The sequence below is a fragment of the Melioribacteraceae bacterium 4301-Me genome (assembly GCA_041538185.1).
GTDB classification, from domain to species: domain Bacteria; phylum Bacteroidota; class Ignavibacteria; order Ignavibacteriales; family Melioribacteraceae; genus Pyranulibacter; species Pyranulibacter aquaticus.
In genome coordinates this window covers 115,343-230,685 of sequence record JBGORM010000003.1, presented here as the reverse complement: position 1 = coordinate 230,685, position 115,343 = coordinate 115,343, and the positions used below count along the sequence as shown (strand labels likewise).

86 protein-coding genes, 3 tRNA genes and 3 rRNA genes (2 of these 92 running past the window's edge) are annotated in these 115,343 nt (G+C 33.1%); 32 read left to right on the top strand and 60 right to left on the bottom strand.

Going from position 1 to position 115,343, the window contains the following annotated elements:
• The 5 genes from ABRY23_07000 to ABRY23_06980 all read left to right on the top strand — a co-directional run.
• Positions 1-792 carry the 3' end of a heavy metal translocating P-type ATPase gene (locus tag ABRY23_07000; GenBank protein ID MFA3782796.1) on the top strand. Its footprint begins 1,425 nt before the window's first position, so the window shows 792 of its 2,217 coding nt (coding positions 1,426-2,217); the start codon falls outside the window, past its left edge; the stop codon is at positions 790-792.
• A gap of 1,316 nt (positions 793-2,108) precedes the next feature.
• Positions 2,109-4,970: a phospholipase D-like domain-containing protein gene (locus ABRY23_06995; GenBank protein MFA3782795.1), complete on the top strand. Its 2,862-nt coding sequence runs from the start codon at positions 2,109-2,111 to the stop codon at positions 4,968-4,970.
• A gap of 188 nt (positions 4,971-5,158) precedes the next feature.
• A complete protein-coding gene (gene pepF, locus ABRY23_06990) occupies positions 5,159-7,015 on the top strand; it encodes an oligoendopeptidase F (GenBank protein MFA3782794.1) in 1,857 nt (618 codons plus the stop codon).
• A gap of 26 nt (positions 7,016-7,041) precedes the next feature.
• On the top strand, positions 7,042-8,076 hold the full coding sequence (locus ABRY23_06985; GenBank protein ID MFA3782793.1) for a guanosine monophosphate reductase: 1,035 nt from the start codon (positions 7,042-7,044) through the stop codon (positions 8,074-8,076).
• A gap of 8 nt (positions 8,077-8,084) precedes the next feature.
• Positions 8,085-8,615 carry a hypothetical protein gene (locus tag ABRY23_06980; GenBank protein ID MFA3782792.1) on the top strand — a complete coding sequence of 177 codons (531 nt, stop codon included), beginning with the start codon at positions 8,085-8,087 and terminating at the stop codon, positions 8,613-8,615.
• Between the two features lie 164 nt (positions 8,616-8,779).
• Here the strand turns inward: ABRY23_06980 and ABRY23_06975 are convergent, their stop codons facing one another.
• Complete coding sequence (locus tag ABRY23_06975) at positions 8,780-9,811, bottom strand: DUF5689 domain-containing protein (protein ID MFA3782791.1); 1,032 nt, start codon at positions 9,809-9,811, stop codon at positions 8,780-8,782.
• 833 nt (positions 9,812-10,644) lie between these two features.
• Between ABRY23_06975 and pyrR the strand changes: the two genes are divergently transcribed.
• From pyrR to ABRY23_06940, 7 genes are all read left to right on the top strand, one after another.
• The gene (gene pyrR / locus ABRY23_06970; GenBank protein ID MFA3782790.1) at positions 10,645-11,190 is read left to right on the top strand and encodes a bifunctional pyr operon transcriptional regulator/uracil phosphoribosyltransferase PyrR; all 546 of its coding nucleotides are present in this window, start codon (positions 10,645-10,647) and stop codon (positions 11,188-11,190) included.
• A gap of 17 nt (positions 11,191-11,207) precedes the next feature.
• Entirely contained in the window at positions 11,208-12,128 is a 921-nt protein-coding gene (locus tag ABRY23_06965) for an aspartate carbamoyltransferase catalytic subunit (protein MFA3782789.1), read from the top strand.
• An 11-nt stretch (positions 12,129-12,139) separates the two neighbouring features.
• On the top strand, positions 12,140-13,435 hold the full coding sequence (locus ABRY23_06960) for a dihydroorotase (protein ID MFA3782788.1): 1,296 nt from the start codon (positions 12,140-12,142) through the stop codon (positions 13,433-13,435).
• A 180-nt stretch (positions 13,436-13,615) separates the two neighbouring features.
• Positions 13,616-14,443, top strand: a complete 828-nt coding sequence (locus tag ABRY23_06955; protein ID MFA3782787.1) for a hypothetical protein — start codon at positions 13,616-13,618, stop codon at positions 14,441-14,443.
• 225 nt (positions 14,444-14,668) lie between these two features.
• Positions 14,669-15,091: a DUF4783 domain-containing protein gene (locus tag ABRY23_06950; GenBank protein ID MFA3782786.1), complete on the top strand. Its 423-nt coding sequence runs from the start codon at positions 14,669-14,671 to the stop codon at positions 15,089-15,091.
• A gap of 6 nt (positions 15,092-15,097) precedes the next feature.
• Positions 15,098-18,907 (top strand): ATP-binding protein, encoded by a 3,810-nt coding sequence (locus ABRY23_06945; GenBank protein ID MFA3782785.1) that lies wholly within the window; start codon positions 15,098-15,100, stop codon positions 18,905-18,907.
• The gene (locus ABRY23_06940) at positions 18,904-22,461 is read left to right on the top strand and encodes a UvrD-helicase domain-containing protein (GenBank protein MFA3782784.1); all 3,558 of its coding nucleotides are present in this window, start codon (positions 18,904-18,906) and stop codon (positions 22,459-22,461) included. The genes ABRY23_06945 and ABRY23_06940 overlap by 4 nt, the downstream gene beginning before the upstream one ends.
• Before the next feature lie 465 nt (positions 22,462-22,926).
• Here ABRY23_06940 and ABRY23_06935 read toward each other — a convergent pair whose 3' ends face one another.
• Entirely contained in the window at positions 22,927-25,641 is a 2,715-nt protein-coding gene (locus ABRY23_06935) for a TonB-dependent receptor (GenBank protein MFA3782783.1), read from the bottom strand.
• Between the two features lie 603 nt (positions 25,642-26,244).
• On the opposite strand from ABRY23_06935, the gene ABRY23_06930 reads away from it, so the two are divergent.
• Positions 26,245-26,319 (top strand) — tRNA-Pro (locus tag ABRY23_06930).
• Between the two features lie 290 nt (positions 26,320-26,609).
• Positions 26,610-27,107 carry a YajQ family cyclic di-GMP-binding protein gene (locus ABRY23_06925; protein ID MFA3782782.1) on the top strand — a complete coding sequence of 166 codons (498 nt, stop codon included), beginning with the start codon at positions 26,610-26,612 and terminating at the stop codon, positions 27,105-27,107.
• Positions 27,108-28,265: 1,158 nt separating this feature from the next.
• Here ABRY23_06925 and ABRY23_06920 read toward each other — a convergent pair.
• The gene (locus tag ABRY23_06920; protein ID MFA3782781.1) at positions 28,266-31,454 is read right to left on the bottom strand and encodes a carboxypeptidase regulatory-like domain-containing protein; all 3,189 of its coding nucleotides are present in this window, start codon (positions 31,452-31,454) and stop codon (positions 28,266-28,268) included.
• A gap of 695 nt (positions 31,455-32,149) precedes the next feature.
• Between ABRY23_06920 and ABRY23_06915 the strand changes: the two genes are divergently transcribed.
• Positions 32,150-33,355 carry an ectonucleotide pyrophosphatase/phosphodiesterase gene (locus tag ABRY23_06915; GenBank protein MFA3782780.1) on the top strand — a complete coding sequence of 402 codons (1,206 nt, stop codon included), beginning with the start codon at positions 32,150-32,152 and terminating at the stop codon, positions 33,353-33,355.
• A gap of 93 nt (positions 33,356-33,448) precedes the next feature.
• Here the strand turns inward: ABRY23_06915 and ABRY23_06910 are convergent, their stop codons facing one another.
• Positions 33,449-33,976, bottom strand: a complete 528-nt coding sequence (locus tag ABRY23_06910; protein MFA3782779.1) for a TonB-dependent receptor plug domain-containing protein — start codon at positions 33,974-33,976, stop codon at positions 33,449-33,451.
• Positions 33,977-34,290: 314 nt separating this feature from the next.
• Here ABRY23_06910 and ABRY23_06905 point away from each other — a divergent pair, with 314 nt between their 5' ends.
• Positions 34,291-35,562, top strand: coding sequence for a M16 family metallopeptidase (locus ABRY23_06905; GenBank protein ID MFA3782778.1), 1,272 nt, complete (start codon positions 34,291-34,293; stop codon positions 35,560-35,562).
• Position 35,563: 1 nt separating this feature from the next.
• Entirely contained in the window at positions 35,564-36,949 is a 1,386-nt protein-coding gene (locus ABRY23_06900) for a M16 family metallopeptidase (GenBank protein ID MFA3782777.1), read from the top strand.
• A 241-nt stretch (positions 36,950-37,190) separates the two neighbouring features.
• On the opposite strand, the gene ABRY23_06895 is transcribed toward ABRY23_06900, so the two are convergent.
• The 11 genes from ABRY23_06895 to ABRY23_06845 form a co-directional block, all read right to left on the bottom strand.
• Entirely contained in the window at positions 37,191-38,153 is a 963-nt protein-coding gene (locus ABRY23_06895) for a hypothetical protein (GenBank protein ID MFA3782776.1), read from the bottom strand.
• Positions 38,154-38,301: 148 nt separating this feature from the next.
• Positions 38,302-39,084: an enoyl-CoA hydratase-related protein gene (locus ABRY23_06890; protein MFA3782775.1), complete on the bottom strand. Its 783-nt coding sequence runs from the start codon at positions 39,082-39,084 to the stop codon at positions 38,302-38,304.
• Positions 39,085-39,094: 10 nt separating this feature from the next.
• Complete coding sequence (locus tag ABRY23_06885) at positions 39,095-39,682, bottom strand: hypothetical protein (GenBank protein ID MFA3782774.1); 588 nt, start codon at positions 39,680-39,682, stop codon at positions 39,095-39,097.
• Between the two features lie 3 nt (positions 39,683-39,685).
• Positions 39,686-40,150: a DUF2231 domain-containing protein gene (locus ABRY23_06880; protein ID MFA3782773.1), complete on the bottom strand. Its 465-nt coding sequence runs from the start codon at positions 40,148-40,150 to the stop codon at positions 39,686-39,688.
• A 49-nt stretch (positions 40,151-40,199) separates the two neighbouring features.
• Positions 40,200-40,955 carry an SDR family NAD(P)-dependent oxidoreductase gene (locus tag ABRY23_06875; GenBank protein ID MFA3782772.1) on the bottom strand — a complete coding sequence of 252 codons (756 nt, stop codon included), beginning with the start codon at positions 40,953-40,955 and terminating at the stop codon, positions 40,200-40,202.
• Positions 40,956-41,690: a tRNA pseudouridine(38-40) synthase TruA gene (gene truA, locus ABRY23_06870; GenBank protein ID MFA3782771.1), complete on the bottom strand. Its 735-nt coding sequence runs from the start codon at positions 41,688-41,690 to the stop codon at positions 40,956-40,958.
• Positions 41,691-41,769: 79 nt separating this feature from the next.
• Positions 41,770-42,504 (bottom strand): hypothetical protein, encoded by a 735-nt coding sequence (locus ABRY23_06865; protein ID MFA3782770.1) that lies wholly within the window; start codon positions 42,502-42,504, stop codon positions 41,770-41,772.
• Positions 42,505-42,517: 13 nt separating this feature from the next.
• Positions 42,518-43,834 (bottom strand): tRNA (N(6)-L-threonylcarbamoyladenosine(37)-C(2))-methylthiotransferase MtaB, encoded by a 1,317-nt coding sequence (mtaB, locus tag ABRY23_06860; protein ID MFA3782769.1) that lies wholly within the window; start codon positions 43,832-43,834, stop codon positions 42,518-42,520.
• A 158-nt stretch (positions 43,835-43,992) separates the two neighbouring features.
• Positions 43,993-45,879: a 30S ribosomal protein S1 gene (gene rpsA / locus ABRY23_06855; protein ID MFA3782768.1), complete on the bottom strand. Its 1,887-nt coding sequence runs from the start codon at positions 45,877-45,879 to the stop codon at positions 43,993-43,995.
• A 101-nt stretch (positions 45,880-45,980) separates the two neighbouring features.
• The gene (cmk, locus tag ABRY23_06850) at positions 45,981-46,652 is read right to left on the bottom strand and encodes a (d)CMP kinase (protein ID MFA3782767.1); all 672 of its coding nucleotides are present in this window, start codon (positions 46,650-46,652) and stop codon (positions 45,981-45,983) included.
• A 376-nt stretch (positions 46,653-47,028) separates the two neighbouring features.
• Positions 47,029-47,799: an inositol monophosphatase family protein gene (locus ABRY23_06845; protein MFA3782766.1), complete on the bottom strand. Its 771-nt coding sequence runs from the start codon at positions 47,797-47,799 to the stop codon at positions 47,029-47,031.
• 204 nt (positions 47,800-48,003) lie between these two features.
• On the opposite strand from ABRY23_06845, the gene lon reads away from it, so the two are divergent.
• The 3 genes from lon (at position 48,004) to dnaX (ending at position 52,659) form a co-directional block, all read left to right on the top strand.
• Complete coding sequence (gene lon / locus ABRY23_06840; protein ID MFA3782765.1) at positions 48,004-50,421, top strand: endopeptidase La; 2,418 nt, start codon at positions 48,004-48,006, stop codon at positions 50,419-50,421.
• On the top strand, positions 50,421-50,936 hold the full coding sequence (locus tag ABRY23_06835; protein ID MFA3782764.1) for a GAF domain-containing protein: 516 nt from the start codon (positions 50,421-50,423) through the stop codon (positions 50,934-50,936). The genes lon and ABRY23_06835 overlap by 1 nt, the downstream gene beginning before the upstream one ends.
• Before the next feature lie 85 nt (positions 50,937-51,021).
• The gene (gene dnaX, locus ABRY23_06830) at positions 51,022-52,659 is read left to right on the top strand and encodes a DNA polymerase III subunit gamma/tau (GenBank protein MFA3782763.1); all 1,638 of its coding nucleotides are present in this window, start codon (positions 51,022-51,024) and stop codon (positions 52,657-52,659) included.
• Between the two features lie 275 nt (positions 52,660-52,934).
• On the opposite strand, the gene ABRY23_06825 is transcribed toward dnaX, so the two are convergent.
• Entirely contained in the window at positions 52,935-54,071 is a 1,137-nt protein-coding gene (locus tag ABRY23_06825; protein MFA3782762.1) for a tetratricopeptide repeat protein, read from the bottom strand.
• A gap of 498 nt (positions 54,072-54,569) precedes the next feature.
• Between ABRY23_06825 and ABRY23_06820 the strand changes: the two genes are divergently transcribed.
• Positions 54,570-57,074, top strand: coding sequence for a helix-turn-helix domain-containing protein (locus ABRY23_06820; GenBank protein ID MFA3782761.1), 2,505 nt, complete (start codon positions 54,570-54,572; stop codon positions 57,072-57,074).
• Positions 57,075-57,140: 66 nt separating this feature from the next.
• Here the strand turns inward: ABRY23_06820 and ABRY23_06815 are convergent, their stop codons facing one another.
• From ABRY23_06815 to ABRY23_06770, 10 genes are all read right to left on the bottom strand, one after another.
• Entirely contained in the window at positions 57,141-58,724 is a 1,584-nt protein-coding gene (locus tag ABRY23_06815; protein ID MFA3782760.1) for a sodium:solute symporter, read from the bottom strand.
• Between the two features lie 17 nt (positions 58,725-58,741).
• Positions 58,742-60,076 carry an amylo-alpha-1,6-glucosidase gene (locus tag ABRY23_06810; protein ID MFA3782759.1) on the bottom strand — a complete coding sequence of 445 codons (1,335 nt, stop codon included), beginning with the start codon at positions 60,074-60,076 and terminating at the stop codon, positions 58,742-58,744.
• A gap of 76 nt (positions 60,077-60,152) precedes the next feature.
• Entirely contained in the window at positions 60,153-63,161 is a 3,009-nt protein-coding gene (locus ABRY23_06805; protein ID MFA3782758.1) for a TonB-dependent receptor domain-containing protein, read from the bottom strand.
• A 142-nt stretch (positions 63,162-63,303) separates the two neighbouring features.
• The gene (locus ABRY23_06800; protein ID MFA3782757.1) at positions 63,304-64,299 is read right to left on the bottom strand and encodes a FecR family protein; all 996 of its coding nucleotides are present in this window, start codon (positions 64,297-64,299) and stop codon (positions 63,304-63,306) included.
• Positions 64,300-64,394: 95 nt separating this feature from the next.
• Positions 64,395-64,979, bottom strand: coding sequence for an RNA polymerase sigma factor (locus ABRY23_06795; GenBank protein MFA3782756.1), 585 nt, complete (start codon positions 64,977-64,979; stop codon positions 64,395-64,397).
• Between the two features lie 528 nt (positions 64,980-65,507).
• Positions 65,508-65,624 (bottom strand): 5S ribosomal RNA (gene rrf, locus ABRY23_06790).
• 104 nt (positions 65,625-65,728) lie between these two features.
• A 23S ribosomal RNA gene (locus tag ABRY23_06785) occupies positions 65,729-68,752 on the bottom strand.
• A 107-nt stretch (positions 68,753-68,859) separates the two neighbouring features.
• A tRNA-Ala gene (locus tag ABRY23_06780) sits at positions 68,860-68,932 on the bottom strand.
• 50 nt (positions 68,933-68,982) lie between these two features.
• Positions 68,983-69,056, bottom strand: a tRNA-Ile gene (locus tag ABRY23_06775).
• Positions 69,057-69,159: 103 nt separating this feature from the next.
• A 16S ribosomal RNA gene (locus tag ABRY23_06770) occupies positions 69,160-70,704 on the bottom strand.
• Together the 16S, 23S and 5S rRNA genes with 2 tRNA genes alongside form the textbook arrangement of a ribosomal RNA operon.
• A gap of 348 nt (positions 70,705-71,052) precedes the next feature.
• Here ABRY23_06770 and ABRY23_06765 point away from each other — a divergent pair.
• The 4 genes from ABRY23_06765 to dprA all read left to right on the top strand — a co-directional run bounded on the left by ABRY23_06765 (position 71,053) and on the right by dprA (position 73,123).
• Complete coding sequence (locus ABRY23_06765; GenBank protein ID MFA3782755.1) at positions 71,053-71,313, top strand: hypothetical protein; 261 nt, start codon at positions 71,053-71,055, stop codon at positions 71,311-71,313.
• 133 nt (positions 71,314-71,446) lie between these two features.
• Positions 71,447-71,734, top strand: a complete 288-nt coding sequence (locus ABRY23_06760; GenBank protein ID MFA3782754.1) for a hypothetical protein — start codon at positions 71,447-71,449, stop codon at positions 71,732-71,734.
• Positions 71,715-71,993 (top strand): EutN/CcmL family microcompartment protein, encoded by a 279-nt coding sequence (locus ABRY23_06755; protein ID MFA3782753.1) that lies wholly within the window; start codon positions 71,715-71,717, stop codon positions 71,991-71,993. Before ABRY23_06760 ends, ABRY23_06755 begins: the two co-directional genes overlap by 20 nt.
• 17 nt (positions 71,994-72,010) lie before the next feature.
• Entirely contained in the window at positions 72,011-73,123 is a 1,113-nt protein-coding gene (gene dprA, locus ABRY23_06750; GenBank protein MFA3782752.1) for a DNA-processing protein DprA, read from the top strand.
• Here the strand turns inward: dprA and ABRY23_06745 are convergent.
• From ABRY23_06745 to ABRY23_06715, 7 genes are all read right to left on the bottom strand, one after another.
• Positions 73,120-74,415 (bottom strand): replication-associated recombination protein A, encoded by a 1,296-nt coding sequence (locus tag ABRY23_06745; protein ID MFA3782751.1) that lies wholly within the window; start codon positions 74,413-74,415, stop codon positions 73,120-73,122. The two genes, dprA and ABRY23_06745, sit on opposite strands and share 4 nt — an antisense overlap.
• 7 nt (positions 74,416-74,422) lie before the next feature.
• Positions 74,423-74,704, bottom strand: coding sequence for a septum formation initiator family protein (locus tag ABRY23_06740; GenBank protein ID MFA3782750.1), 282 nt, complete (start codon positions 74,702-74,704; stop codon positions 74,423-74,425).
• Between the two features lie 8 nt (positions 74,705-74,712).
• Complete coding sequence (locus ABRY23_06735; GenBank protein ID MFA3782749.1) at positions 74,713-75,720, bottom strand: D-alanine--D-alanine ligase; 1,008 nt, start codon at positions 75,718-75,720, stop codon at positions 74,713-74,715.
• 20 nt (positions 75,721-75,740) lie between these two features.
• Entirely contained in the window at positions 75,741-76,403 is a 663-nt protein-coding gene (locus ABRY23_06730; GenBank protein ID MFA3782748.1) for a class II aldolase/adducin family protein, read from the bottom strand.
• Positions 76,394-77,404: a Gfo/Idh/MocA family protein gene (locus ABRY23_06725; GenBank protein MFA3782747.1), complete on the bottom strand. Its 1,011-nt coding sequence runs from the start codon at positions 77,402-77,404 to the stop codon at positions 76,394-76,396. The genes ABRY23_06730 and ABRY23_06725 overlap by 10 nt, the downstream gene beginning before the upstream one ends.
• A gap of 7 nt (positions 77,405-77,411) precedes the next feature.
• On the bottom strand, positions 77,412-78,365 hold the full coding sequence (locus tag ABRY23_06720) for a methylenetetrahydrofolate reductase (protein ID MFA3782746.1): 954 nt from the start codon (positions 78,363-78,365) through the stop codon (positions 77,412-77,414).
• An 81-nt stretch (positions 78,366-78,446) separates the two neighbouring features.
• Positions 78,447-80,897 (bottom strand): penicillin acylase family protein, encoded by a 2,451-nt coding sequence (locus ABRY23_06715; GenBank protein ID MFA3782745.1) that lies wholly within the window; start codon positions 80,895-80,897, stop codon positions 78,447-78,449.
• A gap of 119 nt (positions 80,898-81,016) precedes the next feature.
• Here ABRY23_06715 and ABRY23_06710 point away from each other — a divergent pair, with 119 nt between their 5' ends.
• The 6 genes from ABRY23_06710 to ABRY23_06685 all read left to right on the top strand — a co-directional run bounded on the left by ABRY23_06710 (position 81,017) and on the right by ABRY23_06685 (position 87,459).
• Positions 81,017-82,249 (top strand): DNA recombination protein RmuC, encoded by a 1,233-nt coding sequence (locus ABRY23_06710; GenBank protein MFA3782744.1) that lies wholly within the window; start codon positions 81,017-81,019, stop codon positions 82,247-82,249.
• 285 nt (positions 82,250-82,534) lie between these two features.
• Positions 82,535-83,224: a hypothetical protein gene (locus tag ABRY23_06705; protein ID MFA3782743.1), complete on the top strand. Its 690-nt coding sequence runs from the start codon at positions 82,535-82,537 to the stop codon at positions 83,222-83,224.
• A gap of 11 nt (positions 83,225-83,235) precedes the next feature.
• Positions 83,236-83,976, top strand: coding sequence for a LiaI-LiaF-like domain-containing protein (locus ABRY23_06700; protein ID MFA3782742.1), 741 nt, complete (start codon positions 83,236-83,238; stop codon positions 83,974-83,976).
• 16 nt (positions 83,977-83,992) lie between these two features.
• On the top strand, positions 83,993-85,042 hold the full coding sequence (locus tag ABRY23_06695) for a sensor histidine kinase (protein MFA3782741.1): 1,050 nt from the start codon (positions 83,993-83,995) through the stop codon (positions 85,040-85,042).
• A 7-nt stretch (positions 85,043-85,049) separates the two neighbouring features.
• The gene (locus ABRY23_06690; GenBank protein ID MFA3782740.1) at positions 85,050-85,799 is read left to right on the top strand and encodes a LytR/AlgR family response regulator transcription factor; all 750 of its coding nucleotides are present in this window, start codon (positions 85,050-85,052) and stop codon (positions 85,797-85,799) included.
• A gap of 58 nt (positions 85,800-85,857) precedes the next feature.
• Positions 85,858-87,459 carry an acetaldehyde dehydrogenase (acetylating) gene (locus tag ABRY23_06685; GenBank protein ID MFA3782739.1) on the top strand — a complete coding sequence of 534 codons (1,602 nt, stop codon included), beginning with the start codon at positions 85,858-85,860 and terminating at the stop codon, positions 87,457-87,459.
• Positions 87,460-87,476: 17 nt separating this feature from the next.
• Here the strand turns inward: ABRY23_06685 and lptB are convergent, their stop codons facing one another.
• The 13 genes from lptB to ribD all read right to left on the bottom strand — a co-directional run bounded on the left by lptB (position 87,477) and on the right by ribD (position 99,464).
• Complete coding sequence (lptB, locus tag ABRY23_06680) at positions 87,477-88,220, bottom strand: LPS export ABC transporter ATP-binding protein (GenBank protein ID MFA3782738.1); 744 nt, start codon at positions 88,218-88,220, stop codon at positions 87,477-87,479.
• Positions 88,213-89,607 carry an OstA-like protein gene (locus ABRY23_06675; protein MFA3782737.1) on the bottom strand — a complete coding sequence of 465 codons (1,395 nt, stop codon included), beginning with the start codon at positions 89,605-89,607 and terminating at the stop codon, positions 88,213-88,215. The genes lptB and ABRY23_06675 overlap by 8 nt, the downstream gene beginning before the upstream one ends.
• On the bottom strand, positions 89,604-90,143 hold the full coding sequence (lptC, locus tag ABRY23_06670) for an LPS export ABC transporter periplasmic protein LptC (GenBank protein MFA3782736.1): 540 nt from the start codon (positions 90,141-90,143) through the stop codon (positions 89,604-89,606). The genes ABRY23_06675 and lptC overlap by 4 nt, the downstream gene beginning before the upstream one ends.
• Positions 90,140-91,132 carry an SIS domain-containing protein gene (locus tag ABRY23_06665; protein MFA3782735.1) on the bottom strand — a complete coding sequence of 331 codons (993 nt, stop codon included), beginning with the start codon at positions 91,130-91,132 and terminating at the stop codon, positions 90,140-90,142. Before ABRY23_06665 ends, lptC begins: the two co-directional genes overlap by 4 nt.
• Before the next feature lie 17 nt (positions 91,133-91,149).
• Positions 91,150-91,839, bottom strand: coding sequence for a hypothetical protein (locus ABRY23_06660; protein MFA3782734.1), 690 nt, complete (start codon positions 91,837-91,839; stop codon positions 91,150-91,152).
• 26 nt (positions 91,840-91,865) lie between these two features.
• Positions 91,866-92,336: an HAD hydrolase family protein gene (locus tag ABRY23_06655; GenBank protein ID MFA3782733.1), complete on the bottom strand. Its 471-nt coding sequence runs from the start codon at positions 92,334-92,336 to the stop codon at positions 91,866-91,868.
• Positions 92,326-93,141 (bottom strand): 3-deoxy-8-phosphooctulonate synthase, encoded by an 816-nt coding sequence (gene kdsA, locus ABRY23_06650; protein MFA3782732.1) that lies wholly within the window; start codon positions 93,139-93,141, stop codon positions 92,326-92,328. Before kdsA ends, ABRY23_06655 begins: the two co-directional genes overlap by 11 nt.
• Before the next feature lies 1 nt (position 93,142).
• The gene (gene ruvB, locus ABRY23_06645) at positions 93,143-94,171 is read right to left on the bottom strand and encodes a Holliday junction branch migration DNA helicase RuvB (protein MFA3782731.1); all 1,029 of its coding nucleotides are present in this window, start codon (positions 94,169-94,171) and stop codon (positions 93,143-93,145) included.
• A gap of 30 nt (positions 94,172-94,201) precedes the next feature.
• Entirely contained in the window at positions 94,202-95,305 is a 1,104-nt protein-coding gene (locus ABRY23_06640; protein MFA3782730.1) for a heparan-alpha-glucosaminide N-acetyltransferase domain-containing protein, read from the bottom strand.
• Positions 95,306-95,688: 383 nt separating this feature from the next.
• Positions 95,689-96,153, bottom strand: coding sequence for a 6,7-dimethyl-8-ribityllumazine synthase (gene ribE, locus ABRY23_06635; protein ID MFA3782729.1), 465 nt, complete (start codon positions 96,151-96,153; stop codon positions 95,689-95,691).
• Between the two features lie 304 nt (positions 96,154-96,457).
• On the bottom strand, positions 96,458-97,678 hold the full coding sequence (locus ABRY23_06630) for a bifunctional 3,4-dihydroxy-2-butanone-4-phosphate synthase/GTP cyclohydrolase II (GenBank protein MFA3782728.1): 1,221 nt from the start codon (positions 97,676-97,678) through the stop codon (positions 96,458-96,460).
• A 28-nt stretch (positions 97,679-97,706) separates the two neighbouring features.
• Complete coding sequence (locus tag ABRY23_06625) at positions 97,707-98,342, bottom strand: riboflavin synthase (GenBank protein ID MFA3782727.1); 636 nt, start codon at positions 98,340-98,342, stop codon at positions 97,707-97,709.
• Between the two features lie 42 nt (positions 98,343-98,384).
• A complete protein-coding gene (gene ribD / locus ABRY23_06620; GenBank protein MFA3782726.1) occupies positions 98,385-99,464 on the bottom strand; it encodes a bifunctional diaminohydroxyphosphoribosylaminopyrimidine deaminase/5-amino-6-(5-phosphoribosylamino)uracil reductase RibD in 1,080 nt (359 codons plus the stop codon).
• A 114-nt stretch (positions 99,465-99,578) separates the two neighbouring features.
• Between ribD and ABRY23_06615 the strand changes: the two genes are divergently transcribed.
• Positions 99,579-100,433, top strand: a complete 855-nt coding sequence (locus ABRY23_06615) for a deoxyribonuclease IV (protein MFA3782725.1) — start codon at positions 99,579-99,581, stop codon at positions 100,431-100,433.
• A gap of 133 nt (positions 100,434-100,566) precedes the next feature.
• Here the strand turns inward: ABRY23_06615 and ABRY23_06610 are convergent, their stop codons facing one another.
• The 14 genes from ABRY23_06610 to rpsB all read right to left on the bottom strand — a co-directional run.
• Positions 100,567-101,442, bottom strand: a complete 876-nt coding sequence (locus tag ABRY23_06610) for an N-acetylmuramoyl-L-alanine amidase-like domain-containing protein (protein MFA3782724.1) — start codon at positions 101,440-101,442, stop codon at positions 100,567-100,569.
• On the bottom strand, positions 101,439-102,887 hold the full coding sequence (gene dnaB, locus ABRY23_06605) for a replicative DNA helicase (protein MFA3782723.1): 1,449 nt from the start codon (positions 102,885-102,887) through the stop codon (positions 101,439-101,441). Before dnaB ends, ABRY23_06610 begins: the two co-directional genes overlap by 4 nt.
• 33 nt (positions 102,888-102,920) lie before the next feature.
• Positions 102,921-103,655: a uracil-DNA glycosylase family protein gene (locus ABRY23_06600; protein ID MFA3782722.1), complete on the bottom strand. Its 735-nt coding sequence runs from the start codon at positions 103,653-103,655 to the stop codon at positions 102,921-102,923.
• A gap of 1 nt (position 103,656) precedes the next feature.
• Entirely contained in the window at positions 103,657-104,901 is a 1,245-nt protein-coding gene (gene coaBC, locus ABRY23_06595; GenBank protein ID MFA3782721.1) for a bifunctional phosphopantothenoylcysteine decarboxylase/phosphopantothenate--cysteine ligase CoaBC, read from the bottom strand.
• 3 nt (positions 104,902-104,904) lie between these two features.
• The gene (gene rpoZ, locus ABRY23_06590; GenBank protein MFA3782720.1) at positions 104,905-105,195 is read right to left on the bottom strand and encodes a DNA-directed RNA polymerase subunit omega; all 291 of its coding nucleotides are present in this window, start codon (positions 105,193-105,195) and stop codon (positions 104,905-104,907) included.
• Positions 105,196-105,204: 9 nt separating this feature from the next.
• Positions 105,205-105,771 (bottom strand): guanylate kinase, encoded by a 567-nt coding sequence (gene gmk, locus ABRY23_06585; protein MFA3782719.1) that lies wholly within the window; start codon positions 105,769-105,771, stop codon positions 105,205-105,207.
• A gap of 3 nt (positions 105,772-105,774) precedes the next feature.
• A complete protein-coding gene (locus ABRY23_06580) occupies positions 105,775-106,650 on the bottom strand; it encodes a YicC/YloC family endoribonuclease (protein ID MFA3782718.1) in 876 nt (291 codons plus the stop codon).
• 88 nt (positions 106,651-106,738) lie between these two features.
• Positions 106,739-108,850, bottom strand: a complete 2,112-nt coding sequence (locus tag ABRY23_06575; GenBank protein ID MFA3782717.1) for an outer membrane protein assembly factor — start codon at positions 108,848-108,850, stop codon at positions 106,739-106,741.
• Between the two features lie 52 nt (positions 108,851-108,902).
• Positions 108,903-109,529 carry a murein L,D-transpeptidase family protein gene (locus ABRY23_06570; GenBank protein ID MFA3782716.1) on the bottom strand — a complete coding sequence of 209 codons (627 nt, stop codon included), beginning with the start codon at positions 109,527-109,529 and terminating at the stop codon, positions 108,903-108,905.
• 273 nt (positions 109,530-109,802) lie between these two features.
• On the bottom strand, positions 109,803-112,055 hold the full coding sequence (pta, locus tag ABRY23_06565) for a phosphate acetyltransferase (protein ID MFA3782715.1): 2,253 nt from the start codon (positions 112,053-112,055) through the stop codon (positions 109,803-109,805).
• Between the two features lie 119 nt (positions 112,056-112,174).
• Positions 112,175-112,729 carry a ribosome recycling factor gene (frr, locus tag ABRY23_06560; protein ID MFA3782714.1) on the bottom strand — a complete coding sequence of 185 codons (555 nt, stop codon included), beginning with the start codon at positions 112,727-112,729 and terminating at the stop codon, positions 112,175-112,177.
• Between the two features lie 17 nt (positions 112,730-112,746).
• Entirely contained in the window at positions 112,747-113,496 is a 750-nt protein-coding gene (gene pyrH / locus ABRY23_06555) for a UMP kinase (protein MFA3782713.1), read from the bottom strand.
• 59 nt (positions 113,497-113,555) lie between these two features.
• Positions 113,556-114,425, bottom strand: coding sequence for a translation elongation factor Ts (tsf, locus tag ABRY23_06550; GenBank protein ID MFA3782712.1), 870 nt, complete (start codon positions 114,423-114,425; stop codon positions 113,556-113,558).
• Positions 114,426-114,470: 45 nt separating this feature from the next.
• A protein-coding gene (rpsB, locus tag ABRY23_06545; GenBank protein MFA3782711.1) for a 30S ribosomal protein S2 crosses the window boundary here: on the bottom strand, positions 114,471-115,343 show its 3' portion. 42 nt of this gene lie beyond the right edge of the window; 873 of the gene's 915 nt are visible here — the last part of the coding sequence; the start codon falls outside the window, past its right edge; the stop codon is at positions 114,471-114,473.

The window sequence follows — 115,343 nt, the reverse complement described above, 5'->3', positions numbered from 1 at the left end:
GCTCAAGCAATTGTAGAGTTCGCAAAATCAAAAAATGTCTCATTAACAGAACCCGAATTCTTTAACAGCCTAACTGGAAGTGGAGTAATAGGTGTGGTTAATGGCAAATCAGTGGTAATTGGCAACAAAAAGATAATGAGTGAATATGCCATCAACATCAAAAATATAGAAGAAAAAACCAATGATTTACTGGTCGAAGGTAAAACAGTCATATTTGCAGCAATTGAAGGGAATATAAAATGTGCCTTTGTTATTGAAGATCCAATAAAAGAAAACAGCATGCAGGCAATTCAGTTATTAAAAGACTTGGGCATAAAAACTGTAATGTTGACTGGAGATAACATTCGAACAGCAGAGGCAATTGCAAAAAAAGTAAACGTTAGCGAATTTATTGCTGAATTACTACCACAACAAAAAGCAGAAAAAGTAAAAGAATACAAAAGGAAAGGCGAAATCGTTGCTATGGTAGGAGATGGAATTAATGATGCATTGGCTTTAGCCGAGGCAGACGTCGGAATAGCAATTGGGAGTGGAACCGATATAGCAATTGAAACCTCACATATCACATTAGTAAAAGACGATTTAATGAGTGTTGTAAAAGCCATTAACTTGTCAAAACAAACAATAAAAACAATTAAACAGAATCTTTTCTGGGCGTTTATTTATAACACTATAGGAATCCCCCTTGCTGCATTCGGTATGCTAAACCCAATGATTGGCGCTTTAGCAATGTCTTTTAGTTCAGTCTCTGTGGTTACCAATTCTCTTAGATTGAAAAACAAAAAAATATAGCTGCATTCGATTTAATACTCTAAAAAATAAATTCATTCTTACACTAACAACAATTAACACAAATTATGCAACGTGCTTACTGCGGGAAGCAGAATATGAAAAAATTAACTGTATTCTTGTGCATAAAAGAAAAGCAAAGACTTACTGCAGCAAAGCATGATTGTTTTCTAATAAGCTAATCCATAAAATGGTAAATTCTCCAAGGTTGAGTTTTTTATGAAGTATGGGTCATGTTACTAAGGTTGGAGTAAAAAGACTAAGTTTTTTTGAAGGAAAATATTTTTTATTACGATGAGCAAAGGAAAAAACATCGCATACCTTAAAAAAAGAAGTATGCTAATAACAGAGGTAACCTTAGTAACAGAGCATAGCCCAGATGTGAATTAACCTTATTAGCTTATAAAAGAGGGGGTTTGGGTAATAAGGTAATCCACAAATGGAATCCACCACTCCAAAATGTGGTGAATACTTATCGTAGGTGGTGAATTCCCAAAGGTTGAGTTTTTATGAGGTACGGGCATGTTACTAAGTTTGGAGTAAAAAGACTAAGTTTTTTTGAAGGAAAATATTTTTTATTACGATGAGCAAAGGAAAAAACATCGCATACCTTAAAAAGAGAAGTATGCTAATAACAGAGGTAACCTTAGTAACAGAGCATAGCCCAGATGAGAATTAACCTTATTAGCTTATAAAAGAGGGGGTTTGGGTAATAAGGTAATCCACAAATGGAATCCACCACTCCAAAATGTGGTGAATACTTATCGTAGGTGGTGAATTCCCAAAGGTTGAGTTTTTATGAGGTACGGGCATGTTACTAAGTTTGGAGTAAAAAGACTAAGTTTTTTTGAAGGAAAATATTTTTTATTACGATGAGCAAAAGAAAGAACATTGCATAACCTTAGTAAAGGGATTGAGTTATTAGCACAACTAACTTAGTAACAAAAGACTACCATGATTAAATTAACCTTATTACATTATGAAATGACAATTAATCTTAGAGATTTTAACAGCAAAGATAATTAAAGTAAAAGGAGCAGGAAAAAAGTAAACAGAATAAAGGTGAAGACATAATTTTCTAATGCATCGGCTGGATTAATAAAAGATATAACATCAACACCATTTTTAAATAATTTGGGTGTGTAAAAAATTTTGGGTCTAACAAATTTTTCTGTCTTTCTTAACTTTTTAATAGTTCTGTTTGCTCTTTTGGACTTTAATATATAACTTTTTCCTAAAATATTAATAAAAGGTTTTCAATTAAAAATTGAGTTATAAGCAATCAAAAGGGTAAAAAATGAATGTAAAAAAGCAGGATTATGAAAATGAAATTCATTAAAAAATTTTTACTTACTTCGGCGATATTTTTATATGCTTCAGTTTGGTGTAACACTTTTGCCAAAGCGTTTGAAAATCTAACAATTTGTAAATCTGAAAAAGAAACGACATCTTACATTGAACTTAACAGAAACAAAACTTATGTACCATTCAGCCGCTATACTAATAACTCAACTTTAATAAAAGAGACAGCTAATTATACAAAAATCATTAACTCTAATGATGAACCAATCAAAGTTTCTGTTTTCCCTGCTATTTTAGAATTCAATATGCCAGCCAAACTAACTTTTATCGTTAAATCAACTGCCGATACAATACGCGCTTTAAAATTAATAAAACCCGAATTGTTCAAATGGAACAGCTCCTTAATTACAACAGAAAACAAATCAGCATTTGTTAGTAGTTATAAAGACACTACTTTCTTTATGAACTTCACATTAACTGCAAATGACAGTATAATAATAAATATTCCAAATGTTACGGCTGTTGATTCTACAGATGAATTCACTGTTCCATTTCTATCAAGCACCGATGGTATAACATTTACACCGGCAAAAATTAATCCTAAAATTTTAGTCTGCGGTTCACCAAAGAAAATTTCCGAAATTAAAATTAAAAATGAAAACGGAGCTCACCTTTACTTGGGCAAATGGGTAGTAACGGAAGGTGTTGTAACTGTTGCAAATGAATTTGGCGGTCCTTCTTATTTGCAAGATGACAATTCCGGGTTAGCTGTATATGATTCTTCAATTACAAATAATGTTAAGAGAGGCGACAAAATAATTGTGGTAGGAAAAGTATCTCCGTTTTATAACCTTTTTGAACTTAATCCAGCAACAATCCTAAAAATTTCTGAAAGAAATATAGTTTACGATACTCTAACTCTTTCAATATCACAAATTAAATCTCAGAGACAAAGCACTATAGAACCTTATGAAGCAAGAATTGTCCGCATCAACGGTATTGAAAAAGTCATGACTACAAACAATACTTCAGCAACGATTTGGAGTGCAGCTGGAAGCGGTACAAATTATAATCTTTTATCAGGCAACGATACAATTGAGGCAAGAATAAATTCTAAAACAAATATAGTTAATCGACATATTCCTTTTGGTAAATTTGATATAATAGGTGTACTCTCACAATTCAAAGATTCTTATCAACTAATACCTCGTTCTTATGAAGACATAATCGAAAGTGAAACTGCTCCAAAAATAATTTCTACAATTCCTTATGAGTCAAACATTACAGCAAGCAGTATAACTTTCTGTTATAAAACTGACATTCCCGGCACCACTATAATTAAATATGGAAAAACTAATAAGTACGAAACTATAATTTCTGATACAAATAAAGTTACACAACATAGTCTAAGCATAAATGGACTTGAACCTTCCACAATTTATCACGTTCAACTTTGCTCTTCAATTAACAGTGATACTACATGTACGCCGGATTATATTACAGAAACCTCATCACTTACATCAAGTGGTACCATCAACGTATATTTCAATTACAATGTTGATAAATCAGTCTCCACAGGTGAGGATGCTCAACAAGTTAATATTGCAGAACAATTTTTAAGAAGAATAAATTCAACTCAACATTCAATTGATATTGCCTTGTACAGTTTAAGCGGAAATGTTGGTTCGTCTATCGTAAATGCTCTTAAAGGAGCAAAAAATAGAGGGGTTAAAATCCGAGTTATTGGGGAATACGATAATAGAAATACATCCTCTTGGAATTCATTAATTAACTCAGGCATTCCAGTTATATTTGATAATTTTGACCAAACAAATAATGGTGCTGGACTTATGCACAATAAATTTGCTGTATTTGACAACAGAGATTCACTCGATACAAATGATTGGGTTTGGACAGGCTCATGGAATGCTACTGATTCCGGCAATAATAATGATGCTCAAAACGTAATTGAAATTCAGGATGAATCGCTTGCAAATGCTTATAGATTAGAATTTGAGGAAATGTGGGGAAGCAGCACAGATATACCTAATTCTGCGAATTCACGCTTTGGAATTAGGAAGACAAATAATACTCCACATGTCTTTAATATTGCCGGTGCACGCATAGAGCTTTACTTCGACCCTTCAGACCACACAACATCCCACATTGCAAATGCAATGAACCTTTCTGCTTCATCTATCAATATTGCTATGCTTACTTTTACAAGAAGCGACTTAGCGCAAATTTTAGTAAACAAAAAAAATGCTGGTAAAAAAGTACATATAGTTCTTGATAATAATACTGACACAGGAAATCAATTCTATTATTTAAAAAATAACGGAGTAGATATTTTATTAAAGGGTAATGCAATTAGTGGCTTTCTCCATCATAAATATGCCATTATCGATGCAGATATTAGTTCGGCAGATCAAATTGTAGTAACAGGCTCTCACAACTGGTCTAATGCTGCAGAAAATTCAAATAATGAAAATACACTAATTATCCACAGCAAAAGAATCGCCAATCTTTACTTTCAAGAATTTAAGGCAAGATACTTAGAAGCAGGTGGTACCGATATTATTACTGACATTAAGAAAAACAACGATGAAATTCCCTCCAATTTTAGTCTTTTACAAAATTATCCTAACCCGTTCAATCCTATTACTATAATTACTTATCAGCTGCCGGTGAGCAGCCATGTTGCATTAAAAATTTACGATTTGCTTGGAAGAGACATAGCCACACTTGTGAACGAAGAAAAAGCCCCAGGAGTTTATAAAGTGAAATTTGACGGAAGTAATTTAGCCAGTGGAATATATTTCTATAGAATTGTAATTGGAAGTTTTACTGACACAAAAAAATTTGTTTTACTGAAATAATAATACCAAATCAAATGCAATAAAGACGATTAATAGATAAATATTTGACTTTTTCGAGGGAAAATTTTGACAACCAAACATAATTTTATAAAAATACTTAATTTTACCCGCAACTTTGAGCACAACTTTATTTTTATCATAAATTTGGCGTAACTATGATATCTAAAAAACTAATGAGGTTAATTCTAATGGGAACAATTACTTTTTTATGGAGCCAGTCTGCCAAAGCTCAAAAGGAAACTTTAGAGCTGCCTACTCGTGATAAAATTGAAGCAAAATACAAGTGGAACCTTGCTGATATCTACGCTGATGATAATCAATGGGAAAAGGATTTTAAATGGCTCGAAAATGCAATTACAGAATACAAAAAATATGAGGGTAAACTTAGCCAGTCTGCAAAAATGCTTAAAGAATGCTTAGAGCTGGATGAAAAAGTAGGCACTAAACTCAGTCAAGCTTATAATTACGCTTCTATGTCTAAAGACCTTGATCTTACTAATGCTACTTATCAAGATATGTATGATAAAATTTCGACATTAGCTTCTAAGCTTTCTGCTGCAAGTGCTTTCATAAAACCCGAGATTTTAAGCATACCCGAAGAAAAATTATGGGAATATGTAAACAATGATTCTTACCTAAAGATATATAAACATTATTTTGAAAATATACTAAGAATGAAACCCCACACACTTAGTAAAAATGAAGAAGAACTGCTTGCTTTAGCCTCCCCGTTAGAAGAAGTGCCTTATAATGCTTTCGGATATTTTTCAAACGCTGACATTCAGTTTCCTATTGTAAAAGACCCAGAAGGAAACGATGTTCAAATATCTCATGGTAGATATTACGCAGCTTTGGAATCTACTAACCGCGATTACAGAGAAAGAGTATACAAAGGTTATTACAAACCATTCATCGAATATAAAAACACACTAAGTGCACTTTTTACAGGCAATATTAAGGGATTAATTTTTAACGCTAAGGCAAGAAAATACAATTCTACAAGAGAAGCTTCTTTAACTCCAAACAACATTCCATTAAGTGTTTATGATAACCTGATAACAACCGTCAACCAGAATTTAGAACCAATGCACAGATGGGCAATACTTAAAAAAAGAGTTCTAAAATTAGATGAGCTTCACCCCTACGATTCTTATGTAACACTTTTCCCTTCCGTTCAAAAAAAATATTCCTTTGATGAAGCAAAGAATATTGTTATTGAAGCATTGAAACCACTTGGCGAAGATTATATCAAAAACTTAAAGACAGCATTCGATAATAGATGGATAGATGTATACGAAACCAAGGGTAAAAGAAGCGGTGCATATTCTTCGGGAACAATTATTGGTGTTCATCCATATGTGCTTTTGAACTGGAACAATACTCTTGATGATGTTTTTACATTAGCTCACGAGATGGGACATAATATGCACTCCTACTACACCGAAAAAAATCAACCATATCCTTATGCTGATTATTCAATCTTTATTGCTGAAGTTGCCTCAACTTTGAACGAAGCTCTTCTTTTAGATTATTTAATTGAACATGCAAAGTCAAAAGAAGAAAAAATGGCTTTAATTGAAAAAAACCTTAACAGTATAACCACTACTTTTTATCGTCAAACTAATTTTGCTGAAATGGAAAAAACAGCTAACGAAATGATGGAAAAAGGTGAATCACTTACACCTGATAAGTTATGTAAGTTAAATGGTGAACTTTATCAAAAGTATTGGGGACTTGCAATGACAGTAGATGAAGAAGAATCTTATTCTTGGGCAAGAATTCCACATTACTACTACAATTTTTATGTATATCAGTACGCTACAAGTTATGCTGCTTCACAAGCTCTAATTGAAAAAATCAAAATTGAGGGAAAACCAGCAATTGAAAAATATTTATCATTTCTTAAAGCTGGAAATTCGAAATACCCAATTGATGTATTGAACGACGCAGGAGTAGATATGCGAACTCCCGAGCCCATTTTAGCAGTTGTTCATAAAATGAATAACTTACTTAACGAACTGGAACAGTTGCTAAACGAAAAGTAAATAATAAAACTTTAGAGAAAAAGAAAATGAAAGTCTACACTAAAGAAGAATTAAATAATTATGAACTCTCTTTAACCTACGATGATATTAGTCTACTTCCTACAGAAGTATCACAAATAAAAAGCAGAACTGATATAACAATTAAATCAGAATTTTTAGGAGTCAAGATTAGCATACCTGTAATTTCCAGTCCAATGGATACAGTAACAGGTATAACTATGGCCTCTGAACTTTCATCTTTAGGTGCAATTGGTATTGTAAACAGGTTTGATTCCTCATTAAAAGAAATCTTTTCAAACCACAAAGTGGTCAATTCTGATAATAACGTAAATGGAATCAAGGCTGTTTCAATTGGTTTAAACTCCGAAGAAGAACTAATAGAAAAATTAGCTGAGAGGAAGTTCATCATTTGTATTGACACTGCTAACGCTAATAACTCATCTGTGCTAAAAAAATGTGAGCAAATAAAGAAAAAATATGATGTAAAAATAATAGTCGGCAATATTGCAAGCGGGTCAACCTTAAAAAGCTTGGTCGATGCTGGTGCAGATGCGGTGAGGGTAGGAATTGGAGGTGGAAGCGTTTGTACAACTTCTGTACAAACGGGCATTGGAATTGGCCAGGTTTCATCTATACTTGATGTTTACTTTACACGCAAAGAACAGAGACTAAAAATTGCTCTAATTGCCGATGGCGGAATAAAAAGTGCAGGTGACGTGGTTAAAGCAATTGCGCTGGGTTCTGACATGGTAATGTTAGGCAGAATGCTTGCTGGGACAAAAGAAACACCCGGCGAAGTAATTAAATATAATGACCAACTTTGGAAAAAATACCGCGGCTCTGCTTCATTTGGTGTTAAAATGAAAAGTGAATTTATAGAAGGCGAGGAAACTATGGTCCCTTATAAAGGTCCTGTTAAAAATGTTATTAACAGTATTTCTGATGGATTAAAAAGCGCAATGAGCTATATGAATTGTTTATCACTTGAAGAGCTGCAAGAAAAAGCAAAGTTTGTTGTTCTAAGCAATAGTTCTTATATAGAAAGATTACCTAAAAAATGACACATGCTATGAAAATATTATCTGTATTTACAAATTCACTAAAATTATTTTTCTTACTGCTTATCTCAATAATTTCTTTTTATAAATCTTCATTTGCACAAGAAAGGAAAAAATTAACCATCGAGGAATATAAAATCATCCACGATTCACTTTTGTCAAAAAAGCAACTTTTAAATGAAATTACTTCTTTAACTAAAACTGAAATTGACAGCCTCACAAATTTTTCTAAATTGCTCGATGCAAAATTAACAAGCTGCGCTTCCGAATTAACTAGTCTAAAAAGAAAACTTTACACTAAAAAATTTGGAAAAGAAATTGCAGAAAGAATTTTAGCAAGCAGAATTTGGAAATCAATGAATGAGGAAATGCTACGAGCTTCATGGGGCGAGCCGGATAAAGTTACACAAAACATTGAAAAGTGGGGAAAATTCAGACAGCTTTATTACGGCGATATTACTTTTTTCTTTAGAGATGATAAGCTTATCAGTTGGGAAGAAAAGGGAAAGAAATCTAAAGTAGAAACTTTTTTGCTGCATTAATCTTTAGTATAAAATTATTATTGATTGCCTCAAAGCATTAATAGAACATCATGCCTTAGAGACTTTGCAGCAGATTAACTAATACATCAAACAATAAATATATTCTTTCCGCTACAAAGTCTTCAAGGCACTGTTAAAAATTTTCTTTTTTGGTAATATCATAATTATTTAACAAGCAACATTTTTTTAGCAAGATTTTTACTCCCTGATGTAAGCCTATAAATATAAATTCCGCTCGGAAGTCCCTCTGCATTAAAAGTTGCCTCATACTTCCCTGCTAATTTATTTTCATTTACCAATGTAGCAATCTCTCTTCCAAGAAGGTCGTACACCTTAAGACTTACAAAACCGCTTACCGGAAGCTGGTAACCAATTTTTGTAGATGGGTTAAATGGATTTGGATAATTTTGATAAAGGTTGTAAGAATTATCAATCTCATGTTTAAAATTAACTGATGTAACTGGTGAAATGCTTGTTGAATCAATGGGGAAAATTTCATAGCCACTATTATAAGGCGCTGAAGCATCATATTGCGAAACAATACCGACAATATTTACTAGTCCTTTTGGTATAGGTTTGTCTATATAATATGGAGTATTCCTAACTATACGAAATTGGACTGTATCAACACCATCAGTAATATGATAACTCCAGCCGCTTTTGCCATTCAAACTGAATGTGGTTGCCGTATCAGTAAATGTTACATTTTTTACCATTACCAACATACTTTCGTACTTTTCAAAACCATCCCAGCCATCACTAAAGTCAGCTAATTTAATTTCTACTGGATTAACTACATGTCCACTAGAAATAATTTGCACAGAACTATTAGGGTTGTACGAAAGTTCCGTTAAACCATTGTATGCCTGAACATGAACATCATAAACAATTACAGAGTCGCCTTTTTTGAGTCCACCATCCCTGGAAAAAAAATTACCATATATTGCAATACCCGTCTCAGAATCTTGAATTGTGCCGGGTCCTGCTGTACCTGTACCTAATTCTGTAATTGAGGTTACAATACCAGTCACATTTATTGAAGGTGCCTGCACCCAAGTAGACATGCCATCAGAATCATTTGTTTTTATAGTTCTCAAAGGCGTAATATCCTGAGAATAAATTTTAGGTATCAGTACTATGAAAAAGATAAATAGGATGGCTCTAATAAATAATTTGTTTGTTATAGAAAATAACATAGTAACCTCCAGATTAATATTAAAATGATTTTCTTAGCCCCCATATTTTTTTATTTAAAATAAAAATTATTTCTATAAGATGGTATTAATTAAATGTTAATTCACTTTTTACTTATTTCAATAATATTTGCAGTACTATGTAATTGTTAAAAGCAAGACAGTCAACCAATGTTTACTTCTCGAAAATCAGTTGAGTGTGTAAAGTTACTTTTTTAGAATTAAACTTCATTGAAAGTATTTACAATGTGCATTAGAAATTTGAACTTGGGAATAAAAATTATTGAATGATGTTAGTCTGAAAACTACACTTGCTATAGCCAATTGAAATTTAGTTTCATATTTATTCATCGGCAAGAAAGTAAACCATCATAATCAATAAAATCAATTAAAGTTGATGTGGCTATAGCTTTGTAGGGAGAGCGCAGAAGTTCGAGCCTCCGTAGCTTCACCACTATTATTAAACTCTTATGACTTGAACTTTTACGTCTACATACTCAAAAGCAAAAAAACAACAAGTTTTACATCGGTCAAACTAAAACTTGCAGCGAAGATTAATCTACCTTAATTCCGGCTATTCCAAATCTACGGGAATAAGTCTATGTGGAAGAATTTGAATTTTATTAATAGGCTGTTTTGTCAATTTTTCTCGATAGGCAAAAATAAAAACTCATTTTATTCTTTCTTATGTGTGAACTTATTTCTATCTTTCGTCCGTAAAATATACCTTTAACTTTATCCAGAGAGATAAGAAGGCAATGAAAAATAAAAGAAATTTTTAAAGACCCCGGTGACTTTTAGTCAACGGGGTATTTTTTTATATATGGAGTCTGTTAATGGAAATAAAAGCTAAAATCATTGATGAAACTGGCCTTCAAAGAACAATAACACGTTTAGCACATGAAATTCTTGAACGTAACAAAGGTTCAAAAAATCTTGTACTAATTGGAATGCGTACAAGAGGCGAATTTATTTGTAATAGAATTTCTGATAAAATAAAAGAAATAGATAATAGCGAGCCACCTAAAGGCATACTTGATGTAACATTATATCGTGATGATTTTAGAACAAGACTAAAGCAACCGGAAGTTTCAGTTACAAGTATTACCTTCGATATTAATGAAAAGGATATAATATTAATTGATGATGTACTTTACACGGGCAGGACAGTCAGAGCTGCGTTAGATGCTTTAATGGATCTTGGAAGACCAAATACAATTCAACTTTGTGTATTAGTTGACAGAGGACATAGAGAATTACCAATAAGAGCAGACTTTGTAGGGAAAAACATCCCTACTTCACTAAATGAAGAAATAAAAGTTAAACTAAAAGAAATAGACGGCGAAGACGCAGTATATCTAGTTAATGCACCAAAACAATAAATTTTTGAGAGAAGAAAATGCCTTTATCAAGTAAACATTTATTAGGATTACATGGGGTTCCTCGTGAGGATATACAATTAATTTTGGACACTGCTACTACTTTTAGAGAGATTCTCGATAGGCCCATAAAGAAAGTGCCTACACTGCAAGGTAAAACAATCGTAAATTTATTTTATGAGAATTCAACTCGAACGCGAATTTCCTTTGAGCTTGCTCAAAAAAGACTTTCAGCTGATACTGTTAATTTTTCAACTTCAGGCAGCAGCACGAAAAAAGGAGAAACATTTAAAGATACTGTTAGAAATATTGAAGCAATGAAAGTAGATATGATAGTCGTTCGTCATCAGTCTGCTGGAGTCCCAAAATTCCTCACTCGCATCACAAATGCTATCATTATAAATGCAGGCGATGGCTTACACGAACATCCAACTCAAGGCCTACTTGATATGTATTCCATTAGAGAAAAGTTTGGGAAATTGGAGGGTTTGAATGTTTGTATTGTAGGAGATATCGCTCATAGCAGAGTTGCACTTTCAAATATATTTGGACTTAAAACTATGGGTGCAAACGTTTCAATCTGCGGTCCCACAACAATGATCCCATTTGGTATAGAATCACTTGGTGTCAAAGTTTATTACAATATTAACGAGGCAATTTCAAACAATGATGTACTAAATGTTCTAAGAATTCAGCTTGAGCGAAATGCAGGAGAGAGGATCCCATCGTTAAGAGAATATCACAAATATTTTGGAATTACTGCAGAACGCTTAGAAAAATTTAACAAAGATATTGTAATTTTACACCCCGGCCCAATTAACAGAGGAGTTGAACTTTCATCCGAAGTAGCTGACGGACCATACCAAATAATCTTAGACCAAGTTACAAACGGCGTAGCTGTAAGAATGGCAGTTTTATACTTACTTGGAACAATGCATTAAAAAGGTGAATTATGAAAATAATACTACAAAATGTTTGTTTACTAAATCCCGAACAAAAATTAAATCAGAAAAATGATTTACTAATAGATAACGGAATAATAAAGAAAATTGGCTCATTGAGCAGTGAAGATAAAAAAGATGCTGATGTTTATGACTTTAGTGGAAAATACTGTGTGCCGGGCTTGTTCGATATGCATGTCCATCTAAGGGAACCCGGCCGAGAAGATGAAGAAACAATTATCACCGGCTCAAATGCTGCAGCTGCGGGTGGATTTACTGAAATCGCATGTATGCCAAACACTGAACCTGCAATTGATTCTGCTGAGGTAGTCAGATTTATCAAAGAACAATCAAAAAATCATTTGGTTGAAGTCTATCCAATAGGAGCAGCTACTCTTGCTCGCAAAGGTGAGGCTCTCTCACCAATGTACGAGCTTTTTGAAGCAGGTGTTGTAGGTTTTTCTGACGATGGAGTTGCTATAAAAACAGCTTCTATTTTAAGACATGCTATGGAATACTCTAAAATGTTTGACCTCCCTATAATAGAACATTGCGAAGATGAATCACTCGCAAACGGCGCTATGAACGAGGGAATTAATTCAACATTACTTGGATTGCCTCCAATTCCTTCTGTAGCTGAAGATTTAATTGTTATGCGAGATATTATTATGGCTGAATTTACAAAAGCTAAAATTCATATCGCACATATAAGTACTAAAAATTCAGTTGAGCTCGTCCGACAGGCAAAGAAAAAAGGAATAAAAATTACAGCCGAAGTTACACCACACCATTTCACATTAACTGATGATTCAATAAAAACTTTTGATACCAACTTTAAAATGAGTCCGCCACTAAGAACCAAAAAAGATATTGAGGCAATTATTGAAGGACTGGCAGATGGCACAATTGATTGTATTGCAAGCGACCACGCTCCCCACTCAATAGAAGAAAAAGAAATGGAATTCATTTTTGCACCTAACGGAATTATCGGCCTTGAAACTCAACTGGGTTTGGCTTTAACAGAACTTGTTCATAAAAAATATCTTACTTTAGAGCAACTTGTAACAAAGCTTTCTATTAATCCACGTAAAATTCTAAACCTGCCTGTGCCCCTAATTTTAGAAGGTGAACCAGCAAATCTCACAATTATTGATCCGGATGTAGTTTGGACAGTAGATGTTCATAAATTTAAATCAAAATCAAAAAATTCACCTTTCGATAAACGATTGTTGACCGGTAAAGCTATAGCAGTTATTAACAAGAATAAAATGTTCTATGAAGATCAGTTTATTGATATTTCATCTTAACAAGATGTATTAAAAATTGAACAAAAAAATTGCGCTTCTTATACAGTTTTATTTGAATCCATTTTTACTCCTTATGTTTATTATTTTTTTTATCTCAGTTTGTTAGAAATATTTGATTAATTCCAAAATCCTTTGGCACTTTGATTGATGCTTCAACTCAGAATCTCAAGTGAGGGGAAAATGAATAATAAAACTTTAGCTCTGTTTACTCTTATATTTTTCACTATAATTTTATCTTCATGCAACAACGTAACTAATTATGACGACATAGCCCCGCTACCCCCAAAAAATATAAAAACAATTACTGGTGATAATAGAGTCGATATCTATTGGGACCCCAGTCCCAGCACTGATGTTGCAGGATACAATGTTTATTACAGCTATAGTTATAATGGGAAATACACCTTAATTGGAAGCACAAAAGAAACTTATTTCATTGACAGCGAAGCAAGAAACGGAAATACTTACTATTATGCTGTGACTGCCTATGATTTTAACGGCAACGAAAGTCAATTAAGCGATGACATCGTTTACGACACTCCCAGACCAGAAGGATTTAATCAAGTTGTCTTTGATTACCTGCAATTCCCTGACCAATCAGCATATAATTTTAGCTCTTTTAGCGTTGTACCTTATAACAGTCAAAACGCTGACTTTTTCTTTGAGAACTACAACGGCACATATTACATAGATGTTTGGAAAGACTCTGATATTCAGGACATGGGTATAACAAAAGATATATATGACGTTGATTATGCGCCTCTTACAGGCTGGGTACCACTTGTTGAAGGTGAAAATATAAAATATGCCGAAGCTAAAATTGGGCATACTTATGTTATATGGACTTGGGACAATCATTATGCTAAAATAAGAGTTAAAGAAATTACATCTCAAAGAATGGTTTTTGATTGGGCATATCAATTAGTTGAAGGAAACCGAGAATTAAAAAGAGCTGACAATCCCACAACAAGAAAAGAAACATACAAAATCGTCATTAGAAAAAGATAATATCAAAAAATAATTTTCAAGGGTTGGAGCAGAAAGTAAGTCAAATACAAAATTTATGAGAAATAGTTGCAATGCAGCTAAATTTCTTTTCTATGTTTATCAACAATTGAAACCTTTTCTCCAATCTCTAAATGACAAACAAATTTTACTTTCGGAGCAGTCATTTTTATTTTTATTTATTATTAATTTACAAGTGCAAAATTATTAAGCGTTATGAATTATAAAATGAGCAATTTTTGGAAAATTTTTTTTCTTGCAACAGTTTGTTTTTCTTCACCAGTTTTATTTGCACAGCGAAATAATATCGCTAACTTAAATGAGCTTTTTACAAAGATTGAAGAAGGTTTTCAAACTGGCAATATCGACAAATTTTCAAATCATTTTAATAATAAAACCTACATAAGTCTATTTAATGGCGTAAACGGTTATTACAGTTCTAATCAATCTTATTATGTATTAAAAGATTTTCTTGCTATAAATCAGCCTATTAATTTCAAATTAGATAATATAGTTACAGACAGTTCGACTCCATTTGCTTCTGGTATTTTTAGATATAAAACTAATGGTATTTCCAATACTTCATTGATATTTATATCCATCAAAAATATTAATAATGAGTGGCGGATAAATCAAATCACAATTAATTAAAATTTGATGCGCAAATTTTTCCCAAAAAATAAAATCTCTTATATCATAGCAATCTTATTTATTTTGATACTATTGTGTGGAGCTATAGCGCCCATTATAACAAATAATATTACTAAAAACTGGAGTGAAAATTTAAGAGAGAAAATTGACGGGCTTGAAACACGTGCAAAAGAAAAACTGAGAGAAAAAGAAAATAACCTTCTTACTGCAAAAAATAATTTGACAGAGAATTTTCACAATTTGTTAACTAACGACACTCTTAATAAAGCTCTGTTGTTCAGTAAACTCTCATCAGATAAGTATAACTCATATTCAATTGAATTATGGGATGATTCATTAAAACTATTGGCATGGAACGAAAACGTGCAAAATGAACCAATCTTAAATCTAAACTACAATCCCAATGAAACATATTTTTACACGACATCACTTATCTCATACCTGGCTGTTTTTGATACAATTCAAACGAACCAAAAAAAATTTTTCCTTGCTATCGCTTTACCTTTAGAAAAACATTATAACTTCAATGGCAACTATTATAAACCATTAAGCATTCAAAATGAGTTGAGTAAAGAGCTTTCTACCCCGTTAAAGATTTTTTTTAGTCCTTTTGTTCAAAGATCAAAAGACGGAAGAGAATACTCTTTTGATTTGTTAAATAATTTCAATAATAAAATTGGATTAATAACAATTGAAAAACCATCAAGAGAGGCCGAATTACAAAATGTAAGTAAACTTATTTCAAATATACAGAAAAGCCTGGCCGTTACTATACTTATTGTTTTACTAATCTTTTTGTATTTAAAGTTAAATAAAAAAAATAGAATTAGTCGAATAGTGGTATTAAGTGTATTTGTCTTAATTACAAGAATATTATTGTTTGTGATGAATGTGCCTTCTGATTTAGTAAAAGGTGATATTACTAACTCGTCATATTTTTCATCTACTTTTGGTGGCGGAATTGTAAAGTCGCCACTCGATTTATTTATTACTCTTTTTCTCCTTTTACTAATTATCTTGGAAATTTATCAATCGACAAATAAGTTAGAGGAAAATAAAAACACATTAAAGAATTCTAAAGTTAAATTTTTTTTGCAGATTATCTTATCATGTATTTTAATCTTATTATCATTAAGGGGGTTAGGTGCATCTGTAAGAAGTATTATATTCGATTCAACATTAAGATATTTCAAAGAATATACTTTATTTCCGGATATTCCAACTGCGTTAATGCTGCTGAACTTACTGATACTTGGCTTTATCATTTTCCTTTTTTCTCTTACACTGCTTTTATTCTCATTTAAAAACTTTTATTTAGATAAAAAACAGCGAAAAGTTTTTATTATTGGTTCATTTATTTTTTTCCAAATAAGTGGGTGGATTTACGATGCATTACAAAGCAATCCTCAAGGAACTTCTTTAATAAGAATAATATTTATCAGTTTGATTTTCTTTTTCTCCTACTTAATCTTAGAAAAAAAAATACAAGCTATTTTTCAATACCTATTGTATTCAATTGGTGCTTCAGTAATTACAATAGCCTTGCTAATCTACTACAACTCAGAATTAGAAAAAGAATCGCTTAAAGTAGTTGCCCAAGATATTACTAGAACTAATGAAAGCTTCTTAGAATTCATGATACAGCAAACGATTTCTTCGGCACCGATGAAATATGACTTAGGAAATAAAATTATTCGGAATTCTAACCTTGCAGCTATTGGTTTTGTAATTTGGACAGAAAGCCTGCTTTATAAGGAAGGTATACCATGCAACATAGATTTTTTTGACTCTACGGGTAATTATATCGACGGCTTTTCGTTAGAGTCTAAACAAGACAGTGAAAAATTTTTAAAAAAAATTTATATGAGTAAACAACCAGCAATCATTAAAGAAAATAACTTATTTAACAGCGACATTCGTTATACGGGTGTTTCCCCTATTTTTTTAAGGGATAATTTGATTGGATACATTTTAATAGAAACGAGTTTTAATTCAGATTTTATTCCTAAGACTGAAATACCAAAATTTCTTGAATTTTCCAGGGAAGGAATAACATCAGCTATTAACTTAAACAAAATGAAAGCTTTTATTTTTCATAACGATACTCTAACTTATTCATTCGGTAATTTAGTCTTGAATAAGCACGAAATAAATTCTATAACTAAAGCACCTTTTAATAACTTTAATGAATCATGGCAAAGCATAATTATTAACGGCGAGAAAAATTTAGTCTACAGTATCAAAGAGAGCAAAAACAATACTCAAAGAATCGTTTCCGTAGCGCTTGAAGAAAGAAATTTTTCTTGGAATTTGTTCGATTTCTTTAAGGTATTCTTCTTTCATATATTGATTATTACTATGATATTAATAACTCTGTCTTTTGTTTATTATAAGGCAGTAGTAAAAGAGCTCTTCAGTTTTCGTACAAGATTAACACTTGCATTGTTGATAATTTCTATTATACCTCTAATTATAATGGCAGTTTACTTCAGAAATATTACCGAAGAAAAAAATTCGGCATTAATAATAAATAAACTTGATGAACGCTCACATTTGGTCGAAAAATATCTCAATAGATATTTGTTAAACACAGATTTAAACGAATACACAATCTTACAAAAAGCCAAAGACGACATTGGCATAAATTACAGCGTTTATAAAAATGGAACACTTGTCTTCAGCACTCAAAAAAACTTTTATGACATTGGTTTATTCAGCAAATATCTGAATCCATCAGCTTATTTTAAGTTGCTGCTGGAAGGTATGAAAGAAAGCTTAACAAAAGCAAAAATAGAAAATTACGACTACAACAAGCTGTACTATAAAGCAAAAATTGCAGGTGAAGATTTTATTTTTGAAATCAATGATTTGTTCAATTCACTGTTGATTCCCCTATCCGATGTAGAAATTAATATTGCACTTTTTGGCAGTTACTCCCTGGTTGTTATAATTATTTTTGTAATTAGTACTATTCTCGCAAATCAAATATCAGCGCCAATTAGAAAATTAACAAAAGCTACTAAATCTGTAGCTTCAGGCGACCTGAGTGTTGAAGTAATCGAAAATAATCGCGGTGAAATTAAAGAACTCATAGATGGTTTCAATCAAATGGTGAAAGGTTTGCGAATTAACCAGATAGAACTTTCAAGGTTGGAACGAGAAAATGCATGGAAAGAAATGGCTAAACAAGTAGCACATGAAATTAAAAATCCCTTAACTCCAATGAAATTATCTGTACAACAATTAATTGCTGCTTATAAGGATAAATCTCCAAAGCTGAATGAGATTTTTGATAAAGTGACATCCATTCTAATAAGCCAAATTGAAACTTTACGCAACATAGCCACTGAATTTTCTAACTTCGCTCGCATGCCAAGTTTAAAATTGGAAAGTGTGGATATAATTGCAGCCGCTAAGGAATCTGTAATACTGTTTTCTGAAGAACCCACAAAAGTAATTTTACAAGCTGAACATGATAGTTTAATTGTAGAGGCTGACTTCGACCAACTTAAACGAACCTTTATTAACTTAATCCGCAATTCTATACAAGCTGATTCCAGTTTAGTAAAACTTCTCATAACAACTACTGCCAACGACTGTGAAATAAGAATTATCGATAACGGTAAAGGAATACCCAAAGAACATGCAGATAAAATTTTTGAAAATAATTTTACTACAAAAGAAAAGGGAATGGGAATAGGATTGACATTAGCTAAAAGGTTTATCGAAGGAATAAATGGTACAATTACATTAGAAAAATCATCGAACGAGGGTACAACTTTTTTAATAAAAATTCCTGTTAAAAAGAATACATGAAACCTGTAATCACTCCATATCAGCAAAAAGCATTAAACTACAAAAAGCATATTTCTTTGACTGCAAATGCAGGCTCAGGAAAAACATTTGTATTATCCCATCGCTTTGTAGAAATTGCTGTAAACGAAAACGTTAATATTGATAATATAGTTGCAATAACTTTTACCGATAAAGCCGCCTCAGAACTTTACAAAAAAATTTCGGAGGAAATTAATAACAGACTAAAAGATGAAACTGATATAAAAATAAAAACTAAACTAATAAATCTCAGACAACAATTAGTATCTGCTAATATATCAACGATTCACTCCTTCTGTATTAATATACTTAAAGAATTTGCACCAGAAGCTGACATCGACGCAAATTTTACACCACTTAACGAAACTGAATCGGATGAAATACTAAACATAATAATAGACAGCGAAATCAATAAAGAACTTTCGGACAATATCAATTCTGAGAACGTTAAATACTTGATTAGAACCCTGGGCTCAAAAGATAGTTTACTTAGACAAATAAAAGAAATGATTAAAAAAAGAAAAAATGTCGAAATAATTGAAAAAAAATTTTTCTCTGTCCCAATAAAACAAACTTCCAATAAATATCGACAGACATTTAATCAATATTTCGAAAAATTATTTGAATATCGTATTAAGGATGTAATTCAATCAATAATAAAAATTAATGAACAAGTGCTTGATAATAACTGCAATAATGAAAAAGCTTTATCGGTGAACGAAGTTATCAAAGAAATAAAAGAAGAAGATAATACACTTACAAAAATTGCCAAGCTAAGACAATTTGAAAAAGTTATACTAACCAAACAGGGGGAAATTCTTAAATCAAATTACCTCCCCACAAAATTAAGAGATTCCTTACATGAAGAAATAAAAACAGTTGAAGAATTTTTTGATGATATACTAAAAATAAATATCTCTGAAAATTCCAATCTAATAGAGTACGAATTAGCGGCGTTTGGCAGTAAGATTCTCATCTTTTACCGTAAAATTCTTGAACTCTATACACTAAAGAAAAAACAAAGAGGTTATCTTGATTTTGAAGATATACTAATTCTAACCAAAAATTTACTTCTCAGAGATGAGGTTAAAACTTATTTATCTAAAAAATACAAATACATTATGGTTGATGAATATCAAGATACTAATGAAATTCAGTATGAAATTTTAATGCCAATATTAGATTACCTTAAAATTAACAACCTCTTTGTAGTTGGGGACGAAAAACAAAGCATTTACATGTTCCGAGATGCTGAACTCGAGGTTTTTTATAAAACTAAAATGGAAATTGAATCTGCTGAATCTCCCGAATCAATTTTAACTTTGCCCCACAGTTTCAGAATGAGCCCTGAAATAGCAGTGTTTGTAAATTTGCTGTTCAAAGAAATATTTAAAAACCCGAATCAACTTTTTAATGAAGTAAAATATGATGAGTTGATATGCGCTAAAAATCAAATTGGTAACGGCGGTGTAGAGTTATTAATTTCTGATGAAGAAAATTCTGATACAGAAAACATTCTTATTGCTAAAAAAATATTACAGCTCGTTAATCAATCACAAAATTATAAATTAAACTTTGGGGACATATCTTTACTCTGCCGTAAAAGAGACCAATTTAATGAACTAGAAAAAGCTCTTATAAAATTTAAAATTCCATACTTGATAATTGGCGGGAAAGGATTTTTTCAGCGGCAATTAGTTTACGATATTTACAACTTTATTTCGTTCCTTTTAGATGAAAATAACGACCCAGCACTAATTGGCATACTGCGTTCACCATTTTATAGTTTACCCGACACAAAAATTTTTCTAATCTCATTAGAAGAGGGGAAAAATTATTACAATAAACTGATTAATTACAGTAAAACGCAGAACGATTTAAAAGATATAATATTGAGCTTGAAAAAATATAAAAAGCTAATAGGAAAAATAAACTTAGCTTCGCTTCTACGTTTAATAGTCAAAGAAACTTCCTATCTAACTGTAATTGCCTCAAAGCATAATGCTAATCAAGAAATTGCTAATTTAGAAAAACTGCTTTCAATTGCACATAATTTTTCTAAGCAAGACTTCAAGTCATTATACGACTTTGCAGATTACTTAAGAAATTCAATTGAAGCTTACGAAGAAGAGGGGCAAGCGCAATTAATCAAAGATGATAACTCTGTAAAGTTAATGACCATTCACCAATCAAAAGGTCTCGAATTTAAGGCAGTGTTTATTTATGGCGCAAATCTGTTAGTCCGTGATTCAAATATTAAAAGTAACGAAATAGTAATTGACAAAAACTTTGGTTTATTAACTAAAGTGCCTTTAGAAAATAATTACTTTTCTAGTTATGAACTTGCGCCGATTGGAGAAATTTATAATCTCATATATGCAAAAAAAAATTTAGCTGAAATGAAAAGATTATTATACGTGGCTGCAACGCGAGCGTCCAACTATCTATTCATATCCGCAACATTAAAAAACGGGAAAGCAAAAAAGAACTCTTTTATTGACATAATTTGTTCAGCGTTAAATATTGATTTTAGCAAAAACAGCTTTACAATAAGCTCTCCATTGAAATTCATGATTCTTAATGAGAACAAATTTATTTCAGAAGAAAAGGAAATTCTCTTTGAGATACCAATTATCAAAGAGATAGAACTATCAGTCAAGCCTGATGAAAAAATTCAATTGCCTTCCATAAAAAATCTATTAATTAATAACATTGTTGACCATCCAAAAGGCGAAATAATTTCAGCGACTAAGATATCAATCTTTTCACAGTGCCCAACAAAGTATTTATTGACTTATGAATTAGGCTATGTGCCAATTCTTAGAAAAATAAAAGAGTACACTGATAACTTCGATTTCAATTACTCGGAGGATGAAGAAACAATAAACTTTGCGGAGCTAAAAGGAAGGGTAATTCACAAACTTTTGGAAAAAGAAATATCTCAAGAAAAAATAGCAGATGAAGCTAAAATTCTTCTCTCAAATGAAAAAGAATTCAGGACCCAGTTGCATTTATTAGAGACTATAACAAAAGAAATTACTAAAGATCTTCAAAAATATTTTAATTCAAGTGCATATAAAACAATGAAAAAATATAATAACTACCAAAATGAATTTGAAATATACGCTCAAGAAAATGGTGATTATCTTTACGGCATTGTTGACAAGCTGGTTATAGAGAACGACCGTTTAATCATAATTGATTATAAAACAGACAAAGTAGATAAAACTACCATCCACGAAAAAGCACAGGCTTATTTTGTACAGTTGACTTTTTATGCTTATGTCTTATCTAAGTATTATTTTAACATAAACAATTTTGAACTACGATTACTTTTCATTCGCGAGCCTGAAACAGAAATCACTAGAAAAATAACACGTGCAGAATTATCAAATTTTGGCTTTGAGTTGAAGTCTATTATTAATAAAATCAAATTGAACCAATTCTCACCCGAAAGAAGCCACTGTCCTAAATGCCACTTTGCATTAAAAGAAAACATCTGTGCAAAAGATTTTTTATCTGATAATACTGTATAATTCTTATATTCATCAAATTCAATTTATGCAACCTGCTGCAGAAAGTGGGCTTGCCTACTTGAGTTTTGCAGAACTCTGAAGTCGTGCTTTTGTCGCGACAAATAAATTTATAGTTGAATAAGAAATTACTGTCACTGCAAACGAAGTAAGTGAAACAATCTCCTACAAGAAAGCAAGATAATGGAATTTTTGCAACAGTTGATAAAAATGAATGTCAATGGTAGGGTTGAGGTCCCCTCAACCAATTATGCCTTGAAGAAAGAAAAATTAAGGATAAGGTAATAAGGTTAATCTTCATTTCTGTTAAGTGATGTTACTAAAGTTATTTAAAAAATAAAATAGGAATCCACCACATCATAATGCGGTGAATTCTCATTAGTCAAACACTGTGTAACAAAGTAATTTTTTCTTACTGGTAAGCAAATCTTTAGCAAATTTCAACTGATAAAAACTAAGTTATCTTTACTAGTAAGAAAAAGTAATCCCAATATTAAACGTCCGCGGCATACCTAAATAAACCTCGGCGTCTGAAGCAGAGTGAGTTTGGTTACCTACAGTATTAAATGAGTTATATTGACTGTTATCAGTTGCGTCTTGTATATAAATCGTATTAAATAAATTAAAGACATGCGCAAAGAAATTTAAATTAACTCCGTAAATATTAATGGGTAACTTATAATAAAAGTGTACATCCCAAATTGAATAAGCAGGTGTTTTCCATACTTGAGCTCTATCGTTCGGGTTTGTTCGTGAAAATGGATCCCAGTCAGCATAATAATTTGCATTATATCTAAAAACAATTCTTGCTTGCATTCCTTTAGTTGGATATACTGAGCCTTGCAGAGCAAGTTGAGTCTGAGGAGCATCGCCAACCATTAAACCATTCACGTAAAAATTATAAATCTCTTCACCGGAACCATTAGCATAGTCTTGATAAACACCACTTGGGTCATTTGTATATTTCCAATAGCCAATTGAAAAAGCACCATCGAGTCTGTATAAGGATGAGGACTGATAAGCAAGTTCAAATTCCAGTCCAGTATGTAATGAATTCATCCCTGTTAAAAATATAGCACCGGAAGAACCATCTTGGTTTTTCACACCAATAGTTTTTGCTTGGTTTTTCCAGGTAGTATAGTAGTAATCAGTTTTTAAGGTCAATTTTTTATTAAAAAATGTTGAGTTAATTCCAGCTTCGAACGAAATGAACTGCTCATTTTTTAGATTTCTTGCTACGCTGTTAGTATTATAATCAATAACATCATTATAAATAGGGACTTTAGATACATATCCCGCGTTAGCAAACACATCATAATCGATACTTAATCTATAGCTAGCACCGCCTTTTAATTGAAAACCAGTTATATTTTTAGCTGTAACAGTAAGTGGTTCACTCGAACCTGGCGACTGTCTAAGAAAGTTATTAGTATATTTATAATTTACAATAGTCCAACCATACATTCCGTACAAAGTAATTAAGTTTTTTGTATACTCTCCTTGTAAATAAACACCCAGCCAATTTATATCATTAGTTTCCCAATAACCTAATTTATCCCCCAGCCGTTTTTGTTTTTGAGCTGCGGTAGTATCGAAAGCGTTTCCAGAATAATTGAAATATTCCCCACCTAACAAATCTCTTACCTCCTCAAAATGATCTATTTGTGCAATGCGCCAGTCGATGCCAAAAGATGCAGTTAATTCATCCGATAATTTATAATAGCCTTTCGACAAAGCACCAACAGTCCATTGATTATTAACAGCATTTACTAAAATTCCCAAAGAACCAAATCTTGATGCTTTATTTTTTGCAATAGTTCCATTCCAATCTACAATGCGAGATGGCACTTTTTGTGTTGAATCAGCTCCAGGCGGATAAATCCATTTCATACTGCCATAAGTTGAGCTGCCGCCACCTTTACCACCCGAGTAATACAGTGTTGAATACAAGCTCAATTTTTTAGATAACTGCGTGTACCAATTCAGGTTTATAAGAGGTTTATTATAATAATTTTCTTTTTCATTAATAAAATTAGGGTCATATCTATCATGAGTAGTACCATTCCAAAATTGTTTCCCTTTATAGGAAGGGTCAACATAGTTCCAATTTTCATTGTAATATCTGCCGGCTGGGGATTGTGGAAATTTTTTTATTGCTCTTATATCAAAACCGGGGATAGATTTAGCATAGTTGCTATCATAAGCGGCTATGTTTTGTCTATAAGAATTTTGTCCATGTCGCTGTGGCGCTCCAATTGCATAAATTTCCAATCGATTTTTATCATTTACATTATAACTTGCGCCAAAATAATATGCCCATGCATCTGTCCATGTTCTATCAATAACTCCATTACCAGTTTTTCTTACAATTGAACCGCTAAAAGCAAACTTGCCATTTATGAGTCCAGAATTAAATGAAGCGGTAGATTTCAAAAAACTTCCTGTACCAAATTCTTGCTTATATTTCACTCCAAACTTTAATTGTGTCGGGTCAGTAATTATATTCATTGTACCGCCAATAGAAGGGACTGCAAGATTTATTGCACTTAAGCCACGTTGAACTTGCACAGATGATGTAGCGTCGCCAATACCATCCCAGTTTGACCAATAAACCCAACCATTATTCATATCGTTTATAGGAACTCCATTTAGCATTACACCAATGTTATTCTGCTTGTAACCGCGAATGTCAATTCTAGAATCACCCGCTCCACCACCTTGCTGTGTCGCATATACGCTTGGTGTAGTATTTAACACTAAAGGTATATCCCTAGACCCTAGCCGCGTTTCCATATCTGCTTTATTTATGTCACTAAACGCTACGGGCGTTTCTCTTTCCCTTGCTCTATTTGAAATAACAGTTACTGACAGAGTAAACTCATGTTCCTTTAAAGCAAAATTCAAGTTTAGATTGTTAGTTAAATCTATCTCCTCATTAACTGTCTCGTATCCAATATAACTGCATACAATTGTGTAATGACCTTTCTCAGCAATTATTTCATAATACCCCCTTTCATCTGACGCTGCACCAATGTTTGTTCCCTTTAAATAAACATTAGCTCCCGGCAACTTATCACCTGATGTCGCACTGGTTACTGTACCGCTGATTTTGTACTGCTGTGCAAACAATGTTGAGCAAAGAAATAAAACGGTTAGCAGAAAAAAATAATAGCCTTTAATCATAATACTTAAACCCTTTTTAGTGAAAAATTTTGTTTATACTTGAAGATTACTGCTGCAAAGCTTTTCGACAAGATTATTACTCAATGAATATTTCTAACTTCGAATACTTTGCAACATATTTTAATATAAGGAGATAATAAAATCAACCAACTAAATATTTTTTTTAGTTACTATATATTCCACTGCTGTCCAAAATAATTTTGAAATCAAATCCCGAACGGATGAATTACCAAATAAATTTAGAAAACTTCAAGATTTTTTGGACTATTCTACTTGTCTTGTAAATCAATCCCTATCTCGTCCCTACGGGACTTTTAACTTCAGTTTGATATTTATTTATTCTATAACTATATAATCCCTAAAGGGATTAGATTGGTTTAAGGATAATCAAAGCTTTATTGTCCCCTCAGGACAAAATATTTATAGGATAAAGAACAAAGAAATAGATTAAGCCCATTTAGGAACGAAATAAAAAATATCCTGGACAGATATGATATATTCACACAACACAACAATTAGAATAAAGCAAAAAAAATTCAAAAGAGCATATAAATAATTTTTTATAAATTCGAATAAAAATTCTATATTTACAAAAGCAACCTTCGGGGTGTAGCGCAGCCCGGTTAGCGCGCTTCGTTCGGGACGAAGAGGTCGAGAGTTCGAATCTCTCCACCCCGACTTTATTAATTTATTATTTATTATTTGCTATTCATTATTCTACTTTTAATGTAAGAAGATACAGTACAATTAAAGTTCGATTTACCTTAGTAAGATAAAAGCAAAAATCTTTTTAACAATAGGTTTAGTTTAAAAACATTTTCCAATAAGTTTTTATACATCAATTAATTTTATAATTGTCTTTAAGATTAATTACTAAAAGATGACTAAAAAAGTCTATAAAGTTTTCGAAAATTTTTGTGACTTTTCTAAATTATCTAGCAACTTACTGCTAATATTGAGGGATTAATATGGCACAAAACCACTCATTCGATATAGTTTCCGAAATCAATTTCCAGGAAGTAGATAATGCTGTAAATCAAGCTGTTAAAGAAATTAGACAGAGGTACGATTTAAAAGATTCTCATACAGAAATTGAATTAAACAAAAAAGAAAAATTCTTAACAATAAACACAAAAGATGAATACACACGTAAACAATCAATTGATATCTTAGAGTCAAAGTTTATTAAGCGAGGAATCCCTTTGAAGGCTTTAAAATTTGAAGAACCACAACCTGCAGCTTCTGGAAGGATTAAACAAAAGGTGGTTCTTCAAAGCGGTATATCAAAAGATAATGCCAAATTAATCATCAAAATGATAAAAGACAGCAAGCTGAAAGTAAACACACAAATTCAAGATGAACAAATACGCGTTACAGCTCCTAAGATTGATAATCTTCAATCTGTAATTAAGCTAATTAAGGATGCAGATTTAGATTTTCCCGTTCAATTTACAAACTACAAATGAAAACATGTACTTAGTTCTTTTTAGTAAAGATCTTGCAGCTTTCATCTGCAGCCCCATGTAATTAAACCAAATTATGAAATGCGAAAATTAACTGCACGCTTGTACAAAAAACAAAAGCTTGTCTGCACATACAGGCTTGCTGCAACATGTTCATATTGTATAATGTTAGTAAGATTAGAAAAAAAGTTTTTTGAAGAAAGAGATTTTATTAGATAAGTAAATTGGTTAAAGGAATTGTTGTATAACCTTAGAATGAAGGTAAGTTATTAACTATAGTTACCTTAGTAAAGGAAATGTCGCCTAAAGTAAGATTAACTTTATTAACTTATACATAGAAAAAAGTTTGCGATAAGGTAATCCACAAATGGAATCCACCACTCTACAATGTGGTGAATACTCATCGTGGGTGGTGAATTTCCAAAGGTTAAGTTGTTGTGAAGTATGGTCATGTTACTAAGGTTGGGGTAAAAAGACTAAGGTTTTTTGAAAGAAAATATTTTTTATTACGATGAGTAAAGGAAAAAACATCGTATACCTTAAAGAGAGAAGTATGCTAATAACAGAGGTAACCTTAGTAGCAGAGCATTTCCCGATTGAGTATTAACCTTATTAGCTTATTTAAGTAGGAGGTTTGGGTAATAAGGTTAAGTTGTTGTGAAGTATGGTCATGTTACTAAGGTTGGGGTAAAAAGACTAAGGTTTTTTGAAGGAAAATATTTTTTATTAAGATGAGTAAAGGAAAAAACATCGTATACCTTAAAGAGAGAAGTATGCTAATAACAGAGGTAACCTTAGTAGCAGAGCATTTCCCGATTGAGTATTAACCTTATTAGCTTATTTAAGTAGGAGGTTTGGGTAATAAGGTTAAGTTGTTGTGAAGTATGGACATGTTACTAAGGCTGGGGTAAAAAGACTAAGGTTTTTTGAAGGAAAATATTTTTTATTAAGATGAGTAAAGGAAAAAACATCGTATACCTTAGTAAGGGATTGAGTTATTGGCACGACTAACCTTAGTAACAAAACATCACCAAGATTAAGTTAACCTTATTAGTTTATTTAAATACATAAGTTTTTTAATATTAACCCAAATTCTCCACCAGCCTGCTAACAAAGTAGCAAATAAAAAAGCCCTTGACAAAATTGCCAAGGGCTTAATAATCAGAAGCTATATCTTAAGCCAATTTGTAATCTCCAGCGCGAAGAAATATCGCTCACACTAAATGGAGTGTTATTTGTAGGCTTGGAGAAACTATAGACAGGAACATTTGGAATGCCGTTGTATGTAACTCTTCCCCTCAATGAAACTATAGTATAAGTACCTAAGCCAGAAGATTTGTTAACTCCCCATTCATTGTTCAATAGATTAAGTACATTAAGTATATCAAGTGAAAGTTGGAATCTTCCTAATCCCCAAAGGTCAGGAATATCTTGAGTTATTCTCATATCAAGATATTGCTGCCACGGGTCATTAGCTGCATTTCTCTGGGCTATTTGTCCTCGATGTTCTCTTAAGTAATCATTGTTACTGATAAAAGAATTCAAGTCATCATACATTTTTTGATTAGGAACAAATTGACCATTACTAATTGACCCCAACAAAATTTCAGAGTTGTTTCTAGGAATATAGAACAAATCGTTCTGGTCGAAACCATCGTTGTTCAAGTCGCCGTATACAATAAAAGAAAATGGCTGTCCAGTTTGTCCATTATAGAACAGAGAAATTGTTGTGGGTGCATTTTCAAAGAATCGATGAGTATAAGCAACCGACGCAAAAACTCTGTTGCGAATTTCCCATTGAGAAGTTGTTAAAGCTGGATTATTTGGATCCATATCAATAGGATTGTATCTCATTTGAGATTGTGCTTGAGAAGAATTCAAGCTGTTTCTATCTTTTGCACGTCCATAAGCATAACCAGCATTAATTGAGATTCCTTCAAGAACATTACGTTGAATCTGGAAAACTAAATTATATTGATAACCGCCTGTAGTATTGTACAGTTCAAGAATATCGTAGAAATTATTATCACCACTGTTTGTGCCACCATAATAATTCCTGCCTTCAAATGCACCATTAAGAGAAGGAACAGTACCAACAACAGGATTTAAGTTAACTTTCCTATAAAGCATCTCATTAATATTTTTTGAATATAAGAACTCAACAGTTCCAATAAACCCAAGTGGAAGTTGATGGTCAATTCCCAAATTGTATCTTAAAAGCTGAGGCAACTTCAAATTAGGGTCTACTAAGTCAATTTCAGACCTAAGTTTTGGTGCACCTGTTCCAGGGTCACCTGCAATGTATTGATTATATGGGTCAGCTCTAAATAACAATTTACCTGAACCTTTATTAACCTCAGCTGTCAAAGTGCCAGTATTACCAAAATTGTTAGACATCCACACATAAGGAATTCTTCCTGTAAATACTCCTACACCACCTCTAATTTGAGTTGTTCTATCGCCGGATATATCGTAGTTAAATCCAAATCTTGGTGACCAAAGGATATTTCCGCTTGGAATTCTGTCTGTCTGATAACCCGGGAAGTATTGTGGAACAAGCGGATTTGGATCCGGCGTATCTGGAAACGTGGGAATATCAACACGCAAACCATAGGTAATTTTTAATTGTGGTGTAACGTTCCATTCATCTTGTGCATAAACACCAAATTGTAATACACTGAACTCAGCAGCAGGAATATCATTTGGGTTTCTTGGGTCGCCTTTTCGTGAGTATACTCTTTGGTAATATGAAGCATTATCGTTAAGAAAATCTTGAATACTATTATAAATGTAGTAACCAAAAGCAGAGCGTGCAAATAAGTTGCTAAACTTAAAGAATTCGTTGTGAGTACCAATTGTAAAAGTATGACTACCTGCGTAAATGCTGAAGTTATCCGTAAATTCAAAAATATCTTGGTCAAGTCTATTTGCAGATGAAAATCTATCTGGGCCTGCGAACATCTGGAAAGTGCCGTTTAATTCATTAATTTGAACTTCAGGTGCAGGGGCAGAAATACCTTTACGTTTATCTCTTATTCTTGTATAGCCAAGAATAAGTTCGTTAGACATATTATTACCGAAAGTACTATTCAACTGCAGAACTGTTGAATTGGTATTATCGCTAATTTTATACGGCTGAGTATCAAATAATAATCTATTTGTTGCCCTGTAGTTATAAAATTTATCTTGAGAGGCATCAACAAAATTATGGCGTAGTGTAAGTTTATGGTTCTGAGATAAGTTGTAATCAAAACGGATAAATAATTTTGTGCTAGGCTGTTCTAATGTTACATCACCATAAGAGCCGGCATTAAATCCCTTAGAAGCCAATGCGGCTTTAAATTGGTCACCCAACGCTTTAATTTCATCAACAGATTTACCGCCATAACCACTAATTAAAGACAAATTTGGGTAAGGCGACGGTGAGCCTGTTATTTCACCATTTACAAAAAAGAATAATTTATCAGAAATAACTGGTCCGCCAAATCTAAAGCCCGTTTGATATTCTTTGAACTCATCTAATTTTTTAGCCTCAACGCCATCAGCTTTCCATTTACCTACCAAATCTTGATTTCTTCCATAGAAATAAACTGAGCCGGAAAATCTGTTGGCTCCGCTTCTTGTAATAGCATTAATGCCGCCGCCAGTAAAACCGCTTTGACGAACATCGTATGGTGCGATTACAACTTGAAATTGATCAATAGCATCAAGACTTATAGGATTAGTCCCTGTTTGTCCACCCGGCGTTCCTGTACTGCCAAGTCCAAACAAATCGTTGTATTGGGTACCATCGATTTGAATATTGTTGTATCTACTAGATCTGCCGGCAGTACCTAACCCTGTTCCATCTACTAATGGAGAAAGCTTAGCAAAACTTTGGAAGCTGCGGCTTACAGTAGGAATTTCCTGAATTTGTTTGTTAGAAACACTAATTGCCGCACCAGTTCTCGCAGCACTTAAAACCGCACTTCTTTCAGCAGTTACAGTAACAACGGAGACTTGAACTGCCTGTTCAGGCAATTTGAAGTCCATTCTCAGGTCCTGAGATAGAGCAAGACTAAAACCTTCTTCCGTTTGTGTTGTGTAACCTACATACGAAACGGTTACTTTGTAAGGGCCGCCAACCCTTAAACCTGTAAGATTGTATCTTCCATCTTCACGGGTAGAGGTACCATATTGTGTGCCTGATGGTTGATGTACTGCAATTATATTAGCACCCGGTAAAGGATTGCCATTTTGGTCTGTAACAATACCATACAAAGATGCTGTAGTCTGGGCAAATGTTAACTGGGTACTAAATAAAATTACAGCTAATAGAAAAAAGATAATTAACTGTCCCTTTTTTGTCATATAATAACTCCTTACTTATGTGATAGAATTATTGATTTAATTTTCTGCTGACGAGTATTCTCGGTTGGATAAAATTTACTTTTCATATAAGTAAATATTCGAGGAAAAATTTTCTTAGTCAATTTGTTTTTCTTATTTAACAATTACTTAACAAAAAGCTATTAATTCCCTAAAAGAGAATTTTTACACTAAAAAATTATAAAAATACTTTTGAGAAGCAAAAGTTTTATTTATTTCATATCTGTCCAATATATTTTTTATTTCGTCCCTAAAGGGACTTAATCTATTTCTTTGTTCTTTATCCTATAAATATTTTGTCCTGAGGGGACAATAAAGCTTTGATTATGCTTAAACCAATCTAATCCCTTTAGGAATTATATAGTTATAGAATAAATAAATATCAGACTGAAGTTAAAAGTCCCGTAGGGACGAGATAGGGATTGATTTACAAGACAAGTAGAATAGTGACCAAAATCATGAAGTTTTCTAAGTTTATTTGGTAATTCATCCCTTCGGAATTTGATTTCAAAATTATTTTGGACAGCACTGATTTATTTCATTACATCTTATTTCCTTTATCACTAGGCACAAAAAAGTATTAGATAGCCACTTCTATTAAGTGAGAACATTTTGAACAGATATAACTTAATTGTAATTTTGAAACTAAAGAATTAATCAAGATTATGGGCTTAATTATGAAAAAAACAGTTTTATTTATTTTATTATTATTTTATTCATTCAACATAACTTTCTCACAGGGGAAACCTTACGTTATTCTCATCTCTTTAGATGGATTCAGATGGGATTACCTCGACAGAAACATTACTCCTAACATAAATAAGATTATTAACAGCGGTGTTAGAGCTATTTCATTAAGGTCTTGTTTTCCAACAAAAACTTTTCCGAATCATCAATCAATCATTACGGGCATGTATATCGACCATCACGGGATTATTGGAAATAATTTTCAAGATCCATACAGCTATAAATTTTACATGATGAGAGACACGGCAAGTTTACGTGACCCAAGTTGGTACTTAGGAGAAGCTTTTTGGCAAACTGCAGAACGACAAGGCATTAAGACCGCAAGTTATTTTTGGCCTGGTTCTGAAATTCATTTAAAATATAGGAGACCCTCTTACTACGAAGAGTATTATCACTTCCGCCCTAATAAAGAAAGAATAAATCAGGTTATTAAATGGTTGCAGCTACCTCAAAAAGATCGCCCACATTTTATTACTCTTTATTTTTCTGTTGTAGACGATTCAAGTCACGTTTACGGACCAAATTCACCTCAAACAAACCTTGCAATTCAAATAGCAGATTCAGCTGTGGGTCTTTTAGAAAAAAAATTAAATGATATTGGAATGCAAGACAGTGTAAATGTAATTATCGTTTCAGATCACGGCATGACTGAAATTTCATCAGAACGAGTTATTGATGTTGGCAAAATATTAAACGGCTACAAATGTCAACTATGGGAAGATGGTCCTATCATGCTTGTTTACCCACAAAATGACAATCTACGTAAAGTTTACGAAGTACTGAAAAAAAACGAAAACCACTACAAAACTTATTATAAATCAGAAATGCCCGAATATTATCATTATTCTGAAAATCCATTTATATCCCCGATAATTTTAATTGCTGATATGGGATGGTCTCTTGTTAGAAAGAGGGAGATTTGGATTATAAAAGATAAAGGTAACCATGGTTATGATAATAACGCACTTGAGATGCAAGGGATTTTTGTGGCTTCAGGACCGGCATTCAAGAAAAATTACAAAACAGGCACTTTATGGAATATTGATATTTATCCGCTGCTTTGTAAAATATTTAACATTGTCCCCCGCTCAAACATTGACGGGAAACTTGAGAGGATTGAGTTTGTGCTGAAATGACAATTCTTTTTGTAAAGTGCAAACTTGTAAGTTATTGCACAAAGCAATCTGTCTAAAATTTCAACCTTCAGCTTGTAGTTAGAAAAATTTGGGTTAATGCTTAGTCCAAATTAGTATTACACCGCCGAGAGTTCCTCTATTATATTCTGCCGGTGCATAAATACCATTATATGCTTCAACTGCAAGTACATCGAGTGGATTAAGCCAACCAATATTATCAATCACGTTTGGCATTAACAAGCCGTCAATATATATTAAAGGAAGATTACCAAAACTAAATGAACTTGTCGAGTAACGTGCTAAAAAAACAGCATTACCTTTTACAATTAAACCCGGAATCGCTCTAAAAATATCGTATATGCTGCTGTAACCCGCAGCTTTTATATCTTCCAGCATTAGATAGCTACCCGTACCTATTTTTTTTCTATCATAGAAATGGACTTTTTCTAAATATTCGTTTTTCTTTTCATCTTTTGTTTCTTCTCCTTCTAAAGTGACAAGGGAACTTTGCTTTATTGGCACCAACACTGATATTTTTCCTGATGCTTTATCGGCAAAATTATATCGAGACAAAATAAGGAGGAGAATAAAAGACAATATACTTGCTCTCTTAAACCTCATTCTCTGTTCCTTGAAACTCTTTAGGAGCATTCTTATATAAACTTAATAATATTTTTGTTAATTATATATGCAATTATAAATTCCCTAACAAAGAATTACTATCAAATACAAAAATGGACTGGTCGACTTCAATAAATTTTTATTTTGTGTTTACGAAATTCTTTCAGCCTTATGCAAGATTTGTTTACAAAAGTCTCATCGAATTATATTTGTACCTTAAAATGTAATTAAACTTAAATGTCATTTTTTCAGAAGCAAATTTTTTCTCTCAAACTTTATTTTTACTTTTGTAAAAAGATATAAGTTATTTAACTATGGCAAATACAAAAAATTTATTTCAACTCGATTACCGCAAATACATGCTTGACAACGGTCTGCAAGTTATTTTATATAAAGATAACAGTCTTCCGATTGTTTCGGTAAATATCTGGTATAATGTAGGTTCAGCAAACGAGAACCCAGGTAAAACGGGCTTCGCACACTTGTTCGAACACATGATGTTTCAAGGTTCACAAAATGTTCCGAAGGAATGGCATTTCCGTTACATTCAGGAAGCCGGCGGCACATTAAACGGCTCAACATCCTTAGATAGAACCAATTATTATGAAACTCTCCCTTCAAATTATCTTGAACTTGCTCTGTGGCTGGAATCAGACAGAATGGGATTTCTTTTGCCAGCATTAACTCAAGAAAAACTCGATAATCAAAAAGATGTTGTAATGAACGAACGAAGACAGCGATATGAAAATCAGCCATATGGATTGGCGTGGGAAAAATTATTTTCTAATTTGTATTCTTCCTCTCATCCCTACCATTGGCCAACTATTGGATGGATGGACGACATTGCTCAATTTAACTTAGAAGATGTAAAAAAATTTTTTAGGACATACTACGCACCAAATAACGCATCTCTTGTTGTTGGAGGAGATATAAATTATGATACTACAATAAGCTTAGTCAAAAAATATTTTGAGGAAATTCCCGCTTCGAACAATATTCCAAAATTAAATTATCAATCCGAAACATTAGAGCAAACAAAAGAAGTAATTCATAAAGATAACATTCAATTACCAAGAATATATTTCGCTTGGCATACAGATAAAATTTTTGGCAATGATGAGGCAGCACTTGATATTTTAGCTGATATTCTGACTGGTTCTAAAAATGGAAGATTGCACAAAAGACTTTTGTTCGAAAGACAAATTAGTCAAGATGTCTTTGCTTTTCAGCATTCTGGAAAACTTGGTGGCTCTTTCATAATTGCTTCAACAGCAAAACCTAATATTTCATTAACTGAAATCAAGGAAGAAATTTTTAACGAGATAAACAGAATAATTCAAGAGGGAATTAACAGTGAAGAATTAGACCGCTCTAAAAACAGTATTAAATCTTCTTATATATACTCATTACAAAATTTAGCTACAATTGCAAATCAACTCAATGCTTATAATTTTTATCTTTCAGAACCAAATTCTTTTTTATACGATATAGAAAGAATAGAAAAAGTAACAGCCAACAATATTATAAATGCAGTCCAAAAATATTTTAAAAAACATTTTGTCGAACTAAAAGTTATCCCTAAATAATATGAATAAATTAGATAGAACAAAACCGCCTGAAATTATAAATGAAATAAAATTTAGCTTACCCGAAATCGAAAATTTTGATTTGTCTAACGGACTTAATGTTTATTTTGTAAAAAAAGAAAAACTCCCTATTACTCAAATCTTAATGTTGACCTCAGCGGGTTCTAAATACGATGACAATAAATTAAATGGCTTATCACATTTAACTGCTGCCTTAATCGATGAAGGAGCCGGCGAGTTTGATGCTTTACAGCTAAATAATGAAATTGAAAAGCTCGGCTCTATTATAAAAATTTCTTCGGATAAAGACTTTATTTACACTTCATTGTTAAGCTTGACTGACAATATCGAAAGAAGCCTTTATTTATTTTCAAAGATTTTAATTGAACCAAAACTTGAACCTGCAGACTTCGAAAGAGAAAAAAAGAAAAAGATAAGCAAAATTATCCAGTTGAAAGATGAACCATCTTACTTGGCAGACACAGTGTTTGAAAAAATATTGTTTAACAATTCATACTACCAGCTCCCCGTTTTAGGTACAGAAACTTCAGCTGCAAATATTAAGCTGGATGATGTACAGCTATTCTATCAAGAATATTTCTCGCCTACAAATTCTACTTTAATAGTTGTCAGCAATCTCAATAGCAATACAATAGTAGATTTGTTAGAAAAATATTTTTCATGCTGGAAAAAAGAAATAAAAAATAACTGTGATCCGCTACAATTGAATACAAAAACAAAGAAAGCTTATTTAGTTCATAAAGATGATTTAGTTCAAAGCGAAATTAGAATTGGCAATTTAATTTATCAAAAAAATAACACTGAATATCTTAGGCAGCAAATATTAAATACAGTTTTAGGTGGGCAATTTTCAAGCAGGCTTAATCTTAATCTACGTGAAAAAAGAGGCTTTACATACGGCGTGAGTTCTGCATTCAATTACATGCAATCCGCTGCAAACTTCGAGGTTTCTACTGCAGTAAAATCTGAAAATACTGCTGAAGCTGTAGCCGAAATTCTAAATGAATTAGAAAAAATAAGAGAAAAAATAACCGAAGAAGAAGTAAACTTTGCTAAGTCTTATCTTATTAAAAGATTTCCCTCTCGCTTCGAAACATACTCTAATATTTCAAGTAATATTTCAGTTATTATTACTCTTAACCTTGATAAAAATTTCTTAAACGATTACCTACATAACATAAAGCAGCTTACGACAAAAGAAATTATAACTTCAGCAAGAGAGACTATTTTTCCTGAAGAATCAATAATTGTAGTCGTTGGGAACAGAAAAGTAGTAAAAGAACAACTGTTAAAAATCTTCAATGAAAATTTACTTGAAATCGAGTATAATGATGTTTTTTTTCATAATTCAGATGAGACTTCCTAAAAACTACTCTTATAGTTTCAGCTTTTTTTATATAAGTAATTTTGAGACCAAATGGTTACTGATTTTTAGAGACTTCTGAAAAATTCAACCCACGAAGTGGTGAATACTCAATGTCATTTCCATGACATTTGTCCTTATGTAAGTGGGAAACGGGAATCCATTGATTTGGGTTAAGATTCCCGTTTTCACGGGAATGACAAACCACTAAGTTGTGTATTCCCATAAAAAAATAACCTATTTATCAGAAGACTTTTTTAATAAAATATGATTTTACCGCAAAAAATTTTGTTCCTTTTTTCTTTTCTAATTCTAACTCATCATTTAACAAATCAAATTCATCTTTGTTTATTAGAATTATTTTGTTTGGGGAGGAATCTTTTGTATTAGCATAAAACTTCATTAAAGAAATCAGTTCTTCTTTCTTGCTGCTTTTGAAAAGAATAAAATCGGTATCTGTATATAGCTTAATTCCCCATGATTTAAAATAATCTCGAATAAAATTATATGTGGCTGAATTATATATTTTACTCTTAGAATCAACTATAAACAATACTGCATCTTTATATGATGTAATTATATTTTGAATTGAACTGCGCAGCAACTCCTTTGAGTAACCTGCTTCAATTTTATACTTTTTATCATCGATTGCATCATTAAGCCAAACAGAATAGTCCTTAAAATAATTTTGTATTGTATCTTTAATTGTATTCGAATAATCGGAGGGAAGCAAACTAAAAGTTAAAGGCAAAGGTGATTTTAGCAATTCTTTGAGCTGCTGAAAATCTAATGAAGAAGCATCTGTTATTATGAAATATATATTATTTCTCTCTCTAACTAAATTTAAATCCGGCTCAAGAATTGCCTTCAGCTTAAGTCTTTCATTAGAGTATATCTTTACAGAGGTTTCCCCAAAATTTTTATTTTCTTGTGAGACTAAGGCAGTTATATCTTTATTTAATTTATTACTTAATTCTTTAATAACAAGTGGTACAGGCAAATCTTTAGGGAGTTTTATATGATATTCATGTTTTGTAGAGTCATCCTCGTCAAATTTCTTTTTTTTTATTGAAATCCACGAAGAATCAATTGCAAACTCGTTCAACACGTTCAAAAAAATTGAGTCGGCTTGTAATGTGGTCAGTTCATTTGTATTAAATGTTTTTTTAGGTTTCTTATAAATATTATCGACAACAATATTAGTCACTAGAAGCAAAGAGGCAATAACTAATAATATTTTGATAAGTTTATTCTTCAGGGCATTACTCCTCTTTATACGAAGTTAAAAGGAACTTTAAATCTAATTATTAGCAGATTAATAATGACTTAGGATATTAATAAAAAATTAAGATTAGCTACTTATTCTTAAAATTTGGTTTTCGCTTTTCAAGAAAAGCTGAGGTTCCTTCCTTAAAATCCTCAGTAGCGCAACATTCAGCAAAAAGGTCAGATTCAAGTTTTAAACCATCATTTAAGTGCAAATAGTTTGTAGCTACAATAGCTTTTAGAGCCGAACGCACAGCAATTTGTCCTTTAGAACATATTTTTTTTGCCAATTCAACAGCATCACCCAACAACTCTTCGTGACGTGAGATGCGGTTTATCAAACCATATTTTAATGCTTCTTCTGCACTAATCATATCACCCGAAAGAATTATTTCTATTGCTCTGCCTGTATTTATTAGCCTTGATAGTCTTTGGGTTCCGCCGTAACCTGGTATAATTCCAAGATTAACTTCAGGCTGGCCAAATTTTGCTCTTTCAGACGCAATTCGAATATGACAAGCAAGAGCGAGTTCACATCCTCCGCCCAAAGCAAAACCATTAACAGCAGCAATTACAGGTTTACCTAAGTTTTCAATTAAATCGAAAACCGATTGCCCTTTTTCCACAAAATCCTTCGCAGTAGTTTCATCAAGTTTATTTAATTCAGAAATATCTGCACCGGCAACAAATGCTTTTTCTCCAGCGCCAGTTATAATAATTACATTTACCGAATTATCATCTTGCAAGGATTCAAACAAATCCCTTAGTTCTTCTAAAGTTTCACCATTAAGTGCATTTAACTTGTCTGGTCTGTTAACAGTTACAATAGCTATAGTATCTTTCTTTTCAACTAGTAAGTTTTTAAAATTCATTTTCCCCTCGCTAAATTGTTACATAAATAGGTATACGAATTTTCAAATCAAAAGAAATAAATTGGTTATTAGGTATAAAATTGTAATAAGTAATTACATCAAGAATAAACATAGAAAAACCTCCGCCGATATGAAAGCCGGTATAACCAACCTCTTCAACAAAATTTTGTTTACCTGTGCCTATTTTAAATTGATGTAATTTTTCGTAAAGTGCCAGCGAGAAACCGAAATCGGCAATTGGCATCAACAAAACACCTTCATTAATAACAGGTGAGAAGTAATATCGGACACCAGGTGAAAAAATTATTGAGTTTGTTGAAAACGAAGAATAATCTGTTACTTTATAAAAATTTTGTTTACCAGGAAAATGATTATAACTAAAGGTAGAATAAAAAAATACCGGTAAAAAATTATTATCTGTGTAAGAGATTGAAACATTAAAGCCAACACCAATATTTTGAGATTCTGAAGCCACCGCAATTGGGAAGCGCGGACCTACACCAATTGACATAAAAAGGCCTTTAGCTTCGCCGAATTTTATTAATTGTGCATTTGCAGTTGTTGTAATCAATACCAAAAAAAGAAACACTTTTCTCATAATTTATATTGTCCCAAATCTACTTGTCCCAGCTCCATAGTAGTAAACTAAATCCCCGCCATAAAGTGCGGTCAAAATAATAAACAAAACTCCCAACAAAGCAAGAAAAACAACTAAGTATTTTGTCCAGCCTAAAAATTTTTTTTTAAGAACTAAATACGTTCTAAATATCATTAAGCTTAGAAAATACCAAAGAGTAAGAGTTGCATAATTATTATGTTTTTGAATTAAAGAACTGATTGTTTTATAAGTACTTGGAAATTTTTCTTTTAACAGTTCTTGTGCTTGATTTCCTGTTAGTACTGCTGCAACAGAAAAGATTACACCAAGTGCTAACAATATATAAGCCGATTTATTCAAAAAATCTTTTTTCAGAAAAGCAGCAAAGGCCTCAAATAAAAAATAAACTACAAATATGGCAATTGGGAAGTGAACAATTCTTGGGTGCAAATACGAAAGAAATTCCATTTTTATATTTTATAAAAAATTTTTTAATAAGTGTAATTAGTTTGAGCAGTTACCCGCAAAGCACACTGCCTCCGTTTACATTTAAAATCTCACCGTTAATATGCCGAGCTAAGTCAGAAGCTAAAAATAAAATTGGACCGGCAATGTCTTCGGCTGTAGCAATTCTACCTACAGGAATACTCTTACGAATCTCTTCTTTAAAACTCTCATCTGCAAAAACTTCGTTATTCATTTCAGTATCTACCCAGCCAGGAGCTACAGAATTAACAGTAATATTGTATGGTGCTAGTTCAACGGCGAGTGACTTTGTAAAAGAAATTATCCCACCTTTTGAAGCAGCGTAATGTGAATGAAAAGCCTCACCTCGCTGCCCTGCGGTAGAGGATACATTAATTATTCTACCGAAATTATTTTTTTTCATAATAGGGACAACAGCTTTGACAAAGAGAAAATTAGAAGTCAAGTTTATTCTTATCAGTTCATCCCAGTGCTTCAAGGTCATTTTTTCTAAAGTTCCATCATTCCAAATACCGGCATTATGAACGAGAATATCAATTTTTCCAAAATCCTTAACTGTTTGCTCAACACAATCATTAATTTCTTGTTCGGATTGCATATCAACTTTATACGCTTTTACTGTGTTATTCTTAGTAAATTTTTTTATCAGCTCGTCAGCTTTATTTTTAGAATGAAGATATGTAAAAGCGACATTAGAGTTAGCTTTAGTAAAAAATTCAACGCAAGCGGCACCTATTCCCCTTGAGCCGCCGGTTATAAGTGTAACTTTATTTGTTAAATCTATCATTTAATACCTCACTTTGTATAAGAATAATCCTTTAGTTGGAACTGCCTCGCCAGCAGTTTCTCTATCTTTTTTATTTAGTATTTCTAATATATAATTTTCATCTCTTTTCTTTTCTATAGTTTTAAGTAAAGTACCAATTATTGTTCTTACCATTCCATGCAGAAATCTATCAGCCTGAATGTAAAAAAGTATAAAGTTCTTTGTTTCTTTCCACCATATATTTTTAACATCACAAACTTTATTTTCCGTCTCAGTATTTTTTCTTGAGAAAGATGTAAAGTCATGTTCACCAATTAATACTTTACTTATCTTATTAAGATATGTTATATTCATTTTAGCGATGTATGGTAATCTGTAAGAATATTTATCATAAAAAGGAGATTTTATTTTACTGATTAAATAAATATATGCTCTGCTTTTTGCATCGAATCTTGCATGAAAATTTTCATTTACTTTTTCAGAAGAAGTAATAGATATGTCGCTAGGCAAAATAGAGTTAAGTGAATATTGAAATTTATATAAATCTAACTCTACATCGACTTTAAAATTTGCCACTTGACCTAAGGCATGAACCCCAGCATCAGTTCTTCCCGCACCAATTAAATTAATTTTTTCTTTAGTGATAATTTCAATTGCTTCCGAAATTTTCTGTTGCACAGAAATAGCATTTTTTTGAATCTGCCAACCCGCATAATTTGTTCCATCGTATTGAATTGTAAGTTTATAGTTAAACAATTTGGAAATAGAAATTTATTATTACGCAAGTTATAAAAGATTCCATCTTTTAGAAAGATGAAACTTTTAGTATGCCAATTCAAAAGTGTTTTGTGAAATTAAAAGTAAAGCTGGAAGGCAAGGTGGGTTTATTATCTATCCCAAAATAAATGTTCCACGAAGCTTCTTTTTGTAAATTGTTATTATACCTCGATACTGCCCGTACGGCATTTATTGCACTAATTAAGCGATTTAAAATTAACGCCCCCGCAGCAAATCTCACGTTATTATAAGCTGTCTCGCTTGAAGACCACATTTCTCTGTATTTTTTTCGTTGTTCATTCGTACCCCAGTTCCAGTAAAACTTATTTACATCATAGACTTTATCAAAATTACGATTAAGTTCTTGCACCTGGTTATAGGTATACACATCCTTATAGATGCCAATAGTAGCAAAGTAATCTGAGTTTTTACCATCTAAGTTCACTGAACCAAAAGATTGCGCAAAGGAGCGGTAGTTATTTTTCTGCCAATCACCATATAAATTAAAGCCCGCAAAAACTCCCCATAAAATACCATCAGCAACTGTAAAGTAAATACCAGATTGATAAGAATCAGCGTATAATTCGCCCATGCCAGGTATAATCATTGAAAACAAAATTGCCAACCCAGCGTTTTTTTTCTGTGTTGTATATTCTTCTTTTAAAAAATTTGATTGTTCTTTTAGAGGTGCATCTTTAATCAATTTGAGAAGCTCATATTTACCAACGTTAGAATAACTTTGGGGAAACATTAGCGAAGAAAAAAACATAACTAATAAAATTAACTTCTTCATGATTAACCTTCATCTAATTTGTTTGTGCTGAATTAACTATTTCTGTTGTACAAATGTTTCCCTTAACCTCCTTAATTCTTACCTTAACAAATTTGTTAATTAAGTTAGCATTAAATTTACTTTGCACTCTAATATAATTTGAAGTAAAGCCTTTAATCAAACCATTATTTTCTTCATGCTCGAAAAGCGCAATAAGTTCTTTGTCAATAGAATTATTGTAAAATTCATTTCTTTTCTTTTCACTCAAAATCCTAAGCATATTATTTCTTTTTTTTCTTTCATTTATGTCAACAACGCCATCTAAGTTAATTGCCTTAGTGTTTGGCCTTTCGGAGTAGGTAAACACATGTAAATATGTGACAGGTAATTCTTTTATGAAATTGTAAGTTTGCAAGAAATCGTCTTCAGTTTCCCCGGGAAATCCTACAATTACATCTACACCTACAGCAAGGTCTTTTATATTTTTAATTACTTTTAAAATTAGTGTTTGATAATCTTCAACAGTATATCTTCGTTGCATTAGACGTAAAATTTTAGGGCTTCCGCTTTGCAATGGTATATGAAAATGCTTACAAATTTTTTCTTCGGACGAAGCCATTTCAATAATTTCGTCCGACAGCAAATTCGGCTCTATTGAACTAATTCTAATTCTAAACTCTCCTTGAATACTAATTAATTCTTTAAGTAAAGAAGCCAAATTTTTTTGAAACGATTTACCGTAATCGCCAACATTAACTCCAGTTAAAATAATTTCCTTAAAACCGGATTCTAAAATTTTTTTGAATTGTAATTTTACCTCATCAGGATTAAGACTTCTACTTTTTCCTCTGGCAAGTGGAATTGTACAAAAAGAACATTTGTAATCGCAGCCATCCTGAATTTTGAAAAATGCTCTTGTTCTGCTATCCTCTTCTACAGTAAATGCGGAATGAAACGAATTTAGCTTTTCAGTTGGAGTAACATACACACAAGATGGTAAGTGTTTATTAAAAGAGTTTAGCTTATCGAAAATTTCAAATTTCTCATTACTTCCCAAGACTGCATCTACACCTTCAATAGAGGCAATTTCTTGTGGTCGAAGCTGAGCGTAGCAACCCGTTACAATTATATATGCATTAGGGTTATTTCTTAAAGCTCGTCTTACTATTTGTCTACAGTCCTTTTCAGCGTTTTCAGTCACTGTACAAGTATTAATCACATAGACCTGAGCAGCATTGTTGTAATCAACTACTTCAAAGCCTTTTTCTAAAAACTGTTTACTAATAGTTGAGGTTTCGGAATAATTAAGCTTACAACCAAGTGTGTAAAATGCTACTTTTTGTTTTTCCATAGCTATGCTATTTATAATGCCAACAAAAATACGTTAAAATAAACGAACTAGCTAAACTTAATAATTAATTAACAAAATGGGCTGAATCTAAATCAATAAAAAAATATTGAATTTAAAAACAGCCCAGTATTTTACAATTAATATTTCAACCCAAACGATTAATCAACCTTTTTGTTTGATTCTTCTTTTGACTCTAAAGAATCAGACCTCTCTTCAATGTTTTGTTTTACTTCGCTTTTGAATTGGTCAGAATTTGATGGTTCAGGTTGTTTGTCCTCGTACAAATTAAAATCCGAAGAATCAAATTTACCCGCATCAGCTTGTTTAATATCGCTGATGGATACCTTTTCAAGTTTATGTTCCTCAATATATTGCAGTATTTCCTCATCAGATTTTTCCTTAAGAACAGCTAAGGCACTCAATACAATCTTTTTGTTTTCTTTATCAAATTCAACAACCTTTAATGGCAATTTAGTACCCATTGGAAAACAATAAGATAAGTTTTTAATCTTAGCAGTAGAAAGTTGCGTAGCAGGGACAAATCCATCAACGCCTAAAGGTAATTCGGCAATTAGACCTTTTTCAATAATTCTAACTACTTTACCTTCAGTTAATACTCCAACGGCATATTCTTTTTCGAAATGGTCCCATGGATTCGGGTTTATCTGTTTATGTCCCAAAGAAATTTTTCTTTGTTCAGTATCAATAGAAAGAACGACGACATCAATTTTCTCGCCTTTTTTAACTACTTCACCGGGGTGCCGAATCTTTTTAGTCCACGAAAGGTCTGAAATATGAATTAACCCATCAATGCCGGGTTCGAGTTCTACAAATACCCCAAAATTTGTAAGATTACGAGCAATTCCTGTATGAGTTGAGCCAACAGGATATTTCTTCAAAATTTCCTGCCAGGGGTCTGGTGTAAGTTGTTTCATTCCAAGTGAAATTTTCTTTTCATCCTTATCCAAGCTAAGAATTACAGCTTCGACTACCTGACCCATAGAAACGAATTGTGACGGATGGCTAATATGCTGGGTCCAACTCATTTCAGAAATATGAATTAAGCCTTCGATTCCCTTTTCAATTTCTATAAATGCACCATAATCAGTTAACGAGACAACACGACCGGAAACCTTATCGCCAACTTTATATTTTTCGTTGATATTCTCCCATGGGTGTGGCAGAAGTTGTTTTAAACTAAGTGATATACGCTTTTTCTCTTTATCAAAATCAGTTACAACCACTCTAATTTTTTCATCTAATTTAACTACTTCGCTTGGGTGATTAATTCTGCCCCAGCTTAAGTCAGTAATATGAACTAAGCCATCAACACCGCCGAGGTCAACAAACACCCCAAAATCGGTAATTGCTTTAACAACTCCTTCAAGAATTTGTCCTTTTTCAAGTTTATCTAAAATTTCTTTTCTTTGATCGGCTATTGTCTCTTCAATTAGAACTTTGTGAGAAACAACAATATTTTCGGTTGGTATATTAACCTTGACTATTTTAAAATCCATTGTTTGTCCAACAAAAGCATCAAAATCCCTTACTGGACGAATATCAATTTGGGAGCCTGGTAAAAAAGCCTCAATTCCCATAAGGTCTACAACCATACCGCCCTTAATTCTTTTAAGAATTTTGCCTTGAATAACTTTATCTTGTTCGTAGGCTTCCATAACCTTCGACCAGATTTTCAAGAAGTCTGCTCTCTTTTTGCTAAGGACAAGATTTCCTTCCTCATCTTCAACACTTTCAATAACTACATCAATATCATCACCAATTTTTATTTCCTCTGTAGCCGAAAATTCTGTTTTTGGTATTGTACCATCAGATTTGAAACCAACATCAATCACTACATTATCTGCATTAATACCAACAATTTTACCTTTAAGGATTTCACCTTCTTTAATATCACGGAAGGATTCGGAATAAAGCTTAGCAAGGGATTTTAATTCCTCTTCAGAGTATTCTTCAGCATTAATATATTTTCCATCGGATAATTGAGCATCGTGGATCTTAAGATTATCTTTTTCGTTATCTGGCATTTAACCTCCAAATATTTTTCTGCTTATACTTTCTGGCCATCACAAAAAGAAAAGCAGTAAAAAATTAGTTTAACATTCGTTATTTACTGATGGCATAAAAATTATTTATCAATTTCTTTAATTTTCTTTAACAATGTTTCAATTTCATCAGCAATCGAAATATTTGTATTATCAAACTCAATTGCATCGTCTGCCTTCTTTAACGGGCTTACATCTCTCTCGCTGTCCAATTTATCTCTTTTTTCCAAATTAGCTTTAACTTCATCAAGACTAATATTAATTCCTTTTTCCAAAAATTCCTTATGACGTCTTCGTGCTCGTTCATCTATTGATGCTGTTAAATAAATTTTCAAATCTGCATCAGGAAAAACAACAGTTGTAGTATCTCTTCCTTCAGCTATTAAATTCCCATCTTCGCCAAGTTTTCTTTGTATTTTTACCAATTCGGCTCTAACCTCTGGAATTTTACTAATATCGCTAACTTTATCATTTATTTCGGCTGATCTTATTTTATCTGTTATTTCTTTATTATTCACGAAAACCCTTGTTATTCCATTTTCAAATTTCAGTTTTAATTTTACATTTCGAGCAAGTTCGATTACAGAATTTCTATCGTTTACGATACCTTTCTGAATAGCCAAGTAAGTTATAGCACGATACATCGCACCAGTATCAACATAAATAAGTCCTAAACGTTCAGCCAAATTTTTGGCAGCAGTACTTTTACCAGAGCCTGCTGGTCCATCGATGGCTATAACTATATTTTTTGACATAGTTTGCAAAAATATATATTCCTTACTCTTTTGGCAAACTTTTATGGTTTAAAATAACTAAATAATAAAAATTCTCACTGCTGTCCAAAATAATTTTGAAATCAAATCCCGAAGGGATGAATTACCAAATAAATTTTGAAAACTTCATGATTTTGGACTATTCTACTTGTCTTGTAAATCAAACCCTATCTCGTCCATACGGGACTTTTAACTTAAGTTTGATATTTATTCTATAACTATGGTTTAAGCATAATCAAAGCTTTATTGCCCCCTCAGAACAAAATATTTTTAGGATAAAGAACAAAGAAATAGATTAAGTCCCTTTAGGGACGAAATAAAAAATATATTGGACAGATATGAAAATTCTTAATTATCTTTATTCGTAAAGTTTTAATATCTGCAGCATTGAATTATGAATGTATCCATTAGATGCCAGCATTTGAGGGGAAAAAACATCCATTGGTTTCCCATTAAAATCAGTAACTAATCCACCTGCTTCTTCTACTATTAGCTTTCCTGCTGCAATATCCCATGGATTAATTTGTACTTCCCAAAACCCATCAAAAATTCCAGATGCAACGTAACACATGTCAAGAGCAGCCGAACCAAGCCTTCTTATAGCACGTGCAGCCTTTAAAAACCCAGCAAATTTTTCAATTGCTTTGTGCGGGTTGTTTTTTATATCGTACGGAAATCCTGTAACAAGTAAACTTTCTTCAAGATTGGAATTGGTGCTAACAGAAATTTTTAGAGCGTTTTTAAACGAACCACCTCCTTTCTCGGATGAGTAAACGATGTCATTCATCACATCGTAAACAACGCCGCAGACAACTTCATTTTTCTTTAGTAAACCAATTGAGACGGAAAAAATTGGTAGTCCATGAGCAAAATTAGTCGTTCCATCTAAAGGATCAATTATCCATGTGTACTCTGAATTCTTTTCGAGATGGCCCGTCTCTTCTGCAATAATTGTATGCGCAGGGAATTCTTTTTCTATAAAGTTTATAATTAACTTTTCTGACTCTTTATCAATTTCTGTAACTAAGTTTGACGAATTGGTTTTAAATTCCACACTTTTGTGTTTGCCAAATCCATCTCTAATAATTTCCCCTGCTTCTTTCGAAATATTTATTATTTTCTCTATCATAAAAATTTTTAAAATTTTATCGGTAAATATATCAAATCCATTTTTTATTAAAGAAAGTTTAAGTACAATATATAATTACTATTCGTTAGACCTTTCAACTATATCAATCAAATCATGTATATCTAAACCTCAATCAAAAATTTTTAACTTTCTTGATAGCCCTTTTATTATTTGGTATTTTTGTAAAAAATAAGAGTGAGATAAATGAACAAGCCATCTACAAAGTTGTTAAATGACGTTGTTACATTAGACGAGATACCTCGTACTTTAGCAGTGCTGCCTTTGAGGGATACAGTTATTTTTCCTTATATGATATTCCCAGTCTTGGTGGGAAGAGAACAATCAATAAGAGCGGCTAATTATGCCCTTGACACATCAAAGTATATCTTTTTAACTGCTCAAAAAAAGTCTAATATTGAAGAACCAACTACTGATGATATTTTTAGAGAAGGAACAATTGCAAAAATTATCCAGATATTAAAATTGCCCAATGGGTTATTAAAAATTTTAGTTGATGGAATTATACAAGGACGAATAATACATTTTACAGACCAAAAATCTTTTTTCGAAGCTGAGGTTGAAGTAATATTTCCTAAAGAAGATGACCAGCGCGAATTGAACGCATTAATTAGACAAATGTCTAACCTCTTCAAAGAATATGTTAAAATCAACAAATCGATTCCACCGGAAGCAATTAATGCTTTTGAAAACATCGAAGAAGCCGATAGAAAATTATTTTACGTTGCTGCTAACATTACTCAAACAATTGAAATTAAGCAGTCTATACTCCAAAAATTCTCATTAAAGGAACAACTTTATGAGGTAATTAAAATTCTTCATTCAGAAATAGATATTTTAAAAGTAGAAAAAGAAATTGAGAGCAAGGTCCAGGAAAACATAGCTAAAACTCAGCGTAAGTTTATTATTCAAGAGCAAATTAGAATTTTACAAGAAGAGTTAGGCGAGGAAGATGAGGTCTCTCCGGAATTTGTAAAGCTCAAAGAAAAAATCCAAAAAGCAAAGATGCCCCCAGAGGTTAACGAAAAAGCTCTTGAAGAACTGAACAAACTAAAAAAAACACCGCCAAGCTCACCTGAAGCTACAGTTATTCGCAATTATTTAGACTGGCTTATTGAAGTGCCTTGGTATCAAAAAACCAAAGACAATTTAGATATTAACAATGTTCGAAAAATTCTGGACGAGGACCATTATGGACTCGAAAAACCAAAAGAACGAATAGTTGAGCATATTGCTGTTCTTAATTTAGTTAAAAATATGCGTGGACAAATTTTATGTTTTGTTGGACCTCCTGGCGTTGGCAAAACCTCATTAGGCAGGTCAATAGCCCGCGCACTTGGAAGAAATTTCGTTAGGATTAGTCTTGGCGGTGTCCGCGATGAAGCTGAAATCCGAGGTCATCGCAGAACCTACATAGGTTCTATGCCTGGAAAAATTATTCAGTCAATGAAACGAGCAAAAACTATTAACCCTGTTATGTTGCTTGATGAAATTGACAAAATGAGTATGGACTTTCGTGGCGACCCTTCCTCTGCTATGCTAGAAGTTTTAGACCCTGAACAAAATCATACTTTCAACGACCACTATCTCGATGTAGACTATGACCTTTCTCAAGTAATGTTTATTACAACTGCAAACGTAAGGTACAATATTCCTCTACCTTTGCAAGATAGGATGGAAATTATTGAACTACCAGGTTACTTAGAGCACGAAAAACTTCAGATTGCCAAAAGGCACATTATTCCCAAACAAATAAAGGCACACGGCCTAGAAAAATTTAATGTTGAATTTACAGATGAATCAATTATAAAAATAATTAATGAATATACACGCGAAGCTGGTGTAAGAAACTTGGAGAGAGAAATTGCTTCTGTCCTAAGAAAAACAGCTCGCGAAATAGTTCTTATGAAATCAAAAAATGGGAAGAAACTTCCACAAAAAAGATACAATATTACTCCCGATAAAATTGAAAAATTCCTAGGTGTGGCTAAATTTAGAACCAAAAAAGCAGAAAAAGAAATGCGCGTGGGCAGTGTTATTGGTTTAGCGTGGACCAACGTTGGCGGCGAGATTCTTCAAGTAGACGCTACCATAATGGAAGGGACTGAAAAGCTAACTTTAACTGGACAAATTGGCGATGTAATGAAAGAATCTGCAATGGCTGCCCTTAGTTATTTAAGGTCAAACGCAAAAGAATTAAAGCTGCCCAACAACTTTACAAAAGGAAAAGAAATTCATATACATTTGCCTGAAGGAGCTATACCAAAGGATGGACCTTCTGCTGGAATTACACTCGCAATGGCTATTTATTCGGCTGTAAGTAACAAACCTGCACGTTCTGATATCGCTATGACTGGAGAAATAACTCTAAGAGGAAAAGTTCTGCCCATTGGCGGTTTAAATGAAAAACTATTAGCAGCAAAAAGAACCGGGATTAAAACCGTACTTATACCTAAAGAAAACGAAAAGGACCTTGCCGAAATAAAAGAAGAAATAAAGCAAGGATTGAAAATTATTCCAATTAGTTTAATTAAAGAGGCAATCCCCCATGTATTTGGAACAACTAAACAGAGAAAGAAAACAAAAAAAAGAACTAACAACTAATGGCAGAAAGCATAATTATCAATAAATCAAATTCTACAGAAGAAATTTACAAAGCTCTTCTTCCACAAATAAATTCATTATTAAACCCCAATGAACCGTTAATATCTAATCTTTCAAATGTTACTGCTGCATTGAAAGATGCATTCGATAAAATTAGTTGGGTAGGTTTTTATTTTTTAAAAGAAGCGACTTTGTTTTTAGGACCATTTCAAGGTAAAGTTGCATGCACAAGCATTCAATTCGGCAAAGGAGTATGCGGCATTGCTGCGGAAAAAAAAGAAACCATTATAGTTGAGGATGTAGAAAAATTTCCTGGACATATAGCTTGTGATGCTAACTCTAAATCAGAAATTGTTGCCCCTTTAACAGAAAACCAAAAAGTCTTTGGCGTTCTTGATATTGACAGCTACAGCTTAGCTGCGTTTAACAGTGTAGATAAATACTACATTGAAACATTATGTAAAACATTAGTAAAGAAACTCGATTTCAAATTAGTAAAACAAATTTTAAGTTAATTGTTAATAACGCTTTTCTTTACTAAGTTATTAAAGAAAAATTAATTGTTATTATCCAATCATTAACAAACTTGATATCGCAAATATGAATTACGTTGTTACAGCCCGTAAATACAGACCTCAAACATTTGATGAAGTAGTAGGTCAAGAACATATTACTAAAACACTTAAGAATGCAATCATAACCAATAGGATTGCACATGCTTACATTTTTGCCGGACCTCGCGGTGTTGGTAAAACATCAACAGCAAGAATTTTGGCTAAAAGCTTGAACTGCCTAAACAGAAAATCAGATGGCGAACCATGCAACGAATGTGAAATGTGTAAAGCATTCTCAAATTCCCAATCACTTGATATTATAGAAATTGACGGTGCATCAAATAGAAGAATTGAAGAAATACGGCAACTTAGAGAATCTGTAAAGTATGCTCCAACCAAAGGAAGTTACAAAGTTTATATTATTGATGAAGTACATATGCTCACTACCGAATCTTTTAATGCTTTATTAAAAACTTTAGAAGAACCGCCAGAACATACAATTTTTATCTTTGCTACTACTGACATACATAAGGTACCATTAACCATTATTTCCAGATGCCAAAGGTTTGATTTTAGAAGGATTGAACTTTCTACAATAAAAAATGCACTTAAAAAAATTGCCGTTTCCGAAGGAGTAAGCATTGATGATACAGCACTGACATTAATTGCAAAAAAATCTGACGGGGCTCTAAGAGATGCTCAAAGTCTTTTCGACCAAATTATTTCTTTCAGCGGAAATAACATTGATTCATCTATCCTTTCAAAAATGTTAAATCTTATAGATGAGGATGTATATTTTGCTGTTTCTAATGCTATCTTAGACAAAAACTTTAATGCTGCTTTTGAAATAACTCATAAGCTCTATGAAAATGGCTGGAACTTCACTGACTTTATCAATGGATTAATCGAACACTTCAGAAATATACTTACTGTAATAGTTAAAAAAGATAATAACTTGATAGAAGCAGCAGATGTAATAAAAGAAAAATATTTAAGTTATATTGGCAAATTTTCAGAAAGCGACATACTTAGAATCCTGTCATTCTTGAACAAAACACAATGGGAATTAAAATCATCTTCTAATCAGAAAATAAAGATAGAAATCTCACTTGCTCATTTAATCGGATTAGAAAAATCAGCTACTATTTCAGAAATTCTAAACAAAATTGGAAATGAAAAAATAACACGCGCTCAAGAAGCCAACGACTTAAACAGTCCATCATACAGCACTAAAAAAAAAATTAATTCAATATCCAACGTGACTTCGGTGAAAAAGGAAGAAATAAAATTGCCTGAAGTAACTTCATTTATTCCTCCTTATTCCTCAGTAGATTCAGACTTTCAAAAGATTATTGATAAGTGGCAAGAATTTGTTGAACAGGTAAAAACAGAAAAAATATTTTTTGGCTCTGTGCTGGTAAATTCTAACCCAATAAAGCTTGTCGATAACAAACTTTCAATAACTGTAGAACACCCTGACGACGGCGGGATTATAGAAGAAAATAAATCATATTTAGACAAAAAAACTAAGGAAGTATTTGGAAAAAAAATTGAATTGCATGTAAAATTAGATGGCGATAAAACTCACCAAAAAGAAACAGATTCTACACAACAAAATACAGTTGACGAAAGTTCTATCATTAGTGCAATCATAAATGACCTCGGCGGAAAAGAAATCAAGTAAGAACTCCATTAAATAATCAGCAACCTTTTTATAATTTATAAAAAAACTAACTCTTTTCTTTTATATAAATGAATATGGCATTTTAGGAATCCGGGAAGATAGAAAATAGTGTGACAAGAATTTACAACCCTGCTTATCTTGAAACTGTTGAAAATAAATTAACTCCAAATTTTCCACCAGCCTGCTGGCATGTTAGGGAAATGGGAATTCACACACAAGTTAGATAACTATAATGACATACCAAAACGCGGTGAATTCTCACGAATTTTTTTGGGTTAAATGTCCTCTCCAAACTTTCTAAAAGTATCTATAATTATTTCAAGCGATTCGAGTGCATCTTCTTCGTCGATTATTTCAGTTGCAATTTCAAGCGCTTCACTCAAAAAATCTTTAGCTATGTCATCATCCTCCGCGCCAAATGATTCAAAAAGAAAATGACCAATATCAGCAGCCCATATTAAAAGTTCCTGTTCCTCTTCATCTTCAGTACCCTCTCTCAAAATTTCATCTAACCTATCAAACTTTAGACCAGCATGTAAAAGAAAAGGAGAGGCGAGTATAGCAAAAGTTAATCCATCCTCAGGCAAAAAATAAAATTTACGCTCAAATTCTATTTGCTCCTTTTGTGCCGCAGATAATTTTCCCCTTTTCTTCTTCTTAGGTTTAGAAGCTATACCCGCTTTTTTCTCCTTATTTTCAGATTTTAATTCAATAGCATCAAAATCAATTTCAATACTTTCAAACCACTTCGTTTTTTCCTCAGGTGTATAAGTCTCTAACTTTTCTTTTTCTTGAACAATAGTATTATTCCAAGCGTTTTTAATTAACAACATAAATTTGTTGGCTTCTTCTAAAGAACTAAACTCACTAATGTTTTTAACAGCAAAATACTTTCTCATTTGTATATCATAGAAATGGGAAATATCATCCATTGCTTCCGAAACAGCCTTAGGTTCACCATATACATTAATACATCTTTTTAGATTGTTTTTTGCATTCTTATTTTGAGGATATTCTTGTAATGCTAACTTCCAGTTATCAATAGCTTCTTGCTTATAACCAATTTTCCAATAAAGACTACCGAGGTCATTCAAACAATCAGAACGAGCATCAGAATATTCTTTTGGGGTTAATTCATAAGATTTCTTATACGACTCTTCCGCTTTATCAAACTCTTCCATTTCATCATACACTTTAGCAAGTTGAAAGTGTACTTCATAAGAATCTGGGAATTTTTTTTCAGCGACTTTCAACAAATCAAGTGCTTTTTGACTTTGCCCAAGCATAGAACATGCGATTGCTTCAATTGTGTAAAAGAAAAAATTATTAGGATAAACAGTGCGTGCAGCAGTAGTTTCTTTAATTACTGCTTTATATTTGCCATCCCCAAGCTGTTTTGTTACTTTTTTCAATAAATCATTCTCATGTTGATTTATATTAAAAATTATCGGCTTTCCCTTTTTTACTTTCTTTTCTCTTTGCACTGATTTTAATTTTGAGCCAAGTATACTTTAAACTACTATAATAAACAACATAAAATTAAGCTCGAATACTAACAAGAGTATTGTTTTTTGTCGTTTTGCAAATTAAAGCAGATTTATGAAAAATATAACATACAGATAATAATTAAACTTAATATCGTATCTGCATTTTTGTGTATTTATAAATTATTTACAGATTCAAATCCAGCATGTAACTATAAGTACTATTGATTTGAATATTGACTTAAGCTTTTGTGAGAATGACAAATGGACCTGACCTTATCAGTTCATTTAAAACTACATTGTTTACAGAAGACAAGTATTTTATTTGAATATCACTTTTTTAGTTAACCCCTTAGAGAGGTTAATTTCTTTTAGTATTTTTCATTAATATATTTATGTATTGTAATATAAGTACAAAAAAAATTTATGAATATTAGGCATAACGAACCTTTTGAGTTTGCATTTCGATTTGTTACAGAGACTAATCAAAATGTTTTTTTAACAGGGAAAGCTGGAACAGGTAAAACTACTTTCCTTCAGTATTTAAGGCAAAACTCTATTAAAAAAATAATAATCGCCGCGCCTACTGGCGTTGCAGCAGTAAATGCCGGCGGTACTACCCTCCATTCCCTGTTTCAACTCCCTCTTGGCATAATATTGCCTTCGACTGACTTTAATGAAAATTACAGTAAATTTAAGAACCACCCCCTCTTATCTAAAATTCACTATACAAAAGAAAAATTAGAGCTTTTAAGCAATATTGAATTACTAATAATTGACGAAATAAGCATGGCATCATCTTATATTTTAGATGCAATAGATACCATCTTACGCTATGTAAGAAAAACAAATAATAAACCATTTGGTGGTGTACAATTATTGCTCATTGGTGATCTTTATCAATTACCACCTGTGATAAAAAGAGATGAATGGGAAATTTTAAAAAATTTTTATAATTCCATTTTTTTCTTCGATAGCCTAGTTTTGAGGGAAAATCCACCTGTTATTATTGAGTTCAAAGAAATTTTTCGTCAAAGCGACAATAAATTCATTGAAATATTAAATGGCATTCGCAACAACGATATAACTGAAGATAATTTTAATTTGTTAAACTCACGCCTAAGAAAAAATTTTATCCCCAACAACAATGATGGCTATATAATCCTTACAACCCATAATTATCAATCTGATCAGATTAATAAACAAAAACTAAATGAACTACCTAACAGAAGTTATATTTTTAATGCTGAAATCAATGGTGACTTTCCCGAACATCTTTTTCCAGCTGAAAAAGAATTGGAACTGAAGGTTGGTGCACAAGTAATGTTTTTAAGAAACGATACTGAAGAAAAACTATACTTCAATGGTAAACTTGGCATAATAACAAAGCTTGATGATAATTCCATAAAAGTAAAATGCAAAGATTTACCTTACGAAATCGAAGTTAAAAAATACGAATGGAAAAACATACGATATAAAATCAATACTCAAACAAGAGAAATTAGTGAGGAAATCACTGGAACCTTTATTCAATACCCGCTTAGACTTGCATGGGCAATAACAATTCACAAAAGTCAAGGATTAACTTTCGACAAAGTAATTATAGATGCTGAAAAAGCTTTTGCAATGGGACAAGCCTATGTTGCTTTAAGTCGATGTACATCTTTAGAAGGACTTGTGCTTAAAAGTCCAATTTACAAAAATTTTTTAGGTGCACATGAAGAGCTTATTGAATGGGAAAATGCAAACAACAAACATGATATTATCAATTTATTTAACAAGGCAAGAGAAGAGTATATATTACAAGAACTGCAAGAAATATTTAACTGGGATAAGTGGCATCAAGAACTAAATGATTTTTATGAACTTATATTATTGAATCAAAATAAAATATCTACAGGCGCAATTTCGTGGTTAGAGAAACTAATAAGTAAACAAAAACAGCTTGCTCAATACGCTTTAAAACTTATGGAGTTTATTAATAATAAATCTGAAGAAAATTACAAAGTTGAAGAAAATAATTTTATCCAGAAAAAAATTATAGAGGCGGCAAATTATCTTTATAGTGAGTTAAATACATGGATAAACCAATTTTACAGCCATCCTCTTTCAGTACAAACAAAAAAATTATCAAGCCAAATAGATTCTGCATTTGGAGAAATAATCTTAATAGTTGAAGATATTTTCAACAAAATTAACTACTGTAGAAATGGTTTTTCGTTAAGTGATTATCTTAAGTATAGAAAATCTACTGCTATAAACATTAAGAAAATGAAAAGCTCTTATGCTAATAATGAAATTGCATCTTTTTCACTTCGCAGTATTCCAAATCCCGAGCTATATAACCAATTAGTTGAATTAAGAAATAAGATTGCAATTGAATCTTCTCTTCCAGTTTATATGATTTTTAATAACAATACGATAAAAGAAATATGCCAGTTATTACCATCGAGTAAAGAGAAATTAAAATTAATTAACGGTTTAGGCGAAAAGAAAATTGAAAAATACGGCGACAGAATAATTTCGTTAGTTTTAAGTCATTGCAAAAAGAATAATGTAGATAATTCTGAAATCGAAAAGAGATTATTATTAAACAAGCAGAAAAGCAGACAAGGTTTTTTAAAAAAGTCGGATACAGTATTAGTAACACTTAAGCATTTTAAAGAGGGTAAAAATATCGAACAAATTGCCAATGACAGGGGGCTATCTATAAGTACAATAGAAAATCATATTGCCACAGCAATAAGTTTAAATCTACTTCAAGTAGAAGAAGTTTTGCCAATAGAGGAAGTACATAAAATCAGCAGCTACTTTCCAAAGAACTTAACAGATGTGCGTTTGCAGCCTATCAAAGAGAAAGCACCTCCTGAAATTTCTTACGGTAAGTTAAGAATGGTATTAGCATGGCTTCAAAAAAAGCAGAACAATTAAATTCTATGAAGTCAACTAAATACTCTATTATCTATTAATTACTTTATAAAAAACCTTTTCATACTTTTAATTGGGAATTAAGAAATGTAATGAAAAACTGAGGGCGACAATAAAAATAAAATACCCAATTAACGTTAATGTCTCTAAATAAAAAAGAGGAGTTTTTTCTTTATGTGATGGTATATTCTGCGGTTTCTTATTCTTAATTATTTTCATACTCATTAATGCAAATATGATAGTAATTGCAGCGCCGGTAAAATTCCACCAAAACCAAAAAATAAAATTCTCGGCAAAAATCCATAAAAGAAAGTTGAACGCAACGCCAGAGATTAATCCAATATTAACAGCAGTAGCATTTACTTTTTTAGAAAGAATGGCTAAGATAAAAGTCGCTAAAATAGGTCCATAAAAAAGTGAGCCAACTTTATTAATCGCTTCAATTACTGTACTAGCAATATTGCCAGCGAGAAAAGCCACCCCAATACAAACAAAGCCCCAAAAAATTGTGAACCATCTAGAGTATTTAACATATTTTTCATCAGATATCTTAACTGATTTTCTTCTTATAATTAAATCTTCAACTGCAACAGCAGCTAAAGAATTCATTGTAGAACTCAGGGAAGACATAGCAGCGGATAGAATAGCAACTATAAGTATTCCTATCAAACCATTTGGCATAAAGTTTATTATAAATATAGGTATCATATAATCGGTTTTATCTTTTGGGATTAAGTTCAAAAAATGGGAATTCATTAATGCGAAAGTCCCTATAATTAGTCCAACTAAACAATAACTAAGAGTTATCGGAAATCTAAAAAGACCATTAACAAGCAAGGCTGTTTTCACCTCGTTAAAATTTTTACCAGTCAACGCTCTTTGAGCTTGAGTTTGATCGCATCCATAATAAGACGCATATAGGAAAAACCCACCAATCACCATAGGTAAAAAACCAAACTCAGAACCTTTCCCAATTCCAATATCAGAAAAATTTACTGCCATTAACCTAGATCGGTCAACATTAGAAATAAAATTTTGCAGGCCCCCTAATTCTTTTAACCCAACCCATCCACATAAAAAAATTCCAATTAATAAAATTATCATTTGTATAACGTCAGTGTACACAACTGCTTTCATTCCTCCTAATGTACTGTAAATTAAGGTTACCACACCAGCAATTATTATTGTAATCCAAATAGGAATACCTAATACTGCAGAAAGAACAATCGCTAAAGCATAAACTGAAATGCCAGTAGCAAATGCCCTGCTAAATTGAAAAACAAGACTAATAATCAATCTTGTGCTTAGACCAAATCTTTCTTCAAGAAAACCATAAATACTAACAACATTAGCTTTATAAAGTGGAGGAATTATCACATACATCAAAAAAATCATTGCAAGCGGTACTGCAAATTCGAAACTTAACCATTTTAGTCCCCCATTTTCCCTCAAGCCAACAAAAGCTGGGGCAGATATAAAGCTGATCGCACTAAGCTGAGTAGCCATTGTAGAAAGTGCTATGGGGAACCATCCGAACGACCTTCCCGCAAGAAAGTAATCGCTGGTATCTTTTTGACTTTTACTAAAATGATATCCAATTAAGAGAAGTCCACCAGAATAAAAAATTATAATTAACCAATCCAATAAATTCATTACTTAGACCTTATTAATTAGTTGAGATATTTACTAAAAAGATCGATAAACAATGCAGAAGACCAAGAGAAATGATTTCCTCCATAAGCACCACTGCTAAAATCATTAAGATTTCTTTTGGGATTAAAGTATTCATAAAAACCATATCGACTAATTAGATCGAATGTATCTTGAAGTACTCTTTCGGCTTGAGAATGAAAGTTATAACGTCTTAAGCCGTTATAAAGAAACCAATTTATGTTAATCCAGACAGGACCTCGCCAGTATTTAACAGGATTAAATTCTTTACTTTGCATATCATAAGTCGGAACCAAATAAGTCTCGCCCCCGTTGTTAGAAAATGATGGTGAGTTTAATTTATCTATAATTAGTTGAGCACGTTTCAAATCAGGTATACCGCCATAAATCGGCAACAGACCAGAGACTGACCCAGGCTTAATCTGTTTATTTGCATACAAATCGAAACAAGTATAATAGCGCTCTTCCTCATTCCAAAGTTTGTCATTTATAGAACGTTTAGTTTGTTCATACCACTCCTTAATTTGTGAAGAGTCTTCTTTAAGTATCGACGCTATTTCAATTAAATCCTCATTTGCTTTGCAAAGAATACTATTAAATAAAGGATCTTGAATTAAAAAAACAGACTCAGAAAAGATTAGTTTTTCATCATAGTTATGTTTTTTTGATTGTGCAACTAAATAAACATAACGATCATAATCTTCTTTAGTAGGGCGATTTTCCGGGGAAACTATAGTATTATCTACACGTTTGTATGAAGGAATTTTTACTTTTGTCAAATTTATTCTTTCTAAAGGGTGATCCCAAGATGGAGAATTGTCCATTCCCGATTCCCACGGATGCCTAATATAGACCAACCCCTCTTTGTTTGGGTCGCGATAATCATAAAAAAAACTATGGAGTTTTTTTAGCTTCTCAAACATAAATTTAAGAAAATCTTTATCGGGGTTATTTTTTTGATTTTTGTAAATAATTAAACATACGGTTGAATGTACGGCAGGCATTGTGAGACCTGAGGTGTAAATGTTTTTAGGCGCTTGGGGTGAGAGTTTCGAATTCCAAAAATCAGCACCTGGGAAATATCCTGAAACATTTGGATTAAAAACAATATGAGGAAGCATTCCATTCGCCCATTGCGCTTCAAACAATGATAATATTTCTTGCCTAGCTTTATTTAAATTAAAATGGGAGTATCCAATGGAGATAAAACCGCTATCCCAATTCCACTGATGAGGATATAGTTGTGGTGATGGTTTGGTATATTTCCCTGTCCAGTTCCTTTCAAGATTTTTTTTAGCTATTTCAATTAGATGTTTGATAGTTTTCTCGTCCATCTTTTATCCAAAATAATTGAGGTAATATAGGAGGTGCTTGTTAAAATTTTTAACAAGCACCAATTTTCAGTATCACTTATAAATTATAAGTCAAATCGAAAGTTACCCTTCTAGGTAATATTGGGCGAGCATTTAAATAAGGGAACTGAGTTGGGTCAACACCAGTTGATAATCTGGGATCACCCTCTGTTAATCCCAATGAATCAAATAAATTATACACATGTACACCTAAGCGAAGGGATTGAGCTTGCATAAACTTAAACGTATAGCCAATACCTGCAGAAACAACATGAAAGGCATCCAATTGAAATAAATTGGCATCGTCAGCATACCTGCTTCCTGTGTAACTCCAGTTGATGGATAAATCTACCCCATTGTTTTCATAATTAAGAGTTGTGTTAGTCATAAAATTTGCTTGTCTAAGCGGTTTTTTGTCTTTTAAACTAGTAACTGAACCTGTGCTCACATTGAAAACATTAAAGTCAACGTATCTTGGGTCCTGATAAGTTATAGATGTTTGTAATGTAAATCCTTTCAATGCAATTGGTGCATAAGTACCCGTAAATTCAATACCTACAGATTTACTTTTACCAACGGCTTCAGTTACAAGTACGTTTTGACCATCAATAATTCTTAAATTAGATTGTAATCTATCATTAATATGCAGGTAAAATATTGCTAAAGAGCCTCCAAATTCCGAAAAACTAAACTTTGTTCCTCCTTCTAATTGAATAAATGTTTCGTTCTTATCAGGTGTTGGTTGTTTAAAATTACCCTGTGCATCTAAAGAAACATTACCTGCAAAAGTTGTTAAACCTGGGAAGACATAAGATTTGCTTCCAACAGCATAAAAATTAAACTGATCATTTACTGCATAATTAAATCCCAAAGAACCAGCCCAATCACTAAACTGAACATCACGTCTAATAAATTTACCACTACCCCATTGTATGTTTGAAATAGCTAAGGATTGGTCGTTCGCAGTTCTCAAATCGTAACTCTTTAAGTTTTCTACTTGAACAACCCCAGATTGTTTTTCATATCTAAAACCAATATCAATTCTCAAATTCTGGTTAATTGTCATTTCATCACCGGCAAAAATTGAGAGGTTATTACTAAAAATCTTAGAATTACGATAATTGGGTACTGCTGAGAGAACCCCGTTTCTTGTTATAAAGGTTAGATTTCCATTAGCATCTTTTATAGCTAAATCCATAAGTTTAGGTCTATCTGCCAGCTCAAACAATGCTTGAGTAAAAAGAATTTTATCGCCATATTCTGTTCTAGAAATATAAGAACCTAATGACAATCTATGCTCTGATGATTCAGTGGTAATTTTTTTCTGAAGGACAAATTGTGTAGCTAAATCAGTTGTTGGTCTTATTCTTGCCCAAGTGCCTTGGGGTATAACAGCTGGAACATTAACAGCTAAACCAGGATGTTTTGTATAGGAGAGGATTGCTTGATCGCCAGGGTTTTTTAAATAAGTTTTAACAAAACTATTAATTGGCGAGGCAACAGATGGGATAAAAATATTAAATTCATGTTGAACATCCATCAACTTAATTTTGTTTGAAAATGACCAGCCATCTCCAAATTCGTTATAAAATTCAAACATAGCGGTTGGACCTTTTGTCAACACCCCATTTGACATACGAGAAGTAAAAGTACCATCCGGCGTAGGAAAACTAAAATCTGCAGCTTCGTCTGAATTAAGTGTGCCATCCTTAGCAATTGCAATTTGTTTTGTTTTACTATCGAAAGGAACCGGTAAAAAGAATTGAACTCTATCATTAATAAGAGTTAGATAAAACCTCATGTAACCATTGTTCAGCAACTTTGTTATATTACCTCTAAACTGAAAACCCTGTGTGGGTAATCCACTTACCCTAGGTCCTTCATCATAACGATAGAACCCGCCCAAGTTAAATTTCCAAGTCTCACCGAGTGGTCCGTTGCTATTAAAATCATACCTGTACAAATTTTTATCGCCTGTGGTCAATTTAACTGTGGTTTTTAGTGTAGGACCCCCAGTTTTACTTATGTAATTAATAATTCCACCTGGTGCACTAAATCCGAACAAAGCAGAACTACCGCCCTTTACTACTTCTACTCTATCTATGTTAAGGTCCTGCCTAAAATAAACATCTTGGGCAGACATTCCACCATCATCTCCTATAGAACGAAGAGCCATACCATCCACTTGCAATGTTTGGTAACGATATTGACCCCCGGCAGGAACTCCGCGTACAAAAATATTCGAAGCCACTTCACCACCGCCGCCTTCAGCAGAAATACCTGGTACTTGTGCTAAAACATCTGCTATGCTAGAAGCATTAGAAACTTGGATTAATTCGCCCCCTAATACTGAAATTGAAACACTAGTTTCTTTTTGTGGTCTCTCGCTTCTTGTACCAGTTTTAACAATTTCGTTTAGCTGCAAAATGTCTGGCAACAAAGTGAAATCTAATACCTTAGTTTCTCCGGTTTGCAAAGTCACCTGTTGAGATTCACTTTTGTAACCAACCGCTGAGACTTTCACAGTTACTTTTCCAACTGGAACATTCATTATTTCGTATTCACCGTTAGCATTAGCAGCGGTGCCGATTTGTGTACCCATTATAATCACATTTGCGAAAGGTACTGGCGCTCCTGTTCTATCTATAATTTTCCCTTTAATCGTGCCTCCTTCAAATAAAGATTTGATTCTCTCCTTATCCTCCACTGTAGCTTTTTTAATTGTAATCTGATTATTAATTCTATTAAATATCAATCCATATTCTTTAGATAAAGCCTCAAGAACATTATAAAGTGATTCATCTTCTACTTTAACTGTTACTTTTTCACTAAGTGGAATTTCATCCTGAATATAATTGAATCTGAAATTGGTTTTTTTCTCTATAATCTGTAGAGCCTGCTGGAAAGTAATGTTAACAGCATTAACACTAATTTTAACATCATGTAAATCTTGAGCACCCGAAGGCGCTACAGCAAAGATTAGATTAACAATAATGACCTGTAAAATTACCCCCCAAAAAGAATAAACAGCCATCATTTTGACTATCCATAGAATATTTTTTTTCATATTTTTGTTCTCCATCTTGTTAAACACTGGTTAACTGGTGTTTACTTCTCAAAAAGCCGTGGCAATAGGCGAGATTGCCATGGCTTTTTATTTGTCTAATTTACAGATAATTGGATTCATATCTGAATCACCTCCTTTCTAATTAATAAAAAACAACTTTCTTAATAATATTTGATTGAACAACTGATTTATATTGAAGACCTGTTAGGTTTTTAATTACTTCAGCAACGGTTCTCAGCGATTCTTCTTGAAAGTTAGCAGTAATTTTCAAATTAGCTTTTGATTCATTTAACAGTTCGAATTGCAAGCCATAAAACCTTTCTAGCTTAACAAACACTTTTTTTAGGGGCACGTTATTAAATTTGAGTATATTATCTTTCCAACCTATTGTTTCAACTTTGTCAAATTTTCCCACCTTACTTACATCGTCAATTTTTGAATAGGTTAATTGTTGTTCTGGTTTAAGAACTACTAAATCCTCTTTTATTTTGTTGTCTAACTTCGAAACCTTTACTATCCCGCGTACTAATGAAATTTGTATCTCATTTTCACTTGGATAAGCCTCAATATTAAATGAAGTTCCCATAACCGTTGTTATTATATTACCAGAATAAACCTTAAAGGGTCTTGAAGTATCTTTGGCTACTTCAAAATAAGCTTCACCTTCCAAATATACTTCTCGTTTATAACGAGAACTATTTACTGGATATTTTAATCTACTGTTAGCGTTTAAGATAATTTTAGTACCATCAAGAAAAGTTAAAATAGATTTCTCGCCTATTTTTGTAACTTTTTCGTTCCAAGTTTGCAGATTATTTTTTTCTTTATGAACATCTATTATGTATAATGTACCAAAGATTATTGAGATAAATATTATAATCATTGCAGCAATTTTCAAAAATGAGGGTGAACTAACAATTTTTTTAACCAAATTAGTTTCGTTATCGTTGATGAGTTGAACTAATTTTGAATAAATTTTTTCTTCAATTACCTCTTCATCGCCCATGACTAGCTCATCCCATTCACCCCCCTTTTTTTGAAGGGATTCAAAGTAGCTTTCAATTATTTTCTTTTCATGAGGTGAAAGTGTTCCTTTTTCATAACCTTTAATTAATTTTAATAATTGTAGTCTATCCATACACTTAACTAAAAACTCATTAAAGAAAATTATTTCCAATATTTAAGTACCTTTGAAAGGAAAAAAGTACTACTGAATTTTATAAAGTGCAGCTTTTAGCAAATAAAAAAAGTGTTTTTTAAGGTATGTCTAATAAACTTCAGTGCTTTACTTATTTGATTTTTCACTGTTTGAATTGAGATACCAAGTTTTTCGGAAATTTCCTTATTAGAAAGATTTTCATTTCTACTTAATTCAAAAATCAAGCGGCGTTGCATAGGTAATTTTGATATTGCATCCCTAACATTCTCACTACATTCTATCCTTTCAAAGTTATCCTCTACACTAATTTGAAAAGTCATAAAAACGTCAAGGTCATCTAGTAACTGTTCCTTGTGCTTGCTTTTTCTAATATACTTACAAATTTGATACTTAACTGCTTGATATAAATAAGCATTAAGATTTGTTATACACAGATCATTTCTTCTTATCCATAGGTCAAAAAAGATCTCTTGAATAATATCTTCACAAATACTTCGTTCTCTTAATATATTGTATGCGTAAATGTATAGCTTTGACCAATATAGCTTGAAAATTTCTTTAAATGCTTTTTGGTCGCCTTCTTGTAAACGCTTAATCAATCTAGCATCGGATAAATTAATGATTTGGAGTAACGCTTTGTTTTGGACTTTTTTACCCATAGACCAAGTTTTAAGAAAAAAACAAGCAATTTAGTTACACAATTATTGTATACTCTGATTATTTGTAAAATTAAATATTATTTCTTTCAGAATAAAGGATACCAGTTTCATAACGACGCTAAAAAATTAGGAAATTTTTCGTTTATGCTTATAGAGGAAAGTTATTTAGTAAAAGGATCTAAATTGGTAGTATTGGACTTCTACACGCTGTAGAAGGTAATAATGCAATTTTAAGAATTACTTACAGGAAATAAATCTATAAAAACATGTATCCTATTTTTAGGAAACCCCACTGTTTGTAAACATTTCTCACTATGTCAATCTAAGCATTTGATAATCCAACTATGTAGTTTAATAAGAAATATTTGGAGTGATTTTTTCAAAGAAAAATTTTTCTAATAAAAAATTTGAGTCTAATAAAAATTTGTTGGAATGAATACGTCTCTTCTCAATCAGTGGATTATTCTTTTTAAGAAAAAAGGCTGCCTCAAAATTATATACTTTTAAGACAGCCTTTGTAAAAATTACTCCTGGCAGCTACCTACTCTCCCACGCAGTTGCCCACGTAGTACCATCGGCGTTTACGGGCTTAACTTCTCTGTTCGGAATGGGAAGAGGTGTTTCCCCGTAGCTATAGCCACCAGAAATTTTTATAAATTTGGCATAAATTAAAAATAAAGAACAACAAATGAAAAAAAGAAAGAGTGAAGAGAGTCAACTTAAAAACGATTATCTTTTGACAAAATTATATGGCTAAGTCGCACGACCTATTAGTACTGCTCGGCTGAGTATGTTGCCATACTTACACCTGCAGCCTATCAACCTCGTAATCTACAAGGAGTCTTTAGCCCCGATATTTCTATCGGGAAGGGATACCTAATCTTGAAGTGTGCTTCGCACTTAGATGCTTTCAGCGCTTATCACATCCGTACATAGCTACCCAGCGATGCCGCTGGCGCGACAACTGGTACACTAGAGGTACGTTCGCTTCGGTCCTCTCGTACTAGAAGCGACTCTTCTCAAGTATCCTGCGCCCGCATAGGATAGGGACCGAACTGTCTCACGACGTTCTGAACCCAGCTCACGTACCGCTTTAATTGGCGAACAGCCAAACCCTTGGGACCTTCTTCAGCCCCAGGATGCGATGAGCCGACATCGAGGTGCCAAACCTTACCGTCGATATGAACTCTTGGGTAAGATCAGCCTGTTATCCCCGGCGTACCTTTTATCCTTTGAGCGACGGCACTTCCACTCGCTACCGCCGGATCACTAAGTCCTGCTTTCGCATCTGCTCGACCTGTGTGTCTCGCAGTCAAGCTCCCTTATGCCTTTGCACTCAACGCATGATTACCAACCATGCTGAGGGAACCATTGAGAGCCTCCGTTACTATTTGGGAGGCGACCGCCCCAGTCAAACTACCCGCCTAACACTGTTCCTGATCCTGATTAAAGGACCGAGGTTAGAATCCAAGTAAAACAAGGGTGGTATTTCACCGTTGGCTCCATCCCAACTAGCGTTGAGACTTCATAGCCTCCCACCTATCCTACACATGCTTTACCCGAACCCAATGCTAGGGTGCAGTAAAGGTGCACGGGGTCTTTCCGTCCATATGCGGGTAACCGGCGTCTTCACCGGTACCACAATTTCACCGAGCCCGTGGTTGAGACAGTGCCCAAATCGTTACACCATTCGTGCAGGTCGGAACTTACCCGACAAGGAATTTCGCTACCTTAGGACCGTTATAGTTACGGCCGCCGTTTACTGGGGCTTCGGTTCAGAGCTTCTCCCCGATAAATCGAGGATAACCCCTTCCCTTAACCTTCCAGCACCGGGCAGGTGTCAGTCCCTATACATCGTCTTAATTGACTTCGCAGAGACATGTGTTTTTGTTAAACAGTCGCTTGGGCCATTTCACTGCGGCCTTGTTCAGCTTTGTTCGTAAGAACATCACTTACTTAAGGCACCCCTTATTGCGAACTTACGGGGTCAATTTGCCGAGTTCCTTAACCACGGCTCACTCGAGCGCCTTAGTATACTCAACCCATCTACCTGTGTCGGTTTGCGGTACGGACTGATAAAATTCTCCTGTACGAAGTTTTTCTTGGCAGTATGATTAGGGTCAGTTTGTGGGCTAAGCCCTCCCGTTCGTGTCTCGAGGTTAACGAAGATGCGGATTTGCCTACATCTTCCCTCTACGCACTTAGACCACCTAATCCAAAAGGTGGCTGACCTTTCACTCCTGCGTCACTCCTTACAGTCAAACGAATTTTACCAGGTACAGGAATATTAACCTGTTTTCCATCACCTACGCCTTTCAGCCTCGGTTTAGGGACCGACTAACCCTGAGATGATTAACATTGCTCAGGAAACCTTAGATTTTCGGCGGATCGATTTTTCATCGAACTTATCGTTACTTATGCCTACATTTGCGTTTCCATTCGCTCCAGCATATCTCACGATACACCTTCAGTGCAGAATGGAATGCTCCCCTACCTCCCAACTTAAATGTTGGGACCACAACTTCGGTAAGTAGTTTAAGTCCCGAGAATTGTCGACGCTAAGTCGCTTGACTAGTGAGCTATTACGCACTCTTTAAATGAATGGCTGCTTCTAAGCCAACATCCTAGTTGTCTGAGCAACTTAACATCCTTTCTCTGTTAACTACTATTTAGGGACCTTAGTTGGTGGTCTGGGTTGTTTCCCTTTTGGCAATGAAGCTTATCCCCCACTGCCTGACTGCCGAGAAACATGTGACAGGAATTCGGAGTTTGTCTGGGTTTGGTACCGTTGTGACAGCCCTAGCCCAATCAGTGCTCTACCTCCTGCACACTATTACTCGACGCTAGCCCTAAAGCTATTTCGGGGAGTACGAGCTATCTCCGAGTTTGATTGGTCTTTCGCTCCTACCCTCATCTCATCCAAGCGGTTTTCAACCCACACTAGTTCGGACCTCCATCCCGTGTTACCGGGACTTCATCCTGGACAAGGGTAGATCACCCGGTTTCGCGTCTAGCGCCTCTTACTAAATCGCCCTGTTCAGACTCGCTTTCGCTGCGGCTTCTCCCCAGAGGGGATTAACCTTGCAAGAGACGACTAACTCGTAGGCTCATTATCCAGAAGGCACGCTGTCATCCCGATAAATCGGGACTCCAACTGCTTGTAAGCATACGGTTTCAGGTACTATTTCACTCTCCTGTTAGGAGTGCTTTTCACCTTTCCCTCACGGTACTATGCGCTATCGGTCACAAAGGAGTATTTAGCCTTAGCAGATGGTTCTGCCAGATTCACACAGACTTCCACTTATTCCGTGTTACTTGGGAGTGTTCTCCAAAGAGACATATCATTTTCATCTACAGGACTATCACCTTCTATGGTTGAGCTTTCCAGAACATTCGATTAATGATATGTTTTGTAACTCTTCGACTTAGCGTAAATCAGTCCGAGAACATCCCACGACCCCACCAACACAACGGTTACGCCCTTTAACATGTTGGATGGTTTAGGCTCTTTCCCTTTCGCTCGCCACTACTCAGGAAATCACTATTGTTTTCTTTTCCTCCAGGTACTTAGATGTTTCAGTTCCCTGGGTTAGCTTTATCCGTCCTATGGATTCAGACGGAAATGGTCTTGCATTACCAAGACCGGGTTGCCCCATTCGGAAATCTACGGGTATTAGGTTGTTGCCACCTCACCGTAGCGTATCGCCGGTAACCGCGTCCTTCATCGCCTCTTTGTGCCTAGGCATCCACCGTATGCCCTTAGTAACTTAGCCAAAATCTTATTAAAAGATAGACGTTTTGAAGTTTGACTCAGTGAAAATTATCGTAATGATAATTTCATCACTCTTTCAATTTTTCAAAGAACAATTTTATACAGTAGTGGAGCTAATCGGGATCGAACCGATAACCTCCGCCTTGCAAGGGCGGCGCTCTCCCAATTGAGCTATAGCCCCTAATTTTTAATTAGGGCAGGTTACCTTTTCAGTAGCACAACGCCCAGAAGTGGGCCTGAGTGGAATTGAACCACTGACCTCACGCTTATCAGGCGTGCGCTCTAACCATCTGAGCTACAGGCCCATTCGGTTTAAATAGCCCTTAGGCCATTCGCTCAATAAAAAAAGAACAAAAAATAAAAAAGCAAGCGACTAAAAAATCTTAGATAGTGTAGATTACTCTTTAGAAAGGAGGTGATCCAGCCGCACCTTCCGGTACGGCTACCTTGTTACGACTTAGCCCCAGTCACCGGTTTTACCTTAGGCAGCTCTCTCCTCGCCGAAACGAGGTTGAGTCACTGACTTCGGGTACCCCCGGCTCCCATGGCTTGACGGGCGGTGTGTACAAGGCCCGGGAACGTATTCACCGCGCCGTGCTGATGCGCGATTACTAGCAATTCCAGCTTCATGGAGTCGAGTTGCAGACTCCAATCCGAACTGAGGATGCTTTTTAGGGATTGGCTCCACTTTGCAGTTTGGCAACCCGTTGTAGCACCCATTGTAGCACGTGTGTAGCCCTAGGCGTAAGGGCCATGCTGACTTGACGTCATCCCCACCTTCCTCACTACTTGCGTAGGCAGTCCCATTAGAGTGCCCAGCTTAACCTGATGGCAACTAATGGTAGGGGTTGCGCTCGTTGCGAGACTTAACCCAACACCTCACGGCACGAGCTGACGACAGCCATGCAGCACCTGTACAGATGCCCTTGCGGGAGGGGTACTTTCATACCCTGTCATCTGCCTTTCAAGCCTAGGTAAGGTTCTTCGCGTTGCATCGAATTAAACCACATGCTCCACTGCTTGTGCGGGCCCCCGTCAATTCCTTTGAGTTTCAACCTTGCGATCGTACTCCCCAGGTGGAATACTTAATGCGTTAGCTGCGGCACTGACCCCTAATGAGGCCAACACCTAGTATTCATCGTTTACAGCGTGGACTACCAGGGTATCTAATCCTGTTTGCTCCCCACGCTTTCGCGCCTCAGCGTCAGTTACGGACCAAGAAGCCGCCTTCGCCACTGGTGTTCTTCCAGATATCTACGTATTTCACCACTACACCTGGAATTCCGCCTCTCTCTTCCGAACTCAAGGCTTGCAGTATCAGAGGCAGTTCTACAGTTAAGCTGTAGGATTTCACCCCTGACTTACAAGTCCGCCTACGCGCCCTTTACACCCAGTAAATCCGGACAACGCTCGCCCCCTACGTATTACCGCGGCTGCTGGCACGTAGTTAGCCGGGGCTTTTTCTAAGGGTACCGTCAATGTAAGCTTCCAACTTACTTTTTCGTCCCCTTTAAAAGGAGTTTACAACCTGACGGTCTTCATCCTCCACGCGGCGTTGCTGGGTCACCCTTTCGGGCATTGCCCAATATTCCTCACTGCTGCCTCCCGTAGGAGTCTGGACCGTGTCTCAGTTCCAGTGTGGCTGATCATCCTCTCAGACCAGCTACCGATCGTTGCCTTGGTAAGCCATTACCTTACCAACTAGCTAATCGGATACAAGCCCATCCATAGGCGTCTACTACGACTTTAACAACATCATCATGCGATGCCGCTGCATTATTTGGTATTAGCCCCGATTTCTCGGAGTTATCCCAAACCCATGGGTAGGTTACTTATATATTACTCACCCGTGCGCCAGTTTACTCGAGATATTACTACCTCTTTCTCCTTGACTTGCATGTGTTAAGCACGCCGCCAGCGTTCGTCCTGAGCCAGGATCAAACTCTCCGTTGTAAAATATTTAAATTTCGCGTAATCAGTTGAAACACTACCTAAAGATTTACTTTAGTCGCTCACTTTTTCAAAGAACTTTTCACGATGGACTTACAACTTAACTCTATTAATTTTTATTGTCAAGTTGCATTGATGCTTACATGTAATAACGTGTCTATAACGTAAAAATAACAAACTAATTTCAAAAAAACACAGACTTAAAGTTATATGTTTTTTTATTACTTGTCAATTTTTTTTGAAAGAAATTTTTTCATAACACTCTAAAAAATCAAACGGAACTTTACCTTGAAAGTAATGTAAAATGTAAAGAAATTTTAATATATCATAAGAAAGGGGGAATCATATAATATGGAGACGAAAGAGAAAACAAACTCAAAAGCAAGAACAAATCCGCTATCTGATTTAATTAGTGATGAAATCTACGAGCTGCTAAATACACGAGGGTTAATTAATGAAAAGTCTGTAAGAGACCATCAAATTAGAAAAAAGTTTCAGGACCTACGCACAAAAAACATAAGCGCTACTGAAGCAATTGACATGATTAGAGAAGAATATCCATACCTGCAGTTTGATACAATCAGAAAGATAGTATATAACATACAGAAATAATTCTTCTTGACAAACGGGATTTCATAAATTATTTTAATAAGTGCTTTCGTAGAATATTTACTATGAAAGCTTATTTAGCCCAGTGTCTCCCCCCAACACTGGGCTTTTTACTTAAAAAAATCTGGGTAAGATTATGGCAAAAGTAAAACAAAGACAAAAAGAAATAAGAAATAAGAAAAAAAAGCTCTCACCTTTTAATGACTATTGGACAAAAGCAAATTACTTAATCTTGTCTATTGGTTTTTTGCTTTTATTACTAGGATATTTTTTGATGGCTCAAGGTCCATGGGATAGCTTTCTTTCTGTATCAGTTTCCCCAATTATTCTTTTAATCGCTTACATCGTAATAATACCAATTGCTATATTGTATAGGAAGAAAAATAAGGAAAACAAACAATCAAATGTTCCTAGCCAAAATTAAAGGTAATATTGTATCTACTCCAAAAAACAAATACTTACTCGGGCATAAATTGTTGATTGTTCATCCAATTGATTTTAATGGAAATTTTATTGGCAAAAAAGATATAATTGCACTTGACTTAATAGATGCTGGTATTGGCGATACTGTGTTAGTGTGTCAAGAAGGTGATGCTATTCAACAAATTTTAGGGCATTCTAATGCACCCGTGAACACAATGGTAATTGCTGTAGTAGATGATGTTGAACTAACAAATTTCTAACTAACTTATTATTCACCTTGGAATTAGACAATATTGCTAGACTTAAATTATTACTTAGCGTTGAGGGAATTGGACCTCATAAAGTACTAAATCTAATTTCAAAATTTTCTTCTATAGAATCAATTTGGCATTGTACATATAACCAGTTAGTTAGTGTGGATGGCATATATAAAGCACTAGCTGACAAAATTATTGCTGCATTAAAGAACTTGGAATCATTCAAAGAACAAACCAAAAGGGAATTAGATAAGCTATTTAAAATAAAAGGTTCTATTTTAACTTATTGGGACGAAGATTATCCTGCATTTCTTCGTAAAATTTATTTCCCTCCTGTAATTTTATATATGCTGGGAAAGTTTGATAAAGCCGATATAGATTCACTGGCAATTGTAGGTACAAGACAACCAACTCCTTATGGTAAAAAAATAGCAGAAACTTTAACCGCTGATTTAGTAAATAACGGTTTAACAATTATAAGTGGATTAGCAAGAGGAATAGATTCTATTGCCCATAGTACCGCCTTAAAAAATAACGGCAGAACAATTGCCGTTATTGGCTCTGGACTTGATGTTATATATCCACCTGAAAATAAAAACCTTTTTTGGAAAATTGTAGAAAATGGGGCAGTTATAAGTGAATATGCGTTAGGAACTAAACCTGACGCTCAAAATTTTCCTAGAAGAAATAGAATTATATCAGGTTTATCATTAGGTACATTAATTATCGAGACTAAATTAAACGGCGGGGCAATGCAAACCGCAGAATATGCACTTGATCAAAACAGAGAGGTTTTTGCCGTACCAGGCAATTTAGACAACATAAAAAGTGAAGGTCCAAATACATTGATAAAAAAAGGAGAAGCTAAATTAGTGCAATGCGCAGAGGATATTTTAATTGAACTTCCTGTTAAAGTTAAACGCTTAGATAAAAAACAAGAGCTTAAAAAAAATATAGATTTAACTCTATTTGAGGAGAAAATTCTAAGAGTTCTAAATTCAACTCCTAAATACATTGATAATATTGCTACTGAATGCTCTATGAGTACTTCTGATTGTCTAGTAAATCTATTGTCACTTGAGTTTAAAGGTTTAGTACAACAATTGCCTGGTAAAATGTTTATTAGTGTTTAGTATTTTTTAAGGTTACCCCATAATAGTCTCAATCTTTCTCTAATGTTTTTTTCATGTCCAATATTGGTAGGCAAATAATATTGTTTATCACTAAGCTCCTTTGGCAAATAATTTTCTTTTACGAAATGTTCATCATAATCGTGTGGGTATTTATAATTATCTCCATATTTTAATTCTTGCATTAACTTTGTTGGTGCATTTCTTAAGTGCAATGGAACAGGATAAAGAGGATGATTTCTTACATCATTTAATGCTTCCTCAATAGCAATATAAGAGGCATTACTTTTAGGTGAGGCAGCTAAATAGGTTGCACATTGTGATAAAATTATTCTTGATTCGGGCATTCCAATTTTTTCCACAGCACTAAAAGTGGCTTCTGCAAGAACAAGCGCATTTGGAGAGGCATTACCAATATCTTCTGAAGCAAGTATTAGCATTCTTCTTGCTATAAATAACGGATCTTCACCACCTTCAAGCATTCTTGCAAGCCAATAAACAGATGCATCTGGATCTGAACCTCGTATACTCTTTATAAATGCTGAAATTATATTATAATGCTCTTCCCCACTTTTGTCATAACTTATATTTTTTCTTTGTAAAACTTCCTCAATAATTTCTTTGGTTACTTTTATATTTCCTTTATCTAACTGAGTATATATTGCTGCTTCAAATACATTCAGCAATATTCTTGCATCCCCACCTGAAACAAAAAAGAGAAAGTCGCGGTCAACCTCAGTTATTGATAAGTCCCTCAAAAATTCATCTTTTTCCAATGCATAATTGAGTATATCATTTAAATTATTCTTACTTAGTGTTTCAAGTACATAAACCATTACTCTGGAACGTAATGCTGGTATAATTTCGAAAGAGGGGTTTTCAGTTGTAGCGCCTATTAAAATTATTTCTCCTTTTTCTATTGACGAAAGAAGGGCATCTTGTTGAGCTTTATTAAAACGATGTATTTCATCGATAAATAAAATAGTTCGTTTATTATACTCTCTGTTAATTCTCGCATTTTCAATTATAGTCCTTACCTCTTTTACGCCGGATGAGACAGCATTTATTTGGTAAAACTCAGATTTTGTATGTTCAGAAATAATTTTAGCAATAGTTGTTTTACCGCTGCCGGGCGGACCCCAAAGTATCATCGAAGACAACTTATCATTTTCAATCATCAAACGAAGCGGTTTATCTTTGCCTAATAATTTCTCCTGTCCACAAAATTCCTCTAACCTACGTGGTCGGCATCTTTCAGCCAAAGGCTTCGAGGGTATTTTAATTTGATTTGTCATTTTTAAACTAATTTTCTTCTACTTTCAACACTTTTTCATTTTTTTTCTTCATACGATATTTTTCTCTAGCCACTTTTTCAATCATAAACTTGTTGTTTTTTAGCGAGTCAATTTGCTTTGAGACTACCGCCAGCGAATCATCGTATTTTTTAATTTGAGTTTCTAAATTATTTACTTCTGCTTTAGTTTTAACATATTTTAGAATGCCGTTATCATTAAACATTAGGAAGATGATAGCAACGAAAAGTAAAAGTAAAATAATAAGTCTTATTAAGATCTTTTTACTCATTAATTTTTTCACTTGAGAGCATCTTTAACAATTCTATCTACTAATTCATCAAAAGTGATTCCTACCGCTTTTGCCATTTTTGGTACGAGACTAGTATTAGTCATTCCGGGTAATGTGTTAACTTCTAAGCAATATGGTTGATTGTCTTTTGTTAACCTAAAATCAATGCGCGCATAGGATTGACAGCCCAGTGAGTTAAAAGCACGCAATGCTTGTTGCTGAAGATGTTCAGAAACTTTTAACGGAATTTCTGCTGGTACTATGTAATCGCTCATTCCAGCAGTGTATTTATGTTCATAATCGTAAAACCCTCCTTTAGGTTTAATTTCTAACACAGGCAGTACTTGTTGATTAAGAACACCTACTGTCAACTCTCTGCCTTCAATATACTCCTCTATTAAAACCTTTTCAGAAAAAGACCTAGCTTTCTCTACTGCTTTTTCTACCTCAATATCTCCTCTACATATTGATAACCCAACTGTAGAACCTTCATCATTCGGTTTAACAACGCAAGGATAACCAAAAAACTTTTTTATTTTCTCTTTAATTAATTGAAAATCGTTATCGTTCTCTCTTACCAAAAACCATTTTGGCGTACTAACATCATAATGACTAAACATTATTTTTGACAAACACTTATCCATAGCTAAAGCGCTCGGCAAAACTTTAGAACCTGTATACTTAACATTTCGTAGTTCAAGAAGGGATTGAATTTTCCCGTCTTCTCCCCATTTACCATGAAGAGCTATGAATGCTACGTCAATATTGTCAAAAATTGGAGAATTAATGGCCTCCAAATAATTTCTAACAGATTTTTCAGTATAATCTTGATGGTTAAAAAAATTAACAATTTCTTTAGGCTGATTTTTTCCGTAGGCTGGGTCTATTACAGTTACATTATATCCGAGTCGGTTTAGAGCATAGTAAACAGACTCGCCGGTCGATATAGAAACATCCCTTTCGCTAGAAATACCACCTAAAAGTAATGCCACATTAATTTTACTGTTGTTATTCATAATGCAACCAGATTTATTCCTTAATAGTCCATTCTATTTCTATTGTCTATTTTAATTCCGTATACTTTTTCAGCTATTGAATAAAGTTCCTTTAATTTTTGGAGAGGAATCGTTTTTTCTCTGCCTAATAACCGTGCAATAAAAATAGTTTTTGCCGTATGTTCCAATTTTTCCATTCTAAAATAAGCACCTTTAATGTTCTTACCAATTGTTACAGCGCCGTGATTCTCGAGAAGGAATGCCCAGCTAAAGTCAATATAAGGTAGCATAGAATTTGGCAGTTCATCAGTAGATGGAGTACCATACTTACATAAAGGCACCTTACCAAGTGATAGGACAGATTCTGGTAAGACAGGTTTATTAAAGCCTTCACCCAATGTTGCGAAAGCAGTTGCAAAAGGAGGATGACAATGAATTACTGAGTGAATGTCGTTCCTTAGTTTGTATACCAACAAATGAATTTTCACTTCAGTAGAAACTTTTCCATTACCAGCCAGCAAGTTTCCATCGTAATCAATTTCCAGCAAATCATCTTCTTTGATTTCACCTTTACATTTACCTGATGGTGTTATTAATATTCTTCGCCCATCAATGCGCGCAGAAAGATTGCCATCGTAAGCGGAGACATACTCTTTCTCATAAACTTTATGACAGTAAACAGTTAGTTCACTTCTTAAGGACATTGCTTATAAACTTCTTCTATAATTTTTAAGTTTATCAATCCATTTTCAAGTGATAAAAGTTGTGGTAGTGTTTTCTTTGTCATTATCTTCTGAGTTTCTTTAATAACATATTTTAGTTTATTTGTGCGTTTCATAAAAACTTTTTTTCCTTCCCCAAAAATATCAATTATTAATTTGGTGGGTTTATTCTTACCGAAAATAAAATTCTCTATGCTTATCGAACCTTTGTAGCCTATTATTTCTATTTTGTTCAAAGTATTTTTAGCATTATAAGAAACATTAAAATAGCCATAGCCGCTTTTTTCAAATTTAACTATGGCTGAGGCAAAATCTTCCACTTCACTTTTGTATATTATATTATCCTTATAACCTTTAACATCAGAAATTTCACCTCCAAAGAAACGCAGCACATCTATCATCTGCGAACCTAAGTCTATTAGTGCACCGCCACCGCTTAGTTTTTTATTAAATCTAAAATTTTCACTTGGGGCTAAATCAATGTTGTAATTTGCAGAGATTGAGATTATTTTACCAATAATTTGGTTAGTGACCAGCTCCTTTGCTTTATTAACTATTGGATGAAATCGATGAATATAATTAGGTACGATTATAATTTTGTTCTCTTTACATACATTAATTATTTCTTGAACTTGCTGAGAATTCACAGCTATTGGTACTTCACACAAAATTTGTTTTTTGGCTTCGGCTGCTTTTATAACCTGCCAATAATGGTCGGCATTAGCACTTGAAATATAAAGAATATCAAAGTCACATTTTAGAAACTCATCAAAGTTATCATAAGAATAAGGTGCACCAAACTTATTGCTAATAAACATTGCTCGTTCTTTAGTGTGACTGTAAACCGCCATTAATCTATTTTTCTTAAAGATTTGGAGCGCAGGCAAGAAGCTATTTTCAGCAAAGTTACCGCAGCCGGCAACACCCCATTTAAGTTTTTGAAATTTTGATGCTATTCTAATTTTAGGTTCTAATAAAGGCATTGTTTAATTAAAACCCTAGTTTTTTCATAAGCATTTTTATTGGCTGCGAATTCTGCATAATATAGAAATGTATTGCTGGGACTTTTTTATTAAGTAGTTCTTCAACTTGCTTAAAAGTCCATTCCACACCAATTTCAATTACATGTTCTGGCTTAGCTTTTTCGATTTCCAATGCAAGTTCATTTGGTATATCAATGTAAAAATTTTTCGGTATTGTATTTAGTTGAATTTTGGAGGTTAATAACTTTAAACCCGGAATAATTGGAACATTAATTCCTTCTCTTCTGCAAAGCTCAACATAGTCAAAGTAAACTTTATTATCGTAGAACATTTGAGTTACAATATACGAGGCTCCAGCGTCGACTTTTGATTTTGTAAATTTAATATCTGTTAACAAGTTAGGTGCCTCGAAATGTTTTTCAGGATAGCCACTCGTACCTATACAAAAATCCATTGGATATGCATCTAAAAGGTTATCTTCCAAATAGTGTCCATTATTTATATCAGAAATTTGCTTTATTAAGTCAACTGCATAGTTATTTACACTTCTTCCAAATTTTACCGGCTTATTAAAACCACTATCATCTCCTCTAATGGCAAGTACATTTTCTATACCTAAATAATGAAGTTCAATTAAGAAATCTTCTGTTTCTTCTCTTGTAAAACCTCTACATAAAACATGGGGCACCGCATCAATATTATACTTATTTTGTATAAGTGCACAAATACCCAATGTGCCGGGTCTTTTTCTTTTTATTCTCATTGAGAAATCGCCGTCGGATTTTTCCTCGTAAACAACTTCTGCGGCGTGGCTTGTTATATCAATAAATGGAGGTTTATATTTTACGATATCGTCTAAAACATTTAGCAATTGTTTTATATCACCGCCACGTTTTGGCGGTATAATTTCAAAACTAATTAATGTATCGTTAGCTTTCTCTAAGTGCTCAGTAACTTTCATTGTTATATTATTATATGATTTTTTTAACTGGTTAAATTAATAAATTTTCCAAAGTATTTTTTCTCTAAATTATTTTTTAACTCATGGCAGTAATATAAGCTTATGTTTACTTCTGTACGTGAACTTTTTTTCATTTATAGGCAGTTTAATATACTCTCCATTTAACCATTTTTTAGTCATATCCTTATAATTATCAGAGAAAAAATTACCAGATTGACCCGTGGTAAGTATTAAATAAATGTAATCAGGCTGTGAAAAATCATAGATGTATCGCATAGAAGGACCGAGTATATTTTCGTAGGGCTTGCTTCTTGTTGGTTTCGGAACTTTATTGTAAAGATCAGCAAAAGAATACTCTGTATTGAATATAGTAGTACCGTCCCCACCAATTGAATAGGTGCCAATATCAACTAAATTATCAAGTAAAGGAGAAGCAGAATGGAATAGGTGCTTAAATGTCACTTTGTGAACCTTGCCCCACTGCCATTGTGCTAATTCATTGCCGTATTCTTTTTGGAGGTCATCTACAGCTGAATATAAACTTTTTCTAATAATATCCTCTCTATTTTCTATTTTAGGTGTATCTAAGTCATCAAACCAATAGGAGTTTGGATTTTCTAATAGTTCTTCCAGAATTCTGTATGGAATATTAGCTATAAATACATATTCTTCCATCAAATCTTTGCCCATTTTTTTTTCAAATAAATTTTTAATCAAAAACTCTAAGAACTTAGTATAAATAGTTGGTGTTTGACTTCGGCTGTTGAAATTATAATCCCAATTTTTTAACAATTCGACCGCAGTTTTTACATTCTCATCAGTTATTTTCTCGTTCTGAAAAGCGTCAATTATATATTGACTTATCTTCTTAGCATAAGGAGAAACAAAATCCATTTGATATTTCTCAAAATCATTAACTGAATGTAGTTTTTTACTATTTAGCAATGAAACAATTCTTTCTATTCGAGAAGAGGGTTCCCAGATATTTGAAATATGATAAGGAAAATTTTTTACAGTTTTATTGTTAGCTGAAGCAATAAAATTTTGGGATGGATTAAAAAGCTTTGGCATTTGCTCATAAGGCACAAAACCTTCCCAGTCATATTTATCTGTTGTTCCATCGAAAACAAGAGTAGTTGTATTAGTCTTTCGTATGGGTAATCTTGCCGCACAGATATAACCAATGTTTCCTTTGTTATCAGCATAAACAAAATTTTGTCCTGGAACTGTAAAATATTTAAGTGCATTTTTAAATTCATTCCAGTTAGTTGCTTTGTTAACGCTTATCATAGCATATATCTCATCGCTAAAATCCAACGCTGTCCATTTCATACTTAAAGCTTGCACAACTTTCGCATTGCTATATAATTTGTTAAAAGGATGAATATCGGATATTATTGGTCCACGATGTGTGCTTCTTACTTTTATTATAACATCGGAAGAATCTTTAACATGGATTGTATCATCCCTTACCGTAAGTGGCAGCCAATTACCATTAAAAAAATAACGACTATTTGTTGAATCCAATTTTTCAGCGTAGAAATCTGCATCATCGGTCATTACATTGGTAAGTGCCCAGGCAATGTTTTGATTCGTACCAATTACTATAGCCGGTAAGCCTGGAATAGTAAATCCTTCTACGTTTAGTTTATCACTTTTTAAGATTGCAAAATACCAACGACCTGGAGCAGTATAAGCCAAATGAGGGTCGTTAGCAATGATAGGTTTTCCTGAAAGTGAGATTTGCGAATTAACTACCCAATTATTTGAACCAATATGAGTACCCACCATTCCAATTAACTCTCTGAATTGCCTGTCAACTTTTATGATTCCATCATCAATGTTAGAAAAATATTTTGTTTCTTGAGGAATAATTGTAGGTGCGTTCTCGGGGAACGAGGGTATAAGTTCTTTTGCTTTCTCCTCGCCTAATTTTTTTACCAGGTTTGCAAATGCTATATCTGTCCACCAACTTATGTTTAACTCCCAAGCCATCAATTTCGCTATTACTAAACTATGTAATGGTGTCCATTGGTAAGGATCATAGTCTAAAATATCAAACTCAAGTTGATATTTACCTTTAGCATTTTTGATGAAAGCGTTTACGCCCTTTGAATATGCAATTAAATATTTTTTAGAAATATCATTTAGCTTCTCATAATCTTTCTTGACATTTTTATAAATGCCGATTGTTTTAAACATTTTATCAATTGGAAGTACTTTGGAGCCTAGTATTTCACTTAATCTGCCCTCACCTGCTCTTCGTGCAATATCCATTTGAAACAATCTCTCTTGGGCATGTAAATAGCCAAGAGCAAAAATTGCATCTTCTTCAGTTTTTGCTTTTACATAAGGTATAGCATAAGAATCTCTATAAATCACAACTGAATCATACAAACCGGCTACTTTAACTTCACCATCGTACTTAGGAAATGTTTTTTGTATCATTAAATAAGAAAAAGCTACAATTGCAATGAGAATAATTAACAAGGAAGCTAAAACACCTATTGTTATTTTTTTCCACGTTTTCATAATAAATTATTTTTTATTAGTAAATTTAATCAATTAATTGGGATAGCCTGAAAATAAATTTATAATAAACAAAAGATTTTTTTAGTTTTATACAACAAATTATTTGGGAGAAACATTTCGTGGAGTTAATTATAACTGCAGCATCAATAGTTATCATAGTAATCATTTCACTCATTATCTTCAAACTAACAAAAAATACAAGTATAGATACAACAACAATTGTAAAAGAAGAATTGCAGCGTATTGAAAGATCGATAAGAGATGAAATCAGTAGAACGCGGGAGGAAAACTTTAAATACTTTAAAGGGCAACGAGAAGAACTAAGCAATTCATTAAAAATATTTTCCGATAAAATCGATGATTTACTTAACAGATTAATTCAGACCAATGAACAAAAATTTGATAAACTGCATGACCGAGTCGAAAAACAACTAAAGGAAATACAAGATAATAACTCAAAAAAACTCGAAGAGATGAGACAAACTGTTGATGAAAAACTTCATTCAACTTTAGAAAAAAGATTAGGAGATTCGTTTAAGCTAGTTAGCGAACGTTTAGAGATAGTTCATAAAGGTTTAGGTGAAATGCAAAATTTAGCCACTGGAGTTGGAGATCTTAAACGTGTACTAACCAATGTAAAAACACGAGGCACATGGGGCGAAGTTCAACTCGGCAGTTTAATTGAACAAGTTTTAACACCCGACCAATACGCTAAAAATGTTTCTACCAAAAAAGGCAGCAATGCGGTTGTAGAGTTTGCTATCAAAATGCCGGGTAAAAATGAAGATAAAGAAGAAAATGTATGGATTCCAATCGATGCAAAATTTCCGTTGGAAGATTATCAACGCTTAACAGAAGCTCAAGATACAGCCAACCCTGAACTTGTAGAAGCTGCAGCTAAATCGCTTGAACAACGAATTAAATTAGAAGCAAAAAGAATCTCAGAAAAATATATTGACCCTCCTCACACTACAGATTTTGCAATAATGTTTCTACCTGTTGAGGGCTTGTACGCTGAAATCCTGCGTCGACCAGGCTTATTTGATTCAATACAACGAGAATATCGTGTTACAATGACTGGGCCAACAAATTTTTTGGCAGTATTAAATAGCTTGCAGCTTGGTTTTAGAACCCTTGCAATAGAAAAACGCTCTAGTGAAGTGCGAAAATTATTAGCAGCCGTTAAAACTGAATTTGGTAAATTCGGTGATGTGCTGGAAAAAACACAGGAAAAACTTAGACAAGCCAGTGAATCCATTGATTCAGCAAAAGTACGCACTAGAGCAATTGAAAGAAAATTAAAAGATGTCCAGGAATTACCTTCTTCGGATGCAGCTAAATTAATTGATTAAAAATCTTTTTTCGTCTTGAAAGTAAATTATTTTACTTTGCTCTTGATACAATTTTTTGCTGGAAAAATCTGGTTCTATTACCATTTAACTTCATTGTGTGAACAGAATTTTAATCTATGATATCGCTTAATGAAGTCAATGTAATTTTATCATTCTAAAAACATTTTGACAGCTTATCAAATAAAATAATTATTTTACCGACTATTTAATATTATTTACCGATTTTTTATTAGAACACATAATTAATTAAACTATTTTTTAACTGTAAATTCCAACGAGGAAATAATGAGAAGTTCAGACAGAAATATTAGGATAGTTTTAGGTTCGCTTTTGATTTTGTTAGGTTTATTATCGCTGATGAACAATTTAGGATTTTTAACTTTTGATATAACTGACATATTCCTTACCTGGCAATTTTTCTTCATAGCTTTTGGCATTGTATTACTGCTATCAACACACAATAAAATAGTTGGATGGGTTTTTGTGTTCATTGGCTTTTTCAATTTATACCCAGATTTATGGCCGCTTATTTTTGTAGCAATAGGTATATACATAATCCTTAAGAGAAAAAAAGGAACTGCTGATTATATTAGTTACCAGAAGAATTCATCCGGAAAAGAAATTTCATCTGATTACATAGATGATTTTTCTTTATTTGGCGGCGGCGTGAAAATTCACAATATTAAAAATTTCAAGGGCGGATACATTACCTCTATTTTTGGCGGTTCCGAGATAAATTTGCTGAACTGTGAATTAGCAGAAGGCGAAAGCATTCTTGAAGTTAACGCCATTTTTGGAGGCTCTACAATTATAGTCCCTAAAAACTGGGATGTATATATAAATGTTACTTCAATTTTTGGAGGATTTGGAGATAAACGGATTAGGGACCCAAACATTGAGTTTTTGCAAGGCAGAAAACTTATTATTAAAGGAGCAGTAATTTTTGGCGGCGGTGAAATCAAAAATTATAAATAAAAGGTGTAATAATGCCAAATATAAATAGAAGAATTTTGATAGGAGCAATCTTTATAATATTCGGAATAATTTTCCTTTTAGATAATATTTTTCTATTTCCCTTTAACCTACACCATATCTTTTTCTCATTCCCTACTTTTATGATTATTATCGGTATTGTTTTACTTCTAAAATGTAAAAACTGCTTAGCAGGTTACATCATTTTGGGAATTGGAATAATAACTTTGCTGCAACGAACAATGCCATTTACATTTCATGTTCATTACTCTTATCTATGGCCGCTAATTATAATTATAATTGGATTAATGATTTTATTAAGGAGAAGAGATTATTCTGATAATTTTAAAAATATAAAATCCGAAGATGCATCTAATATCAATTTAGACTACGATTACAAGTACGACTTGCTTGATGAAACTTCTATTTTCTATGTAAGCAAAAAAATAATTACCTCACAAAATTTTAAAGGCGGTAGAATTACATCTTTTTTCGGGGGAAGTAAAATTGACTTTTCTAAAGCTAAATTAGCAGAGGGGAACAATATTTTAGATTTGGCAGTAATTTTTGGAAGCGTTCAATTTAATGTACCGGCAAACTGGAAAGTTGTAATAAATGTTACAACAATTTTCGGCGGTTTTGATGACAAGCGCTACATACAAGTTCCACAAGCAGAATTAACAGAAGGAACATTAGTAATTACAGGCTTTATCTTATTCGGCGGCGGTAAACTTGAAAATTCATTAGTTAATTAAATATGGTTTTCAGTTAATGACAAACCCCTTTATTAGTAATAAAAAAATTTTATCATCGTACATTTTAATTTGGTCTTTTATCATTGTAGTTCAATTTGCTGTTCTCTCTTTAATTGCTGATGCAGGATTATTGAATGCATTAATCGATAGTTTAGTATTCAATATTATATTCTTTCTACTTGGAATTAGTCTTTGGTATACAGCAAGCTTCAATTCTCTGGAAAATTATTCTATCTTAAAAATAACCTCGAATCATCTTGTAGCGGCAGTAATTACATCGTGTATTTGGGTTTTGCTTGGTTATTTCCTTTTACAAAATTTATTAATAGGCAATTCCTCTTATCTTTCATTTGTGTATTCTACTTTAATTTGGAGATTTCTAATTGGCGTACTTTTCTATATAATTATCGTATCAGTCGACTACATTATAATTTACTATTACAATTTCCAAGAAAAACGTTTAAAAGAAGCTGAATTAAAATCCTTGGTTAAGGAAGCCGAATTAAAATCACTGAAGTATCAAATCAATCCACATTTTATTTTTAATAGCCTTAATTCAATTAGTTCACTTACTATTAGTAATCCTAAAAAGGCACAAGAAATGACAATTAAGCTTTCATCGTTTTTACGTAATACTCTTTCCAAAAATGAACATCAAAAAAGTAAATTAACTGACGAAATAAGTAACGCTAAACTTTATTTAGATATAGAGAAAGTTCGCTTTGAAGAAAAATTTGAATTTATAGAAAAAATAAGTGAATCCTGCCTAAAATTAGAAGTGCCAAGCATGATACTCCAGCCTTTGTTAGAAAATGCAATTAAGCACGGTGTGTATGAATGCTTAGATAAAGTAACTATTGTTCTATCATGTAAAGAAGAAAAAGGATACATGAAAATTACTGTTGAAAATAACTTTGACCCTGAAGCCGTGCCTAAAAAAGGCGAAGGAATTGGTATAAAAAATATCAGAAACCGATTGAAGCTGATTTATAATCAAGATAATTTAATAAGTACAGAAAAAGTAGGTAACATTTTTAAAGCTAATATTTATATCCCATTAAATTAACTTAGCAATGGAAACTAAACTTAAAGCAATAATAATTGATGATGAGAAGTTAGGAAGAGAAATAATTAAGAATTTTTTAGTCGACAGAGAAGATATTGAATTAATTGGCGAATGTTCCAATGGCTTTGAAGGTATAAGAGCGATTAATGAAAGAAATCCTGACTTGATTTTTTTGGATATACAAATGCCAAAGCTAAATGGATTTGAAATGCTGGAGTTAATTGAAAATCCGCCAATAATTATTTTCACCACTGCATTTGATCAATATGCAATTAAAGCATTTGAAATAAATGCTACGGACTATTTACTCAAACCGTTTTCCAAAGAGAGATTTGACGAAGCAATTTTAAAAGCAAAAAAACAATTAATAAATAAGGAAGAATACAACTCTTCTATTAGAAGTTTAATAAGTAAATTAGATAAGCGACAAGAGTATTTAGAAAGAATAGTAGTAAAAACAAATAATAAAATTTTGCTGATACCAATTGATGAAATAAATTACTTAGAAGCACAAGATGATTATGTAATGATTCACACTACAAATGGAAAGTTTTTGAAGCAAAAGACTATGAAATATTTCGAAGAAAACCTTAATCCAAAAGAATTTTTAAGAATTCATCGTTCCTTTATAGTTAGGTTAAAGAATATCAAACAAATTGAACTATATGAAAAAGATTCTCATATAGTAATACTTAACGATTCAACAAAATTACCTGTCAGCAAATCCGGGTATCAAAAATTAAAAGAGATTCTTTAATTGAAGTTTTACAGCTCTATAACTATATTTTGCAATGTAAAACTTAAAAGAGTCGTTTATGAATTACGATACTGACCTTCAGTCAATTCAAGAGGCACGAAACTTGGCTGCAAAAGCTAAAGAAGCTCAATTAGAGTTCAAGCATTACAATCAAGAGCAAGTAGATAAAATTATAAAAGCTATGGCTGATGCTGGATACAGAGAAGCTGAAAGATTAGCAAAAATGGCACACGAAGAAACTGGTTTCGGCAAATGGCAGGATAAAGTTATAAAAAATCAATTCAGCTCTAAAGATGTTTATGAATCAATAAAAGATTTAAAGACTGTCGGCATAATAGATGTTCAAAAGAATGGAAAAATTGTAAAAATTGCTGAGCCGATGGGTGTAGTGGCAGCCTTAATACCATCAACAAATCCAACTTCTACAGCTATATTCAAATCATTAATTTCTCTTAAGTGTCGTAATGCAATAGTAGTAAGTCCGCACCCAAAAGCAGCAAATTGCACTGCAGAAACAATAAGAATTTTATCGGATGCTGCTGAAAAAGCTGGCGCTCCAAAGGGTCTAATGCAATGTATGTCAACACCTACATTAGAAGGAACAGATGCATTAATGAAAGACAAAAACGTTTCAGTAATACTTGCGACTGGCAGTACACCAATGGTGAAAGCAGCTTACAGTGCTGGTAAACCGGCGTTAGGTGTTGGCTCTGGAAATGTACCCGCTTTTATAGAAAGGACAGCAAATTATCAAAAAGCAGTTAAAGATATAATTTACGGCACCACTTTCGATAATGGCACTTTATGTTCTTCAGAACAAGCAATGATAGTTGATAAACCTATTGTTGAAAAGGTAATTGAAGAATCAAAAAGAAATGGCTGCTATTTTGTTAATCATGATGAAAAAATAAAACTAGAAAATGCAGTAGTGAAAGCTAACAGAATTAATCCGGATATTGTTGGAAAATCAGCGGCATGGATAGCAAATTATGCAGGCTTTAGCGTTCCCGAAAATACAACTGTGTTAATTGCTGAATGTAAAAATGTAGGCAGGAACGAACCATTATCAATTGAAAAACTTTCACCCATTCTTGCATTTTATATTGTTGATGGCTGGTTAGAAGGCTGCCATAAATGTATAGAACTTTTAGAGTTTGGCGGTATAGGGCATACACTTGCTATTCATTCAAATGATAAAGATATTATTATGAAATTTGCTTTAGAAAAGCCTGCTTTTAGAATTGTTGTAAATACACCAGCTTCAGTAGGTGCTGTTGGGTACAGTACAGCACTTACACCTTCGATGACTTTAGGTCCAGGAACCTGGGGCGGCTCAATAATTTCTGAAAACGTAAGCGCTGTTCATTTAATGAATATAAAAACACTTGCTTTTGAAACTAAATCTCTTAATCCCGGTAACTGCATTAATTCATATGAACTTGGCGGAGAATTTATAAGACCTTCTTATCAATCAAGTAATTTTGATAATATTACTGAAAAAATTGAAGCAAGATTAAGAGCTCGCGCAGGAAATCCAAGCTTAGACCCATTAAAAAATATTATTCAAAATCCTACAGTTGTAAAAAAAGGGAAAGTTTACGGGACTGGAATAACTGAGGAAGAAATTTCAAAAATTATAAGAGAGTTTAATAAGAAATAGCATTAAGTTTATTTTATTTAGTTGTATCTGTCCAAACGGAATTTTTCACCAAGATAAAGTTTTCTAACATCCGGATCTTCTGCAAGTTCGTAGGCATTACCCTCCTTAAATATTTTCCCTTCAATCAATATGTAAGCTCTGTTAACAATGCTAAGTGTTTCGTGAACATTATGGTCGGTAATTAAAATTCCAATGCCTTTATTTTTCAGATTAGCTACAATATTCATAATATCTTCAACTGCAATTGGGTCGATGCCAGCAAAAGGTTCATCGAGTAAAATAAACTTTGGATCAGTAGCTAAAGCTCTTGCAATTTCTGTTCTTCTTCTTTCTCCTCCGCTTAATTGATAACCCATATTTTTTCTTACATTAGCAATTCCGAGTTCATTCAATAAACTTTCTAATTTAGATTGACGCTCTTCTTTAGTAAGCTGCATCATTTGTAAAACTGCCATAATATTATCTTCAACGCTTAATTTTCTAAAAACAGATGCTTCTTGTGGAAGATAGCCTATTCCCATTTTCGCTCTTTTATACATTGGTTCAGAAGTAATTTCAGTATTATTTAAAAAGACTTTCCCTTCATTGGGTTTAATCATTCCCACAATCATATAAAAAGTAGTTGTTTTACCAGCACCATTTGGTCCCAATAATCCTACTACTTCACCTTGTTCTAATGCAATAGAAACATTGTTAACAACCGCTCTTCGTTTATAGATTTTTTTTAGGTGTTCACTTCGCAGCAATAAATTTTCATTCATAACTATTCTTCTTGAATAAATAAAATGGAATTTTTCTGCTTTTTAATAAATCTATTTTTTTAGGTTTATTATTATAAACAATAAATGTTGGTAATGTAAAATCTTTCTCCTTATCCTTTATCATTTTTTCTGGATGGTACTCACTTGAGGGACTACTGTACAATTTCACATCCGTAACCCCAGTGCTATCAAAAAAAACTTTTATTCTTTCAGCACTCGATTTTAATAGTCCATTCGGCTCTTTATCTTCAAACAAATAATAAATGCTGAGTACATTGCCAACAACATCTGTTAAATAAAGATTATTATTTTTAAAGTACATTTTTATATTCTTGCCAGAAATTTGATTGTATCTATCTTGATAATCTTTATTTAATGAAAGCAGAAAAGCATTATTGTTAATATTCATCCACTCGAGTTCGTTATCTTTCAGATAAATATTAATTGAATCGCCTGAAAGTTGAGTTTCTTCGTACCAAAGTATAGGCTGATTTATATCTTGTTCAGTTCTATATGTAAAAATGAAATTTTCCTTTCTATTGTAAAATGTATAGTTATTTACCGAGGCAAACTCTCCTCTTATTATTTTAACAGAATCTTTAGCGGTCATTATATCTGAGGCAGAATCTTTAACAGCTTCCATTTCTTTTGACGAAATAAAAAGTGTATCGAGTTTACCAGATTTCGAAGTATCGACCTGAACTAATAAGGGTTCTCCGCGCAAGATGGAATGATTTACCTTGCTAGAATCTATCAATTCATCTGCAATTAAAAGCAACTTTTGTTTTTCATCAAACAGTGCAACGTTATTAAATGCCAGAGTAACTCCATTTTTCCTTGTATGAATTAGGCTATCAGCAATCAAACTTGAATTTTGTTGAGTAACTATCACATTCCCTGTTGCAATTGCTTTGTCTTCTTCGTTAAAATAAATTAGTTTTTTTGCCTTTAATGTTGATATAGAATCTTGTAATAAAACATTGCCCAAAAACTTCGATTTTTTCTCTTCTGAAAAATAATACCCGCTATCGGCGGTCAATTTAATATGACCATCATTTAGTGAAATTCTCGTTAATGAGTAAGCAGTTTTTGAGTTGCCGTCATAAAAACCTCTTTCTGTTTCTACAATAATTGAATCTTGCTTTAAAACAACATTACCAATTAATTCGGCTTTATTTTTTGCCAAATATTGAATTGCATTATCGCAAATAATATGTACATCACCCTGAGTTATATTTACATTGCCTATTACCTCACGGATATTTTCACCATTAACAATTCTGCCTCTTAAGCTATCACCAATAACATGAATAAAATTTTCCTGCTCTTGAGCAAAAGTTATTATTGAAAAAAAAAGAATTATAATTATAGTTTGAGCAACTTTCACTTGTTTTCCTTAACCGTAACATTTGAAATGTATGTTATATTTTTTATGACGTAGTCATTTAACTTTTGGTCTGAAACAAAGCCATACCCTTTAATAATTTCCTTTGGAGAACTAATAGTAACAAATTTATCTGTAAGAATTTTTTGATCCTTATTTCTCCACATTAACTCGCTTGTTTTTAGCACAACACCACTATCGTTAACGGCAACTACACTATCAATAGCAAACATGTTTTTTGTTATGTCGTCAACTTTGCCGCGTAAAGAAGTAAGGGTAGTAGTTTTTTTCCCATTAGAGTTATAAAAATCAATTTTAACGCCCTCTAACAGGGTAATTTTTTGGTCTTCATAAATTTGCAAATGGTTCGAATAAAGAATCGCTTTGAGCACTCCGTTATCTGTAAATAGTACTTTTGAGTTCCAACTTTCTTGTGATGGTATCTTTTGGGTAAAGGGTGCTACTTCAAATTCCGGTTTAATTTGTTTTTCACCGCAAGAGTAAGTAATTAGCACAAAAAGAAAGATAATTTTTTTCATCTTGCTTGCAATCCAAGTTTAACAAGGTCGTGCAGGTGAACAATTCCGATAGGTATGTTATTGTTATCTGTTACAATTAAAGATGTAATGTTAAAATTTTCCATTTGTTGAATAGCAAAAGAAGCTAAATAATCTTTATTAATAGTTTTAGGATTTTTAGTCATAATATCTGCGGCACATAAATTATGTATTTGGAGAGTTTTTTCTAGTGCTCTTCTTAAGTCTCCATCCGTGATAATACCACATAGTTTATGTTCTTTATTGACAACACAAGTCATGCCGAGTCTTTTTGACGTCATTTCAAGTATAGTATCTTTAACTGTAGTTGTCTCATTCACAATTGGAACATCTTTTCCTTTTATCATTATTTCAGAAATGCGAAGCGATAATCTTTTGCCTAAGCTTCCTCCTGGATGAAGCAAGGCAAAATCTTCAGCAGAAAAATTTCTTTTTTCCAGCAAAGCTATTGCAAGAGCATCTCCCATTACCAAAGCTGCGGTGGTTGAAGCTGTGGGCGCCAGATCATATGGACAAGCTTCTTCTTTAACTGCTACATTTAGCACTATATCGCACTCTTTTGCAAGCAATGAATTTTCTTCACCCAGCATTCCAATAATTGTAACACTAATTCTTTTAAAAAGTGGTATCAACTCAAGCAGCTCAGAAGTAGTGCCGCTTTTGGAAATTAAAATTACAATATCATCCTTTCTAACCATGCCCAAGTCGCCATGAAGAGCATCAGTGGGATGCATAAAAATAGCTGCTGTGCCTGTTGAGTTCATTGTAGCAACAATTTTTCTAGCTATCAGGCCAGATTTTCCCATGCCAGTAAAAACTACTCTGCCAGTAGATTTATAAATTACTTCTACCGCTTTATAAAAACTACTGTTTATTCTAGTGGCGAGTTGTGAAACTGCTGCTGATTCAACATTAATTACTTTTTTACCTATTTCAATTATCTCTTTTTCTGTCAACTTTTTTTTATTCATAATTGATTTACAAATATTTATTTCAAAAAGATGTTATAATCAATATCAATTCTCTTCAAATATTTGTTATACAGCAGAAAGCCTTGCCCTATTTCACTATCGCTAAATAAATCGAGATTTGTAAAAAAGCTATTTGGATTTAATGCTAATTGAGGATCTTTTATTCCTTTTAAAATTCTTATCTCGTTAAATAAATTTGTAACTGGTACAAAATAGTTTACTTTACTAGAAAATTCATATATCCATATTCTTTTATGTGCGGGTGCTATGGCTAAAATCAACTTGTTTTTTATTAAGTGAACTTCTCTTACATAAGAATTATCGAACGGAGCTTTTTGACCTGGATTCCAGTCAGAATACGACCAGTATTTCTTGGGTCTCATGCCTATTGGAAAATCGTCACCTTTGTTAAGCCTAAAATCAATTTCAATTTGCTCATATTGTTCTTCGTGAATCACTACATAAACCTCGCATGAATCAAAGAAAACATAAGATACAGCAAAAACGGCTGAGGTAGGAACATCGAGGTCAACCTTAGAATTAGCTGGGCCGAGTACAAAATTTTTACCTCCAAAACGTCCATTACCAATTACAAATAACGACTCAATTTTATCCCGGTAAAGTTTATAGCCAAGTTTATTTTTAGGCAAAGCTGTAAAAAGCCATTCTTTTTCATAGTCAAACAATTTACGAGGAAACTCATTCATAAGATTATGTTTTTTCAGTTGCAAAACTAAATAGAAAAACTCTTCTTATAACTTAAGATAGAGTTTAGGAGTTTTTCTGTGCTTGAATTATCTATAATTATATTTACGTTTCTTTTTACTGTTCTACTTGCTGTTTTAGGTGCAGCACTAATACCACATTTTACCAATAAAGGTATGTCAAATACTTCATCACCAATATAAAACACATTATCAAAATTAACATGTACACTATTTAATAGTTTTTGTACTGTTGTTAATTTATCCAGTGCAGAATCAAGTATTATTAAGTTTTCAATCGAATTAAGTTTTTTTATAATTTTATTTTTGCCGGCAGTAATTATGCACACCTTGCAATTTAACTGCTTAAGGTCCCTTACAAAATTTTGCAACTGAGAAATCACATCATCTTCAGGTTCATTTTTTTGCAATAGAACACCTTCAAGATCAAGAATGATTAATTTTATTTTTGAGAAATCGAGTTGGGTTTTATTTAGCATTCTTAATTAATTTATCAATGTTAATGATAACAACCAGCAAATCAAATAACTTATTAAGAGGAAGTTGAGAAGCAGCATCACTCAAAGCATTTGAAGGATTGGGGTGTACTTCTAAAAACAGTCCATCAATACCAACTGCTGTTGCAGCGCGAGCTAAAACTGGAATAAATTCAGGTTGTCCACCTGTTTTTTCCCCTTTGCTTGGCATTTGTACTGAATGAGTTGCGTCCATAATAACTGGGAAACCAAAACTTTTCATAATTTCAAGCGACCTCATATCAACAACCAGGTCATGATAACCAAAGGTTGTTCCTCTTTCAGTTAACAAAATATTTTTATTGCCTGTAGATTCTATTTTAGTTATCACATGAATCATATCATCTGGAGCTAAAAACTGTCCTTTTTTTACATTAATTACTTTCCCAGTCTTACCAGCAGCAATTAATAAGTCGGTTTGTCTTGATAAAAATGCCGGAATTTGAATTACATCTGCAAACTCAGCAGCTAATTCGGCTTCTTTTTCTGTATGAACATCTGTAAGTAAGGGTAGGTCAAATTCATTTTTAACTTTTTTTAGGATTCTGACAGCTTCTGAATATTCTAAGCCAGTAAAAGAATTAATGCTTGTTCTATTAGCTTTTTTATAACTCGATTTAAAAATGAATGGAATTTTTAACTCAGATGTTATTTTTTTTATTTCATTTGCGGTATTCATTGTGATAGTTTCATTTTCAACTACGCATGGTCCTGCTATCAACACAATAGGATTGCCATTACCAATTTTTATATTTTTTATTGTTATCATTTCAGGAAAATAAACTATTCTGCTCGTCAAATTTTGTACGTTGCTTATTAAATCTCTTGTAACTAAGTTCTGTTGCTTCTCTTCCTCGAGGCGTTCGCTGTATGAACCCTTGCTGAATTAAAAAGGGTTCATAAACTTCTTCTATCGTTCCAGGATCTTCATTTACTGCTACAGAAAGGGTATTTAATCCTACTGGTCCACCATTAAACTTTTCGATTATAGTAAGAATAATTTCTTTATCCATTTCATCGAGACCGAACTCATCAACTTCAAGTGCTGAAAGAGCTTTTTTAGCAGTTTGAACATCGATAACGCTCTTATTTTCATAATCAGCAAAATCACGCGTTCTTCTTAGAAGTCGATTTGCAATACGTGGGGTTCCTCTGGAGCGTTTAGCTATTTCATCAGCTGCATCTTCATCAATTTTTATACTAAGAATTTTTGAGGAGCGTCTTATTATTTTCCCTATCAATTCGCTATCATAGTAATCAAGTCGTGATTTAATTCCAAATCTATCGCGCAAAGGGGCAGTCAGCAGCCCCGCCCTGGTTGTAGCACCTATCAAGGTATATTTGGGTAGTTTAATTTGTACGGTACGGGCATTAGGACCAGAATCAATCATTATGTCAAGCTTAAAATCCTCCATAGCCGAATAAAGATATTCTTCGACAACTGGACTAAGTCGATGTATTTCGTCGATAAACAACACAGATTTTTCTTCAAGATTAGTTAAAATGCCTGCCAAGTCGCCTGGCTTTTCTAATACCGGTCCAGAAGTTATTTTAATTTTAGCACCTAATTCATTTGCAATTATATGAGCAAGAGTAGTTTTACCCAAGCCTGGGGGACCTGTTAATAAAACATGGTCCAAACTTTCATTTCTTTTTAGAGCAGCGCCAATAAAAACTTTAAAATTATCAGTAATTTTTGTTTGTCCAACAAATTCATCAAAGGTTTGAGGGCGAAGCGTTTGCTCAAACTGTTGCTCTTCTTCTTTTAAATCGGGATTTGTAGTAATTGATTTTCTCATGATTTCAAATAATTTTATCAAAAAGCAAGATCAAATTTCGGCTACAGCTAATTTCTTTTTCTGATAATCTTTATATCTTTGAATTAACTTTACCATCCATACCATCAATAAAATCATCAACAAAGCTGCAAAAAGTGACTCACTAAAACTTAATGTCCTTGCAAAATACTTATAAAAGCCGGGGAACCAAGCACTTCCATATAAAATGACTACATGAACTGCATAAATAAGAAGCGTATTTCTGCCTATTTGTTTTACTAATTCAGGTATGTTTTTAATTTTAGCCGCTAAAAAAGACATAGCAGAGTTTAACAATAAAACAACTCCAAGTCGATAAAAAATAAGAGCAAATTGGTCTGTCCAAAACTGCTTATTTCCATAAAATAAATCTTCTATGTAGTGAAAAATAAACGATGTTAAAAGCAATGCAATACCAACAATTGAGAGTTTCATCGAAAAAGATTTAGTTGTAAATGCATCGGGGTTTTTTGCAAGGTATTGCCCTAAAATTGCCCCTGTTATTACATAACCCGACCATGGGAAAAGTGGAAACAACGAACCAGATTTACTATAAAAATATGCTGCTAAGGGTGCCGGGAAAAAATCAATCCAATTTATATTTTCTACAAATAAGTAGGCAACAAAAAAGAAACATGCGCCGCTTAACAATAAGTAGCTGTCTTTTGCTTTTAATTTATCGGCAATAAATAATAATCCAATAATAAACAGCAGACCAAAACCAATTAAATGAAGAGCATCCACAGCAAAAAAGGAAAGCCATTGTTCTTTAGTTACCTCATTGTAATCAAAGATCTTATATGTAGGGAACCTTAATACATACCCTATTAAAACTAAGGTGACAAACCTTTTTAAGCCTTTATAAACGCGTGGGTTTTCTTTAAAAGGGAGGTCCTGAAGTTTGAGCAAATAAGTGAAAACTACTCCAGAAGTGAACATAAAAATAGGTGCTGTAAAGCCACGTATTGTTAGCCAGATGTTATATCCTACTGAAGAATAATCCCTAAACTGATCCGCAAGAAATGTATCGACAGTATGCCCTTCCACCATCATCAAGACGGCCAGTGCCCGCATTAAATCAAGAAAAATTATTCTCTTTACGTTGGTTTTCCTCATTTATTTCTTTACTAAATTTTATCATTCTTTTTATTAAAGTAGTTCAAAGATAAGTAATATTACAGATTTATTAAATACAGACCAGCAGTTGATTTATCAAACTTGCAATCTACACAGCGCCGACCTAAAAAATTTTGAAATTACTAATAATTAAATAAAATCCTTAACCTAAAGAATTCATGAAAATTCAAATGAGTCCTTTGCTAATAATTATTGTTTGGATTTAACATCAGTAACCGGAACTAAATTAAGTGATCATAATTTTATTAGATATAAATCAGCAAAATGTTCCAATATTCAACAAGTCAGTTAAAACTGCTGATTGAAGTTTAAGCTGCAATGTTGTCATCACAAATAAATTTCTTAATAAAAAAATGTTAAGTTTATAATTTAGTTAACAAATCAGCCATTTCAATAGCTGAAAGTGCTGCATCCCAACCTTTATTGCCTGCTTTTGTACCTGCTCTTTCAATTGCTTGTTCAATGGTATCGCTGGTAATAACTCCAAATATTACAGGCACGCCTGTTTCTAATCCTACATTTGCTATACCTTTAGAAACTTCGGCAGCAATGTAATCAAAATGAGGAGTATCACCCCGAATTACAGCACCAAGACAAACAACAGCATCAAAATTTTTCGAAAGCGAGACTTTTTTAGCAATTAATGGAATTTCGAAAGCACCGGGAACATAAATTGTTGTAATATTTTTTTCTTCTGCGCCATGTCTCAAAAGACAATCAATTGCACCGGCATGCAAATTTTTGGAAATAAATTCATTGAAACGAGAAACAATAAGAGCAAATCTTTTGCCCTTTGCTGATAAATGTCCTTCAATTAGATTGTTCATTTAACTTCTCCAATGATAATTAAATCGTATTTTTTCTTTCTATTTCTAACTTCTAATTCGTTGCATTTTTCTATGTTACAGAAAGAAAAAGTTAAGTTTATTTAGTTCCTTTATGGAACTTTGTGTAACCAAAAAATAAAATTTTGCAAAGTTATTAAACTCATTCGACGAATCAATTTTAAGCCTGAGTTTAATTTATCACTCTATAGTTCTCTGCGTAACAAGAAACTTAAATTGAGACTCCACAGAGAGCTGAGGAGCATTATTAACAGCGTTCTTTATTGTCAACGGCATCTATTATAAATTATGAATCTTTTTTAAGAATTAGGTGACCGAGTTTTTCACTTTTAGTTCGTAAATATTTTTCATTTACTTCATTAGGGTGAATTTCAATAGGAACACGTTCAACAATTTGCAAATCATATCCTTTCAAACCAATTATTTTCATTGGATTATTGGTCATTAAGCGCAATTTTTTTAAGCCTAGTTCTTTTAACACTTGTGCGCCAATCCCATAATTTCTAAGGTCAGCTTTAAATCCAAGTAGTTCATTAGCCTCCACAGTATCTTTGCCTTTATCTTGTAAATCATAAGCAAAAATTTTATTAACAAGACCAATACCGCGTCCTTCCTGTCTCATATAAAGCACAACGCCCTTACCTTCTTTTTCAATCATTTCAAGTGCTTTAGTAAGCTGGTCACCACAATCACATCTTTTTGAACCAAACACATCTCCCGTAAGGCATTCAGAATGCACGCGGACAAGAGTTGGTTCTTCGTCTAATTTCCCTTTCACAATTGCAACTGGAGTATCATTTGGGTCAATTAAGTTTTGAAATAGATGCAGTTTAAAATTCCCATATTTAGATGGGAAGTTAACAACGGTAAGCTCTTTTACTAATTTTTCTTTTCTTCTTCTAAATTCAATCAGGTCAGCAATTGTAATTATTTTTAAGTTATACTTTTTAGCAAAATTTAGTAATTGTGGTATACGAGCCATTGTGCCGTCTTCCGCCATAATTTCACACAATGCTCCAACTGGCGATAAATTAGCAAGTTTCATTAAATCTACTGCAGCTTCAGTATGACCAGCTCTTTTCAGTACACCACCATTTTTGGCTATTAATGGAAATATATGACCTGGTCTTGCAAAATCTTCTGCTCGGCTATCTTGATTAGCTACAGCATTTATTGTTTTTGCTCTGTCATAAGCAGAAACTCCAGTTGTAGTTCCAATCTTATAATCAATTGTTACAGTAAAAGAAGTTTGATTTAAAGCTGTATTATCAGTTACCATTAATTCAAGGTTAAGTTTCTTTGCCTTTTCTTCATCAATTGCAACGCATAATATTCCTCGTGCTTCCCTTGTAATAAAATTTACGTCAGCTGGAGTTATCTTTTCTGCTGAAATTATTAAATCGCCTTCGTTTTCCCTTTCTGGGTCATCAACAACAATAACCATTTTCCCTTTTTTAATATCTTCAATTGCTTCTTCAATTCTGTTAAAATTATCTTTTGAGTCCATTTAATTTCCCTTTTCATTATCAAACTGTTTAGAATTCTAGTCCATCCGAAAGTTTTTGATTTTCTAATTTAGATTTTTTAGCCGGTATTAATCTTTCTAAATATTTTGAAAGGATATCAACTTCAATATTTACCAGACAGCCGCTCTTTTTTGACTTCAAGTTAGTGTTTTCAAATGTAAAAGGAATTATCGAAATTTTAATTTTATTTGCATTAATAGCTGCTACAGTGAGACTAATTCCATCAACTGCTATTGAACCTTCCTCAACAACATACTTCATTAAGTTGGAAGGTAAAGCTATTTCTAATTTATAATTCTCAGCTATTTTAGTTAAAGCTGTTATTTTACCAATTCCGTTTACATGTCCCAACACAATGTGTCCACCTAATCTATCTGTCAATCTGAGAGCCCGTTCCAAGTTTACTTTTTCATTTAGGCTTATTTTCGATAATGCAGTTTTACTAATTGTTTCACCTACAGCTTCTATCCAAAAACCATCTTTTTCCAGCTTAATCACTGTAAGGCAAACACCATTTACAGAAATTGAATCGCCGGTCGAAGTTTCTTTTAAAATTTTATCCGCATTAATTTTTATTCGCTTACCATCTCGCAGTAGCTTTACTGCTGTTATTTTTCCAACTTCTTCTATAATTCCCGTAAACATAGCCCAAATTTAATCATTTAGTTTGTTTTACGTTAACATTCTCTATTTTGAGTTAAAGTAAACGATTTTTTCATCCACGCCTAATTTTTCAACTTCAATCAATTTTAATTTTTTTTCATCTAAAGAAGCAAATGCGTTTAATCCCTTAGGGAAAATTGAAGGTGCTTTCAGAATAATGATTTCATCAAATAAATTTTCTTCATAAAACTGATTAAAAACCTGCGCACCGCCCTCAACAAATAATGATGTAATTTCCTCTTCCCCAAGTTTTTTCAGCACAGTCTTTAAATCAATTACTCCATTTTTATCCGAGGGCAGCTCCAACAACTTAATTCCTAGTTTCTTAAAATTATCTTTTTTATCGGAACTATTAAGCAAAGAAGTAATCACCCATGTTCTTTCTTTTTCTTTTTCAAAAATTCTGGAGTTTATATTAGCATTTAATTTGCCATCAATAATTATTCTAAGCGGGTTTCTTCCTTTAGTAAAACGAACATCTAAAGAAGGGTTATCAATATTAACTGTTCCAGCACCAACAAAAACAGCATCGTATTTACTTCTCTGTTCGTGGACAAAAATTTGTGATTGTTGACCAGTTATTTGAGTACGCTTTCCAATTTCCTCAGTAATTTTTCCATCTGTTGACTGGGCAACTTTTAGAGTTACATAAGGAATTTTCTCTTTTATGAACTTGAAAAAAAATTTATTTAGAAATTTCCCTTCCTCTTCACTAACTCCAACTTCAACTTCTATTCCCGTCGCTCTCAATTGTTCAATTCCTTTTCCATTGACTTCGGGATTTGGATCAATATTACTGATTACAACTCTCTTAATGCCGCTTTTAATTATCAAAGGAACGCAGGGTGGTGTCTTTTTATTAGTGTGGCAGCATGGTTCAAGATTGCAATATAATGTTGAGCCTGTCAAATCCTCTTTAGCATTATAAATAGCAGAAGCTTCTGCGTGAAGAAAGCCATACTTTTCATGCCATCCCTCAGAAATTATTTTACCATTCTTGACAATTACCGCTCCTACAAGTGGATTTGGACTAACATATCCTTCGCCCTTCTTTGCTAATTCAAAGCATTTTTTTATGTAATATTCATTGTTATTTTTATTCATTTCAATAAATAAAATTATATTATTACTCAGCGTAATTCATAAAAACACAGCAAGAAGCTTACAAAAATACATTAATAACTAGTAAATTATTCAACTAAAATTAAGGACTAAAAGATGACGCATTTATTAGGTGCACATACTTTTGTTACTGGTGGACCAGCATCTGCAATTGATACTGCCGAAAAACTTGGGTTCACAGCTATACAAATTTTTACAAAAAATAATAATCAATATTTTGCGAAAGACCTAAGCGAAAAGGAAATAAACGACTTTAAGAGCAAACTATTAGCTTCTAACATAAAATTTGTTGTATCTCACGATTCTTATCTTATCAATCTTTGCTCAAAGGACCCAATGATGTTAAAAAAATCGCGTGAAGCTTTTTTAAAAGAACTTGAAAGATGTGAACAACTCGGAATCCCATATTTAAATTTCCACCCTGGTGCTCACGGTGGACAAGGAGAAGAATTAGGAATAAAATTAATTGCAGAATCTCTTAACATTGTTCATCAAAAAACCAAAGGCTACAAGACTAAAAGCATGCTTGAAGCTACCGCAGGACAGGGAACAGCACTCGGTTACAGATTTGAACAATTAAGAAAAATTATTGACTTAGTTGAAGAACCAGAAAGAATGAGTGTTTGCATAGACACCGCTCACATCTTCGCTGCTGGTTATGATATAAGAGACTCGAAGCAATATAAAAAAGTAATAAAAGAGTTTAACGATATTATTGGTCTGGAAAAATTAAAGTGCATTCACATGAACGACAGCAAAAAGGAATTGGGCAGCCGCGTTGATCGACATGAACACATTGGAAAAGGATTTATTGGTACAGAAGGCTTCACAAATATTATGAATGATAAAAAATTGGAAAGAGTGCCAAAAATTCTTGAAACACCAAAGGGAAAGGATCAAAAAGAAGATTTGCAGAACATAAAGTTACTGCTTAGCTTAGTTAAAAAATAATTTCTTCTTTAAGCTATAGGACAGAGATATTTAAAACAAGAAAATGAAAATCGAAGAAGCTAAAACAATTCGAAAGAACCTTCAAATTTTATTTCCTCAGTTGCAAAAAATTTGGGAAATAAAAATTATTAGTTTATTGTGGTTCGTTCACTCTTAGAACCATGATACCGGTTTGTTTCTTGTTCCCTTTTATGTAATCGGCAAGCGGCTTATCTGTAATTTGTACTTTATGACCAACATCAGGTGCATGTAAAAAATGAATTCTTCCATCTTCCATTCGAATTGCAATGCCAGTATGAGCAATGTCTAATCCTTTAACATTTGTGGTTATACCTATTATGTCGCCGCTTTGAATTCTTTCTTCACACTTGGCAATTGAATCTTCAGGTATATAGTAATTTTCTCTACTGCTTATATTTTTTTCGATTTGTATTATTTCACGTAAAAATTTCGGATTACCCTTAAGTTGTTTATATAAATCTTGATGAGTGCTCATAAAATTAATTTTTTTGTTGTAAGGAATACCGCCAATTTTTTGTGTAATATTTTCCCCAATTCCTCGTTTATCAATATCGTAAATCCAATCCGAAAAATAGTGCAGCCGTGAAAGATAATCACTTAATTTACCATCTCTATAACGAATATTGATTAACTCCCTTTGATAATCTTTGAAGGTTAGCTTGTTTTCTTTTATGCATCGTGCAAAAACTAAAGAGCTTTCCAGAAAAGTATAGCAATCTAATCCTGTTAAATGAATAACTAATTTTTCAACACTGTCTTGATCAAGGGTATGGGCTTCATATTCAGTACCTAAAAAACTTTTCCCTATTTCAACAATCACTTCATTAATTGGATAATTTATTAATTTCTTTTCTACTGCAAGATTAAATTTGGATTTACAAATATCAGCATCTTGCTGTGTATAAATAACCTGGCCATTGATAAAAGAAGTAAAAAATAAAAACAAAAGTAAGCCAACTAACTGTGAACGAAAGCTTGCTGTTGTCATATAGGTAAATCCTCTTTAGTTGGAGATGTTTGTTCAATTTGCGGAATAGCTTCTCTAAATAATTCAAGATTCTCAAAACGAGTAAAATCTTTAGTAAATTTTAAGAACACCTCTCCAGTTGGACCGTTTCTTTGTTTACCCACAATAATTTCGGCTATTCCTTCTGTTGATTTACCAGCAAGATTTCCAGAGGAAAAATTTTCAATGCCATACATTTCTGGTCTGTATAAAAATATTACAACATCAGCATCTTGTTCTATAGAGCCCGACTCACGCAAATCTGAAAGTTGAGGTCTCTTATCGGCACGTAACTCTACTGCACGATTTAATTGAGACAAAGCAATTACAGGAATATTTAATTCTTTTGCTAAAGATTTTAATGAGCGGGATATCATAGAAATTTCTCTTTCCCGGCTATCTGCTGTAAACGATGGATTTATCAATTGCAGGTAATCTATTACAATTAATCCTATTCCTTTTTCATTTTTTAATCTTCTTGCTTTTGCTCTAATTTCAAGAATTGAAATGGCTGGAGTATCATCAATAAAAATAGGAGCTTTACTTAACTTGTGAACTGTCCTGCTAATCTTAGCTCCATCTTCAGCTTTAAATTTGCCTGTCCTAATTGAATGAGCATTAATTTTCGCTTCAGCAGAAATTAACCTTGTAACAAGCTGAATAGTTGACATTTCGAGACTAAAAATACCAATCGGAACTTTATGTTCTACAGCTGCGTTTCTAGCAAGCGATAAAGCAAAGGCAGTCTTGCCCATTGATGGTCTGGCTGCTACTACTATTAAATCCGATTTTTGCAGACCGCCTAAAAGTTCATCCAATTCAAAGAAACCTGTGGGTACTGAGTGAGCTGAGATATTTTTTGAGTGTATTGCTTCAATAAGTTCAAGCGCTTCTTTTACAGCTTTATCCATTGACTTGAACGATTCTTTAATCCCTTCCTCAGAAATTTGAAATATTTTAGATTCAGCAGCATCAAGTAGATCAAAAACATCTTCTTGACCAAGATAAGCGGAGTTTGCAATTTCCATAGATGCAGAAATCAATTGTCTTAATATCCATTTTTCTAATACAACTCTGGCATGATAATCAACATTAGCTGCCGAAGTAATATCCTGAGTTAATTTACTTAGGTAGGCAGCGCCACCTGCTTCCTCAGTTAAATTAGATTTCTTTAATTCTTCATAAACAGTTACAGTATCAATTGGCTCATCTGCCTGATATAAGGAGACAATCGCTTCGAAAATAATTTTGTTCTTTTTATCAAAAAAAGCCTCAGGTTTTAAAATCTCAACTGCTTTCGGCACTGCCTCGTTATCAATTAACATTGCGCCAATAACAGACATCTCCACTTCAACAGCTGCAGGAGGCTGTAACGTTGTAGCTTTTAATTTCTCTAAATCAGTAGGAAGCTGCTTTCTCTTAGCCATAAAACTTAATTTTTTTCCTTACTATTCTGAATACTAAAGCTGGTCTAACAAGCTTTTAAATTTTTTTACATCTTCCCAGCAGTCTTTTTTCCAATGCGGATTTCTCAGCAAAGCTGCTGGATGATAAGTGCTTACTACTTTAATTCCATCATGTTCAAAAACTGCATTTCTAAGCAAGCTTAACGATAATTTTTTGTTAAGCAATGCATTAGCTGCAATTCTACCTAAACACAAGATTACTTTTGGTTTAATTAAGTCTATTTGCTTATGAAGATAAGGAAAACAAGTTTCCATTTCCACAGGTAAAGGGTCTCTATTGTTAGGGGGCCTGCACTTTAAAATATTGGCAATATAAACATCTTCTCTTTTTAGATTTATTGCTTTTAGTATATCATTAAGTAACTGACCTGCTCTGCCTACAAATGGTTCACCTTGTCTATCTTCTTCCGCACCAGGGGCTTCGCCAATTAACATTGCTTTTGCATTTGGGTTGCCAACACCAAAGACAAATTTTGTTCTAGTTTTGCCGAGCGGACATTTTTGGCATTGATGAATTTTCTCGTAAAGTTCAGTTAACGAAGTTGAATTATGAAATTCTTCTACAAATAAATTGTCTGTTAAACTGCTCGTTACTTTTTCTGATACTTTCATTTCAGGTGCCAAGTTATAATTAACTCGTTCTTTATCTAATTTTTCAAAAAGAAAATCACCAAAAACTTCCTTTTGGTATTTCAACGCTTCTATTATTTGTTTTATTGTTACAGCCAATTTATAAATAATTTTTCAATTCATTTAGAATGTTATTAGCGGTAATAAATTTACTTAAAAGAGGAAATCCTTTCCTGCGAACGGTTTTCTTTTCTGAAGCATAAAGGATAGTAATTTTATTAGTATCACTTTCCATTGCTGCACCAGGCTCTTTTAACGAGTTAAGAACTATAAAATCCAGGTTTTTTGCCATTAATTTTTTTTCAGCGTTTTTTAGTTCATCTTCGCTCTCTAAGGCAAATCCTACTATTACTTTTTTCTTTCCACTAAGTGGTGAATTCTTACTATTTATGGCAGCTAAAATATCGTCAGTAGCAGATAAAGAAATAGACTTGAGATTTTGTTCTTTTTTTATTTTGCTTTTCGAATACTTCGCAGGCTTATAATCGGCAACTGCAGCTGCCATAATTAATGCATCATTATCAATTAAGTGTTTCTCCACTTCGTTTTTCATTTGAGCTGCTGAACGGATTTTAACAATATCTATCTCAGGGTAACAATTTTCTGAGGTCGGACCAGAAATTAGTGTTACTTTTGCTCCTCTTAAATACGCAGCTTTTGCTATTGAATATCCCATCTTCCCGCTTGATCTGTTACCAATAAACCGTACAGGGTCAATATCTTCATAAGTTGGACCTGCGGTAACAAGAATTTTCTTACCAATCAAATCTCTTTTGAATCCAGCTAAAACTAATTCTGCAGCATCAACAATTTTATTTACATCTGCCATCCTGCCTATTCCATTAAGCCCACTGGCTAAGAAACCAGTTTCAGGTTCAATTACATAAATGCCACGATTCTTTAGTTGTTCAATATTTTCTTGAGTAACGGGATTGGTATACATATCAACATCTGCAGCTGGAACTACAATCAATGGGCTACGCAAAGCTAATACTACAGAGGTCAACGCATTATCTGCAAAACCATGAGTTATTTTAGCTATTGTGTTGACCGTTGCTGGAGCAATAATAGCTAAATCAGCCCAAGTTGCATATTCGATATGCCATGTTTGCATGTCCAAATTTTTACCTTCAGTCTCCGGAAACATATTGACTACAACTGGATTATTAGACAGAGTAGATAAGGTCAATGGGGTAATAAAATGGCAGGCAGAGGGCGTCATAACAACGCGTACCTCTGCTCCTTGTGAAATCAAGAGTCTTACTAATAATGCAGACTTATAAGCCGCAATGCATCCAGTTACACCGACAATTATTTTTTTCCCTTTTAATGTAGAGGGAGCCATTTTTTATTTTTCATTCTTATATCTGTACTCGATGCCCGTTTGCAGTTCTTTAATTGCCTTTAAATGGGGTTTTTCTCTTTTTTCAAATTCAAGAGCAAGTTTTAATTGATCGGGATTTTCCCTGTCCTCAAAATCATCTTCATGTCCCGAAGTAATTGTACTTAATAGAGCATTAAACTCAAGGCGTGCATCATCGTTTAGTTTCCTTGCCCGTTTAGCGGCAACTATAACTGCTTCATAAAGATTAGGAATCTTTTCTTTAATTTTCAATAGATTTTGCGGTACTACTGGCATGGTATCTCCTTAATTTATTTCTTTATTAATTATTTCATATACTTTTTTCTTAGCTTCTTCCAGATTTTCATTAGAAACGACGTAGTCAAATTTATCTTTATAACTTAGTTCCATCTCTGCTCTCTCAATTCTTTTTTTAAGCTCTTGCGTTGTTTCGGTTTTCCTATCCAGCAACCTTTTTTTTAATTCTTCAATACTTGGCGGTACAATAAAAATTAAAACTGCCTCAGGATACTTTTGTTTAATTGAAAGAGCTCCTTTTACGTCAACTTCAAAAACTACAGAATGACCACCAGCAATGCTTTTTTCTACAAAATCTTTCAATGTGCCGTAGTAATAATCGTATACTTTTTCATATTCAATAAATTCATTGTTTCTAATTTTCTCTTTAAATTCTTCCTCGCTGATAAAAAAGTAGTCTTTACCATCTTTTTCTGAATTTCTCGGTTTTCTCGTTGTTGCAGAGACAGAAAAGACAAAATCAGAATGTTTTAAAAGAACACTTTTAACTATAGTCGTTTTACCTGAACCGCTGGGGGCTGAAAATACAAATAATTTGACTTTTTTCGTATGCAAAACTCACTCAATATTTTGTATTTGTTCACGAATTTTTTCCAGTTCTTCTTTTATTGAAATACCATAATGAGAAATTTCCGCGGATATAGTTTTACTATTAATTGTATTAGCCTCTCTATTCATTTCTTGAACTATAAAGTTTAACTTGCGTCCCGGGTCATCTGAATTATGAACTGTATCAAGGAATAATTTAATATGACTCCTTAATCTAACACACTCCTCAGTTATATCATAACGGTCAACTAACAAGGCTAATTCAGTATCAAGACGATTTGGGTTATCAAGAATATCCTGGGTAAGATTTTTTGCCCTCTCTTTTACCCTCGAAAAATATTCTTTAATAGTGCTTTTCTTAAGCTGCTCAATTTTATCTAAAGCAGTCTCTATTAATTTAACTCTGTTTATTAAATCTTTCTCAAGTTCTTTACCTTCAGCAACTCTCATTTTTTCTAAATCATCTATGGCTGCATCAACTGCTTTCTGAATTAAAGGAAAGAAATCGGAAAAATCATCTCCATTTTCTTCAAAGAAAAAATTTTGAAATAAAAGTACATCACTTAATGAAATTTTATTTTTCAGTTTAGATGTTTTTTTTATTTCTTTTAATACATGTAATGCAAACTTAACACCATTAGTATCTAATTTTGGGAATTTAACTTCAATACCAGCTTTTGAGATTGAAAGGGATAAATATATTTTCCCTCTTTTTATTCTACTTTTAACTTTTTCTCTTATCTCAAGTTCTTTATTAAATAGCGACTTAGGTGATTTAAGAGAAATATCTAAAAATCGATTATTTAAGCTTTTTATTTCGCATTCAATCAGCAAGTCATTTTCGCGAATTATTGACTTGCCGTAGCCAGTCATACTTGTAATCATTAAAAACTCAGAAAATTAGATAAGAAATTTAGTTAAAATAAACATGCTTAAGCAAATAAAGAAATACTATATTGAAAGGATAAAAAAATCAGAAAGCTTCGCCAATGCCAATATGAAATTGAAGTAACTCACTCCACAATTTCTTTTTAAAAAAGTTTCTATTATCGTTAGGATCGTACAACTTAAAGCCAAAATCTATTCTAATAGGTGCAAATTCAGAATAATATCTTAAACCAAAGCCGCCAGCTACGGCTATTTGATCGAGCCTAATATTTTCGTATCCATTCCAGGTATTTCCATAATCAATAAAAACTGCGGAGCCAAATTTACCTATCAATCTATTTCTAGTTTCAACTGAACCTTCCAAAGTAAAAAAACCACCCGTAGTTGCTCCTTTAACAAAAAGTGCTTCAAGTTCTTCGGGAGTTGGATTCATTAGACTATAAACAGGGTCAGATGGAACCAATTCTCTGCTACCCCACCCACGAATTGAGTTACTCCCGCCAGAGTAAAATCTTTGATTCAATGGTATATCCCCTTTATTTCCCTTATACACAAAAATATTTCCAATCCTAAATTTAACACCAAAAGCAGAAAGCGGTGTATCATAAATTGGTAAAAAGTATGTACCTGTAAATAATATTTTCAAGAATGCAGGTCTGTTAAATTCTTTTTTGAATATATTATAAAAGAGAAGCGGGATAGAATTTGCATCCTCAAAAAGTAAAGAAAGTGAATAGCCAGTTGTTGGGAAAAAAATATTGTTAGTTTTATTAGCTCCAAGTGAAAAGCCAATGTACTCATCGAGACTTTCCCTTGTTAAGTCCGATTTTGTAGCCCCTGCAAGAACAAAAGCCGCTAATGAATCTGCTACATCCTGAGGGAAATATTTACTAAAATAATATGCTAAATTATTTTGCATGAAACCCTTTTGGTAAATATAGTTTGAATGCTCAATATTAAGATAAGCGCTGAAAGAATTAAAGTAAGTAAACTGCGGCAACTCAAAATCTAAACTTAACTTAGCACCATACAAAGTCGATTTGTATTCGCTCTTTCGTTTTTGAAAAGTAAGGTAAGTCTCAAATTTGGTATTTACAAATCTATCGAAAAGAAACGGCTGTTCGATGGTAATCCTATTATCTATATAGCCGTAAAGGTTAGAATCAGCAAAGGAATATGTTTTAAGAAATTCAGAAAAATTTTGAATAGCTCCGGCTGAACTTAGTGTAAACTTTCTAGCGTTACCAAAAAAATTCTTCCTTGTATAGCTTAAGCCAAGTCCAATATTAAATGTATTATCTTCATTGTTAGTAATTACTTCTGGCGAAAGTTCATTTAATAAACCAACATCAGCAGTAATGCTTAAAGGCACTTTATTGCCATTTGTATCAGAAATTATGCTGTTTACTATTGCTGAAGTAAAAAGGTTAGTCCTGTATAACCTTACTTGACCACGTTGAATATCGTAATAACTGTAAGTTTGTCCGGGTTTAATTCCAACAAGTCTTTTTAATAAAGTATCACTAACCAAATTTTTGCCGACGCCCGTTCTCTCAGTTCTAATTTCACTTATTCGATATCTTTTACCTGTAGAGAAATTTAATTTTACATCTACTTTATTTGCTAAAGTATCAACAAGTATCAACGGTCTATCAACCTGAGCAAGCATATAACCATTATCCCTAAGATAACCAAGCACAAAATTACTTTTATCTGTTACAAAATTATCACTATACTGTTGATTAGAGTCTACTTTCACATAATTAAAAATTGTTTTTTTCAACTCAGCTCCAATATTGTCAATGCCTGTTATTTCGAACTTCCTGAAAGTAGCAGGGTTACCTTCTTGAATATTATAGATTAACTCGGCTTCTTTTTTTTCACTTAAAATTTTATACTCTGGGAAAAACTTTACTTTAAAATAACCTTTAGATTGATAGAGACTTCTCATAGCGCGGATATCGCTTGGAATTAACAATGAATCAAAATATGTGGCTTTTGCGCCAAAACTTGTAAATTTGTTCAATAATTGAGAAACCCAACTCGGCGACTCTTTTGAAAGACAGACATACTGAAGTTGAGAAGTTGGCATATTATCATTGCCATGAAACGAAACTGCAGTCAATTCATAATGTTCTTCTTGCTGAGCATAAATAATTAATGAATTAACAAGAATTAAAAGTAAAAGTAATTTCATTTTCCTCAAAGCTGTGTCTACTCTGCTTGCACAAGGCAAACAAAAATATTTATTACTTAATTATTTTTACAGGTGTACCAATTTTTACTACAGAATACAACTCGTCTATGTTTTCATTGCTTAAAGCTATTGAACCATTTGTCCAATTATATGAAAAGGGTAGATTTTTAAAAATAAAGTTATACTTTCCAATTCCATGAATTCCTATTTCCTTACCAAATATTTCTTGGGAAGGTGGACAAATATTTTTCTCTACAGTTTTCAAAATAGTTTCAAACTGTAATTGAGAAATAATATTTTTTCTTAAAGCATCGGCGGCATCTTTTTCATTAGGGAAATTAATTCGCAAAAATTTATGATATTTATAATTAGGTAATTTATCACAAATTATGTAATCTCCTATAGGAGTAAAATTACCTGTCATTGAATTATCATCTACATTATTGCTTTTACCAAAGACCGCTTTATAAGATTTAAGCAATGTCTTATCGGAGAAAAGATTTAATCTATAGTTTTTAAGGTCAACAACAATGCTAGGGTTTCGAATTTGAGTAATCCCTCTTTCTGCCATTGCTTCTTGCAGCGGTACTTCCCTAATGTTTAAAATTATTCCATAAATAATTAAACCCACAAAGAAAACTATAACACTACCGCTGATATAAATAATATTTTTTAGCAAAATCTTATTAAACTGAATTAATAATTAAAAGGCAGTTTTTATTAGGTTAAATATAAAAAAAAGCCTCTTCAAAGACGTTTTGTATATCTTTTCACAAACTTAAATATCATCTTTTTGGGTGATTAATATTAACTGTTGTTCAAAACGAACAATCGATTTGTTTCATTTTACTTTGCTTATAAATGTTGTATTCTAAGGCGATTGACAGATAAAAAAGGGGCTAGCAAGCTTTTCTTCATGTCACACTTACTAGCCCCTTCATAACTTCAATTTTTATTTTTTCCCTTCGGCTTCAACAACAGCAATGGCAGTCATATTAATAATATCTCTTACGGTATCGCCTCTTTGAATAACATGTACAGGCTTTTTCATTCCCATTAAAATAGGTCCAATAACAGTAGCATCTGTTAATCTTTGAAAAAGTTTGTAAGCAATATTGCCGGCTTCTAAGTTTGGGAAAATTAAAACATTTGCACCGCCTTTTAATGTAGAGAAAGGAAAGTCTTGTTCAATCCTTTCTGGCATAACAGCAGTATCAGCTTGCATTTCGCCATCAATAATTAAATCCGGTCTTTTCTCATGAACAATTTTTACAGCTTCAGCTACTTTTACTGCCTGTGGGTAAGGTGAGCTGCCAAAGTTGCTAAAGGAAAGCATTGCTATACGAGGTTTAATATCAAACTGTTGGACTGTATCAGCTGTAGTAATTGCAATTTCGGCAAGTTGTTCAGAGTTTGGGTCTATATTAACAGTAGTATCTGCAAAAAAGAATATTTTATTTTTTATTACAAGCACATACATTCCGGCTACTAATTTGAGACCTTCCTTTAAGCCAATACACTGAAGTGCAGGTCTAATTGTTTCTGGGTAGTGATAAGTTAAGCCGCCAATCATTGCGTGAGCATCTCCTTCTTCAACCATCATAGCAGCATAATAATTTGGCTGTTTTACTAAGTCTAATGCCGCTCTTGCTGTCAAACCTTTTCTCTGTCTTTTTTGATAAAGTTTTTCTGCATACTTTTCACAATTGCTGCAGGTTTCTGGGTCTTTTATTTCGAATTTACTTAAGTCAAAGCCAAGATTTTTTATTTTATCTTTAATTTTCTTTTCGTCACCCACAAGCACAGGCAATCCAATATTTTCATCATACACTGCATTGGCTGCTCTAATAATTTTTTCTTCTTCGCCTTCTGGATAAACGATTTTCTTTGGACTTTTTTGGGCTTTATGTACCATAACTCTAATAATTTCCGTTGTATAGCCGAGTCGTTCTTGTAGTTGCTCTTTATAAGCCTCCCAATTTCTTATTGGAACTCTAGCCACACCACTATCCATAGCCGCCTTTGCAACTGCTGGTGCAACTGTCCACAATACTCTTGGGTCGAAAGGTTTTGGAATTATGTATTCTGGTCCGAATGAAAATTCTTTACCACCGTAGGCATTTATAACCACTTCTGGGACTTTTTCTCTTGCAAGTGAAGCCAGCGCTTTTGTAGCAGCCATTTTCATTTCCATATTTATAGCTGTAGCGCGAACATCTAAAGCGCCTCTAAAAATAAAAGGGAATCCCAAAACATTATTAACTTGATTAGGATAATCACTTCTGCCTGTAGCCATTATTATATCTTTTCTTGCATCGATTGCATCTTCATAGGTTATTTCGGGGTCTGGATTTGCCATAGCAAAAACTATTGGATTTTTAGCCATGGATTTCACCATTTCTTTTGAAACTATATTTCCCTTAGATAATCCAACAAAGACATCTGCCCCTTTCATTGCATCTGCTAAATCTTTGTAGATATTTTCACCTGCGAATTCTCTTTTGTATTTGTTAAGGTCAGTTCTTCCCTTATGGATTAATCCTTTAGTATCGAACATGAAGATATTTTCCCTTTTGACACCAGCTGCAATATACATATTACAACACGCAATAGCTGAAGCTCCAGCACCTGATACAACAATTCTTATTTCATCAAGCTTTTTACCTGCTATTTCAACTGCATTAATAAGAGCCGCACAAGAGATGATTGCCGTACCATGCTGGTCATCATGAAAAACGGGAATGTTCATGGTACGCTTTAGTTCTTCTTCAATTTCAAAACACTCTGGAGCTTTAATATCCTCTAAATTAATTCCACCGAAAGTAGGCTCTAAAAGTTGTACAGTTCTAATTACTTCTTTTGGGTCCTTAGTTTTAAGTTCTATATCGAAAACATCAATGTCAGCAAATCTCTTAAATAAAACCCCTTTACCTTCCATAACAGGTTTACCTGCATGGGGACCAATATCTCCCAGCCCAAGAACAGCGGTGCCATTAGAGACTACTGCAACTAAATTTCCTTTAGCCGTATAAAGGAAAACATCATCATCATTTTTTTCTATTTCTCTACACGGTTCAGCCACGCCAGGTGTGTAGGCTAATGATAATTCCCTAGCCGTAAAACATGGTTTTGTTGGTGTAACTTCAATCTTACCACGCCGGCCTTCACTATGGTACTTCAGTGCCTCTTCTTTTGTAAACGACATAATCTTTTTCCCCTTTTTAAAATGCTTTGTTAAGCTTTGTTTAATTAAGATATAAATATCTACATAAAATTAGGAAATATTTTTTGAACTAAAAAACTGTCTTGAAACAGTTTTATAATTCATACTTCCATAATTTCTTTTTCTTTGTGGTGAATAATTTCATCAATTTTTTTGGTGTGCTCGTCGGTAAGCAGTTGAACTTCTTTTTCGTTGTGAATTCTTTGGTCTTCAGTTAATTCTTTGTTTTTTTCTAACTTTTTTAAGTGCTCATTAGCGTCTCTTCTTATGTTTCGTAGCGCAATTTTAGCATCTTCACCAAATTTTTTAACGAGTTTTACTAATTCTTTTCTTCTTTCCTCAGTTAAAGGAGGGATAGGAATTTTAATATTAGTACCATCACTAATAGGATTTAGGCCAAGATCTGCAGTTAAGATTGCTTTTTCAATTGCTGATATTACACTTTTATCCCAAGGAGTAATAGAGATTGTATGTGCATCTAAAACAGAAAGATTTCCCACTTGATTTAAGGGTGTCATTGTTCCGTAATATTCTACTTTAATACCGTCCAGTAACGCTGTAGTCGCTTTGCCTGTTCTTATTTTAGAAATTTCATTTCTAAAGGTATCAATAGTTTTATCCATTCTGTTCTTTGCATCTTTTAGTACTTCGTGCATATTTATCCCTAAAAAATTTATTTAGTTTTTAATTCTTCTTTTTTTGTAGAATGACCAACTGAAGTACCCACCTGTTTGCCGGTGACAACTTTAAGAAGATTATCCGGTTTATCCATATTAAAAACTACAATAGGCAGGTTATTTTCTCGGCATAAACTTACAGCGGTCATATCCATTACTCTTAAGTTTTTTTGTAAAACTTCTAAGTAAGAAATTTCCTCAAACAAATTAGCATTAGGGTTTATTTCCGGGTCGGAATCAAAAACACCATCCACACGCGTTCCTTTAAAAATTGCATCTGCTTCAATTTCAATTGCACGTAGAGAAGCGGCAGTGTCGGTGCTAAAATAAGGGTGACCTGTACCTGCACCAAATATTACAATTCTTCCTTTTTCTAAGTGTCTAATAGCTCTTCTTCTTATAAATGGTTCAGCAATTTCTTCCATTTTAATTGCGGTCATCAACCGTGTAAACATTCCGTGATTCTCTAAAGCGTTTTGAAGAGCTAAAGAATTAATTACAGTAGCCAACATTCCCATTAAATCGCCGGTAACTCTTTCAACTCCATGTTCTTCTGCGTTCAGACCTCTATAAATATTTCCTCCACCTATAACAATACCAATTTGAACGCCAAGCGAATGAATTTTTTTTATCTCTTCTGCAAAGAAATTTAGTTTGCGGCTATCAATTCCAAACTTTTGTTCCCCCATCAACGATTCACCGCTGAGCTTAAGTAAGATTCTTTTATATTTAAGACTCGTTTTCATGGTTAATCAAATATAAAAAAAAAGGTCTTATTAAAAAATAAGACCTTTTGTTAAATGAATTATTTGTTCTCGTCACTAATATGGAAGCGTTTAAATCGTATTAATTTTACTTGAGAGGAGTTCTTTTTGTTGTATTCTTCAATTAATTGACCTACAGTTTTTGTATTATCTTTAATAAATGCCTGTTCGTACAAGCAATTTTCTTGATAATACTTATTCAATTTACCTTGAGCAATTTTATCAAGAACTTGCTCAGGTTTTCCCTCTTTTCGAGAAACTTCTTTATAAATTTCTATTTCCTTTTCAATTACTTCTTTTGGCACTTCTTCCCTATATACATAAAAGGGTTTCATTGCTGCAACTTGCATTGCAATATCTTTCAACAAAGATTGTAATTCTTCATTGCTGTTTGATGGCACATTATCTACTCTAATCAACACGCCAAGTTTGGAGCCATGATGAACATAATCAACTACTTGTCCATTTTCAGTGTTCTCAATTGCAAATCTGCTTACTTGAATCTTCTCTCCAATTTTACCGATTAAAGAGTTCAGTTCTTCTTCAACCTTTTTGTTCTGGTACGAAAGGCTTAATAATTCGTCTATCGTTGCAGGCAGTTTGTCAACAATAGTATTTAGGACAAAGTTGGAGAATTCTAAAAAATCAGAACTATTAGCCACAAAATCAGTTTCGCAATTTACCTCAACAATTGCTGCCGACTTACCATTATTAAATATTCTTGTGGAAATAATCCCCTCGTTTGTAGATTTTTCAGCTCTTTTCGCGGCTACTGCAGCACCTTTTTTTCTGAGGAATTCAATAGCTTTTTCAAAATCCCCGTTTGACTCTTCAAGCGCCTTTTTGCAATCCATCATGCCGGCGCCTGTTTTATCTCTTAACTCTTTAACTAAACTTGCAGAAATTGCCATTCTATATATCCCCTATATTTCGAATAATTCAAGATGATAATTAGTTTATTGTTGTTGAGTTTCAACCTTATCTTCGTTTTTCTTTTCCGTGCTGTCTTGTTGCGGTTTTTCTACTTTAATTTTTCCCTCTTTTTTATCGGTCTTTTTTTCATCTTTATTATCAAGTTTAACTCGACGCACTTTTGGCTTGATTTCTTTCTTTTGCTCTGTTTTTTCTTCTTCGTCTATTTTTTTCTCTTTCTCTTTTTCAGCCATCTCGTGTGCTTTCAATTCTTGCGCTTTTGCATTACCTTCTATAACTGCATCGGCAATAATTTTTGTAATAATTTCAATTGCTCTGGAAGCATCATCATTAGAGGGAATTACATAATCAATCGGGTCAGGATCACAATTAGTATCGACAATTGCAAAGACCGGGATGTTCAGTCTATTTGCCTCTTTTACGGCTATACTTTCTTTTTTGATATCCACTACAAAAAGTACACCCGGCAGCTTAGTCATGGATTCAACGCCGTCTAAAACTTTTCTCAATTTATCTTTTTCACGGGTTAAAAATAGTCTCTCTTTTTTAGTTATTTTTTCGAATGTTCCATCACTTTCCATTTTTTCTATATTTTGCAGCCGCTTCACACTTTTTCTTATAGTAGCAAAATTAGTCAACATCCCGCCGAGCCATCTTTCATTTACCCAATTGCTGTCCGATCTTTTAGCTTCAGCTGCAATAGTACCTTTAGCTTGCTTTTTAGTACCGACAAATAGAACCTTTTTCCCTTCAGAGACCAGCGAGACCATCGCTTCGTAGGCTTGGTCAATAGCTTGCTGTGTTTTTTTAAGGTCAATTATATGTATGCCGTTTTTTTCCATAAAAATGTAAGGCTTCATTTTAGGATTCCAACGGCGGGTTAGGTGACCGAAATG

Bases quoted from the DNA above. Each gene is read 5' to 3' on its own strand.
- ruvB (MFA3782731.1), bottom strand. From the start codon at position 94,171: ATGAGAAAATCAATTACTACAAATCCCGATTTAAAAGAAGAAGAGCAA.
- ABRY23_06690 (MFA3782740.1), top strand. From the start codon at position 85,050: ATGGAAACTAAACTTAAAGCAATAATAATTGATGATGAGAAGTTAGGA.
- ABRY23_06655 (MFA3782733.1), bottom strand. From the start codon at position 92,336: ATGCTAAATAAAACCCAACTCGATTTCTCAAAAATAAAATTAATCATT.
- ABRY23_06575 (MFA3782717.1), bottom strand. From the start codon at position 108,850: ATGAAATTACTTTTACTTTTAATTCTTGTTAATTCATTAATTATTTAT.
- ABRY23_06910 (MFA3782779.1), bottom strand. From the start codon at position 33,976: ATGAGGTTTAAGAGAGCAAGTATATTGTCTTTTATTCTCCTCCTTATT.
- ABRY23_06815 (MFA3782760.1), bottom strand. From the start codon at position 58,724: ATGAATTTATTGGATTGGTTAATTATAATTTTTTATTCTGGTGGACTT.
- lptB (MFA3782738.1), bottom strand. From the start codon at position 88,220: ATGAATGAAAATTTATTGCTGCGAAGTGAACACCTAAAAAAAATCTAT.
- ABRY23_06900 (MFA3782777.1), top strand. From the start codon at position 35,564: ATGAATAAATTAGATAGAACAAAACCGCCTGAAATTATAAATGAAATA.
- ABRY23_06795 (MFA3782756.1), bottom strand. From the start codon at position 64,979: ATGGGTAAAAAAGTCCAAAACAAAGCGTTACTCCAAATCATTAATTTA.
- ABRY23_06935 (MFA3782783.1), bottom strand. From the start codon at position 25,641: ATGATTAAAGGCTATTATTTTTTTCTGCTAACCGTTTTATTTCTTTGC.
- ABRY23_06995 (MFA3782795.1), top strand. From the start codon at position 2,109: ATGAAAATGAAATTCATTAAAAAATTTTTACTTACTTCGGCGATATTT.
- pepF (MFA3782794.1), top strand. From the start codon at position 5,159: ATGGGAACAATTACTTTTTTATGGAGCCAGTCTGCCAAAGCTCAAAAG.
- ABRY23_06955 (MFA3782787.1), top strand. From the start codon at position 13,616: ATGAATAATAAAACTTTAGCTCTGTTTACTCTTATATTTTTCACTATA.
- ABRY23_06985 (MFA3782793.1), top strand. From the start codon at position 7,042: ATGAAAGTCTACACTAAAGAAGAATTAAATAATTATGAACTCTCTTTA.
- ABRY23_06905 (MFA3782778.1), top strand. From the start codon at position 34,291: ATGGCAAATACAAAAAATTTATTTCAACTCGATTACCGCAAATACATG.
- ABRY23_06705 (MFA3782743.1), top strand. From the start codon at position 82,535: ATGAGAAGTTCAGACAGAAATATTAGGATAGTTTTAGGTTCGCTTTTG.
- dnaX (MFA3782763.1), top strand. From the start codon at position 51,022: ATGAATTACGTTGTTACAGCCCGTAAATACAGACCTCAAACATTTGAT.
- ABRY23_06950 (MFA3782786.1), top strand. From the start codon at position 14,669: ATGAGCAATTTTTGGAAAATTTTTTTTCTTGCAACAGTTTGTTTTTCT.
- ABRY23_06615 (MFA3782725.1), top strand. From the start codon at position 99,579: ATGACGCATTTATTAGGTGCACATACTTTTGTTACTGGTGGACCAGCA.
- ABRY23_06610 (MFA3782724.1), bottom strand. From the start codon at position 101,442: ATGACAACAGCAAGCTTTCGTTCACAGTTAGTTGGCTTACTTTTGTTT.
- ABRY23_06695 (MFA3782741.1), top strand. From the start codon at position 83,993: ATGACAAACCCCTTTATTAGTAATAAAAAAATTTTATCATCGTACATT.
- ABRY23_06760 (MFA3782754.1), top strand. From the start codon at position 71,447: ATGGCAAAAGTAAAACAAAGACAAAAAGAAATAAGAAATAAGAAAAAA.
- ABRY23_06810 (MFA3782759.1), bottom strand. From the start codon at position 60,076: ATGGACGAGAAAACTATCAAACATCTAATTGAAATAGCTAAAAAAAAT.
- mtaB (MFA3782769.1), bottom strand. From the start codon at position 43,834: ATGGAAAAACAAAAAGTAGCATTTTACACACTTGGTTGTAAGCTTAAT.
- ABRY23_06880 (MFA3782773.1), bottom strand. From the start codon at position 40,150: ATGGAATTTCTTTCGTATTTGCACCCAAGAATTGTTCACTTCCCAATT.
- ABRY23_06800 (MFA3782757.1), bottom strand. From the start codon at position 64,299: ATGGATAGACTACAATTATTAAAATTAATTAAAGGTTATGAAAAAGGA.
- ABRY23_06925 (MFA3782782.1), top strand. From the start codon at position 26,610: ATGGCACAAAACCACTCATTCGATATAGTTTCCGAAATCAATTTCCAG.
- dnaB (MFA3782723.1), bottom strand. From the start codon at position 102,887: ATGGCTAAGAGAAAGCAGCTTCCTACTGATTTAGAGAAATTAAAAGCT.
- ABRY23_06735 (MFA3782749.1), bottom strand. From the start codon at position 75,720: ATGAATAACAACAGTAAAATTAATGTGGCATTACTTTTAGGTGGTATT.
- ABRY23_06720 (MFA3782746.1), bottom strand. From the start codon at position 78,365: ATGAAAGTTACTGAGCACTTAGAGAAAGCTAACGATACATTAATTAGT.
- coaBC (MFA3782721.1), bottom strand. From the start codon at position 104,901: ATGGCTCCCTCTACATTAAAAGGGAAAAAAATAATTGTCGGTGTAACT.
- ABRY23_06730 (MFA3782748.1), bottom strand. From the start codon at position 76,403: ATGTCCTTAAGAAGTGAACTAACTGTTTACTGTCATAAAGTTTATGAG.
- ABRY23_06630 (MFA3782728.1), bottom strand. From the start codon at position 97,678: ATGGACTCAAAAGATAATTTTAACAGAATTGAAGAAGCAATTGAAGAT.
- ABRY23_06920 (MFA3782781.1), bottom strand. From the start codon at position 31,454: ATGACAAAAAAGGGACAGTTAATTATCTTTTTTCTATTAGCTGTAATT.
- rpsA (MFA3782768.1), bottom strand. From the start codon at position 45,879: ATGCCAGATAACGAAAAAGATAATCTTAAGATCCACGATGCTCAATTA.
- ABRY23_06915 (MFA3782780.1), top strand. From the start codon at position 32,150: ATGAAAAAAACAGTTTTATTTATTTTATTATTATTTTATTCATTCAAC.
- rpoZ (MFA3782720.1), bottom strand. From the start codon at position 105,195: ATGCCAGTAGTACCGCAAAATCTATTGAAAATTAAAGAAAAGATTCCT.
- ABRY23_06805 (MFA3782758.1), bottom strand. From the start codon at position 63,161: ATGAAAAAAAATATTCTATGGATAGTCAAAATGATGGCTGTTTATTCT.
- ABRY23_06835 (MFA3782764.1), top strand. From the start codon at position 50,421: ATGGCAGAAAGCATAATTATCAATAAATCAAATTCTACAGAAGAAATT.
- ABRY23_06890 (MFA3782775.1), bottom strand. From the start codon at position 39,084: ATGAATTTTAAAAACTTACTAGTTGAAAAGAAAGATACTATAGCTATT.
- ABRY23_06885 (MFA3782774.1), bottom strand. From the start codon at position 39,682: ATGAGAAAAGTGTTTCTTTTTTTGGTATTGATTACAACAACTGCAAAT.
- ABRY23_06820 (MFA3782761.1), top strand. From the start codon at position 54,570: ATGAATATTAGGCATAACGAACCTTTTGAGTTTGCATTTCGATTTGTT.
- ribD (MFA3782726.1), bottom strand. From the start codon at position 99,464: ATGAATAAAAATAACAATGAATATTACATAAAAAAATGCTTTGAATTA.
- ABRY23_06625 (MFA3782727.1), bottom strand. From the start codon at position 98,342: ATGTTTACGGGAATTATAGAAGAAGTTGGAAAAATAACAGCAGTAAAG.
- ABRY23_06640 (MFA3782730.1), bottom strand. From the start codon at position 95,305: ATGAGGAAAACCAACGTAAAGAGAATAATTTTTCTTGATTTAATGCGG.
- lon (MFA3782765.1), top strand. From the start codon at position 48,004: ATGAACAAGCCATCTACAAAGTTGTTAAATGACGTTGTTACATTAGAC.
- ABRY23_06940 (MFA3782784.1), top strand. From the start codon at position 18,904: ATGAAACCTGTAATCACTCCATATCAGCAAAAAGCATTAAACTACAAA.
- ABRY23_06755 (MFA3782753.1), top strand. From the start codon at position 71,715: ATGTTCCTAGCCAAAATTAAAGGTAATATTGTATCTACTCCAAAAAAC.
- ABRY23_06975 (MFA3782791.1), bottom strand. From the start codon at position 9,811: ATGTTATTTTCTATAACAAACAAATTATTTATTAGAGCCATCCTATTT.
- ABRY23_06865 (MFA3782770.1), bottom strand. From the start codon at position 42,504: ATGAAGAAGTTAATTTTATTAGTTATGTTTTTTTCTTCGCTAATGTTT.
- ABRY23_06660 (MFA3782734.1), bottom strand. From the start codon at position 91,839: ATGAATGAGTTTCCTCGTAAATTGTTTGACTATGAAAAAGAATGGCTT.
- lptC (MFA3782736.1), bottom strand. From the start codon at position 90,143: ATGAAAAAAATTATCTTTCTTTTTGTGCTAATTACTTACTCTTGCGGT.
- ABRY23_06685 (MFA3782739.1), top strand. From the start codon at position 85,858: ATGAATTACGATACTGACCTTCAGTCAATTCAAGAGGCACGAAACTTG.
- ribE (MFA3782729.1), bottom strand. From the start codon at position 96,153: ATGAACAATCTAATTGAAGGACATTTATCAGCAAAGGGCAAAAGATTT.
- ABRY23_06745 (MFA3782751.1), bottom strand. From the start codon at position 74,415: ATGACAAATCAAATTAAAATACCCTCGAAGCCTTTGGCTGAAAGATGC.
- ABRY23_06945 (MFA3782785.1), top strand. From the start codon at position 15,098: ATGCGCAAATTTTTCCCAAAAAATAAAATCTCTTATATCATAGCAATC.
- ABRY23_06715 (MFA3782745.1), bottom strand. From the start codon at position 80,897: ATGAAAACGTGGAAAAAAATAACAATAGGTGTTTTAGCTTCCTTGTTA.
- ABRY23_06765 (MFA3782755.1), top strand. From the start codon at position 71,053: ATGGAGACGAAAGAGAAAACAAACTCAAAAGCAAGAACAAATCCGCTA.
- frr (MFA3782714.1), bottom strand. From the start codon at position 112,729: ATGCACGAAGTACTAAAAGATGCAAAGAACAGAATGGATAAAACTATT.
- pta (MFA3782715.1), bottom strand. From the start codon at position 112,055: ATGTCGTTTACAAAAGAAGAGGCACTGAAGTACCATAGTGAAGGCCGG.
- pyrR (MFA3782790.1), top strand. From the start codon at position 10,645: ATGGAAATAAAAGCTAAAATCATTGATGAAACTGGCCTTCAAAGAACA.
- ABRY23_06845 (MFA3782766.1), bottom strand. From the start codon at position 47,799: ATGATAGAGAAAATAATAAATATTTCGAAAGAAGCAGGGGAAATTATT.
- ABRY23_06700 (MFA3782742.1), top strand. From the start codon at position 83,236: ATGCCAAATATAAATAGAAGAATTTTGATAGGAGCAATCTTTATAATA.
- ABRY23_06960 (MFA3782788.1), top strand. From the start codon at position 12,140: ATGAAAATAATACTACAAAATGTTTGTTTACTAAATCCCGAACAAAAA.
- cmk (MFA3782767.1), bottom strand. From the start codon at position 46,652: ATGTCAAAAAATATAGTTATAGCCATCGATGGACCAGCAGGCTCTGGT.
- ABRY23_06725 (MFA3782747.1), bottom strand. From the start codon at position 77,404: ATGCCTTTATTAGAACCTAAAATTAGAATAGCATCAAAATTTCAAAAA.
- tsf (MFA3782712.1), bottom strand. From the start codon at position 114,425: ATGGCAATTTCTGCAAGTTTAGTTAAAGAGTTAAGAGATAAAACAGGC.
- ABRY23_06665 (MFA3782735.1), bottom strand. From the start codon at position 91,132: ATGAATAAAAAAAAGTTGACAGAAAAAGAGATAATTGAAATAGGTAAA.
- ABRY23_06875 (MFA3782772.1), bottom strand. From the start codon at position 40,955: ATGATAGATTTAACAAATAAAGTTACACTTATAACCGGCGGCTCAAGG.
- ABRY23_06965 (MFA3782789.1), top strand. From the start codon at position 11,208: ATGCCTTTATCAAGTAAACATTTATTAGGATTACATGGGGTTCCTCGT.
- pyrH (MFA3782713.1), bottom strand. From the start codon at position 113,496: ATGAAAACGAGTCTTAAATATAAAAGAATCTTACTTAAGCTCAGCGGT.
- ABRY23_06580 (MFA3782718.1), bottom strand. From the start codon at position 106,650: ATGATTACAAGTATGACTGGCTACGGCAAGTCAATAATTCGCGAAAAT.
- ABRY23_06980 (MFA3782792.1), top strand. From the start codon at position 8,085: ATGAAAATATTATCTGTATTTACAAATTCACTAAAATTATTTTTCTTA.
- kdsA (MFA3782732.1), bottom strand. From the start codon at position 93,141: ATGATAACAATAAAAAATATAAAAATTGGTAATGGCAATCCTATTGTG.
- ABRY23_06740 (MFA3782750.1), bottom strand. From the start codon at position 74,704: ATGAGTAAAAAGATCTTAATAAGACTTATTATTTTACTTTTACTTTTC.